The sequence below is a fragment of the Paraburkholderia sp. XV genome (assembly GCF_020177535.1).
In the GTDB taxonomy this organism is placed as follows: Bacteria; Pseudomonadota; Gammaproteobacteria; order Burkholderiales; family Burkholderiaceae; genus Paraburkholderia; species Paraburkholderia caribensis.
In genome coordinates this window covers 1-89,026 of sequence record NZ_JAGUUD010000021.1, presented here as the reverse complement: position 1 = coordinate 89,026, position 89,026 = coordinate 1, and the positions used below count along the sequence as shown (strand labels likewise).

Annotated in this window: 84 protein-coding genes and 2 pseudogenes; 37 read left to right on the top strand and 49 right to left on the bottom strand. The window is 63.8% G+C overall.

Annotated features, from left to right (window positions below):
- The 4 genes and pseudogenes from KFO72_RS13845 to KFO72_RS13830 form a co-directional block, all read right to left on the bottom strand.
- The coding region (locus KFO72_RS13845) for a hypothetical protein (RefSeq protein WP_225032370.1) at positions 1-226 on the bottom strand (226 nt) is incomplete at its 3' end.
- A 57-nt stretch (positions 227-283) separates the two neighbouring features.
- Entirely contained in the window at positions 284-691 is a 408-nt protein-coding gene (locus tag KFO72_RS13840; protein WP_225032369.1) for a VOC family protein, read from the bottom strand.
- A gap of 203 nt (positions 692-894) precedes the next feature.
- Positions 895-1,506: a TetR/AcrR family transcriptional regulator gene (locus KFO72_RS13835; RefSeq protein ID WP_225032368.1), complete on the bottom strand. Its 612-nt coding sequence runs from the start codon at positions 1,504-1,506 to the stop codon at positions 895-897.
- A gap of 51 nt (positions 1,507-1,557) precedes the next feature.
- Positions 1,558-1,812 (bottom strand): annotated as a pseudogene (locus KFO72_RS13830) (hypothetical protein); the annotation flags it as partial.
- A gap of 412 nt (positions 1,813-2,224) precedes the next feature.
- Between KFO72_RS13830 and KFO72_RS13825 the strand changes: the two are divergent.
- Positions 2,225-2,722: an Ohr family peroxiredoxin gene (locus tag KFO72_RS13825; protein ID WP_263627433.1), complete on the top strand. Its 498-nt coding sequence runs from the start codon at positions 2,225-2,227 to the stop codon at positions 2,720-2,722.
- Positions 2,723-2,801: 79 nt separating this feature from the next.
- Here the strand turns inward: KFO72_RS13825 and KFO72_RS13820 are convergent, their stop codons facing one another.
- A complete protein-coding gene (locus KFO72_RS13820) occupies positions 2,802-3,635 on the bottom strand; it encodes a shikimate dehydrogenase family protein (RefSeq protein WP_054932062.1) in 834 nt (277 codons plus the stop codon).
- 53 nt (positions 3,636-3,688) lie between these two features.
- On the bottom strand, positions 3,689-5,071 hold the full coding sequence (locus KFO72_RS13815) for an MFS transporter (RefSeq protein WP_054932061.1): 1,383 nt from the start codon (positions 5,069-5,071) through the stop codon (positions 3,689-3,691).
- 382 nt (positions 5,072-5,453) lie between these two features.
- Here KFO72_RS13815 and KFO72_RS13810 point away from each other — a divergent pair, with 382 nt between their 5' ends.
- Entirely contained in the window at positions 5,454-5,774 is a 321-nt protein-coding gene (locus KFO72_RS13810; RefSeq protein WP_007730846.1) for a pyrimidine/purine nucleoside phosphorylase, read from the top strand.
- Positions 5,775-5,831: 57 nt separating this feature from the next.
- Here the strand turns inward: KFO72_RS13810 and KFO72_RS13805 are convergent, their stop codons facing one another.
- On the bottom strand, positions 5,832-6,794 hold the full coding sequence (locus KFO72_RS13805; protein WP_224099268.1) for a LysR substrate-binding domain-containing protein: 963 nt from the start codon (positions 6,792-6,794) through the stop codon (positions 5,832-5,834).
- 135 nt (positions 6,795-6,929) lie between these two features.
- Here KFO72_RS13805 and KFO72_RS13800 point away from each other — a divergent pair, with 135 nt between their 5' ends.
- The 9 genes from KFO72_RS13800 to KFO72_RS13760 all read left to right on the top strand — a co-directional run bounded on the left by KFO72_RS13800 (position 6,930) and on the right by KFO72_RS13760 (position 15,264).
- Positions 6,930-7,994, top strand: coding sequence for an ABC transporter substrate-binding protein (locus tag KFO72_RS13800; protein WP_107202593.1), 1,065 nt, complete (start codon positions 6,930-6,932; stop codon positions 7,992-7,994).
- A gap of 54 nt (positions 7,995-8,048) precedes the next feature.
- Positions 8,049-9,119 carry an ABC transporter ATP-binding protein gene (locus KFO72_RS13795; protein WP_054932059.1) on the top strand — a complete coding sequence of 357 codons (1,071 nt, stop codon included), beginning with the start codon at positions 8,049-8,051 and terminating at the stop codon, positions 9,117-9,119.
- Positions 9,106-9,978: an ABC transporter permease gene (locus KFO72_RS13790; protein ID WP_225032367.1), complete on the top strand. Its 873-nt coding sequence runs from the start codon at positions 9,106-9,108 to the stop codon at positions 9,976-9,978. The genes KFO72_RS13795 and KFO72_RS13790 overlap by 14 nt, the downstream gene beginning before the upstream one ends.
- A 4-nt stretch (positions 9,979-9,982) precedes the next feature.
- Positions 9,983-10,780 (top strand): ABC transporter permease, encoded by a 798-nt coding sequence (locus KFO72_RS13785; RefSeq protein ID WP_054932057.1) that lies wholly within the window; start codon positions 9,983-9,985, stop codon positions 10,778-10,780.
- Entirely contained in the window at positions 10,777-11,913 is a 1,137-nt protein-coding gene (locus tag KFO72_RS13780) for an NAD(P)/FAD-dependent oxidoreductase (RefSeq protein WP_060607823.1), read from the top strand. The genes KFO72_RS13785 and KFO72_RS13780 overlap by 4 nt, the downstream gene beginning before the upstream one ends.
- A 7-nt stretch (positions 11,914-11,920) precedes the next feature.
- On the top strand, positions 11,921-12,262 hold the full coding sequence (locus KFO72_RS13775; protein ID WP_224099266.1) for a (2Fe-2S)-binding protein: 342 nt from the start codon (positions 11,921-11,923) through the stop codon (positions 12,260-12,262).
- Positions 12,252-13,670: an NAD(P)/FAD-dependent oxidoreductase gene (locus KFO72_RS13770; RefSeq protein WP_224099265.1), complete on the top strand. Its 1,419-nt coding sequence runs from the start codon at positions 12,252-12,254 to the stop codon at positions 13,668-13,670. Before KFO72_RS13775 ends, KFO72_RS13770 begins: the two co-directional genes overlap by 11 nt.
- Before the next feature lie 7 nt (positions 13,671-13,677).
- The gene (locus KFO72_RS13765) at positions 13,678-14,844 is read left to right on the top strand and encodes an NAD(P)/FAD-dependent oxidoreductase (protein WP_225032366.1); all 1,167 of its coding nucleotides are present in this window, start codon (positions 13,678-13,680) and stop codon (positions 14,842-14,844) included.
- A 66-nt stretch (positions 14,845-14,910) separates the two neighbouring features.
- Positions 14,911-15,264: a RidA family protein gene (locus tag KFO72_RS13760; RefSeq protein ID WP_054932053.1), complete on the top strand. Its 354-nt coding sequence runs from the start codon at positions 14,911-14,913 to the stop codon at positions 15,262-15,264.
- Positions 15,265-15,294: 30 nt separating this feature from the next.
- Here the strand turns inward: KFO72_RS13760 and KFO72_RS13755 are convergent, their stop codons facing one another.
- The 3 genes from KFO72_RS13755 to KFO72_RS13745 form a co-directional block, all read right to left on the bottom strand.
- A complete protein-coding gene (locus tag KFO72_RS13755) occupies positions 15,295-16,812 on the bottom strand; it encodes a diguanylate cyclase domain-containing protein (RefSeq protein ID WP_176054084.1) in 1,518 nt (505 codons plus the stop codon).
- Positions 16,813-17,179: 367 nt separating this feature from the next.
- Positions 17,180-17,440 (bottom strand): hypothetical protein, encoded by a 261-nt coding sequence (locus tag KFO72_RS13750; protein WP_225032365.1) that lies wholly within the window; start codon positions 17,438-17,440, stop codon positions 17,180-17,182.
- A gap of 288 nt (positions 17,441-17,728) precedes the next feature.
- Positions 17,729-17,893, bottom strand: coding sequence for an FmdB family zinc ribbon protein (locus tag KFO72_RS13745; RefSeq protein ID WP_007585164.1), 165 nt, complete (start codon positions 17,891-17,893; stop codon positions 17,729-17,731).
- A 282-nt stretch (positions 17,894-18,175) separates the two neighbouring features.
- Here KFO72_RS13745 and KFO72_RS13740 point away from each other — a divergent pair, with 282 nt between their 5' ends.
- Positions 18,176-20,098: an SMP-30/gluconolactonase/LRE family protein gene (locus KFO72_RS13740; RefSeq protein WP_225032364.1), complete on the top strand. Its 1,923-nt coding sequence runs from the start codon at positions 18,176-18,178 to the stop codon at positions 20,096-20,098.
- Positions 20,099-20,142: 44 nt separating this feature from the next.
- On the opposite strand, the gene KFO72_RS13735 is transcribed toward KFO72_RS13740, so the two are convergent.
- The 4 genes from KFO72_RS13735 to KFO72_RS13720 all read right to left on the bottom strand — a co-directional run bounded on the left by KFO72_RS13735 (position 20,143) and on the right by KFO72_RS13720 (position 23,476).
- Positions 20,143-21,291 carry an acyltransferase family protein gene (locus KFO72_RS13735; protein WP_054932049.1) on the bottom strand — a complete coding sequence of 383 codons (1,149 nt, stop codon included), beginning with the start codon at positions 21,289-21,291 and terminating at the stop codon, positions 20,143-20,145.
- A 127-nt stretch (positions 21,292-21,418) separates the two neighbouring features.
- Positions 21,419-22,033 (bottom strand): hypothetical protein, encoded by a 615-nt coding sequence (locus KFO72_RS13730; RefSeq protein ID WP_060607809.1) that lies wholly within the window; start codon positions 22,031-22,033, stop codon positions 21,419-21,421.
- Between the two features lie 54 nt (positions 22,034-22,087).
- On the bottom strand, positions 22,088-22,879 hold the full coding sequence (locus KFO72_RS13725) for a molybdopterin-dependent oxidoreductase (RefSeq protein ID WP_035995074.1): 792 nt from the start codon (positions 22,877-22,879) through the stop codon (positions 22,088-22,090).
- Positions 22,880-22,882: 3 nt separating this feature from the next.
- Entirely contained in the window at positions 22,883-23,476 is a 594-nt protein-coding gene (locus tag KFO72_RS13720) for a cytochrome b/b6 domain-containing protein (protein ID WP_054932046.1), read from the bottom strand.
- 337 nt (positions 23,477-23,813) lie between these two features.
- Between KFO72_RS13720 and KFO72_RS13715 the strand changes: the two genes are divergently transcribed.
- On the top strand, positions 23,814-26,009 hold the full coding sequence (locus KFO72_RS13715; RefSeq protein ID WP_054932045.1) for a TonB-dependent receptor: 2,196 nt from the start codon (positions 23,814-23,816) through the stop codon (positions 26,007-26,009).
- Between the two features lie 22 nt (positions 26,010-26,031).
- On the opposite strand, the gene KFO72_RS13710 is transcribed toward KFO72_RS13715, so the two are convergent.
- Positions 26,032-26,685: a DsbA family oxidoreductase gene (locus tag KFO72_RS13710; protein WP_107202563.1), complete on the bottom strand. Its 654-nt coding sequence runs from the start codon at positions 26,683-26,685 to the stop codon at positions 26,032-26,034.
- 174 nt (positions 26,686-26,859) lie between these two features.
- Here KFO72_RS13710 and fusA point away from each other — a divergent pair.
- A pseudogene (gene fusA / locus KFO72_RS13705) lies at positions 26,860-28,903 on the top strand (elongation factor G).
- A gap of 29 nt (positions 28,904-28,932) precedes the next feature.
- On the opposite strand, the gene KFO72_RS13700 reads toward fusA, so the two are convergent.
- From KFO72_RS13700 to KFO72_RS13675, 6 genes are all read right to left on the bottom strand, one after another.
- Complete coding sequence (locus KFO72_RS13700) at positions 28,933-29,595, bottom strand: DUF2894 domain-containing protein (protein ID WP_225032363.1); 663 nt, start codon at positions 29,593-29,595, stop codon at positions 28,933-28,935.
- Positions 29,588-30,235 carry an OmpA family protein gene (locus tag KFO72_RS13695; RefSeq protein ID WP_060607797.1) on the bottom strand — a complete coding sequence of 216 codons (648 nt, stop codon included), beginning with the start codon at positions 30,233-30,235 and terminating at the stop codon, positions 29,588-29,590. The genes KFO72_RS13700 and KFO72_RS13695 overlap by 8 nt, the downstream gene beginning before the upstream one ends.
- Positions 30,232-32,670, bottom strand: coding sequence for a DUF802 domain-containing protein (locus KFO72_RS13690; RefSeq protein ID WP_225032362.1), 2,439 nt, complete (start codon positions 32,668-32,670; stop codon positions 30,232-30,234). The genes KFO72_RS13695 and KFO72_RS13690 overlap by 4 nt, the downstream gene beginning before the upstream one ends.
- A 10-nt stretch (positions 32,671-32,680) precedes the next feature.
- Complete coding sequence (locus tag KFO72_RS13685) at positions 32,681-33,448, bottom strand: DUF3348 domain-containing protein (RefSeq protein WP_225032361.1); 768 nt, start codon at positions 33,446-33,448, stop codon at positions 32,681-32,683.
- A gap of 204 nt (positions 33,449-33,652) precedes the next feature.
- Positions 33,653-34,669 (bottom strand): alcohol dehydrogenase, encoded by a 1,017-nt coding sequence (locus KFO72_RS13680; RefSeq protein WP_054932037.1) that lies wholly within the window; start codon positions 34,667-34,669, stop codon positions 33,653-33,655.
- A 159-nt stretch (positions 34,670-34,828) separates the two neighbouring features.
- Entirely contained in the window at positions 34,829-35,926 is a 1,098-nt protein-coding gene (locus KFO72_RS13675; RefSeq protein ID WP_054932040.1) for a nucleoside hydrolase, read from the bottom strand.
- Positions 35,927-36,240: 314 nt separating this feature from the next.
- On the opposite strand from KFO72_RS13675, the gene KFO72_RS13670 reads away from it, so the two are divergent.
- Genes KFO72_RS13670 through KFO72_RS13655 form a run of 4 tightly spaced genes read left to right on the top strand, consistent with a single transcriptional unit; the run spans position 36,241 to position 41,262 of the window.
- Positions 36,241-38,661: a penicillin acylase family protein gene (locus KFO72_RS13670; protein WP_412101784.1), complete on the top strand. Its 2,421-nt coding sequence runs from the start codon at positions 36,241-36,243 to the stop codon at positions 38,659-38,661.
- Entirely contained in the window at positions 38,658-39,656 is a 999-nt protein-coding gene (locus tag KFO72_RS13665; RefSeq protein ID WP_060607785.1) for a diacylglycerol/lipid kinase family protein, read from the top strand. The genes KFO72_RS13670 and KFO72_RS13665 overlap by 4 nt, the downstream gene beginning before the upstream one ends.
- Positions 39,653-40,510: a metallophosphoesterase family protein gene (locus KFO72_RS13660; protein ID WP_225032359.1), complete on the top strand. Its 858-nt coding sequence runs from the start codon at positions 39,653-39,655 to the stop codon at positions 40,508-40,510. The genes KFO72_RS13665 and KFO72_RS13660 overlap by 4 nt, the downstream gene beginning before the upstream one ends.
- Positions 40,507-41,262, top strand: a complete 756-nt coding sequence (locus tag KFO72_RS13655; protein ID WP_225032358.1) for a phosphatase PAP2 family protein — start codon at positions 40,507-40,509, stop codon at positions 41,260-41,262. Before KFO72_RS13660 ends, KFO72_RS13655 begins: the two co-directional genes overlap by 4 nt.
- A 27-nt stretch (positions 41,263-41,289) precedes the next feature.
- On the opposite strand, the gene KFO72_RS13650 is transcribed toward KFO72_RS13655, so the two are convergent.
- The 3 genes from KFO72_RS13650 to KFO72_RS13640 all read right to left on the bottom strand — a co-directional run bounded on the left by KFO72_RS13650 (position 41,290) and on the right by KFO72_RS13640 (position 43,370).
- Positions 41,290-42,237, bottom strand: a complete 948-nt coding sequence (locus KFO72_RS13650) for a DMT family transporter (RefSeq protein WP_054932032.1) — start codon at positions 42,235-42,237, stop codon at positions 41,290-41,292.
- Between the two features lie 244 nt (positions 42,238-42,481).
- A complete protein-coding gene (locus KFO72_RS13645) occupies positions 42,482-42,991 on the bottom strand; it encodes a DUF1269 domain-containing protein (RefSeq protein WP_225032357.1) in 510 nt (169 codons plus the stop codon).
- 127 nt (positions 42,992-43,118) lie between these two features.
- Positions 43,119-43,370, bottom strand: coding sequence for a hypothetical protein (locus KFO72_RS13640; protein WP_054932030.1), 252 nt, complete (start codon positions 43,368-43,370; stop codon positions 43,119-43,121).
- Positions 43,371-43,586: 216 nt separating this feature from the next.
- On the opposite strand from KFO72_RS13640, the gene KFO72_RS13635 reads away from it, so the two are divergent.
- From KFO72_RS13635 to KFO72_RS13610, 6 genes are all read left to right on the top strand, one after another.
- A complete protein-coding gene (locus KFO72_RS13635) occupies positions 43,587-44,072 on the top strand; it encodes an adenosine-specific kinase (protein ID WP_035995108.1) in 486 nt (161 codons plus the stop codon).
- Between the two features lie 12 nt (positions 44,073-44,084).
- Complete coding sequence (locus tag KFO72_RS13630) at positions 44,085-45,002, top strand: ATP adenylyltransferase family protein (RefSeq protein WP_225032356.1); 918 nt, start codon at positions 44,085-44,087, stop codon at positions 45,000-45,002.
- Positions 45,003-45,126: 124 nt separating this feature from the next.
- A complete protein-coding gene (locus tag KFO72_RS13625) occupies positions 45,127-45,969 on the top strand; it encodes a MaoC family dehydratase N-terminal domain-containing protein (RefSeq protein ID WP_225032355.1) in 843 nt (280 codons plus the stop codon).
- A 33-nt stretch (positions 45,970-46,002) separates the two neighbouring features.
- Complete coding sequence (locus KFO72_RS13620; RefSeq protein ID WP_225032354.1) at positions 46,003-47,166, top strand: acyl-CoA dehydrogenase family protein; 1,164 nt, start codon at positions 46,003-46,005, stop codon at positions 47,164-47,166.
- 14 nt (positions 47,167-47,180) lie between these two features.
- Positions 47,181-48,359 (top strand): CaiB/BaiF CoA transferase family protein, encoded by a 1,179-nt coding sequence (locus tag KFO72_RS13615; RefSeq protein WP_054932026.1) that lies wholly within the window; start codon positions 47,181-47,183, stop codon positions 48,357-48,359.
- Between the two features lie 103 nt (positions 48,360-48,462).
- A complete protein-coding gene (locus KFO72_RS13610; RefSeq protein ID WP_224099254.1) occupies positions 48,463-49,857 on the top strand; it encodes an MFS transporter in 1,395 nt (464 codons plus the stop codon).
- A gap of 13 nt (positions 49,858-49,870) precedes the next feature.
- Here KFO72_RS13610 and KFO72_RS13605 read toward each other — a convergent pair whose 3' ends face one another.
- The 4 genes from KFO72_RS13605 to KFO72_RS13590 form a co-directional block, all read right to left on the bottom strand.
- Entirely contained in the window at positions 49,871-50,818 is a 948-nt protein-coding gene (locus tag KFO72_RS13605; RefSeq protein WP_225032353.1) for a LysR substrate-binding domain-containing protein, read from the bottom strand.
- A 130-nt stretch (positions 50,819-50,948) separates the two neighbouring features.
- Positions 50,949-51,767, bottom strand: a complete 819-nt coding sequence (locus tag KFO72_RS13600) for an HpcH/HpaI aldolase/citrate lyase family protein (RefSeq protein WP_225032352.1) — start codon at positions 51,765-51,767, stop codon at positions 50,949-50,951.
- Positions 51,768-51,791: 24 nt separating this feature from the next.
- Positions 51,792-52,724 (bottom strand): electron transfer flavoprotein subunit alpha/FixB family protein, encoded by a 933-nt coding sequence (locus tag KFO72_RS13595; RefSeq protein ID WP_225032351.1) that lies wholly within the window; start codon positions 52,722-52,724, stop codon positions 51,792-51,794.
- A gap of 15 nt (positions 52,725-52,739) precedes the next feature.
- Entirely contained in the window at positions 52,740-53,489 is a 750-nt protein-coding gene (locus tag KFO72_RS13590) for an electron transfer flavoprotein subunit beta/FixA family protein (protein WP_225032350.1), read from the bottom strand.
- 273 nt (positions 53,490-53,762) lie between these two features.
- Between KFO72_RS13590 and KFO72_RS13585 the strand changes: the two genes are divergently transcribed.
- Both KFO72_RS13585 and KFO72_RS13580 read left to right on the top strand, forming a co-directional pair.
- Positions 53,763-54,356 (top strand): phospholipid-binding protein MlaC, encoded by a 594-nt coding sequence (locus KFO72_RS13585; protein WP_224099316.1) that lies wholly within the window; start codon positions 53,763-53,765, stop codon positions 54,354-54,356.
- A gap of 498 nt (positions 54,357-54,854) precedes the next feature.
- The gene (locus tag KFO72_RS13580) at positions 54,855-56,033 is read left to right on the top strand and encodes a porin (protein WP_225032349.1); all 1,179 of its coding nucleotides are present in this window, start codon (positions 54,855-54,857) and stop codon (positions 56,031-56,033) included.
- Positions 56,034-56,107: 74 nt separating this feature from the next.
- On the opposite strand, the gene KFO72_RS13575 is transcribed toward KFO72_RS13580, so the two are convergent.
- From KFO72_RS13575 to KFO72_RS13565, 3 genes are read right to left on the bottom strand one after another with little or no spacing between them, the layout of a single operon-like run.
- Positions 56,108-56,887 carry an ATP-binding cassette domain-containing protein gene (locus KFO72_RS13575; RefSeq protein ID WP_225032348.1) on the bottom strand — a complete coding sequence of 260 codons (780 nt, stop codon included), beginning with the start codon at positions 56,885-56,887 and terminating at the stop codon, positions 56,108-56,110.
- Entirely contained in the window at positions 56,887-57,870 is a 984-nt protein-coding gene (locus tag KFO72_RS13570) for an ABC transporter permease (protein ID WP_060610386.1), read from the bottom strand. The genes KFO72_RS13575 and KFO72_RS13570 overlap by 1 nt, the downstream gene beginning before the upstream one ends.
- Before the next feature lie 11 nt (positions 57,871-57,881).
- Complete coding sequence (locus KFO72_RS13565; protein WP_225032371.1) at positions 57,882-58,961, bottom strand: sugar ABC transporter substrate-binding protein; 1,080 nt, start codon at positions 58,959-58,961, stop codon at positions 57,882-57,884.
- Positions 58,962-59,432: 471 nt separating this feature from the next.
- On the opposite strand from KFO72_RS13565, the gene gnd reads away from it, so the two are divergent.
- On the top strand, positions 59,433-60,458 hold the full coding sequence (gene gnd / locus KFO72_RS13560; RefSeq protein WP_062917874.1) for a phosphogluconate dehydrogenase (NAD(+)-dependent, decarboxylating): 1,026 nt from the start codon (positions 59,433-59,435) through the stop codon (positions 60,456-60,458).
- Positions 60,459-60,701: 243 nt separating this feature from the next.
- Positions 60,702-61,013 carry a DUF4148 domain-containing protein gene (locus KFO72_RS13555; RefSeq protein ID WP_054932017.1) on the top strand — a complete coding sequence of 104 codons (312 nt, stop codon included), beginning with the start codon at positions 60,702-60,704 and terminating at the stop codon, positions 61,011-61,013.
- Between the two features lie 76 nt (positions 61,014-61,089).
- On the opposite strand, the gene KFO72_RS13550 is transcribed toward KFO72_RS13555, so the two are convergent.
- From KFO72_RS13550 to KFO72_RS13490, 13 genes are all read right to left on the bottom strand, one after another.
- Positions 61,090-61,944 (bottom strand): M91 family zinc metallopeptidase, encoded by an 855-nt coding sequence (locus KFO72_RS13550; protein WP_225032347.1) that lies wholly within the window; start codon positions 61,942-61,944, stop codon positions 61,090-61,092.
- A 221-nt stretch (positions 61,945-62,165) separates the two neighbouring features.
- Positions 62,166-63,032: an isocitrate lyase/PEP mutase family protein gene (locus KFO72_RS13545; protein WP_062917872.1), complete on the bottom strand. Its 867-nt coding sequence runs from the start codon at positions 63,030-63,032 to the stop codon at positions 62,166-62,168.
- 66 nt (positions 63,033-63,098) lie between these two features.
- Positions 63,099-63,719: a cysteine hydrolase family protein gene (locus KFO72_RS13540; protein WP_082433888.1), complete on the bottom strand. Its 621-nt coding sequence runs from the start codon at positions 63,717-63,719 to the stop codon at positions 63,099-63,101.
- A 9-nt stretch (positions 63,720-63,728) separates the two neighbouring features.
- On the bottom strand, positions 63,729-65,801 hold the full coding sequence (locus KFO72_RS13535) for a hydantoinase/oxoprolinase family protein (protein ID WP_225032346.1): 2,073 nt from the start codon (positions 65,799-65,801) through the stop codon (positions 63,729-63,731).
- A complete protein-coding gene (locus KFO72_RS13530; RefSeq protein ID WP_225032345.1) occupies positions 65,798-67,468 on the bottom strand; it encodes a hydantoinase B/oxoprolinase family protein in 1,671 nt (556 codons plus the stop codon). Before KFO72_RS13530 ends, KFO72_RS13535 begins: the two co-directional genes overlap by 4 nt.
- On the bottom strand, positions 67,462-68,007 hold the full coding sequence (locus KFO72_RS13525) for a 3-isopropylmalate dehydratase (RefSeq protein WP_225032344.1): 546 nt from the start codon (positions 68,005-68,007) through the stop codon (positions 67,462-67,464). Before KFO72_RS13525 ends, KFO72_RS13530 begins: the two co-directional genes overlap by 7 nt.
- Positions 68,004-69,272, bottom strand: a complete 1,269-nt coding sequence (locus tag KFO72_RS13520; RefSeq protein WP_225032343.1) for a 3-isopropylmalate dehydratase large subunit — start codon at positions 69,270-69,272, stop codon at positions 68,004-68,006. Before KFO72_RS13520 ends, KFO72_RS13525 begins: the two co-directional genes overlap by 4 nt.
- 3 nt (positions 69,273-69,275) lie before the next feature.
- The gene (locus tag KFO72_RS13515) at positions 69,276-69,986 is read right to left on the bottom strand and encodes an ABC transporter ATP-binding protein (protein ID WP_060607732.1); all 711 of its coding nucleotides are present in this window, start codon (positions 69,984-69,986) and stop codon (positions 69,276-69,278) included.
- Positions 69,983-70,738 (bottom strand): ABC transporter ATP-binding protein, encoded by a 756-nt coding sequence (locus KFO72_RS13510; protein ID WP_225032342.1) that lies wholly within the window; start codon positions 70,736-70,738, stop codon positions 69,983-69,985. The genes KFO72_RS13515 and KFO72_RS13510 overlap by 4 nt, the downstream gene beginning before the upstream one ends.
- On the bottom strand, positions 70,731-71,729 hold the full coding sequence (locus tag KFO72_RS13505) for a branched-chain amino acid ABC transporter permease (RefSeq protein ID WP_062917867.1): 999 nt from the start codon (positions 71,727-71,729) through the stop codon (positions 70,731-70,733). Before KFO72_RS13505 ends, KFO72_RS13510 begins: the two co-directional genes overlap by 8 nt.
- Before the next feature lie 3 nt (positions 71,730-71,732).
- Positions 71,733-72,605 (bottom strand): branched-chain amino acid ABC transporter permease, encoded by an 873-nt coding sequence (locus KFO72_RS13500; RefSeq protein ID WP_062917866.1) that lies wholly within the window; start codon positions 72,603-72,605, stop codon positions 71,733-71,735.
- Positions 72,606-72,613: 8 nt separating this feature from the next.
- Positions 72,614-73,819, bottom strand: a complete 1,206-nt coding sequence (locus tag KFO72_RS13495; protein ID WP_054932003.1) for an ABC transporter substrate-binding protein — start codon at positions 73,817-73,819, stop codon at positions 72,614-72,616.
- Positions 73,820-73,839: 20 nt separating this feature from the next.
- The gene (locus KFO72_RS13490; protein WP_060607718.1) at positions 73,840-74,646 is read right to left on the bottom strand and encodes a GntR family transcriptional regulator; all 807 of its coding nucleotides are present in this window, start codon (positions 74,644-74,646) and stop codon (positions 73,840-73,842) included.
- Between the two features lie 599 nt (positions 74,647-75,245).
- Between KFO72_RS13490 and KFO72_RS13485 the strand changes: the two genes are divergently transcribed.
- Positions 75,246-76,436, top strand: coding sequence for a porin (locus KFO72_RS13485; RefSeq protein WP_054932001.1), 1,191 nt, complete (start codon positions 75,246-75,248; stop codon positions 76,434-76,436).
- Positions 76,437-76,515: 79 nt separating this feature from the next.
- Here the strand turns inward: KFO72_RS13485 and KFO72_RS13480 are convergent, their stop codons facing one another.
- Positions 76,516-77,148 carry a CGNR zinc finger domain-containing protein gene (locus tag KFO72_RS13480; RefSeq protein WP_225032341.1) on the bottom strand — a complete coding sequence of 211 codons (633 nt, stop codon included), beginning with the start codon at positions 77,146-77,148 and terminating at the stop codon, positions 76,516-76,518.
- 193 nt (positions 77,149-77,341) lie between these two features.
- Between KFO72_RS13480 and KFO72_RS13475 the strand changes: the two genes are divergently transcribed.
- The 3 genes from KFO72_RS13475 to KFO72_RS13465 are packed head-to-tail and all read left to right on the top strand — an operon-like array spanning position 77,342 to position 80,030.
- The gene (locus KFO72_RS13475; protein ID WP_225032340.1) at positions 77,342-78,196 is read left to right on the top strand and encodes an alpha/beta fold hydrolase; all 855 of its coding nucleotides are present in this window, start codon (positions 77,342-77,344) and stop codon (positions 78,194-78,196) included.
- Positions 78,197-78,254: 58 nt separating this feature from the next.
- Positions 78,255-79,226, top strand: coding sequence for a zinc-binding alcohol dehydrogenase family protein (locus tag KFO72_RS13470; RefSeq protein WP_054931998.1), 972 nt, complete (start codon positions 78,255-78,257; stop codon positions 79,224-79,226).
- A gap of 33 nt (positions 79,227-79,259) precedes the next feature.
- Complete coding sequence (locus tag KFO72_RS13465; RefSeq protein ID WP_176054054.1) at positions 79,260-80,030, top strand: SDR family oxidoreductase; 771 nt, start codon at positions 79,260-79,262, stop codon at positions 80,028-80,030.
- 42 nt (positions 80,031-80,072) lie between these two features.
- Here KFO72_RS13465 and KFO72_RS13460 read toward each other — a convergent pair whose 3' ends face one another.
- Positions 80,073-80,840, bottom strand: coding sequence for a DUF2182 domain-containing protein (locus KFO72_RS13460; protein WP_412101783.1), 768 nt, complete (start codon positions 80,838-80,840; stop codon positions 80,073-80,075).
- Positions 80,841-80,893: 53 nt separating this feature from the next.
- Positions 80,894-81,658, bottom strand: a complete 765-nt coding sequence (locus tag KFO72_RS13455) for a DUF899 domain-containing protein (protein WP_060607702.1) — start codon at positions 81,656-81,658, stop codon at positions 80,894-80,896.
- A 123-nt stretch (positions 81,659-81,781) separates the two neighbouring features.
- Between KFO72_RS13455 and KFO72_RS13450 the strand changes: the two genes are divergently transcribed.
- The 3 genes from KFO72_RS13450 (at position 81,782) to KFO72_RS13440 (ending at position 84,143) form a co-directional block, all read left to right on the top strand.
- Entirely contained in the window at positions 81,782-83,002 is a 1,221-nt protein-coding gene (locus KFO72_RS13450) for a helix-turn-helix domain-containing protein (RefSeq protein WP_225032338.1), read from the top strand.
- Positions 83,003-83,040: 38 nt separating this feature from the next.
- A complete protein-coding gene (locus KFO72_RS13445) occupies positions 83,041-83,721 on the top strand; it encodes a DUF5074 domain-containing protein (protein ID WP_054931993.1) in 681 nt (226 codons plus the stop codon).
- 80 nt (positions 83,722-83,801) lie between these two features.
- Entirely contained in the window at positions 83,802-84,143 is a 342-nt protein-coding gene (locus KFO72_RS13440; RefSeq protein WP_062917858.1) for a zinc ribbon domain-containing protein YjdM, read from the top strand.
- Between the two features lie 32 nt (positions 84,144-84,175).
- On the opposite strand, the gene KFO72_RS13435 is transcribed toward KFO72_RS13440, so the two are convergent.
- Positions 84,176-84,817 carry a response regulator gene (locus KFO72_RS13435; RefSeq protein WP_054931991.1) on the bottom strand — a complete coding sequence of 214 codons (642 nt, stop codon included), beginning with the start codon at positions 84,815-84,817 and terminating at the stop codon, positions 84,176-84,178.
- Positions 84,814-86,229: a cache domain-containing protein gene (locus KFO72_RS13430; RefSeq protein WP_062917857.1), complete on the bottom strand. Its 1,416-nt coding sequence runs from the start codon at positions 86,227-86,229 to the stop codon at positions 84,814-84,816. The genes KFO72_RS13435 and KFO72_RS13430 overlap by 4 nt, the downstream gene beginning before the upstream one ends.
- Before the next feature lie 205 nt (positions 86,230-86,434).
- Here KFO72_RS13430 and KFO72_RS13425 point away from each other — a divergent pair, with 205 nt between their 5' ends.
- Both KFO72_RS13425 and KFO72_RS13420 read left to right on the top strand, forming a co-directional pair.
- Positions 86,435-88,513 carry a carbon starvation CstA family protein gene (locus tag KFO72_RS13425; protein WP_060607692.1) on the top strand — a complete coding sequence of 693 codons (2,079 nt, stop codon included), beginning with the start codon at positions 86,435-86,437 and terminating at the stop codon, positions 88,511-88,513.
- Between the two features lie 12 nt (positions 88,514-88,525).
- On the top strand, positions 88,526-88,732 hold the full coding sequence (locus KFO72_RS13420; RefSeq protein WP_054931988.1) for a YbdD/YjiX family protein: 207 nt from the start codon (positions 88,526-88,528) through the stop codon (positions 88,730-88,732).
- Positions 88,733-89,026 lie beyond the last annotated feature (294 nt).

Below are 89,026 nucleotides of genomic sequence, written 5' to 3'. Positions count from 1 at the left end.
GTGTATCAGGTCGTAATTGCCGGATTATAAAATGCTTGGTGCATATCGGAAAAATTAACTTATTGAATTGCCATTTCGATTTAACAATTAGCGCTTCGGCGCAATGGCGGCCACAACGGCTCGTTGCAAGCGACGTCAAAATGGCCTTGTCGAACAGGCGATCCAACAAAGGCGCGAGCGGCGCAGTGGTCGGCGCAGTCAATACAACATCGCCGGTGTCGATCAATTCATTTGGATTCCTGATCACACAGATCGTTCATATCCTGTTGTGATCAGGCTATTCTCAGTTGTCGAATGTGCCGTGATATTCGGGCGCGGCGTCGCGGCGTGTGTTCAATTCGAACATCACACCGCCCGGCGCGCGGCAGAAGAAGCGCGAACCACGGCCATTATTGAAAATGCCGGTTTCGATCTGCACGCCATCCGCCTTGAAACGCTCATACAACGCTTGAACCTCATCGAAACCCGGCAGTTCGAAGCCGACATGAAAGTTCTTCGGCCATGCCGGGACGTCGTCGCTGGCGTGATCGATCACGACGTCATAGCCGGGGCGCTTCAGAATGTACGATTTCTCCCACGTTCCCGCGATCGTAAAGCCCAGGTACTGTTCAAAGAACTTCGCGGTCGCGGCGGTATCGGCGGAAGGGAAGCTCAGATGGTTGAGCTTCATGCTTTGGGTAATGTCGTTCATCGTCGGTCTCTCGTAGATGGCGGTGGCCCTATGCCATGTCCGCCCAAGGACCTCAGAATAAAAGCAGAGGCTCACCTTCAACAACTCGCATTGCGCGCACCCGCCGAGACACGCGAAACCCGCCTGCGCGAAGGCCTTTCAGCCGATAGCCCGCCACGCGCGGCAAGCCGCTTGCTCACATTCGTGCATGTTTCGCCGTGCGTTCACGGCGTGCCCGTCTTCGACAGATAGCCGAATACGGCAGCCCGCACGCGATATTCGAGGTTCTCGATATCGGTCTCTCCGCGTTCGCCAGCCGCATCGACGATGCCCCTCACAATGGCGAACAGGTCGCCCGCCGCGACTTCGGGATGCGCGTGCCGGGGGATCGCGCGTTTGATGACCTCGGTGGCGATCTGTTCGAGTTCCGGCTTGGCCAGTTCATCGCGCAAGGCAGGCCGCCCCTCTGCGATATCGAGTAGCCGCGCAAGACGCGGACGCTGCAATTGCTGGCGCAAGGCGGCGCCGATCAGATGCTCCAGGCCGGCCTTGCCGCTGCGCTTCGTGAGCGCGACGGCGATGTCCTCGTGAAAGCGCGTCGTCTCACGCCGGATCAGCGCGACCGTCAGTGCGTCCTTGCCCGGAAAGTACTGATAGAGCGAGCCGATGCTGACGCCGGCGCGCGCGGCCACCGCATTCGTGTTGAATCCGTCGAAGCCGTCCGCTTCGAGAATCTGCGCGGCGGCCTCGATGATCGATGCGACCGTCTCTTCCGAGCGCGGCTGGCTCGGTGTTTTTCGGGGCCGCAAGCGCTTGTGCGGTGTCCGCTCGTTCATTCCTTGTTTTCCTTGTGGAGTCGCGTGCCCGTCGAAACGGTGCCACGAAACCTATTCTAAAGGCCACGGGATGCTGGAATGCAGATGCCAGCCACGCACCGGGAAACCAGGCAAAGCGGACAGATTCAGCGCCCGGATATGCCCGGCCATGAAAACGACGAACACGCGGATGCGCGCGGGCAGATGCTGTCGGCAGAGGTAGCAGATGTAGTGTCCCCGATCGAGCACCGCGCGCAACACCAGGTCAATGTCGTTGAAAGTCGATCGGGCCGTCGGCAGGAACTTGCGCATATGGCCGTCGACCCTTCAGTCGCGATCGCCATGAACGCGATGATTCCCGCGTAGCTCGTCGAAAAACAGGTGGACAGGACGTCGGCCGGGTTGGGCAAGCCAAACGAAAAGCATGCAGCGATGCATCCGGGTGATCCATCGACCGTTCCCACATTTTGCCGTGTTCGTGGAGAAAATCTGGCTAGCCGCTGGGCGAAAGGAGGCCGGCTTTCGGCGCGGCCGGCTTGTGCGTTTCGACTGAACAAAAAGCGCGCCGCCGATTGACGCGATTGTGGAAACACCGTGCGTCCCTGAACGACGCTACCGCGACATTTTTCCGTCACTTAACATAGGACCGGTTCAGTGTCGCTTCGTCTGAAAGGGAGAAGGCTTTGGGGCAACGGCCATCGATCACATCGAGGTTCGCCGCCTGGCCTGAGAACGAATCATGAAAACGAAACTGGAAGCGCCCCCGCTTTCCCTGCTCGACCGGTATCGTGGCCGGGAATTCGCGGCGCTCTATACGACCTCGGTCACCGTATCCGGCGGCGAGACGGGACATGGCCGCGCGTCCGGCGTGGCGCGCTCGGCCGACGGCAACCTCAATGTGCAGCTGCGCTTGCCTACCGAACTCGGCGGTCCCGGCGATGGCACCAATCCCGAGCAACTGTTCGCCGCGGGCTTTGCGGGCTGCTTTCACGGCGCGCTCAATCTGCTCGGCAAGCGCGCAAAGATGGAACTCAAAGACATCGCCGTCGACGTGCAGGTCGCCTTTGGTCGAGATCCGATGGATGGCGGCTACGCGCTCGTGATCGATGTGAGGGTGCGGATACCGGGCGTCGGCCGGGCGGTGGCGGAAGAACTGGTGCGCAACGCCGAGCGTTTGTGCCCCTATGCGAAGATGGCGAGGCAGGGGACGGTGAACATCGTGGCCGTCCTCGATTGAGCGCGACGGCGGGACGACTCCGCGCTCACGGGCACCCGCCCGGCGAGCCGCGATCCGGACGGGACATCGAAACAGCGACCTAGTAGGCGATGGTCGCCGCGCGGCGCAGCTCGTCGGGCGTCGCAGTCCCGAAGCCGAAGAACTCCAGATAGGCCGGAATCATCTCGAACAGCATGTCGGTGCCGACCTGCACTTCGCAGCCCTTCTCACGCGCGGCGCGCAGGAACGGCGTGTATTCGGACTTCATCACGACTTCGCCGACGAAGCATGTGGGCGAGATGCGCGCGACATCGAAAGGCAGCGGATCGCCCTCATTCATGCCGAGCGGCGTCGCGTTCACCACGACGTCGTAGCCGTCGGGATCTTTCGAGCCGGTGCGCACCGTCAACGCCGGGTAGTGCTCGCGCAACCGCTGCGCCAGCCCTTCGGCGGATTCGTTGCGCGCATCGTACAACGCGAGTTCGGCGACGCCCGCAGCCGCCAGCGACGCTGCGATCGCCGAGCCGACCCCGCCCGAGCCCGAGATCAGCACCCGTGCGCCCTTCAGTTGCCGCCCCTTGCCCAGCACGCCGCGCACGAAGCCGGCGCCGTCGAACTGATCGCCGAGCAGCGTGCCGTCGGGACGCTTGAGCACCGCGTTGCAGGCGCCCGCGATACGCACGGCGGGCGTGACCTCATCGACCAGCCCGACCGTCGTCACCTTGTGGGGCATCGTGATCAACGCCCCGCGCAGATTGGTGAAGCGGAAGATCGACGCGAAGCTCTGCTCGTAATCCTCCGCCTTGACGCCCATCGGTACGACGACGGCGTCGATACCTTTCTGCTCGAACCATGGGTTGTAGATCATCGGCGACTTGAAGCTCTCGGTCGGAAAACCGATGTGCGCGACGAGGGTGGTCTTTCCGGAAATCATGGTCAAAGTGCTCTCTCAGGCGTCAGGTTCTGCTCGGCGGGTGTCAGCGTGCTTCAGTGGGCGAATGACGCAGCCCGCGCGGCGTCGTACTCGGTTTTATCGACGGGATGCGCATCGGGCTTGCCGAGTTCGTCCATATGCACACGGTATGTCTCGCGGGCGCTGAACGCAGCCAGTGCGGCGATGATGGTGACCGCGAACGCGAGGCCGCCGACCGTCAACCAGATATTGCTGGACCCCGGAGGCGCCACAGCCGTGAACAGCGCGGGCAGCATGGCGGTGATCGCGGTGCCGATGTTCTGCGCAATCGCCATCGCCGAGACGCGGGTGGCCGTCGGGAACAGTTCGGGGTAGAAGCTCGGGAACACGGCGTTGTAGCCCTGATAGACCACGCCCCACATCAGGATCGACATCACGAAGGCGAGCGACACGCTGTGGATGCTGATGGCGTAAAGGTACGCGAACGCCAGCAAGCCCGACAGCAGCGAACCGATGATGATGGGCGGGCGGCGGCCGATCTTGTCCGACAGATTGCCGACGTACGGAATCACCAGCACGGCGACGATATTGCCGACGACGGGGATCCACAGGTACATGTCCTTCGCGAAGCCGATGCCGTAGGCCGGCTGCACCGCATACGCCGCGCCGAAGATGGTCGCCACGACGGGAATCACGTTCATCAGCGCCATGCAGATCACGCGCAACATGTTGGGCGTGTTGTACTTGAAGGCATCGACGATCGGCGAGCGGGCACGTGCGGCGCTGCCTTCTTCCTTGAACGCGGGCGTCTCGTCGACCTTGCGGCGAATGACCCAGCCCGCGATGATGACCACGAAGCTCATCAGGAACGGAATGCGCCAGCCCCAGGTATTGAACTGCTCGGCGGGCATGTAGTGCGCAAGCGGCAGGAACACGGCGGCTGCCAGAATCTGCCCGGCCTGCACGCCTTGCAGCGTGAAGCTGGAATAGAAGCCGCGCCGGCCGAACGGCGCGTGCTCCAGAATCATCGAGCTTGCGCCGGAGATTTCACCCGCCACCGCGAAGCCCTGCACCAGACGCAGCAGCACGAGAAACACAGGCGCCAGCACCCCGACCTGATCGTAGGTGGGCAACAGGCCAACGCCGATCGTCGAGAAGCCCATCAGGAACATGCATGCGAGCAGTACTTTCTTGCGGCCGTGCGTATCGCCGAGGTGGCCGAGCACGAAGGCGCCGATTGGCCGCGCCACGTAGCCCACGCCGTACGTCGCCAGCGACGCGACGATAGCGGTCGTCGCATTGCCCTTGGGAAAGAATATCTGCGGAAAGATCAGCGCCGAGGCGGTCGCATAGATAAAGAAATCGTAGTATTCAAGCGCCGATCCGATCCAGCCGCTGGCGGCGGCCTTCTTCGACTGATGCTTACCCTTGGGCTCGTGAGCCGGGACTGCGGTCATGGTTGTCTCCTAGCTTTGTAGGCTGACGACTATCTGAATGTCGACAGGATGGAGCGCAGCGTAGCGCCCCGAGGGCCTATCGCACAAGGGATTATCGCCACTTTTTGTTCGATCATCGCGCACGACTGCGCGATGATCGAACGCTCCGAGGGTTTCTCCGGGTTCTGGCGGCGTGTCGGACGGTGCTTCGGGCAGCCTGCTGCAGTGCGTCGAATGACGGTGCGCGGCCGGCAGGAATCCGGTGTTCACCATGTGGCGGATGAACTGAAGAAAACGCGGCGTCCGAACCCCGCCGCAGCCAGGCTGTATTATGGCGGCCTCGCGCCGCCGCCTTCATGCGGCGCTTCTGCCTTCATTCACAACGACCCAAAGGAACACCGCCATGACGGCCGCAACCCAATTCGATCAGGTTTCCGTTGTCAAACGCGCCAACGTCTACTTCGACGGCAAGTGCGTATCGCACACCGTGCTCTTTGCCGACGGCACCCGCAAGACGCTCGGCGTGATCCTGCCCGGCACGCTCAACTTCGGCACCGACGCACCCGAACTGATGGAAGTGCAGGCGGGCACCTGCCGCATCCGCCTGGAAGGCAGCGACGAGTGGAAAACGTACAGCGCAGGCGAGACGTTCTCGGTGCCCGGCAAGAGCCGCTTCGATATCGACGTGGTCGAAACGCTCGACTACGTTTGCAGCTATCTGTAACGACTCGTGCGTGTTGCCGCGACGACGCACAGGCGCGCGCGGCAACCTCCCCTCGCGTCATGGCTTCGCCCGTTTGGCGTTTTGCTTGCCGGTGCGTTTCGACGGTGAGTCGGGAACGATCCGCGCCAGCTTCTCCATCACTTCCTCATGCTCCGTGCGGAGCACTTCGACGAACGCCGACGCCAGCCGCTCGCGTGGCTGATTCGGCGGGAACAGCAGATACATCGGAAACATCACCGCTGGGGCGAATGGCCGGATGGCGATATCCGGCCCGGCGAAATCCAGCGCCACGCCCGGATGCGCAAGCGTCACGCCCATTCCGCAACGCACCAGCTCACAGCAGATCGCCGTGTATTGCGCCTCGATCGCGAGCTTGCGTTCGACGCCCGCGCGCACGAACACCTCGTCCATCTGCGCGCGCGTGCCGTCGCCGTGGCACAGCGAAATAAACGATTCGCCTTGCAGATCGGCGGGCTTGATGACGGCCTTCGAAGCCAGCCGGTGCGCAGCAGGCATCACGCAAACGGCGGCGACGGTCGACAGCATCTCGACTTCGCAATTCGACGCCTCGCTGATATACACCGCCACGCCCAGATCGCAGAACTGCGATGCCGTCCAGTGATTGACCGTGCCTGAGGTGTTCACGTGCAGCGACACGGTCACGCCCGGATGCAAGTCCTGAAAGCGCTTGATCGCATGCGGCACGAGCGTCAGCCCCGCTGACGGCATCGCCGCGATACGCAGACGTCCGCTGCCCAGGTTGCGAATCTGCGCAGCGGCGTTGGTGAGTCCCTGCAGGCCGACATACGCGCGCTCCACTTCACGAAAGAATGCCGTGCCCTCGCTGGTCGGAATCAGCCGCACGCCGCTGCGCTGAAACAGCAGCAAGCCCGTCTCCCGTTCGAGCTGCGAGATCAGCCGGCTCACGTTCGGCTGCGAGGTGAAGAGCGCCTTCGCTGCCGCCGTCATCGACCCCGCCACCATCACCGCGCGAAACGCCTCGATATGCTTCAGGTTCATCGTCCTCAACCCATATCAACCATGTATGGATAGCTATTTTATTCGTATTGGACGATATGACCATTGCGGACCAGACTGTGATCCATTGACACGCCGCCAGAGCGTCCCTTCCCACATTGAATGGAGATCGTCGTCATGCAAGAAACGCTGCGCCGCCGTTGCCGTCTTACGATCCGTGTTCTCTCCGCCGCCCTCTCTACCGCCTGTCTGAGCGCGCCCTTTCAAGCGCACGCCGAGACGACCTTGTATGTCGCGAACGTCGGCGGCTCCAACGAGCAGCTCTATCGTCAGAAGATCATTCCGCCGTTCGAGAAGGCGCATGACGTGAAGATCGTCTATGTAGCGGGGAATTCGAGCGACACGCTCGCGAAGCTCCAGGCGCAGAAAGGGCATCAGCAGATCAATGTCGCGGTGATGGACGACGGCCCGATGTATCAGGCGATGCAGCTCGGCCTGTGTGCAAAGGTCGACGAGGCGCCCGTGATGAAGGATCTCTATCCGCTCGCCCGGCTCGGCCCCACGGCCGTCGGCGTCGGCATGGTGGCGACGGGCATCGGCTACAACGAACAGGCGTTCAGGAAGCTCGGCCTGCCCGCGCCCGACTCGTGGCAGGTGCTGACCGACAAGCGCCTGAAGGGCAAGCTCGGCGTGCCGCCCATCACCAACACGTATGGCCTGCATACGCTAGTGATGCTGGCACGCCTGAATGGCGGCGGCGAGAAGAACATCGACCCCGGCTTCACCGCGATGACGCAGCAGGTCGCGCCCGACGTGCTGTCGTGGGCGCCGACGCCCGGCGAGATGGACGGTCTGATGCAGGCGGGCGACGTCATCATCGCGCCGTACGGCAGCGGCCGCGCGGTCGCGCTGCAGAACACCGGCTTTCCGCTCAAGTTCGTCTATCCGAAGGAAGGCGGCGTCGCGTTGCAGGTCGCGGCGTGCCCGGTGGCGGAGAACGCGCAGCCCAAGCTTTCGCAGGAGTTCATCCAGTACCTGCTCAGCCCCGAGGTTCAAGCGATGCAGGCGCAAGGCATCGGCCTCGGCCCGGTCAACAAGACCGTCAAGCTGACGCCCGAGGTGGCCGCGCGCGTGCCGTACGGACCGGATCAGGTCAGCAAACTGACCGCGATGGACTGGGCCACGATCAACCAGCACCGCACCGAATGGACGGAGCGCTGGAACCGCTCGGTCGAGCGATAAGCACCGCCGCCGCATCGCAGCCGCAACGCCCGCCTCCGCACAGGACCGCCGCTCATGACCTTCCTCACCCTGCAAGGCCTCTCGAAGCGCTACGGCGACTTCACCGCCGTCGAGCACCTCGATCTGTCCGTCGAACGCGGCGAGTTTCTGTCGCTGCTCGGCCCGTCCGGCTGCGGCAAGACCACCACGCTGCAGATGATCGCCGGCTTCGTCACGCCGAGCGCGGGCCGCATCACACTGGGCGGCCGCGACATCACTCAAGAGCGCCCCGAAAAGCGCGGCATGGGTGTCGTGTTCCAGAGCTACGCGCTGTTTCCGCACATGACGGTGGCGGGCAACGTCGGTTTCGGCCTGGAGATGCGCAACATGAAGCGCGAAGAACGCGCGGTGCGCGTTGCCGAAGCGCTCGATCTCGTGCGCCTGAAAGGACTCGACGCGCGTTATCCGAAGGAACTGTCGGGCGGCCAGCGCCAGCGCGTCGCCATCGCGCGAGCGCTGGCGATGCGTCCCGAACTGCTGTTGCTCGACGAACCGATGTCGAATCTCGACGCCAAGCTGCGCGAGGAAATGCACATCGAACTGCGCGCGATCCAGAAGCGCCTCGGCATCACGACGATCCTCGTCACCCACGATCAGGTCGAAGCAATGACGATGAGCGATCGCATCGCCGTGCTTCACAAAGGGCGCATCGCGCAACTGAGCACGCCGTTCGATGCCTATGAGCGCCCCGCCACGCCGTTCGCGTCGACCTTTCTCGGCCGCACGAATACGCTGCCCGGTGAAGTGCTGGGACGCAATCCGCGCTGCGCGGTCGTCGACGTCGCGGGCACGACGCTGCACGTGCCGCACGAAGGCCGCGAGGTGGAAGGCGCGGTGCACGTGTATATCCGCCCCGAGAAAGTGCGTCTGGCGAATGGCGATGCGCGTATGCATGGACGCATCGCGAACCGCGTGTTCATCGGCAATCAATGGCTGCTCGAAGTCGACACCGAACTCGGCACGCTGCGTGTCGCGCAGCCGAATTACGGCGCGCCGCCGCCCGAGGAAGGCCACGAAGTCGGACTTGCTTTCACCGACGACGATCTGCGCGTGCTGACCCGGGAGAGCGCCCATGGCAACGCTTGACGATTCGCGCGCGGGCGCCGCGCCCTGGCTGCTGTCCGCGCCTGCCCTGCTGCTGTTCGGCGCACTGCTGCTCGTGCCGCTCGTGCTGACGCTGCTGCTGTCGTTCCGCGTCTTCAGCGACGTGGCGGGCGTGCAGACCGCGTACACGCTCAAGAACTACGCCGAGGTGGTGAGCGACCCGTACTACGCGGAAATTTTCCTGCGCACGGCGGGCCTCGCGCTCGCGGTGACGCTGCTGAGCGTGCTGCTCGGGGTGCCCGAAACGATCGTGCTCGCGCGCATGAAGCGGCCGTGGCAGTCGCTGTGCCTGCTGATCGTGCTCGGGCCGCTGCTGATCTCCGTCGTGGTGCGCACGCTCGGCTGGCAGATTCTGCTCGGCAACAACGGGGTGCTGAACAACGCGTTGCAGGCTCTGCACGTCACGTCCGAGCCGATCCGCCTCGTCTTCACGATGACGGGCGTGATCATCGCGCTCACGCATGTGCTGGTGCCGTTCATGGTGATGTCCGTGTGGGCGACGCTGCAAAAGCTCGATCCGCAGGTCGAGTGGGCGGGACTGTCGCTCGGCGGCTCGCCGCTGCGCGTGTTTCGCCGCGTGGTGCTGCCGCAGATCATGCCCGGCGTGCTGTCCGGATCGATCATCGTGTTCGCGCTGTCGGCGTCGGCATTCGCGACGCCTGCGCTGATCGGCGGGCGCCGTCTGAAAGTCGTCGCGACGGCTGCCTACGACGAATTCCTCGGCACGCTGAACTGGCCGCTCGGCGCAAGCATCGCGGTGCTCCTGCTGGTTGCGAACGTCGCGATCGTGATGGGTTGCAGCCGTCTCGCCGAACGCCGTTTCAAGCACGTTTTCGAGTGACACCATGAAACAGAACGGATTCTGGGGCCTGTTGTTCAACGCGTTGTTCCTCTCTTTCATCCTCGCGCCGCTGGTTGTCGTGATGCTGGTCGCGTTCACCGATAAAGGCTTCATTTCGATGCCGTTCGACGGCGCGTCGCTGCGCTGGTTTCGCGCGATTCTGGAAAACGGCGACATCGTGTCGGCGTTCTGGCTGTCCGTGCGGCTCGCGTTTGCGGCAGCGACCATCGGCGTCGCGCTCGCGGTGCCCGCCGCGCTGGCGATTGCGCGCTACCGCTTCACCGGCCGCGCCGCGCTGATGAGTTTCTTCCTCTCGCCGATGATGATTCCCGCCGTCGTGCTCGGCATCGCGTTCCTGCGCTTCCTGTCGCTGCTGCATCTGAGCGGCTCGTTCTGGGCGCTCGTCGCGACGCACGTGATCGTCGTGCTGCCGTATGCGCTGCGGCTCGCGCTGTCTTCCGCCGTCGGCCTCGACCGCGACGCCGAGCGCGCCGCGCTGTCGTGTGGTGCGAGCCGCTTCACCGCGTTTCGCCGCGTCGTGCTGCCGATGATCCGCACGGGTGTCGCGGGCGGCTGGGTGCTGTCGTTCATCCAGAGCTTCGACGAACTGACGATGACCATTTTCGTCGCGACGCCCGGCACCACGACGCTGCCCGTCGCCATGTACAACCAGATCGCGCAGACCATCGATCCCCTCGTCGCGTCGGTCTCGGCGGTGCTGATCGTCGGCACGGTTCTGCTGATGGTGCTGCTCGACCGCATGGTCGGACTGGACCGCATATTGATTGGAGAAGCACGATGACCCGCAACTCATCCGCCCATCCCGACGTGCTCGTGCTGGGCGGCGGGCTGGTCGGTTCCGCCGTCGCCTGGGGCCTTGCGCGCGAAGGCGCGCAAGTCACCGTGCTCGACCAGGACGACGGCGCGTTTCGCGCGTCGCGCGGCAATTTCGGGCTGGTCTGGATTCAGGGCAAGGGCTACGGCCTGTCGCCGTACGCGCGCTGGTCGCGCAGTTCCGCCACGCGCTGGCCCGCGCTCGCCGCCGCGCTGCTAGACGAAACGGGGATCGACGTCGCGCTGCGCCAGCCCGGCGGCTTTCACTTCTGTTTCTCCGACGACGACCTCGCCGACCGCGCCCAGCGGCTCGGCACGCTGCAACGCGAACTCGGCGACTACCCGTATCAGTTGCTCGATGCGCGCGAAGTGCGCGAACGCGTGCCGCAGATCGGCCCCGACGTGATCGGCGCGAGCTATACGCCGATGGACGGGCACGTCAATCCGCTCAAGCTGCTGCGTGCGCTGCACACAGGCATGCAGCGGCGCGGCGTGAAGCTCGTCAACAACGAGGAAGCACTGCGCATCGCGCCCGACAGCGGCGGCTTCGCGGTGCAAGGCAAGCGCGGCACGTATCGCGCGGCGCGCGTGGTGCTCGCGGCGGGCCTGGGCAATCGCGCGCTCGCGCCGCATGTCGGGCTGCATGCGCCCGTTGCGCCGAATCGCGGACAGGTGCTGATCAGCGAGCGCGTCGCGCCGTTCCTGCACTACCCGACGCTCAACGTCCGGCAAACGGACGAAGGCACCGTGCAATTCGGCGATTCGATGGAAGAAGTCGGCCTGAACGATTTCACCACCACGCACGTGCTGTCCGACATCGCGCGGCGCGGCGTGCGCGCCTTTCCGTTGCTGAAGAACGTCCGGCTGGTGCGCACGTGGGCCGCGCTGCGGGTCTACAGTCCGGACGGCTTTCCGATCTACGACCAGTCTGCGTCGCATCCGGGCGCCTTCGTCGTCACCTGCCACAGCGGCGTGACGCTCGCCGCCGCGCATGCGTTGCGCGTTGCGCCGTGGATCGCCGGCGGTGCGATGCCCGACGAGCTGCCCGCGTTTTCGGGCACGCGCTTCACTGAATCCCCTGCTCTCATTCCCGCTCACTGATTCCGACATGACTTCCACACCGCTATTCAAGGCCCTGCCCGGCGCCGATGCGCCCGTCGATATCTGGTTCAACGATCAGCCGTTGCGCGTGCCGGGCGGCCGCTCGGTGGCCGCGGCGCTGCTGGCTTCCGGCATTGCGCGCTTCCGCGCGACGCCCGTGTCCGGCGCGCCGCGCGCGCCGTATTGCATGATGGGCGCGTGCTTCGAGTGTCTGGTCGAGATCGATGGCGTGCCGAGCCGGCAAAGCTGCATGGTGACCGTGCGCGACGGGATGCACATCCGTTCGCAGGAAGGCGCGCGCGATCTGCCGCCCGTCGCTGTTTCGCTGGAGGACGCTCATGGCCGCTGAACACGCAGCAGAGTTCGTATCCGAAGCCGTCGACGTGGTCGTGGTGGGCGCCGGTCCCGCCGGCATGAGCGCGGCAACGCGCGCGGCGCGCGCCGGTCTGTCCGTCGTGCTGCTGGACGAGCAGGATGCCGTCGGCGGACAGATCTATCGCGCGATTGGCCGCGCCGACGCGCGCCGCAAGGAGATTCTCGGCCCGGACTACGCAGCGGGCGCCGCGATTGCCGACGCGTTCGCACGCTCCGGCGCGCGCCATGTCGCGCATGCGTCCGTGTGGCAGGTCACGCGCGAGCGGGCCGTGCATTACCTGAAGGACGGCAAGGTCGGCAGCTTCGACGCACAGCGGGTGATTCTCGCCACGGGCGCGCTCGAGCGGCCGTTTCCGATTCCCGGCTGGACGCTGCCCGGCGTGCTGACGGCGGGCGCCGCGCAGATCCTGCTGAAAAGCGCGGGCGAAGTGCCCGCCGAGCCGCCCGTTCTGGCGGGCTGCGGCCCGCTGCTCTATCTGCTCGGCTGGCAGTACGTGAGAGCGGGTGTGCCGATCCGCGCGCTGGTCGATACCACGCGTCACGAGGACCGCTGGCGCGCGAAGAAGCATCTGCTGTCCGCGTTGCGCGCGTGGCCGTTTCTCGGCAAGGGCCTGCAACTGATCCGCACGCTGCGCGACGCGGGCGTGCCGATCTTCGAGGCCGCCGACGATCTGCGCATCGAATCCAGACGCGACGCCGACGGCGTCGAGCGCGCCGCCGCGCTGAGCTTCACGACCCAGGGCCGCGCGCACAAGGTGGAAGCCAGCGTGATCCTGCTGCATCAGGGCGTCGTGCCGAACACGCAATTCACGCTCTCGCTGCGCGCGCAACACCACTGGGACACGGCTCAGCTGTGCTTCGCGCCGACCACGGATGCATGGGGCGAGCTCGACGTGCCGGGCATCTTTATCGCGGGCGACGGCGGCGGTATCGGCGGCGCGCTGGCTGCCGCCGAACAGGGCGCGTTGAGCGCGCTCCAGGCACTGTGCCAGCTCGGCGCGATCGACGCGGCCACGCGCGACACGGAAGCCGCGCCGCATCGCCGCACGCTGGCGAGCGTGATGCGCATCCGTCCGTTTCTGGACAGCCTGTACCGTCCGCGCGACGCGAACCGCATTCCGCACGACGAGGTGATCATCTGCCGCTGCGAAGAAGTGACGGCGGGCGACGTGCGCGGCTTCGTCGAACTCGGCTGCGTCGGCCCAAACCAGGCGAAATCGTTCGGACGTTGCGGCATGGGTCCGTGCCAGGGGCGCATGTGCGGCCTCACCGTCACCGAGATCATCGCGCACGCGCGCAACGTGCCGCCGGGCGAAGTGGGCTACTACCGCATCCGTCCGCCCATCAAGCCGCTCACGCTCGGAGAACTCGCCGGTGAATGACCCCGCCATGTCCCCTTGCGCCGTCACGCGTGAAGCCGATGTGCTCGTGATCGGCGGCGGCCTGCACGGATCGAGCACCGCGTTTCATCTGGCCGCGCGCGGCGCGACGGTGATCGTGCTCGAAGCCGACTATGTGGCGCGGCATTCGTCGGGTGTGAACGCGGGCGGCGTGCGCACGCTCGGACGGCCTGTGCCGGAAATTCCGCTGGCGCTGATGTCGCGCGAGATCTGGCACGCGTTGCGCGAGACGATCGGCGACGACGGCGGCTTCGTGCCTTCCGGCCAGTTGAAGATCGCCGAGACGGAGGCCGAACTCGACGATTGCCGCGAACGCGTCGCGCTGCTCGAAGCGCATGGCTTCACGCACGAGAAACTGATCGACCGCGCGACGCTGCTCGAACTCGAGCCCGCGCTCGCGCCGCACGTGACGGGCGGCATCTGGGTCGAGCGCGACGGCTACGCGTTGCCGTTCAGGACCACGACCGCCTTCCGGCTCGCGGCGCAGCGACACGGCGCGCAGTTCTTCGAAGGCACGGCTGCGACCCGCATCGAACAGCGCGGCACACGCTGGCTTGCGCACACGCCGCGCGGCGCGTTCAGCGCGGAAAAGCTCGTCATCACAGCGGGCGCATGGGCGGGCCAACTGGCCGCGCAGGTCGGCGAACACGTGCCCGTTCATCCCGAAGGACTGATGCTGATGGTCACGCATCGCGTCGCGCCCTTCTGCCGGGCGACGCTCGGCGCCACGGGCCGCCCGCTGTCGTTCAAGCAGTTCGACAACGGCACGGTGGTGATCGGCGGCAAGCTGATCGGCATCGCCGACCTCGACGGCCGCCACGGCGAGGTCGACTTCGCGCGCCTCGTGCGCAGCGCGAATACCGTCGTCGATCTGTTTCCGCATTTGCGGCATCTCGGCGTCAATCGCGCCTGGGCGGGCGTCGAAGCCTTTACCGACGACTCGCTGCCCGTGATCTCGGCGAGCCGCCGCGCGTCGAATCTCGTTTATTCGTTCGGCTATTGCGGCAGCGGCTTTCAGCTCGGGCCGGGATGCGGGCGGCTCGTTTCGGAGCTGGTGCTCGACGGCAAGGCGTCGTTGCCGCTCGATGCATTCGCGATCGACCGTTTCGCGCGGACCTCCGCCTCCGAACGGGCGGCGAGCGCCGTCGCTCATTGATTCCATTGCATGACGCGCGCCCTGTCCGGTGCGCTTTCGACTCTTCAACCAGGAGCAAACCAGCGTATGTCCGATATCATAAGAATCGAAACGAATCAGCGCATGAGCCGTGTCGTCAAGGCGGCGGGGCTTGTGTTCATCGGCGGCCAGACGTCGAACGATCACGCGCCCGATGTCAAAGTCCAGACGGCCAGTGTGCTGGCGAAGATCGACGGTTTTCTGGAGAAAGCGGGCGTCGACAAAACGCGTCTCGTGTCGGCTCAGGTGTGGCTCGCGAATATCGAGCGCGATTTCGCGGGCATGAACAGCGTCTGGGACGCGTGGGTCGCGCCCGGCTGCGCGCCGACCCGCGCGACGGTCGAAGCGAAGCTGGCCGCGCCGGAACTGCTGGTCGAGATTGCCGTCGTCGCGCTGGCGTAACGGCGGCGCGTCGCAGCGCGCGCCGTCTGCCTAAGCGTTCGCTACGCGATACGTGCCCCGGCCCGCCTGCTTCGCGCTATACAGCGCCTGGTCCGCGCGCCGGATCAAACCGTCGACCGAATCGTCATTCGCCGCCAGCGCAATACCGACGCTGGTGCCGATGCTGACGGCCTCGCCCGTCGACAGATGGTATGGCAGCGCGATGTCGCGAATCACGCGCTGAGCCAGCGCGACAACGGAAGGTAGCGTGGTGTGGTCGGCGATGATCGCGAATTCGTCGCCGCCCAGCCGCGCGACCAGTTCACCGGGACGCAGCACGCGCGATAGCCGCGAGGCGACCGTCTCGAGCACCTCGTCGCCCGCGCAATGGCCGAGCCGGTCGTTGACCTGCTTGAAGCCGTCGAGGTCCAGATACATCATCGCGATCGCCCCGCCCTTCATCCGTGCGCGGTCCAGCAGGATCTGCTCCAGCCGGTCGCGCAACTCGCGGCGGTTCGGCAGGCCCGTGAGCGCATCGTGCCGCGCGAGGTGCAGGATCTTCGCCTCCGTCTGCCGCCGCTCGGTCACGTCCTCGATGATGATGACGGCGCTGCCGTCCGGCACCGGGTTGCGGGTCAATTCCAGCTGACGGCCGTCCTCCAGTTCGAGGCCCATCGGGCTGCGCTCGTCGCCGAGCCACGCGCTGAACCGTTCGACGAGCCGCTTGCGCAGCGTCCCGCCGAACTGCGCGATGCCGACGTGGCCGATGAACTCCGGCAGCGGCACGTTGAGCTTGAGCATCTCGACGGTCGCGCCGAACAGTTCCGCCGTCCGGCGGTTGGCGATCACGACCTTGCCCGCGCCGTCGACGGTGCACAGCCCGTGCGGCATGTACGCCAACGCGGCGTCGAAGCGCGCGGCCAGTTCGGCGTGGCGCTGTTCGGCCGTCATCAGCGCGACGAGGCCGTTGTAATGGCGTCGCACCACCGAGACCATTGCCGCGTTGTACGCAACGAGCGGCGGCACCAGAATCCATGCGCCGCTTTGCGGCGCGATCAGCGCGCCAATGCCGATGGGTACCGTGCCGAGAAAAATCTGCGCGATCGCGAGCCGCGGCAGCGCCGCGTTGCGCGACGCGATGCCGCCAAGGATGCCTGCCGCGACCATGATCGCGAGCGTGGCCAGTTCCTTGTCCGGCGACAGAAAGCACGCGGCCGTGCCGAGGCCGAGCAGCAGGCAGGCAATCAGGCTGACGGGCGCGTAGCGGGCGGCCCACGGGCCCGGATGCACCTCGCCGACGCGGCTGCGTGTCACGTAGAGGCGCACGATCCCGAGGCGGGCGGCCAGCACGGCGATATCGGCGATCAGCCAGAGCGCCGTCCATGTCTGATGCAGCCGGAAACACGCGACCGCGGCCACGAAGATGCTGGAGATGCCGGACAGAAACAACGGCCATGCGTTGTCGAACAGCGCGGACAGCAGCGCTGCCCGCACCGACGGGCTGACAACGGCCTTCTCTGGCGTGGGCGTCGCCAGTAGCGAATCGAACATGGAAGTCTTCTCGGACATGGCTCGACCGTGGTCAGGACGCTGTGTTCCGGCCCATCGCGGGGCAAGCTTTGCTCGCTGACTTAACGGCCTGAAAACACGCGGCTTGAGTGAGGTAAACGCTACGCAAGCGCCAGGTGACGCATGATGCCGTAATTTTGGCCGCTCGTGCTGATTGCGTGTATATATTACTCACGCAAAATTCCGTGGAGCGCGCATCCGTGATGCAGTCGTGGGGACGGGTATTCGACGATGCAGACCTGATCGAGCCGGCCGGCACGAAAAAGCGTGAGCGGCAATTCGCAGCCGGTCACGCCTGAAGGAGGGTTAAAACGATTGCCGACCTCGAGCCAGGTCGATGATATTCGCGACGTTGCCGCGTGCGCAGTCAACGATGTGCTTGCCCGTCACGGACAGGCAAGGCAAAACCTTTTGCCTGCTCGCGATCCTGCAGGTTCACGGCGGCAATCACCGTATTGCGCGGAATCAGGATTTTCACGCCATCCACTTCCGCTTCGCACATGCCTTCGCTTGCGTCGAAGGTGTCGCACGCCAGCTGGCTCCAGTCGTCCTCTCTCGGATGTTCGCTGAATACGTCGTGCGAAACGTTGCGCCAATAAGCGCCGTGCAGAATGACAAGCCATGCCATCACGACCTCGATCGAAAATTTCCGCTAGCGAGCGCCGCGCGTTCACGCGGTGGATGCGCCCGACGGATTGCGCAGCAACCAGACGCCAGGCGTGTTCCTCAGCATCCAGTTACCACAGACGGTACAACGGTATTCGTCACAGCGTTCGACGTAAGACCCCGGCGACACTTTGACGTCCGCACCCATCGCGCTCAAATCGCCATGCGGCGGCGCTGACGACGGCTTTCCTGCCAACGCCTTGCATGCGTCGCACGGTTTCATCTGCGTGCCTCTAACAATGCCACGCGCTCAACTCTTGCGCGACGTCTTCGCGACGAACGGTGTCGGCGCGTGCTGCACCTTGTCGCTTCCGCATTTAGGACATTTCAGCTGCGCCGTTGCATGTTCTGCGACGTGCTCCGCGTGCTCGAACTTTTCCCCACAACTCTCGCAACGATACTGATAGGTCGGCATGCTCATTCTCCGATGCGGAAGAATTGGATGCGGATGCAAAACCGCATCGCCGCGAAAACGCATACGGCAGTAACCCATTCTAGTGCGGCATGCATCGATTGAAGGGTTTTTCGTATTGCCGGATGCGTGCTGGCCATGCGCGCAGCATCGAACATTATTTTTTCTGCACCCACGTTCGGATATCGATACCCGTTCGAATAAATGGGCACTTAAAATTTCGTGCATGGCCCATGCACGATTTCATTCAATTATCCGATCGATCGACGCCAGAGAACCTATCGCATGCACAACAAACGAATACGGCTGCACACCCTGTTCTTCGGCGCATTCATCGCGATGAGCGCCTGCGTCTCCCATGCGCAATACACGACCGACTGGCTCGCGAATACCTATGGCACGCTCGCGGCGCACGTCGGCAATGCCGCGCGTTCGATGTGGGTTGCGCCCGAAGGTATCGTCTATACGGCGTCGATGTGGGACGAGAACGAAGGCGGCGTCGCGCTTTATCAGAACGGACAAAGCATCGGATCGATGGGTATCCATAGCGAGTTCCAGGGCGGCGCCATTACCGGCAATGCGACGTCGATTTTCGCGGCGATGCAGGCGGGCACGCAATACGGCAGCGGCGGCGTCGGCCGCTACAACCGCGCGACAGGCACACGCGATCTCGTCATTAACGTCAGCACATGGAACGCGGTGACCCGCGCCGATGCGATCACAGGACTCGCAACGGCGGGCTCGTTGCTCTATGCGAGCGATTTCTTCGGCAATCGCGTGCGCGTCTTCACGACGGATGGCGCATGGCAGCAGGACTTCAGCGTCGCGGGGCCCGGGGCGCTCGCGCTGGATAGCGCGGGCAATCTCTGGGTGGCGCGCAAGAGCGCGGGCGTCGTCGTCGAATACGGTCCCACGGGCGCCTTGCTCAACACGATCCAGATGCCCGCGACCTCGCGCCCTTCCGCGTTGTACTTCGATGCATCGACGGGTCTGCTGATGGTCGGCGACGAAGGCCCCGATATGAACATCAAGCTCTACAGCACGACCGGCGCGCCGCAACTGGCCGGCACCTTCGGCGTCCAGGGCGGCTATCTCGACACCACGACGGGCGTCAAAGGCCAGGTCGGCGACAAGCGCTTTACGCGTATCGAAGGCATCGGCAAGGACTCGGCCGGCAATCTGTACGTGCTCAACAATCCGTGGGGCGGCGGCTGGGATCTCGGCCGCAATGGCGGCACGGATATTCACGCGTATAACAGCGCAGGCAGCCTGCTATGGAAGCTGCAGTCACTCAACTTCGAAGCCGTCGCAGCGCCGGACCCCATGACGGATGGCGCATTGTTCTATAGCGGCACGAACATCTATTCGGGCACGGCGGGCGGCACCTTCGTCGCGAATACCGTCGATCCCTTCTCGTATCCCAACGACCCGCGCCTCAACGTCAACGACACGCAGCGCGACGAGCACTTCGGCCAGCTCGTCAGCGTCGGCGGCAATCGGATTCTCGTCGCGTCAGGGCAGAACCCGGCCATCTTCTACTTTTTCCATTTCGAACCGTCGAAGGGTTATATCGCCGTGCCGGACGCTTCGTTGCCGGGTGCCGCGTTCAATACGACGCGCGCCGTGACGGGCGGCTTCAGCATCGACAGCCGGGGCGATGTGTGGGCCGGGCTCGATCGGACGAATCATATCTATCACTATCCGCTGACGGGCTTCGATGGATACGGCAAGCCGGCCTGGGGACCCGGCATCGCATTGCCGATTCCCGCGAGCATCCGCCCGTTGACGCGCATCATCTATCTCGCCGAGAGCGACACGATGATTCTTGCGCAAGGCATCGCGGGGAGCTGGGACTGGACCGCGATGAATACGCGGATCGAGGTGTATCACGGCTGGAGCGCGGGCAACATGACGCGGCCCGACCCGGTGATCAATCTCCCCAGCGCCAATGCGAAGTCGATGACGGCGGCGGGCAACTATCTGTTCGTCGGATATGTGCACACCGTGCCGAACATCGACGCCTTCAATCTCACCACGGGCCGCCTCGACACCACGCTGACCAATTCGAACCCGGGCAACGTGGACGTCGGCAACGATGTCGACTCGATGTACGGCCTCAGGGCTTACCTCAGATCGACGGGCGAATACGTGGTCACGAAAGACAACTACAACGGATCGAGCATCATTGTTTATCGCTGGATGCCGTAACGTCGCGGCGCAACGTCTTTGCGCAGGGGCGGCGCCGCTGCGGCTCAGGCCGCGGGCGCGCCCGGCACGTCCGGCGTGTACTTTCGCAGCCGCTGCGAAATGAGGTGCGAAGGCTTTTCGACGATCCGGTAGAACGCATAGCTGATCGCAAAGGCCAACGCCACTTCGACGAACCATGCATAGCGCGAGGTTTCGTCGAATGCCGTCATTTCGAGTAGCGCCAGTGCGGTCTTATGGCAAAGATAAAGGCTGTACGACCACGCGCCGCAGGCAGCCAACACTATCCACACACGCGATCTGGACGGCGTCGCGGTTTCCGTTGCGATCCAGATTGCCGCGAGGACCTGAAATACCGGCAGCGTGATATCCGGTGTGATCAAGGGTAGCGCGGCCGGTTTGAGACTCGACTCCGACAGCAGAATCATCACGGCGGCGCCTGCCGCAACGACCACCATTCTCAGCACGACGAGATGGTTGGCAAGCAGCCGCGCGCTCGCATCCAGGCCGCGCCGCATCGCCATTGTCAGTGGCGAATACGCGCCACGAATCTGAAACTGTGCGGCGTTGCGCTGCGTCTCCGCGATCAGGCAGCCTGAAATCCAGCCGGCTGCGTACAGCAAGGCCGTGCCCGGAACGCGATAGGTTTCATACACGCAACCATGACAGACGGGATGCCCGAACAGCCGCACACACGCAACCATCGCAGCCGCCATCAACGCACAGCCGGCGATCATTTCGCCGATATAGTGAAAGCGCGGCCGCAACAGTGGATAGACCGCGTAATACACCATCTCGCAGTAAAGCGACCACAACACCGACTCCAGATAATTCTGTCCCGTCGGCAATGGCTGAACGACGCATAGCAGCACCACGAGCGGCAATCCGATACGGATGAACCGCGACGCGTAATAGTTGACTGGCTTGAGCGCGACGTCCTTGTGATATGCCGCGTGAATGCAATAGCCGGAGATCACGAAGAACACGATGACAGCGGCAGGCCCGGCGAATAATGCCGTCGATCCGGACCACAGCGCGCCGCCCAGAAACGATAGCCGATGCGGCAAGAGTTCGCGAAAAAGGGGTGGCTTGAAGTGGTACATCAGTACCCAGAACGCCGCGAGGAAACGAATGGCGTCGATTTTTAAGGACTTTCCGGAATTGGCCGACGCCGGCAGGTTCAAGGTAATCGCCATTTTTTTCGCCCCTTTTATTACGGCTGCGTCGATCTTATCGTCGCAGCCAATAACAAAAATGGAAAATAATTGGCGAAATTATTTAGCGCCGTTTGAGCCTGACATGCTCAAACGGCTCTTGCAGCAATTACATCGGCGGCGCGACGCCATCCTTCTCGACCACGACGCGTTGTGCGACGTAGCTGCCCTGCGAAGCCGGCGTCGCGACCACGAACACCTTCTTGCCCGGCGTCAGATCGCCGTGCGTGGCAGGCGTGAACGTCACGACGGGCACGTTGGGCGGCACGGTCACGACGTTGCTGCCGCCCTTGTACGACAGCTTCAGGTCACGCCCGCTCGTGCTTTGAACCACGGTGTCGACGTTGGCGTTGGTCATCGAACTGTTCGGTCCGAGGTCCCAGTCGTAATGCCCTTCGCCGGTGCCGCGCGCGGACTCGGGGAATACCACGACTTCCGTTGCCGTCAGCTTGCCGTCGGTGCCCGTGGTCGCTGCCGTGCCGATGAAGGTGCCCGGCTTGATATCGGACAGTTGAATTGCCTTGACGGCAGAAACGTTCAAGGCCGGCTTCACTTCGATCGACACCGTGTCGCCGCTGCGGCGATGGACCTTGAGCGTGTCGCCGTCGAGCGACACGATTTCGCCGCGGATGCGCGCGGGCTTGGTGGCGGGCGCCTGCGCGAACGCAGCCGTCGCAAGCGTGGCTGTCAGAACTGTGGCGCCGAGTTTGATGCGGAAAGACATGAAAACTCCCAACGGTTTGGTTTAAGTGTAACGAGAGAGAACAAGGTCAATGCGTCACGAACCGCCGAACCAGTTGTAGCCCTGGTTCTCCCAGTAGCCGCCCGGATACTGGTTCGTGATTTCGATGGCGACGATATGCTTCGGATTCTTGTAGCCGAGTTTGGTGGGCATGCGCAGCTTCATCGGAAAGCCGTACTTGGGCGGCAGCACGTCGCCGTCGTAAGTGAGCGTGAGCAGCGTCTGCGCGTGCAACGCGGTCGGCATGTCGATGCTGGTCCAATAGTTGTCCGCGCAACGTAGCGACACATACTTCGCGCTCGTATCCGCGCCCGCGCGACGCAGGAAATCGGAAAAGCGCACGCCGCCCCAATGCCCGATCGCGCTCCATCCTTCGATACAGATATGCCGCGTGATCTGGCTTTCCTGCGGCAGCGCGCGCAGTTCGTCGAGGGTCCACACGCGCTTGCCATGCGCGAGTCCGCTGATCTGCAAGCGATAACTCGCGGCGTCGACTTCGGGCACTTCGTCGATGTCGTAGAACGCGTTGAACGGAAACGGCCGCGTGATCATCGACTCAGGATAGGTCGGCGCGAGTGTGTTCGGGTCGAACAGCAACGCCTGCACGTCGTCGTTGAAAAACGAAATGCGGCGCAGCGCCGTGTTCACTGCCTTGTCGTTCGTCAGGTCGCATCCTGACAACAGCGCGATGCCGCCCAGCGTCAGCAGCCGCTGCCCGAACAGTCGTCGCGCAGGTGATTTGAGTTCGCGCTGCGCATCGCGGATGATCGACTCGCCGTGCGTAGCGAGAAAAGAGCCCGGCTGCGGAGTGCGTTTTCGGATCGTCATGATTCAGCGCCCCCGGATCATCAGCAGCAGCGAGCGCGGCACGAGCGCGACCATCACGACATGCACGACGAAGAATGCGACCAGCACGCTCATACAGACAAAGTGCACGATGCGTGCATTGTCATAACCGCCCAGCAGCGTGCGCAGCAGCGGAAACTGCACGGATTTCCACACCGCGAGTCCCGACAGCACGATCAGCACGATGTCGGCGATTACCACGAGATAGGCGAGCTTTTGTATCGCGTTGTATTGCGCGAGGTCGTCGTGCTTCAGACGTCCGCGCAAGACCGCGATCAGATCGGCGGCGAGTTGTTTTGGCTTGAGCGGCAACAGCTTGCGTCGAAAGCGACCCGACGCAAGATTCGCCGCCAGATACACGATGAAGTTTGCGACCAGCAGCCACATCACCGCGAAGTGCCATTGCAGCGCGCCGCCAAGCCAGCCGCCTAGCGTGATCGAAGGAGAAAACTGGATGACGGGAAAGATCGGCGACGCATCGTAAATCTGCCAGCCGCTCATGACCATCAGCACGACGGCCAAAGCATTGATCCAGTGCGTAATCCGCACCCACCCCGGTTGAACCGTGTTGTGACTCAAGACCACTCCAGGTTTGATGTTGTTGTTTCGCGCGCCCTGCGATCCACAACGGGCAATGCGCACACGCGCGCGGCAGGCACCGCGACATATGGGCTAACGCAGTCGATCGATGCTTATTCCGTCGCGTCGTCAGATTTTTTTCTTGCGATTGGCTTGCAATGGCACCGCGGACGGCATGTCTGCTGGACGGTACACGGTGCTTGCATCGCTTTAATGTTATGTTATAACATCGCCGACATTGCCTTTCGTCACGACGAGAGGACGGAGAGTCACAACAAGATCATCGCGTAAGCGATTCGAAAACAAGCCTGCCACATAGTCCATTCATAGGATTCCTATGGATCGGATGCGCTCGCGCCGTGAAAACGAATCGAACAAGATTTCAACGACAGTCAATCAAAACAAAATGCGCAAACACACTCACGTGATGGCCGCCACGCTGCTTCTGTTCAGTGCCGCTTCGCGGGCATCGGCGGCGACGGACCCTTCCGCGTCAGCAGGGAATATCGCCGATCCAACCGAGATGACCGACGTGAAGGTAAGCGCCAAACGTCTCGATGACGTTCGCAACGGCTTGTTGCCCGAAACGGGCAGCAGCGTCTATCGTTTCACACAGGACGACATCGACGCCCTGCCCGCCGGCCAGAATACGCCGCTCAATCAGGTGCTTTTGCAGGCACCCGGCGTCGCTGCGGATTCATACGGCCAGTTGCATGTACGCGGCGATCACGCGAACCTGCAATACCGGATCAACGGCATCATCATTCCGGAGCCGATCAGCGGATTCGGTCAATCGCTCGACACGCGCATCATCGATCAGGTCAATCTGCTGACGGGCGCACTGCCCGCGCAATACGGCTACCGGACAGCGGGCATCGTCGATATCCGCACCAAAACAGGCGACACGGGCAACGGCGGCTCGATCGACGTGTTCGGCGGCAGCCATCAGACCATCAAGACCAGCGCCGACGTCTATGGCAGCAAGGGCCCGTTCAGCTACTATCTGAGCGGCTCGCTGGGCATGAACAATCTGGGCATCGAAAACCCGACCGCGAGCGCCAACGCCATTCACGATCACACGCGGCAAGGCGACGCGTTTGGTTATCTGTCGTACATCATCAATCCGCTGACGCGCGTGAGTCTGCTGTTCGGCACGACCAGCAACCAGTTCGAAATTCCGAATACGCCCGGCCTGCCGACCAGCTTCACGCTCAACGGCAACAACACGTTCGATTCATCGCAACTGAACGAAACCCAATCCGAGCTGAACAACTTCGCAGCCATCGCGTTGCAAGGCACGAATGGCGGCGCATTCGATTATCAGGTCGCGTTTTTCACGCGCTACACGCGCACGCAGTTCAACCCTGACCCCGTCGGCGATCTGCTGTTCAACGGCGTCGCGGCGCAAGACTTTCACAGCAACTCTGCCAATGGCGCGCAAGTCGATACCACCTGGCGTCTGAACGACAAACACACGGTGCGCGCGGGCCTGTTCTTCCAGCAGGAGCACGCGGTATTCAACAACAGCGTGAACGTCTTCGCCGTCGATGAAAACGGTAACCAGCTCTCGGATCAACCGTTCAACATTCAGGACAACAGCAGCAAAACGGGCTACCTGTACAGCTTGTACGCACAAGACGAATGGAAGGTCACCGACCGCCTCACAGTGAACTACGGTCTGCGCTACGACCGGATGGACGAGTACACGAGCGCGAGTCAGTTGAGCCCGCGCATCGGCGCGGTCTACACGCTCACGCCGACGACGACCGTGCACGCCGGCTACGCGCGCTATTTCACGCCGCCCGCATTCGAGCTGGTCTCCGGCTCGACGATCTCGAAGTTCAACGGCACGACGAACCAGAGTCCGTCCAGCCAGAACGATCCCGTGCAGCCCGAACGCAGCCATTACTTCGATATCGGCGTGACGCAAAAGCTTGGTTCAGCGCTGACGCTCGGCCTCGATGCGTACTACAAGAAGTCGACCAATCTGCTCGACGAAGGACAATTCGGCTCGGCCCTGATCTTCACGCCGTTCAACTATCAATACGGAAAAACATACGGCGTCGAATTCACGGCGAACTTCAGGCGCGACAACGTCTCCGCTTATCTGAACCTGGCGTATAGCCGGGCGCAGGGCAAGCAGATCAGTTCGGCGCAGTTCAACTTCGATCCCGACGAACTGGCCTTCATCAACAGCCATTGGGTGTTTCTCGATCACGATCAGCGCGTGACGGCTTCGTTCGGCGGGACCTACGATCTCGGCAGAACCACCTTCACGTTCGACGGGCTGGTCGGCAGCGGACTGCGCAGCGGCTTTGCCAATACGGACCGTCTGCCCGTCTATGCTCAGGTCAACCTCGGGGTGATCCAGCATTTCAACCAGCCGCTGATCGGCAAGTTCGACGCGCGTCTGGTCGTCGTCAACGCCTTCAACCGCGTCTACGAACTGCGCGACGGCTCGGGCATCGGGGTCGGCGCACCGCAGTACGCGCCGCATTTCGCGGTGTATGCGGGCGCGACGAAATACTTCTGATACTTCAGGCGGGAGAAAGCGCTTAAGCGCCCGCTTCCTCTTCGGCAAGAATCTGCTGGATGACCTGCTCGAACGCTTCGACGGGTTGTCCGCCCGTCACCAGATACTTCTGGTTGAACACGATCGACGGCACGGACTGAATGCCCATGGCCTGAAACTGCTGCTCTTCGGCGCGCACTTCGTCGGCATAGTCGTTGCCGTTCAGCACGTCGCGTGCTTTCGCCGCATCGAGGCCGACAGATTGCGCGGCCTCGACCAGCACATCGCGATTACTCGGGTCCTTGCCGTCGCCGTGATACGCCTGCAACAGCGCGCGCTTCAACGGCAACTGCTTGCCTTCGATACCTGCCCAATACAGCAGCCGGTGGGCGTCGAACGTGTTGTACACATAGTTGCGCGCGCCGAACGCAAAGCCGACGCTCGCGCCGCGCTCGCGGATCATTGCCTGCGTCTCTTCGATCTGCGCCGGCGTGCGGCCATATTTCTTGCCGAGATAATCGACGATCGCCTCGCCTTCCGGCCCCATCTGCGGATTCAGTTCGAACGGATGCATGACGATCTCGGCATCCACCGCTTCGCCGAGACGCGACAGCGCAAGCTGGAGCGACGAAAGCCCGATCGCACACCACGGGCAGGCGATATCGGAGACAAAATCGATTCTGAGTTGTTGCGTCATGTGTTGCGGACCCAATGAATGTTGTGTGGATCGGACCACCTTATCAGAAACAGGCGCGGCCGTTTTCTACTGCGCCGCAACATACCCGAATTCGCGAATTCGCGCGTGTCTTCTGGCAGGCGGCGTCATTTTCACCAATAATGGCCCAATAACTGTCGCAGAATGAGGACGGCCATGGATTACCCACCCGAAGCCATCCGTACCATCGCGCTGGTCGGCCACGCCGGTTGCGGCAAGACCTCGTTGATCGAGGCGCTGCTGAAGGAAGGCGGCGCGATCCACGCGGCAGGCAGCGTCGACCGGGGCTCGACGGTCTGCGACTTCGATCCGCTGGAGCGCAAATACCACCACTCGCTTTCTTCCGCGATCGCCCACCTGCATTACCAGAACACCCGCATCTACCTCGCCGACACGCCCGGCTACCCCGACTTCTCCGGCCTTTCCATCAGTGCGCTGCCCGCCGTCGAAACCGTCGCGATCGTGATCAACGCGCGCACCGGCATCGAAATGACCACGCGCCGCATGATGGCGTGGGCCGAGGCGCGCAAGCTGTGCCGGATCATCGTGGTGAACGGCATCGACGGCGAAAAGGTCGATCTGCCCGGCCTGCTCCAGGAGATCCAGGAGACGTTCGGCAAGGACTGTCTGCCCATCAACCTGCCCGCGCAAGGCGCGACGGCCGTCGTCGACTGCTTCTTCAATCCGTCCGGCGAATCCGATCTGCTGACGGTGGAATCCGCGCATAACGCGCTCGTCGATCAGGTGATCGAACTCGACGCGAAGCTGATGGAGCTGTATCTCGAACAGGGCGAAGCAGTCCAGCCGGAACAACTGCACGAACCATTCGAGCGTGCATTGCGCGAAGGGCATCTGGTGCCCGTGTGCTTCACGTCGTCGGCGACGGGCGCGGGCATCCGCGAACTGCTCGACGTGTTCGTGAAGCTGTTGCCCAATCCGCTCGAAGGCAATCCGCCCCTCTTCTATCGCGATGTCGACGGACGGCGCGAGACAGTGCAGGCCGAGCCCGATCCCAGCAAACATGTGCTCGCGCATGTGTTCAAGATCGTGATCGACCCGTATATCGGCAAGATGGCCGTGTTCCGCATCCACCAGGGCACGGTGCGGCGCGACAGCCAGCTCTATATAGGGGACGCGCGCCAGCCCTTTCGCGTCGCGCATCTGATGCTGTTGCAGGGCAAGGATCACGAGGAGATCGCGCAGGCGGGACCGGGCGATATCTGCGCGACAGCGAAAATCGACGAAATTTCGTTCGACGCCGTGCTGCACGACGCCCCCGAAGACGGCAACATCCACCTCGCGCCGCTCGCGTTCCCCACGCCGATCTACGGCCTCGCCATCGAGCCGGAGCGGCGCGGCAACGAGCAGCGGCTGTGGGAGATCCTGCAAAAGCTCGCGGCGGAAGACCCTTGCCTGAAGATCGAACATCCCGTCGGCACCAACGAGACCGTCGTGCGCGGACTGGGCGAACTGCATCTGCGGCACATGCTGGAGCGGCTCGCCGATCAATACAAGCTCGGCGTCATCACGCGGCCGCCGAAGATCGCGTACCGCGAGACGATTGGCGGCAAGGCCGAAGGGCATCATCGGCACAAGAAGCAGACGGGCGGCGCAGGCCAGTTCGGTGAAGTGATGCTGCGCGTCGAGCCGTTGCCGCGCGGCGCGGGCTACGAATTCGTCGATGCCGTGAAAGGCGGCGCGATTCCGGGCCAGTTCATGCCCGCCGTCGAAAAAGGCATCTTGCAGGTGATCGAGAACGGCCCGCTTGCGGGCTTTCCGATGCAGGACGTACGGATCACCGTGTTCGACGGCAAGAGCCACCCTGTCGATTCAAAGGAAGTCGCGTTCGTCGGCAGGCCGCAAGGCGTTCATCGACGCCGTGCTCAAGGCGCAGCCGATCCTGCTCGAGCCGATCGTGAACATCGAGGTGATGACGCCCGAGACGACGATGGGCGACATCATCGGCGATCTGTCGTCGCGTCGCGCGCAGGTTCAGGGCACGCGCAATCTGGCGGGCCGGGCCGTGGTCGTGGCGGGGAAAGTGCCGCTATCGGAACTGGCCGACTATCAATCGCGCCTGAATGCGATTGCGGGCGGGCATGGCAATTACAGCATCGAATTGAGCCATTACGACCCTGTTCCGCCGAACCAGCAGGACAAGCTCGCATCGCAATACAAGAAGCAATCCGATACGGCCTGAGACGCCCGTGCGGCGCCCCGGCACAGTGGCTAGCGCGACTTGCCGCGCGCGCCCTTCTTCGCGCTCGCGGGGCGCGGCGCATCCTTGACGGGCAACGCGCCGCCCGTCATCTGCTCCATCCACGACAACGCATCCACGTAGGCCAGAAACTGCTGCAGATACCCCGGCGACAACTCGCGCATCAGCGACAGCGACCGATGCACGAGGCTGCTCGAATTGAGCGGCCCGGCATTGCCCGGCACCTGTTCAAGCGACACGCGCACCTGTTTCTCGGCGCTGACCCTGGACCAGGTTTCTCGGAAGTAATCGAGCGCCTTCAATTCGGAGCGGACGGCGGCGTTGAGCGCGACGCGCTCGTCGCCCGCCTGCGGGTGGCTCGCGATGTAGTCGGCCAGTTCCCCGAGCGGTCCACGCGCGGGCCTGCACGGCACAGCGGCGCGCTCGGGCGCCTGTGCCGCCGGCGCCCGGCCCGCGAGATCGGCGGCATAGGCTTCGAGCAAGGCCGACAGACGCGCGTCGAGCATTCGGCGCGCTTCGCCTTCGTGAGCGGCTGCCCGCCGCGCGAGCGCCGCGATGAAATGAAAACGCAGCGGATCGAGCCGGTCGCCGCCCTGCTCGCGCCAGGCGTCGAGCGTCGTCTGCGCGTCGCTGCCGCGTGCGGTTTCTTCCCCGGCTGCGTGGTCGTTACTCACGGTTCCCGCCGCCCGACGACGCGGGCCTCGGCACCGCCGCAATTTCCACGCGACGGTTCTTCGCCCGCCCTTCACTATCGGCGTTCGAGCTGACCGGCTGCTCCGAGCCAAACGCCGCCGCGAACACCGACGACGCAGGCACGCCCGCATCGATGAACGACCGCGTCACCGTCAGCGCACGCTGCGCCGACAGTTCCCAGTTGTCCGCGAAACGCCGGTTGCCGGAGCGCACTTGCTGATCGTCGGCAAAGCCGCTGACCATCAGGATTTCGTCGTGCGAGCGCAGATACGCGGACAACGGCCCGGCCAGGCTCTTCAGCAGATCGCGCCCCTGCGGCTGCAACTGGTCGGAGTTCAACGCGAACAGCACGTTGCCGCTGATACCGATGCGCCCGTTGACCAGCGTCACGCGCCCGGCCGCGAGCGGCCCGGCGAGCGCCTGCTCCAGCGTCTTGCGGCGCTGCGCTTCCATCTGCCGCTGCTTGACGGCGTCGTCGAGCCGCGCGGACAGTTCCAGCTGCACGCCGATCACGCCGACCAGGATCAGCACGAACGCGCCCAGCAATACCGACATCAGATCGCTGAACGCGGCCCAGATGGGCGTCGTTGGCTCGACGCCGCCGTCGATATCGTCGTTCATGCCGCGTCGGCTCCAGCCGATGCGCGCTGACCCGCCAGCTGTTGCAGGTCTTCGACGATCTGCTTCTGCGACAGCATGCTCAGGTCGATCACTTCCCGCGCCTGCGCGACGTAGTACGCAAGCTGCTCGTCGCTACGCAGCAGCGACTTGTCGAGCGCCGCCTCGATCCGTTGCAGATGCGCCATCAGCTTGTCGTTCGATTCGCCGAACAGCCGCACGCCCATGCCGAATGCTTCGCCGAGGCTCGCCACTTCGACGGCGCTGCCCGCCACCTGCGCGGCGACGTCGCCGAGCTTGCGGGTCTCCGTTTCGACCTTGTCGTTGAACTGCATGCCGACGCGCTCCAGCAGTCCCGCCGACGTCGCGACGAGCGCATCGACGGCCGTGCGCTGTTCGGTCGATGCGTGGTTCACGGCGTCGAGCAGCGTTTCGAGCGTGGCGAGCAGACGGCTGCGCTCTTCGAGCATCGCCGTGTCGCGGACCATGCTGTCGGAGAGCTTCTGCCGCAGTTCGGCGACGACTTCCGCCGCCGCGCGCGGCGCTTCCGACGCGGCCTCGACGAGCCGCGAGATTTCCGCAATCGTGCCGCTCGCGTGAGCTTGCGTCTGCGCCGAGATGTCGCGCGCGGTTTGCGCGAGCGTGTCGCAGATTGCCTGCTGGCGGCTCGCGGTGCGCTCGCCCGTTTCGTCCCACTTCTGGCTCAATGTGGACGCAACCGTTTCGAGCGATGCGCTCCACGCGTCCAGACGCTGCTGGTCGCGCGACGCCAGTTCGGCCTGCAAACCGGCATGCGACTCATCGACCGCGCGCAACAGCGCTGCCGAATGTTGCTCGAAGGCAGATGCCGCCGTGGTGAGCGCTTCGCGGTTGTGCTCCGCGAGCTTTTCGCCGATGCGCTCCTGTTCGGTGAGTGCTTGCGTCCAGGCTTGGGAAACCTGTCCCGCCGCGGCATCGAGGCGCGTCGATACGCCGTCGAGCAGAACGGTCGAGCGCTGCTCGACAGTCTGCGTGAAGCCTTCCAGCGACGTGCGCAGATCCTTGGCCAGCGACTCGCTCGCGCTCCGGTGTTCTTCGAGCGCTTCGTTCCAGAGTTTCGCCACGTTCGCCGTGGTCGACTCGAAGCCGTTCGAGAGGCCGTCCAGTTGACGCTGCACCGCCTGCTCGACGGTTTCGCGCAGCGACGCCATTTCGAGCGCGTGAGCGGCCATCGTGGCTTGCATCGCCGGCTGCAATGCCGCGCCCGCCGCGCGCGCGCTTTCCGCCGCGCTCGACAGCTGGCCCGCCGTCGCGTCGAGGCGTGCGGAGACGCCGTCGAGCAGTGCCGTCGAGCGTTGCTCGAAAGTCTGGCTGAAGCCTTCCAGCGACACGCGCAAATCCTGTGCGAGCGACTCGCTGGCGCTCCGGTGTCCCGCGAGCGCTTCGTTCCATAGCTTCGCAACGTTCGCGGTGGACGCGTCGAAACCCGTCGTCAGGCCGTCCAGTTGCCGCTGCACAGCGTGCTCGACAGTCTCGCGCAGCGACGCCATCTCGCGCGCCTGACCGGCCATCGTAGCTTCCATCGCCGGCTGCAATGCCGCGCCCGCCGCGCGCGCGCTTTCCGCCGCGCTGTCCTTCAGCGACTGCGCAACCGTCGACACCAGCCGCGCGTACGCCGCTTCCGTGCGTCCATGAAAGGCGTGCTGGTTCGAGATCAGCCGCTCGTTCAGCGCGAGGCTCTGCTGCTCGATGGCCGACATCATCGCCTGAAGGCGGTCGACCAGCACGGGCATCGTGTCCGCCTGGCGCTGCAGCAGCCTGAAGGTCTCGTCGCGCTTCTGGCTCTGCGAGAAGGCGCGCAACGTGGTCGCGATCTTCGTGTCGAGCAGCTGCGCGGCGTGGGCGCGCTCGCGGCGGCACAACGCCGACAGCAAGCCGAGCATCGCCGAGGTCGCCACGCCCGCAATCGAGGTGCCGAACGCAAAGCCCAGGCCCTTCACGGGCGCGGCCAGCGACGCGCGGATCGCCTGCAGATCCGTCGCGCTGTCGAGCGCGGCGCCCGTGCCCCGCAGCGTCGTCACCATGCCGAGCAGCGTGCCCAGCATGCCGAGCAGCACCAGCAGCCCGACCAGGTACGGCGTGAGCGCCGGACCCGGCAACGCGACGCGCTCGCCTTCGATGCGCAGGCGCACCGGATTGCGCAAACCGGGATGCAGCTGTTCGAGCCAGCCCCCGAGCCGGGACGGCGCTTCGGACAGTTCCGCGAGCGCGCGCGTGAGCGTCGCGGTGGCCTCCTGATACCGCTGCAGTTCCAGCGCGCCTGCCACATAGCAGCCAGCGACCAGCAGCGTGACGGCGAGCGCCAGCGGATTCGACACAATGTAGCCCGCGCCGACCCAACCGGCCACCACCAGACCTACGAGAAAAACAACGACAAAATCAATGCGATATCTGGACATCTTGTCCCAGTTAGCTGATGCGAAGGGCAGCCAGCAGCCCTTCGACCGGTTGAAAACGAATGTCGAGTTCGGCAAGCAACACGCTCTGCATGTCCTTGCGGAACACGTCGAGCCACGCGCCGGGCCGGGGTGCGGCTTGCGTCCCCGCCTCAGTGGGCAGCGTGGCCTCAGCGTCGTGCTCAGCCTCTGCAGCCTGACGCAGGCGCTCGAAATGACCGCTGAGCAGACCCGGCACCGCGCCGAACAGGCTGCGCTCGCGCGCGCCGAGCGAGCGCTCCATGATCGCGTCGACCACCGCGAGCCGCGTCATCTCGGACGTCTGGGCCGCCACCATATTGCGCAGCCGCCCGCGCAGACTGCCGATGCGGGTTTCCATCGCCTGCTGCAACGCCAGGTAGCACTGCCGAAAGTCCGCGTAATTGGCTTCCGCTTCGGGCGGCTGCGCGTTGTGCGCGTTGTGCGCGTTCTGCGGGTGCGCGCTGCCGCGCCGCCGGCGCGGTGCGAGCACGCTGTCTCCGGCAATCGCGTCCGCCAGCGACGCGCGCACGCGCGCGCACTCGTGCTCCATGCTGCCCGCGCCCCGCGCGCCGGACGCGACGGCGGGCGGCGCGCTGTTGAGCGCGGTCGAAAGCGCAATCGCGTCCGTCCAGCCGAGCCATTGGCTCAACTGGTCCGACAGTGACTGGCTGGAGGCGGAAACGTCGGCGGCAGTCAGGCGTGCGAGCAGACGGACGAGCGTCGGACCGCTGACCGCCGTGCGCTGAAGGGCTTGAACCATACCACCAGAAATCTCGAAAAGGCAGCATTTTACGCGCTGCCGGAGCGGAGATCGCCAGACGGGATGTCGACGGCGTGCCGCCGGCATGCCGCACCCGCCGCAAACCCCGGCCAACATTGGCAGACACGGATTCACCACCGCCGTCGCGCGCTCGCGACGGCGGCGTTGCAGCGCGGATGGCCACGCCCTCGTCTCGCGAAACGGCTAGTTCATCGTCAGCACGACACGAAAGCGCGCGGCGCCGCTCATCATGCGGTCATACGCTTCGGCGGCGCGTTCGATCGGATAGGTTTCGATCATCGGCTTGACGTCGGCGAGCGCGCTGAACGCGAGCGTGTCCTCGGAATCGGCCGACGAACCGGACGGCCAGCCCTGCACCGCATTGCGCCCCATGATGAACTGCACGGGCGGCACTTCGATCGGCTTGTCCGCGACGCCGAGGATGATCAGCTTGCCGTTCAGCGCGAGGCCGCCGAGCGTGGCCGTCATCGCGTCGGCGCTGGTCACCGTCGCCAGAATGACCGACGCGCCGCCCAGCGCCTTGAGCGCATCGGCGGGATTCTGCGCGCGGCTGTCGATGTAGTGATGCGCGCCGAGTTGCTTCGCGAGCGGCGCCTTGTCCTCGCCGCGCGCGATCGCGACCGTGTTGAAGCCCATGCGCCGCGCGAACTGCACGCCGAGGTGCCCCAGCCCGCCAATGCCGAGAATCGCGACCACCTCGCCCGCGCGCGCGCCGCTGTTGCGCAGCGCGTTGAACGTGGTGATGCCCGCGCAAAGCAGCGGCGCGGCGTCGACGTCGTTGAGTTCTTCGGGCATGCGCGCCAGCGCCTCGACAGGCACGACTAGATAATCGGCATAGCCGCCGTCGTAGCTGATACCCGGCACCTGTCCCTTTTCGCACACGACGAAATAGCCGCGCCGGCAATTCGCGCAGTGGCCGCAATGTCCGCCGTGCCAGCCCACGCCCACGCGCTCACCCGCTTTCCATCCTTCGACGCCCGCGCCCAGCGTATCGATCACGCCCGCGACTTCGTGCCCCGGCACGCGCGGATACTGCAGGCCCGGCCACTGGCCTTCCTTGGTCAGCGAATCGCTGTGGCAGATGCCGCACGCCTGCACCTTGATCAACACCTGGCCCGCGCCGGGCGCCGGCACGTCGCGCTCCACGAGTTCCAGCGCGCCGCCCGGCCCGCTCACCTGTACCGCTCTCATCTTTCGCATCGAATTTGCTCCAGTCGAAGAACAGTCATGCCAGCGCGGCCTCCGACGCTTTCGCATCGCATCGCATCGCATCGCAACCGGCTGGTCCGACATGGATACTAGGTGCTCAATGGAGCGGGCGCAATTGAAGGGACGCGTGCGGACGCTCACACGCGACGCCTACGGCAATTTCACAGGCACTGGCCGCGTGAGCAGATCGACATAGAAATCGAAAAAGCGTGCGTTATCGAAACGCTTGATGATCGTCATTTTCTGCAGCCCTGCCGGCGGCGAGCTTGCGTACCCCGTCGCCTTGCCGTCGTTCGCGCCGAAGCTCGTGTCGACGTCGACCCAGCGCTCTTCTGTCTGCGTGGCGAAGCTCGGGTCCATCAGCCACGCGATCGTGAGCGTGTCCCAGATGTCGGTCGTGTAGTTCGGATTGGTTTCGAAACCGTTCTTGCCGTCGAAACCATAGCCGTTCAACTGCTTGAACAACTGCGTGATGATGGTCTGTCTGTTCGGATCGTGCGCGACGCGGTCATAGATGGTCTTGTCCATCTTCACGGTGTCGGTCACGTCGAGGGGAACCACGGTCTGCCTGATCGGCAAACGCAGCACTTCGCGTGCCGCTTCGGGATCGAACCACCAGTTGAATTCGGCTGTCGCCGTGGTGTTGCCCGGCACGTCGATTGCGCCGCCCATGTAGACGATCTGCTTGATGAGCGGCACGATCTCGGGATGCTGTCTGGTCGCGAGCGCGATGTTCGTCAGCGGACCGATCGCGAGTATCGTCACCTGGTGCGGGTTCGCCTTCACGCTATCGACGATGAAATCCACCGCGCTCCTGCTCTGCACTTGCGTATGCGTCGCGAAGCCGTCAGGCGGCGCGACGAGTTGAGCATCGGACGTCGGCTCCGGCGTGCTCCATGCGCCCAGATAGCCGTCACCGCTGGGAAATTGCGCGAGTTCCTGCTGAATCTCCGCATACGGATGCGCCAGCGCGTAATTCGCGCCCGCATACACGCCAATGCGGTCTCCAACACCGAGCCGCTCCATCGACTTCAACGCGTCGGCGACACCTTGCCTGAGCCACTGGTTGCCCGACACGACTGTGATGCCGAGCACCTCGATCTTGCCTTGCGCCTGCAATTGCGCGGCCATCACGCCAAGCTGGCCGTCGTCGCTCAGCGTGTTGTAGTCGCTGTCGACGATCACCTTCGGCGCATCACGCGCGACGCCATTTCCGCCGCAGCCCGCCAGCATGACCGCACATGACATCGTGACGAAAAGTCGCTTCAACGGCGTCTCCTTGTTGTAGTTCGCGTTCGTGCGGCGCGATCGGGACCGCGTCGGCAGAAGGCTCATCATAGTGGCAAAGCCGGCGCGAGCAAACCCGCGTTCACGCCAAAACCCGCTCGTGACGTGCGTTTCGCGCCGATGCTCATGCGTGTTGCATGCACACGCGGAAGGTTGCGCCCGCAAGCACCACGAGACACGTGACGTTCTGCTCAACGAACGGCAGATCGTCGGGTAGAGTCAACATCTCGACGGAGACATCGGGGCATTGCGATGCAACCATAAGGAGGAAACAAGTGCAGGCAAGACACACTCTCGCGGTCATATTTGCATGCGCGGCGCTCGGCGCGCTGTCCGTTCAACCGGCGCGCGCGGATGGCGCACCCGACGAAACCATCACAGTGGAAGGCCTGTCGCGTCCAACCGACATCCTCATCGACAAATGGGGCGTGCCGCACATCTTTGCGCAGAACGAGCACGACGCGTTCTTCGTGCAGGGCTTCAATGCCGCGCGCGACCGGATGTTCCAGATCGACTTGTGGCGGCGTCGCGGTCTCGGCGAACTCGCCGAAATGTTCGGCCCTGCCTACGTCGAACAGGACAAGGCGACGCGGCTCTTTCTGTATCGCGGCGACATGTCGGTGGAATGGCAACGCTACGGGCCGGACGCGAAACCCGTCGCGACGCGTTTCGCAGCGGGCGTGAATGCGTATATCGACTGGCTCGCCGCGCATCCGGACCGTTTGCCGTATGAGTTTCGCCAGGTCGGCTACTGGCCCGCGAAGTGGTCCGCCGACGACGTGGTGCGCATCCGCAGTCACGGTCTCACGCGTAATCTGACGAGCGAAGTGGCGCGCGCGAAGGTCGCGTGCAAGAGCACACTCGAAGCGGATTCGATCCGCTTCGGCTTGCAACCCCAGTGGCAACCGCACATGCCCGAAGGACTCGATCCCTGCCTGCCCGACGATGTCCTCAAGGTCTTCAATCTCGCCACGCAAAACGTGCACGTGACGCGCGATTCGTTGAAGAGCGCCGACGCGTCGACAACCGTAATCGCCGCCGCCGAGAATCCCGAAGAAGTCACGGAGGGCAGCAACAACTGGGTGATCTCGCCGGACAAATCGGCAACGGGCCGCGCCATCATGGCCAACGATCCGCATCGCGCGTATGCGGCGCCGAGCCTGCGCTACATCCAGCAGATCAGCGCGCCGACGCTCGACCTGATCGGCGGCGGCGAGCCGTCGGCACCGGGGGTTTCGATCGGACACAACGGCGCGATCGCGTTCGGCCTCACGATCTTCAACATCGATCAGGAGGACCTGTACGTCTATGAAGTGAATCCCGCGAATCCGCGCGAATACCGCTACAAGGGACGCTGGGAGCCGATGCGCATCGTGCGCGAACAGATCACGGTGCGCGGCAGCGCGCCCGTCACGGCTGAGCTCGCGTTCACGCGGCATGGTCCCGTGATCTACACGGAACAAGCGAAGCATCGCGCGTTTGCCGTGCGCACCGCGTGGCTCGCGCCGGGCATGTCGCCTTACTTCGATTCCGTGCGCTACATGCGCGCGAAGAACTACGCGCAGTTCAAGAACGACCTGTCGACATGGGGCGCGCCGACCGTCAATCAGGTCTATGCTGACACGCACGGCGATATCGGCTGGGTGCCGAGCGGTCTTGCGCCGAAGCGTCCGAACTGGGACGGCCTGCTGCCCGTGCCGGGCGACGGGCGCTATGAATGGGCCGGCTTCTGGCCGCGCGACGCGATGCCTTCCGTGTTCAATCCGAAGCAGGGCTACTTCACCACGTCGAACGAAATGAATCTGCCCGACGGTTACCCCTATGCAGAGCGCAAGCTCGGCTTCGAATGGACCAACGGCTCGCGCCATCAACGCATCGACGAAGTGCTGAAGGCGTCGCCGAAAGTATCGATCGAAGATAGCGAGCGCCTGCAGAACGACGACGTGTCGATTCCCGCGCGGCGGCTCGTCGCCCTGCTCGCGCCGCTGTCGTCCGACGACGCCGACACGCGTGCCGCGCTCGCGCTGCTCAAGGGCTGGGACGCACAGATGGGCGCGAATTCAGCGCAGGCGGCGCTGGAAGAAGTCTGGCTGTCGCGGCATCTTGGCCGCGCGTTCAAGGATGCCGTGTTGCCGAAGGCCGCCGCCGATGCATTCAGCGCGCCCGACACGGCTGTGATGCTCGATTCGCTCGAACATCCCGACACCCGCTTCGGCGACGACGCGCAAGGCAGGCGCGACGCCGTCCTGCTGACGAGCCTGAGCGACGCGTATCGCGAGATGGTCCGCCTGCAAGGCGCGGATGCGAGCGCGTGGCAATGGGGCAAGCTGCAGACCAACCTCAACGCACACCCGTTCGCCGATCTCGTCGACGCCGACATGCGCGCGAAGCTCAACGTCGGACCGACGGGCAAAGGCGGCAGCGCCTACACGCCCAACCAGTCGACGTATCGGGCCAGCGACTTCCGCGAGACCAACGGCCCGTCGTTCCGCGTGATCGTCGATGTCGGCAACTGGGACAACTCGCGCGCCGTGAATCTGCCCGGCGAATCGGGCGATCCCGACAGCCCGCACTATCGCGACCTCGCGCAGATGTGGCTGAACGGCGAGTATTTCCCGCTGCTCTACACGCGCGCCGCCGTCGAGCAGGCGACGCAAACGCGCATTCATCTCGTGCCCGGCGCATCGACGCGATGACCTCCGCCGCCCGTCCCTCCACCATCCCTGCACACGGCGAAGCCCGGCAGATGGACGCGCGCGCGCCGTTCGTGATCGTGATGAACGCAGGTTCGGGCCGCAAGCAGGGCGAGACCACGGCCACGTTGATCGCGAACGCATTCGGCAAGGCGAACCGCGAGTACGAACTGATGCTGGTCCATGATCCGTCGCAACTCGGCGCGACGGCGCAACGCGCAGTCGAGCTTGCGCGGGCACGCGGCGGCGCGGTGGTCGGCGCGGGCGGCGATGGCACGCTGTGCGCCGTCGCGCAGGCGGTGATCGGCAGCGGCTGCGCGTTCGGCGTGCTGCCGTGCGGCACCTTCAACTATTTCAGCCGCGACCACGGCATTCCCGCCGATCCCGCGCAAGCCGTCGATCTGCTGCTGACGGCGCGCGCGCATCCCGTGCAGGTCGGCTACGTCAACGACCGCATGTTCCTCGTCAACGCGAGCCTCGGGCTGTATCCGAAGATGCTCGAGCACCGCGAAATCTACAAGCGGCAATTCGGGCGTAGCCGGCTGGTCGCGCTGTGGTCGGCCGTCACGATGCTGTTGCGGCGGCATCGGCATCTGCGTCTGCATGTCGATCACGAAGGCACGATGCGGGAGATTCGCACCTCGACGCTGTTCGTCGCCAACAACCGGCTTCAGCTCGAACAGGTCGGCGCGGCGGAAGCGCCGTTGCTGGCGCAAGGCTTGCTGGTTGCATTGGCGCCGCGCGCGACCGGCCGGATTGCGCAGATCGTGCTGTCGCTGCGCGGCGCACTGAGCCGCATGAGCGACGCGGACAACGTGATCGCCTTCGCGTTTCGCCGCTTCACCGTGACGCGTCCGTCGAAGCGGCGCAGGCGTGTCAAAATCGCAATGGATGGCGAGGTCACGCATATGCAGATGCCGCTCGAATTCCGTGTCGGCGACACGCCCCTTTATCTGCTGAAACCCGAGGCCGATGTCGCCGCCCGGAACCGCTCATGACGCTGTTGCTCCAGATCTCCGATCCGCATTTCGGCACTGAACGGCCCGGCGTCGTCGAAGCCTTGCTGCAACTCGCCGCACGCGAGCAGCCCGAGCTGGTCGTGCTGTCCGGCGATATCACGCAGCGCGCGCGGCGCAGCCAGTTCACCGCGGCGCGGGCGTTCATCGACCGGCTCGGCGCAATACCCGCGCTGGTGATTCCCGGCAATCACGACATTCCCCTCTTCAACCTGTTTGCGCGCGTGCTGCATCCGTATGCGAACCATCGGCGCGTGTTTGGCGCCGATCTCGAACCCGTGTTCGAGTCGCGCGAACTGCTGGTGATCGGGCTGAACACGACCCGTCGCGCGCGGCACACGGATGGCGAGGTGTCCGCGGAACAGATCGAACGCGCCGCGCGGCGGCTCGAACGCGCGACGCCGTTGCAGCTGCGCGTGGTGGTCACGCATCATCCCGTGGCGTCCGTCGCGGCGGAAGACACGCGCAACCTGCTGCACGGCCGCGAACCCGCCATCCAGCGATGGGCGCAGGCGGGTGTCGATCTGATCGTCGGCGGACATATCCATTTGCCTTACGTGCTGCCGCTCGCGGGCCGCATGGACATCGCGCGGCCCGTGTGGGCCGTGCAGGCGGGCACGGCTGTATCGACGCGCATTCGCGGGCAGATGTCGAATTCGGTCAATCTGATTCGCTACGACGCGGGCGATCCGAATGGACGCAAGGCCGTCGTGGCCCGCTATGACTACGACGAGAACGGCAATGCATTCGTGCCCGTGCTGGAGCATGAACTGGATCTCGCCGGCCCGGATGAAGTGCTGTCGCCCGTTCCCGTGCGCGCGGCGGGAACGCCATGATCGAGCTTGCGGGCTTCGCGGGCCGGCATGCGCTCGAACTGATGGCGGCGACGTTGCTGGTCGCGGCGTGCATCGCGTATGGCGCGGTTCAGGCGGGCCGTGCGCGCATGCTGACATTCGATGCCGCGATACGCGTGGGCGTGGTTGTCATCGTCATTGCGGCCGCGTGCTTCGCGGCCCTCACGCATGCGCTGTTGACCGATCCGGCCTTGACCCGCTTCGACCTCGCGTTCGCGCTCGATCTCGGCGCTACCGTGCCACGCGAAGTCAAACATGTCTTCGCTGTCGCGACACATCTTGGCGACCCCGAGGTGCTGGCCGTCTGCTGCGCGGCGGGTGTCATTGCGCTGCTGTCGACGCGCCACATTCTGCTCGCCTGCATGCTCGCCGCGGCTTCGGGCGGCAACGGCCTGTTGAACATGACGCTGAAGCACTTGATCCGGCGCGCGCGCCCCGAATACGACACCGCGTTCGCGTCCATGCATAGCTGGAGTTTCCCGAGCGGCCACACCTCCGGCTCGCTCGCGACCTACGGCGCGATCGCGTATGTGCTCGTGCGGACGCTGCCCGTGCGCTGGCGGCTGCCCGTGGTGCTCGGCGCGGTAGCGGTTGTCGGGATGATTGCGTGGAGCCGGTTGATCATCGGCGTGCATTTCGCCAGCGATGTGCTGGCGGGCGCGATGTCGTCGACAGCATGGCTCACCGCATGCGTGCTCGTGGCGGAGTGGCTACGGCGACGCGCTGTCGGCTGAGACGGAAGGCGGCACGGCGTTTCACCTTCACGCCGAACCGATTTTTCGGTCGCGCCGCTGCCGGGCGAACACGAACTTCAGCCATTCGCGTCCATTGACGACCAGCATGCCGACCAGCACGAGCGCCGAGCCCACGAGAAAAGTCGGATCGAGCCGCTCGTGCAGCAGCAGCGCACCGAGCGCGACGCCGAACATCGGCGCCATGAACGACAGCACGCCGAGCCGCGACGCGAGATAGATTCTCAGCAGATAGAACCACGCAACATAACTGAAGAAGCAAACGACGAAGGCCTGAAACCCGAGGCTCGCCCACGCTAGCGCGGTGCCATGAAACGTGGACTGGCCGGACAGCACGGCGAACGGCAGCAACACGACGAAGGCCCACACCAGTTGATAGAACAGCGTCTGCGTGGCGGGCGCTTCGCTCAGGCGCGACGCGCGCACGGCCACGGTAGTCAAACCCCACACGGCGCCCGCGCAGATGCCCAGCAGGTCGCCCAGCATCCAGTTCGGCGCCGACGGCCCTGCTCCCCCTCCCGCGCCCGGCCCGACAAAGGTCACCACGATCCCGACGAAGGCGATCGCGATGCCTGTCCATTGGATGCGCGTCAGGCGTTCGGAGGGCAGCACGATCTGCAAGCCGACTGCCGCGAACATAGGTGCGGTGTAGAGGAACACGGCCATGTGGGACGCCGTGGTCAGGCGCAGGCCTTCCGCGACGAACAGAAACTCGGCGGCAAACAGCACGCCGACCAGCGAGCCCGGCCCGAGCGCAACGCCCTTGAGCCACGTGTCGCGCACGATCAGCCGGCCGAACACCCAGACCAGCACGGCGGCAACCCCGGAGCGCAGCGATACCTGAAGCATGGGTGCGACGTCGGCCGCGATTGATTTCATGGCCGCCTGTTGGAGTCCCCATATCAGGCACAGCATCACCATGCTTGAAACGGCGAGGCCGTCCAGAGTCTTTCTCATTGGATAGTTGTCAGCAGATCTTGCGCGACAGCGCTCTTGTGGCGTCGCATAGCGTGGTTCGCGTGAATCGGGACAGCGCGGCGGGTCCGGCCAATAATGCCGCGTGTCAGGCGGCAGCACGCCTTCACGATGAATGTGTGAAGCCGGTTACCCGATCATTCCCCGCGCGCAAGGCACACGATTGTCAACCATTTGGACTGCGTTGTCGAATCGCCGCCGGCGCGCGGGAACGCGTCAAAGGGCACTACGGAAAGATCGGCGAGGCGGGTTCCGCGCCTTCGAGATCGGCGCGCGGCACATGCTGCGCGATCAATTGCTCGATTTCATGTTCGCGCGATCCGGGCACGTCCGCCATGATCAACAACTGGCCGTCGCGTATCGCATTGCGAAAACGTTCGAGCTGCGTATTCGGCTCGTTGACGCCGATCATCGTTGCCGTCCAGGCACCGAAACCGGCGCCCGCCACGGTCAGCATGACGACGGCGCCGCCCGCGATGGCCAGCTCCGCAGGCGGATAGACAAGCGCCACGAGGCCGAGCAGCGCGCCCGTCACGCCGCCAAGCGCCACGCCGCGCTCCAGCGAGTGCACGACGTCGCTGCTTTGCAGCAAGGAGGCTTGTGGCAATTCTTCGAGGGTGACGCTGTGATTGGCGAGCACGTGGATGTGCCGCCATGTGATTCGCGCGCGCAGCAGGTCGTCGACGATCGCTTTCGCTGTGAGCGTATCCGGGGCAATGAAATAAAGGCGTCTCATATCGGCTCTCCGTCAAATGGCGGCATCCGGCAACGGATGCAACGGGGCGATGCCTCTAATCGTACGCCTGAATGGGCCTTTCAGCGGGACGCAATCACATGTCGTTCAGCATGCTGCAATGCGGGACCTAGCCATGTCCCGTCACGAACTTCTTCGTGGCGTGATAGCCGTGCTTCGTCGCGTCGGCCACCGCATGACCTGCCGCTTTCGCGCCGTGTCCGACGGCATGCACGCCGTCGCGAACGGCGTGCCCGGTCTCCCGGCCAGCCGTCTTCGCGTCGGTCTTGAACTGATGAGCGCCGCTCGCGAGGCTCGCATGCGCCAGCGGGCTGACCACGGCGAGCATGGCCACGATGATTGAAATTCTGGGCGTTTTCATGTCCCCGATTCTCCCACATTGACGGGCGCGCACCCGAGCCAGCCCGGTAAGCATCGTGTCGATTTTGTATCGCGATGTTTCCGCGGCCGTTCCCGATCAATCAGACGATCGTCTTGCAACGCGCCGGCTTTCCCTTGCGCGAGCTTGCGTCTAGGCTAGAACAAGCTCGACGCGCATCTATCACCAGCGTTCTGCCGCAACGGAGCGAGGTCCGCCATGCAATTGTCCGCCGTCACCGTCGTCAAGCCCGAAACGACCAACTTCATTCTCGGGCAATCCCATTTCATCAAGACCGTCGAGGATATCCACGAGACGCTCGCGGGCGCCGTGCCCGGCATCCAGTTCGGCCTCGCATTCTGCGAAGCGTCCGGCAAGCGGCTGGTGCGGCGCTCGGGCACCGACGATGCGCTCGTCGAGATGGCCAGCCAGAACGCGCTGAACGTCGCGGCGGGCCACAGCTTCTTCGTGTTTCTCGGCGACGGCTTTTTCCCCGTCAACGTGCTGAATGCGCTGAAGGCCGTGCCCGAGGTGTGCCGCATCTTTTGCGCAACGGCGAACCCCGTTGAGGTGCTGGTGGCGCAAACCGATCAGGGCCGGGGCATCGTCGGCGTGATAGACGGGTTTTCGCCGCTCGGTGTCGAAGGCGCGGAAGACGTGCAGTGGCGCAAGGATCTGTTGCGCACGATCGGCTATAAACTTTGACCCGCAACCCGAATGGCACATCGACGTCTTGCGCCCGGCACGCTGTGGCCCGCGATCGAGCGGCAGACGGAACACGCGCTGCGCTGCGGCGCGCTGAAACCTGTCGATACCATCCAGACCGTGATCGAAAGCGGCGTTGTCCGCTTCGTCGTGCGACAGGTGTCGAGCCTCGCGCGCAAGCAGCAGCAGCGCCGCCAGGCGCGCGAACGGCAAACGCAGAAAGGTCCTGCCCCGAACCCGTTTCTTCCGTATGAGCCCGACCTGTTCGTCGCCGATATCACCGACACGCATCTGGCCTTGCTCAACAAGTTCAACGTCATCGATCATCATCTGCTGATCGTCACGCGCGATTTTCAGCGGCAGGAAGCGCTGCTCGATCTCGCGGACTTCGATGCGCTGATGGCCTGCATGGCGGAATTCGACGGCATCGGTTTTTACAATGGCGGCCCCGAGGCGGGCGCCAGTCAGCCGCACAAGCATCTGCAGATCGTGCCGCTGCCGCTCGGCGATGCCGCGCCGTCCGTGCCTGTCGCGCCGCTGCTCGCCGAAGCCGTCGCCGATGGGCCAGCGATGCGCGTACCGTGCCTGCCGTTTCGTCATGCATTCGCGCGCATGGCGTCGAATGCCCCGGAGCCCGCCGATACCGCCAGGACGGCGCTTGCCTGCTACCACACGTTGCTCGAGGCAGCGGGTATCGGCGCGATCGAGGTCAATGGCGCGCGATGTCAATCGTCGCCGTACAACCTGCTCGTCACGCGCGAGTGGATGCTGCTCGTTCCGAGATCGGCGGAACATGTCGAGGGCGTGTCGGTGAACGCGTTGGGGTTCGCCGGATCGTTGTTCGTGCGCGACGCGGCGCACCGGGCGTCGATCGAGCGGCTCGGCCCGATGACCGTGCTGCAACGCGCCGGCCAGCCCTGGCCGCAATAGGATCGCCTTATGACTGGCACATGAAACTGGTATTTCCGCCGTTTTCGGGCTTCGCCTAATCTCTGCATACCGGGAACGAACCCGAGAACGAACGCGCTGGCAAATGCCGGCCACGGAGACAGGCATGACCGCGCAGTCCACTGCATCCGCTACCCAAACCGTAATCGCCGCCGATATCGTCGTGCCTACCTCGGCCGTCGCGCTGGGCGCCACCCTCGACTACGACGCGCCGCTCCTTCCCGGCGACGCCCTTGCGCTTCTCTGGCACTGGATCTTCTTCCGCCCGACCGTCGCGCAGGCGCAGATCGGCGAAGACGGTCATCCGCGCAAAGGCGGCTTTCTTCCCGACCTCGGCTTGCCGCGCCGCATGTGGGCGGGCGGCCGCCTGCGCTTTCACGCGCCCGTGACGGTCGGCAGCGCGATCACGCGCGAATCGTCGATCCTGAACGTCAGCGAGAAGCAAGGCCGCACGGGCAAGCTCGGCTTCGTCACCGTGAAGCACCGCATTTATTGCGAGGGCACCCTTGCAATCGACGAAGAACAGGACATCGTGTACCGCGAACCGGCCGCGCCTGGCGCGCCCGCTCCCGCGCCAACCGCCGCGCCGGATTCCGCGCGATGGCACCGGCAGATCGTCCCCGATGAAGTGCTGATGTTCCGCTACTCGGCACTGACCTTCAACGGCCATCGCATCCATTACGACAAGCCCTACGCGACGCAGGTGGAAGGCTATCCGAATCTCGTCGTGCATGGACCGCTGATCGCCACGCTGCTGATGGATCTGCTGCGCAGGCATTGCCCTGACGGCAAGGTACTCGAATTCTCTTACAAGGCGATGCGTCCAAGCTTCATGGGCAACGCCCTTCATCTGTGCGGCCAGCCGTCGGCGGACGGCAAGGCGGTCGAACTCTGGTCGAAGGACCACGAAGGCTGGCTGACCATGACGGCGCGCGCGACGCTCGCCTGAATCTACAAATCCGCAACCGCATACGCACAGACCATGAACCACACCGTCACCGATCCGTTTCACGATATCCGCGAAGCCGTTCGCGACCTCTGCCAGCAATTCCCCGCCGAGTACTTTCGCAAGGTCGATGAAGAACGCGGCTATCCCGAAGCCTTCGTCGACGCGCTGACCCAAGCGGGCTGGCTCGCCGCGCTGATCCCGCAAGAATATGGCGGCTCGGGCCTGGGGCTGACGGAAGCGTCCGTCATCATGGAAGAGATCAACCGCTCGGGCGGCAACTCGGGCGCGTGTCACGGGCAGATGTACAACATGGGCACGCTGCTGCGCCACGGCTCGGCGGAACAGAAACGGCTGTATCTGCCGAAGATCGCGAGTGGCGAACTGCGCTTGCAGTCGATGGGCGTCACCGAGCCGACCACGGGCACCGACACGACGAAGATCAAGACCACGGCCGTGCGCAAGGGCGACCGTTATGTCGTCAACGGGCAAAAGGTGTGGATTTCGCGCGTCCAGCACTCCGACCTGATGATCCTGCTCGCCCGCACCACGCCGCTTGCCGACGTGACGAAGAAAAGCGCAGGGATGTCGATTTTCATCGTCGATCTGCGCGAAGCGATCGGTCACGGCATGACGGTTCGTCCGATTCCGAACATGGTGAATCACGAGACCAATGAACTGTTCTTCGACAACCTGGAAATTCCCGCTGAGAACCTGATCGGCGAAGAAGGCATGGGCTTCAGGTACATCCTCGATGGACTGAACGCCGAGCGCACGCTGATCGCGGCCGAATGCATCGGCGACGGCTACTGGTTCATCGACAAAGTCTCGCAGTACGTGAAGGACCGCGTCGTGTTCGGCCGCCCGATCGGCCAGAACCAGGGCGTGCAGTTTCCGATCGCGCGCGCGTACATCAACGTCGAAGCGGCGAACCTGATGCGTTTCGAGGCCGCGCGCCGCTTCGACGCGCACGAGCCATGCGGCGCGCAGGCCAACATGGCGAAGCTGCTCGCCGCCGACGCGTCATGGGAAGCCGCCAACGCCTGCCTGCAATTTCACGGCGGCTTCGGCTTCGCGGCCGAATACGATGTGGAGCGCAAGTTCCGCGAGACACGTCTCTATCAGGTCGCACCCATCTCGACGAACCTGATCCTCTCGTACGTCGCCGAGCACATCCTCGGTCTGCCGCGTTCCTTCTGAGAGCGAGCCCGATCATGCGTCCGCTCCAAGGCATCAAGGTCGTCACGTTCGAACATGCGATCGCCGCGCCCTTCTGCACCCGTCAGCTCGCCGATCTCGGCGCGCGCGTCATCAAGATCGAGCGCCCCGGCACGGGCGACTTCGCGCGCGGCTACGACGAGCGCGTGTCGGGCCTCGCATCGCATTTCGTGTGGACCAACCGCTCGAAAGAAAGCATCACGCTCGATGTCAAGCAGCCGCAGGCACTCGACATCGTGCACCAGCTGCTCGCCGATGCCGACGTGTTCGTGCAGAACCTCGCGCCCGGCGCGACGCAGCGCCTCGGCTTCGACTACGCGACGCTGAGCGTGAAGTATCCGAAGCTGATTGTCTGCGATATCTCCGGCTATGGACTGGACGGTCCCTTCCGCGACAAGAAAGCCTACGACCTGCTGATCCAGAGCGAGTCAGGCTTTCTGAGCATCACAGGTGCGGAGGGCGAGCCTGCGAAAGCGGGTTGCTCGATCGCGGACATCGCGGCGGGCATGTATGGCTACACCAACATCCTTGCCGCGCTGCTGGAACGCGCGCAGACGGGACGCGGCAAGCATATCGACGTGTCGATGCTCGAAAGCATGGTCGAGTGGATGAGCTATCCGCTCTACTACTCGATCGACGGACAGACGCCGCCGCGTCAGGCTGGCGCGTCTCACGCGACCATTTTCCCGTATGGTCCGTTCGTCGCCGGCGACGGCAAGACGGTGATGCTTGGCCTGCAAAACGAGCGCGAATGGAAGAACTTCTGCGAGACCGTGATCGCGCGTCCCGAACTGCTCACGGACGAGCGCTTCGCGTCGAACAGCGGCCGCGCGCAGCATCGCGAGGAACTCACGCGCGTGATCGTCGACGCGTTTTCCGCGTGGACAGCGGCGCAGGTGATCGAACGTCTGGAGCAGGCCAGCATCGCGAACGCGCGGATGAACGACATGCACGATGTCTGGCATCACGAACAGTTGCAGGCCCGGCAACGCTGGACGCATGTACAGACGGCTGCGGGCGAGATACCCGCGCTCTATCCGCCCGGCATGGCCGCCGCAGACGCGCCGCGCATGGACGCCGTTCCCGCGCTCGGCGCGCATACGGACGCGATCTTGCGTGAACTGGGCTTCAGCGCAGCGGAGGTGGACGCGCTGCGCGCATCCCATGCCGTGTAGCCGTTCGGCAACCGCACAATCCGGGCAATCATTTCAAAACAATCGCACCCCGCCTTGGCCTCGTGCTGTCTTCAGCGAGCCAATCCAATCAGGAGACACCATCATGTCCGTCAACGCCGCCGGTCGGCTCGACCGTCTGCCCATTTGCAGTTTTCACTGGAAGATACTTGGCCTGATCGCCGGTGGCGCGTTTCTCGACGCGTTCGACATCTATCTCGCCAACGGCTCGGTCGCAGCCATGGTGAAGGAAGGCTTCACCGATCTCCAGCATGGCGCGATGTTCGTCTCGGCGACCTTCGTCGGCATGATGATCGGCGCGTATGCGGCGGGCCATATCGGCGACCGGCTCGGACGACGTTACTCGTATCAGCTCAATCTCGGCATCTTCGGGCTGGCTTCGATTGCCGCGTGCTTCGCGCCGAACATCGAATGGCTGATCGTGCTGCGCTTCATCATGGGCGTGGGGCTCGGCGCCGAACTGGTGGTCGCGGCGGGCACGCTCGCCGAATTCGTGCCGCCCGCGACGCGCGGCAAGTGGGTCTCGCTGCTCGCCATCATCATCAACAGCGGGCTGTTCGCGGCGCTCGCGGCGGGCTACTGGATCATTCCGAACCTCGGCTGGCGCTATATGTTTGCGATTGCGGGCATCGGCGCGCTGGTCGTGTGGTTCCTGCGGCACCGGATGCCCGAATCGCCGCGCTGGCTCGAATCGACGGGCCGGATCGACGAAGCGGAAGCGACGCTCGCCGCCATCGAGCGTGAAGTGGAAGCGCGCGTCGGCACCTTGCCGCCCGTGCAACGCGTGGTCAACCTGAACGTCGGCGCCGTGCCGCTGCGCGCACTGTTCGCGCCGGGCATGCGCGGGCGTACCTGCGTCGCGGCGCTCACGGCGATTGCCGTCAACATCGGGCTGTATGGTTTCATCGCGTGGCTGCCGACCTTCTTCGTCAGCGAGGGCCTGTCGATCGTCAAGTCGCTCGGCTTCGTGATGCTGATGTCGATCGGCTCTCCCGTCGGCGGCCTGGTCGGCTATCTGATCGCCGACCGGATCGGCCGCGCGAAAGGCATCGTGCTCGCCGCGCTGCTCAGCATCCTGTTGGGGTGGATCTACGTGACGTTGCGCGAGCCCGCGCAGATCATCGTCGTCGGTTTCTGTCTCGTCACGACGATCTATACGATCACGACGCTCGGGCTGTTCGGCTACATTCCTGAACTGTTTCCGACGGAAGTCCGCCTGCGCGGCACGGGCGTCGCGGGCACATGCGGACGTGCCGCGTCGATCGCCACGCCGTATCTGGCGCTGCTGCTGTATCAGCGGGTCGGGGTGGGGGGCGTGATTGCGATGGTGAGCGTGATCTTTGCCGTGCTGTGCGTCGCGATCTGTATCCTTCGCGTCGAGACGAGCCGGCACGCGCTCGAAGATGTCGCGCCGGGAACCAGCGACGCCACGTCTGCTGCCGGCCACCGCGACGGCGCGCACGCGGCGGAACACGCCTGAGCGCCCGTCGAAATCAGCCGGGCGTGGCTTGCTTGCGCAGCGTCACGCCCTGCCATGTTTCGCATTCGACCTGCTCCGCAATCAACCCGATGAGCGTTCGCCGCACGGCCACCGTTGCCGAATGCATGGGCACGCCGTTTGGCCAGCAGATGCTGGCTGGACGGCGAATCACGGGATCGACGATCTTGCGCATCTTCGGCATGCGGGTTCGATCGAGTTGCGCGAGCGCCGACGACGGCAGAATCGTGCACGCCCGGCCCGAATGGGCGATCAGCAACATGGACGGCAACGAATCGATATCGGCGATGATGTTCAGCTCGACCTTCTCGCTCGAAAAGGTCCGCTCGATCAGAAGCCGCAAGCCATTCGACACACCAGGCGCAACCAGCTTGACGCCCGCGAGCCTCGCGAGCGGACAGGTGGTCGAACGCGGCGAGACCGCGCCGCCTGGTTCGCCGAGCAGATAGAGCGTCTCGTCGAGCACGGGCAGCGCGGAAATGCCGGGCGTATCGGACTCGCGAAACAGGATGGCGAGGTCCAGCCTGCCGTTCGCGAGCAGCTCGTTCAGATAGCCGCTCATGCTCTCGAAGAACTGCAGACGGATGCCTGGATAGCGGTCCTGAATCCGCTCGAAGAGCGGCACGGCGAGCACCGATGCCATGGTCGTCGGCAGGCCGACGGCAACCGTGCCCGACTCGCTGCCCGCGCCTTTCGTCACTTCCTGCTTGAGCTGTTCCATCTGCCGCAGCACGAGCCGCGCATGACGATAAAGCGCATCGCCTTCGGCCGTCGGCGTGACGCCATGATTGCTGCGCAACAGCAGCGGCACGCCGAGTTCTTCTTCGAGACGCGCCATCTGCTGACTTAGCGAAGGCTGCGCGACAAAGAGCTTTTCCGCTGCTTTGCCAAGGCTGCCGTAATCGACGATGCTGACAAAGTAGCGAAGCTGGCGAACGTCCATGAGCGGCTGGAGAGGTGAGCAGTTGTGCGATGCGCGCCGTCCGGTTTGTCGCTACATGCCGGGGCGCTCGGAGCGGGAGCCCATTCTATACCGCTGCTTGCCCGATGGACGCGGGATGCGCGCCGATGCTTCAGGCGCGGCTTGCGTCGAGAATGCCTTGCGCGCGAAGCATGACGGGCCGGTCCACCATCTTCCCGTCCACTGCCACAGCCGCGCCGTTCGCACGCTCGAACGCGTCGAGTACTTTCTTCGCCCACGCTATGTCCGCCGCGCCCGGCGCGAAGCAATCGTTGACCGTCGAAACCTGTTTGGGATGAATGCACAGCTTGCCCGCAAATCCCCAGCGCTTTGCTCTCGTCGTTTCGGCTTCGAGCGTTCGGGCATCGTCGATGGCGGGCGTCACGCCGTCGATGGGCGGCCGGATCTCCGCGACGCGCGACACCATTGCGAGCCTGGCGCGAAACGTATCCAGTTCCGCGCCGTCGGATGCCATGCCCAGGTCGGCGCAAAAGTCGAGCGTGCCGAACATCAGTTGATGAACGAACGGCGCCTTCGCGACTTCGAGCACGTTCCACATGCCCTTCGCGCTTTCGATCAACGGAAAGACGGGCATCGTGCTTCGGGTGCGTGAAACGAGCGTGGCGATATCGGCTGCGCGCTCGGCTTTGGGCAAGACGATGCCCGCGACGCCGCGCAATCTTCCCAGCGCGGCGTCCTGCTCGAACCAGGGCGTGCCGACCGCGTTCACGCGGATCAGCACGGGGCGCTCCCACGAGAGCCACCCGGCGACGGCCTGTCTGGCGCGGTCCTTGTCGCCGGGTGCGACGGCGTCTTCGAGATCGACGATGACAGCGTCCGCGCCGCTGCCCAAGGCCTTCTCGAAGCGTTCCGGACGCGTGCCCGGCACGAACAGAAACGAGCGACGGTGGCGATCAACAGGCTGCAACATCTCGACTCCCGGCAAACTGGTTCATCACAGTGCGACCGTCAGTTCGGGCACGGCGCTGAACAGATCGCCGACCAGACCATAATCCGTCACGCTGAAAATCGGCGCTTCTTCGTCCTTGTTGATCGCGACGATCACCTTCGAGTCCTTCATGCCCGCCAGATGCTGGATCGCGCCGGAGATGCCGACCGCGATGTACAACTGCGGCGCGACGATCTTGCCCGTCTGGCCGACCTGATAGTCGTTGGGCACGTAGCCAGCGTCGACGGCGGCGCGCGATGCGCCCAACGCGGCCTGTAGTCTGTCTGCCAACGGCTCCAGCACTTGCGTGTAGTTCTCCGCGCTGCCCAGACCCCGCCCGCCAGAAACAATGATGTTCGCCGACGTCAGTTCCGGACGGGAGAGCTTCGTGACTTCGCGGCTCACGAACTGCGAGATGCCCGCGTCAGCCGCTGCGTCGATCTTCCCGATGGATGCGCTGCCGCCTTCCGGTGCAACGGGATCGAAGCCCGTTGCACGCACTGTGATGACCTTGATCGGGTCTTGAGACTGGATCGTGGCGATCGCGTTGCCGGCGTAGATCGGACGCTCGAATGTATCGGCGCCGACCACAGCCGTGATCTCGCTGATCTGCGCCACGTCGAGCTTTGCCGCGATGCGCGGCGCGATGTTCTTGCCGTAGGCGGTGGCGGGCGCGAGGATGTGCGAGTAATTCTTCGCGATGTTCAGCACCGTCCCTTCGATATTTTCCGCGAGGCCTTCGGCCAGTTGCGGCGCATCGGCAAGCAACACCTTCGATACGCCTGCCACTTTCGCGGCCGCATCGGCTGCGCCCTGCGCATTGTGCCCTGCCACCAGCAGATGAATGTCGCCGCCAATCTTCTGCGCGGCAGCAACCGTGTTCAGCGTCGCTGCCTTCAGCGCCGCGTTGTCGTGTTCGGCAATTACCAGAATCGTCATGTTCTTTCCTGTGCTTCAGAAAACTTTGGCTTCCGTCTTGAGCTTCTCGACCAGCGCGGACACGTCGGCCACCTTCACGCCCGCCGGGCGCTTCGGCGGCTCGCTGACTTTCAGTGTCTTCAGACGCGGCGTGACATCGACGCCCAGGTCTTCGGGCGTTACGGTTTCGAGCGGCTTTTTCTTTGCCTTCATGATGTTCGGCAGCGTCACATAACGCGGCTCATTGAGGCGCAGATCGGTCGTGATCACAGCTGGAAGCGTGAGCGACAGCGTTTGCGCGCCGCCATCGACTTCACGCGATACGGTCGCCTTCCCGTCCGCCACGACAACTTTCGATGCAAACGTCGCTTGCGGCAAGCCCGCCAGTGCAGCGAGCATTTGCCCCGTCTGATTGGCGTCGTCGTCGATTGCCTGCTTGCCGAGAATCATGAGCGAAGGTTGTTCCTTGTCGGCCAGTGCCTTCAAAAGCTTCGCCACCGCCAGCGGTTGCAGTTCTTCATTCGACTCGACCAGCACCGCGCGATCCGCGCCGATCGCCAGCGCCGTGCGCAGCGTTTCCTGACTTTGCGCAACGCCACACGAAACGGCAACCACCTCGCTGACAACCCCCGCTTCCTTCAACCGCACCGCCTCTTCGACGGCGATTTCGTCGAACGGATTCATCGACATCTTCACGTTCGCCACGTCGACACCCGTGTTGTCCGACTTCACGCGGACCTTCACGTTGTAGTCGACCACGCGTTTGACAGGGATCAGCACTTTCATGGTCGTCTCCACTTTGATAGAAGGATCACGAGCCCGAGCCTCGTTTGCAGCCTCTATTTGAAAGCCTGCCCTGCACCGGCGCAAATATCAGATTGCTCTGCCCGTCATAGGTTTCGGCGATGGCAGGCACCCTCGCTGCCGATTTTTTGCCACGCCCCTACAATAGATGTCGCCGCGGCGAAGCCCTCCGCCAGTGTTGTTAGACAACGCATTGACATCATGAATATTGCCCACATCCGATCGCGATTTTTTGTTGCCGTCCTGTTCCTCACGATGCTTGCCTTCGGCAATACCGTATCCGCGCAAACCGTCGACAGCTCCGATCCGCAGATTCTGATCAAGTCAGTCACGCAGCAGGTGCTCGACGAAGTCCACAAGCAGGCGATCGACCCATCGGATATCCCGCGCATCATGGACATCGTGAACCGGGACATCCTGCCTTACATCGACTTCGAACATACGACGCAGCTTGCGCTCGCCCGCTACTGGCGCACGGCCACGCCCGCGCAACAGCAACAGCTCACGCAACAGTTCAAGATGTTGCTGATCCATCTGTATTCGGGCGCGCTCGCGCAGCTCAAGCCGGATCAGAAGATCGACTATCCGCCCATGCGCGTCGCGCCGACGGACTCGGATGCCGTCGTGCGCACGATTGCCTCCACCAACGCGCAGCCCGTCGAGATCGACTACCGTCTGCGCAAGACGCCGCAAGGCTGGCGCGTGTACGACCTCAACGTGATGGGGGCGTGGCTCGTGCAGACGTACCGGCAGCAGTTCGGCGAGACGATCCAGCAAAGCGGTATCGACGGGCTGCTGCGCTTTCTGACGGACCGCAACCAGCAACTCGCGTCGGGCAAGCCGCAGTAAGCGGCGTCATTCGCATCGGCCGCGCGCGGCGGCCGTGAGCCCGAAAGCGCATCTTCAGGCGTGAGCGCGCGGCCCGCGCGCCACCTTGCATTGCGTGCCGCCCAAGCGCTTGCGCAGGTAGCCCACGGCGACTCCTGCGAGGCAGCTGGCGCAAACGCGGCCCACTCCGATGATCAATCGCCATCAGGAATGGCTCGATGGACGCGTCGCGGCGGTGCGACGCGCGCGTGACTGAAGCGCGCCGGTTGCGCGCACCCGGCCGGGGGGCATGTCGAGCATGTCCCGGCGAGGCGGTCTCCCCCTGTTGACTAGCATCGATGCGCGAGCCGCCTGGACCTTCTGTACCTCAGATCAATTGACTGCGGCGCGGTCGTCATCATGTCATCTGGTGCTTCTTATCGCGATCGCATACAGTGAGTGAAGAACGCCTGCAAATATCGACGTCTGTGTCAAAGCGATTCGAAACGCTCTTTCTCTCGGTCTGGCGGGAGTAGACAAATGAACAGGTTGCTTATAACTGGCGCGGCGGCTGTTGCCACACTGTCCGGGGCCGCGCAGGCGCAAAGCAGTATTACGCTTTACGGGCTGATCGATGCCGGTCTGACTTACACCAACAACCAGATCAGCGGCACGGGAGGCGGACATAGCAACTGGCAAATGACGAGCGGTGCCGTTCAGTACAGCCGCTGGGGGCTTCGCGGGTCCGAGGATCTGGGCGCGGGATTGAAGGCTGTCTTCACGCTGGAAAGCGGCTTCAACCTGAACAATGGCCAGTATTCGTCGAGCAACAGGATCTTCAATCGGCAGGCGTATGTCGGGTTGACGAGTCGCAGCTATGGCTCGCTGACGCTTGGGCGCCAAACCGACGGCATGGTCGATTTCGTCGCGCCGCTTTCATTGACGGGCACGGAGTTCGGCGGTACGCATTTCGCGCATCCGTTGGACAACGACAACCTGAACGATTCGTTTCAGATCAATAATTCCGTGAAGTACCTGAGTCCGGATATGGGTGGACTCAAGGTCGGTGCACTGTATGGCTTCTCCAACGAGGCAGGTGCATTCACGAACAATCGCGCCTATAGCTTCGGCATTTCCTACATATGGGGCGCGCTGAATTTCGGCGCTGGCTACCTTCAACTCAACAGCTCGGCGCGCACGCCGGCAGGGTTGAACACGAACGGCGCAGTCACCGATACCACCGGCTCGTCCCTGCAAGGCGCGCAGTCGCCAACCAGCGTGCCTTTGGGCGTACTAGCCAGTAGCCAGAAGACCTTTGGCGCCGGCGTCAACTACACCTTCGGCCCAGCCGTGGCAGGCTTCGTCTACTCGCACAGCAAGCTCGCCCAGTTTTTCCAGTCCGGGCTGAGCGGCACGTTTCAGAACTTCGAGAGCAATTTTCGCTATGCGCTGAGCCCCACGATCGAACTCGCGGGCGCTTATACCTATACACGCGCCGGCGGCAATGGCGGTGGTGGCGTCCCGCACTGGAATCAGCTGAGCGCCATGGCCGATTACCGCTTCTCGCGACGCACCGACGCCTATGTTCAAGGGGTATGGCAACGCGTCAGCCCAAGCGGCACTTCGCCGTTGGGCGTGGCATGGATCAATGGCATAAGCGCCCCCTCCGCGACGACTAATCAGATTCAGGCGACGGTTGGCCTGAAACACCGCTTCTGACCCACCGACGGCGTGCCACGAGCGCAAATCCAATCGATTCCCACGCACGCCGTTCAGCGCCGGCGCCATGCCATTCAGCTTGACGATGTCTGCCCGCGCATCGTTCGATATTCGCGACGAACGATATCCATCAACTCGGCGACGGACGTGCTGGCCGTCTCTCGCTGATACGTCACACGGCCTCGTTGCATCAGCATGACGCGATCGGCAATGTCGAGCGTCTGCGCGTAGTTGTGCATGATCATGATGATCGACAGACCGCCCTTTCCCTTCAGGCGCAGAATCAGATCGATGATCAGCCCGGCCTCGCGGGCGCCCATTGCCGCGAGCGGTTCGTCGAGCAACAGAATCCGTGCATTCGAATTGACCGCGCGCGCCACCGCGATGGCCTGCCTTTGGCCACCGGAAAGCTGCTCGACAGGCAAATCGACGGATGGAACATGCACGCCGATCTCTTCGAGACATTCCGCGGCCCGCTGGCGCATCGCCCGATGATTCAGCAGGCGGAACGGACCGGGGCGAATGATCTCCCGGTTCAGGAACATGTTGTGATAAATGCTCAGCGAATTCGCGAGCGCCAGATCCTGATACACGCACTCGATACCTAACGCGCGCGCGTGATCGACGGAACGCAGCAGGGTCTCTTCGCCGCCAAGAAACAGCTTGCCGCTCGTCTGCTGATGAAAGCCAGTGAGAATCTTGATCAGGGTCGACTTGCCCGCGCCGTTGTCGCCCAGGATGCCGAGAATCTCGCCTTGCCTGAGCGTCAGCGACACGCCGTCGAGCGCGGTCACGGCACCGAATCGCTTGACTATATCTTCCCCGCGCAATGCCTCTTGCGGCAACGAGGACATCACAACTCTCCTTTGCGCGCCAGACGGACGACGTGGATGTTGAAGATCATCGCAGCGAGAATCGCCGCACCAAGAATCATGTTGAAGGTAAACGCATTGATGCCGATCAGCGTGAAGCCATCATTCAGAATGCCGAGCACGGCTGCGCCGATCAGACCGCCGATGATCGTGCCCGATCCTCCCGCGAGTGGCGTGCCGCCAATCACCGCCGCGGCCACCGCGAGGAACATGATCTGATTGCCACCCGCTTGCGGATCGATGGACGAAATACGGAAGCCCTCCAGGATGCCCGTCAAACCGGCGAGCACCGAAGCGAGTATGAAATTGCGGAGCTTCAGACGCCTGACATGGATACCCGCCTCGCTCGCGCCCAGCGGATTGGCGCCCGATGCGATCGTGTGCAAACCCCAGCGCGTGTGACGCAACAGCACGTGCATGAGCGCGGCGAGGGCGATTGTCCAGATGATTTCGCTGTAGCCCCACGCACCGACGAACTCGGCGAAAACGCCCTCCTCGGGTGGCGAAGCGGGCGTGCCGCGTGAAATGGTCAGCGTGAATCCGTTCACGAAAAACAGCGTGCCCAACGTGGTGACGAACGAAGGAATCCGCAGATAGACCGATACCGCGCCGTTGAACAGCCCAACCAGCCCCGCCGCGACGACACCCGCCAGCATGGCCAGCCAGGCGGGCGCGCCTGCCTCGTGAGCAAAATGCATGACGAAAGGCGCGAATGCGAAGACCATGCCGGCGGAAAGATCGATCTCTCCGCCGATCATCAACATGATTTCACCGAACGCAATGATCGCGACGGGCGCGATGAACTGCGACAGGTTCTGGAGGCTCGCGTGCGTCAGCAGAAAATCATGGTTCGCCGTCTCGAAGTAAGCACACAGAATGATCGCCACCGCGAGGATGCGGATTTCGCTCGAGCGCACGAACGCCCGCGGCCAGCGCCGCGGGCGTTGTGCTTTCTTGATGTCCACCACAGGCGAGCTCACCCCTTGATCGCCCCCGAGCGCGGCACGATTTCAGGCTTCGTGCTCTTGCCTTCGTAACGGGTGGAGGTGCTCAGGTAAGGATCGACCGAGCCCTTGGTCACGAATTTCAGGCCGGTGTTGACATTGGCCGGCCCGACGAGCCCGCCCGACGCCAGGAACACGAACGCCTGGACTACCGTATAGAAACCTTGCACGTAGGGTTGCTGGTCGATCGTGAAATCGAGGAAGCCGTCGTGAATCAGCTGGACCGTGCGCGGCAGCAGGTCGAACCCGCCGCCATGCACGCCCTTGGCGGGCAGATTGGACTCTTTCATCACCTCGGCGACGCCCTGAGTGCTGCCCGCGTCGACAGCAAACATGCCTTTGAGATCCTGGTGGCCGAGATAAAACGACTTGATCTTCGAGAGTTCTTCGTTGACGGTCGCGCCAGTGGCAATGGTTTGCACGTCGATTTTCTTGCCCGACTTCTTGATGGCAGCGGCGGCGCCGTCCAGCCGGGGCTGAATGTTGAGCTGCCCCGGCGTGGCGATAAACAGCGCAACCAGGCCGCTATCGATGAGACTGGCGATGCGCTCGCCCATCTGATATCCGGACAGATACAGATCCTGGCCGATGTAACTCAAGCGTGGATTCGCGGAACCCTGTGGCGCATCGGCGTTGTACGCGAACACGGGGATACCCGCGTCGAGCGCGGCCTGGATAGGTTTGTCGAAAGCCTTTGGATCGACGATGGGCACGGCGATCGCGTCGGCCTTGCCGGCAATGGCCGCATTCACGGCATTGACCATTTCGGCGATGTCGGCATTGGCCGAGCCCGTCCACTGGTAGTCCATGCCGAGCAAAGCCGTGGAGTCCTGAATGCCGTATTGCGTCGGAACAAAAAAAGGATTGGTGGTCACATGGTTGACGAAGACGATCTTCCAGCGCTTGTGGGCGGGGAATGGCCCCGCCTCTGCGGCCTGGGCGGGTGTGATCGCTCCGCCAAGCATTGCCATTGCCGCACTCAGCGCGGCACCTTGCAGCATGCCGCGACGCATGCTCTGAACTTCGCCTTTGGGGCTCCGCTTGCCGGTCATGTCATCCTCCAGACTTTGAGTTTTTGGATAACTTGCTGTGCATGACGGCGCAGGCGAGTGATGCCCCGGCCGGGCCGCACCACACTTCACGACCCCGTGTGCATGCGTGTGCGCCTGACGACCCTGCCAAAAATCCTATATCACGTACTTTTTCTGACTAATCAACGTATACCCTTAACTATAGTCGGACTATTTGGATCAGTTCGAGGCGAATCGCGTGGATACCGCCTCGATCCAGCCGCCAGCTGCCCGAACGCTTCCAGCGTGCAGCGCTTATCGGTGCCATACGCCGACCGCGTGACGACCACGTTGCGCTTCACGGCGAGGCGCGTGCGAAGGGGAACTTTTCCCGCTATCGCGCGCTCTCGTAGAAGCACACGTCGCGGCACACCCGCCGACGGACACGGTGCGGCTCATGCAAAAGGGCTGCGCGTGTGACATCTCGCTCAACACACATTTTGGGAGCGGCACATGCAACTCGGAATGATTGGACTCGGGCGCATGGGCGCCGACATGGTGCGGCGGCTTTCCCAGGGCGGTCAGCGGTGCGTCGTGTTCGACGTCCAGCCCGCTGCGGTGCAACGGCTCCAGCAGGAAGGTATCGACGGCGCGTCGACGCTCGAAGATCTCGTCGCCAGGCTGCAAAAGCCGCGCGCCGTGTGGCTCATGGTGCCTGCCGCCGTGGTCGATTCGACGCTCGACAAACTGGTGCCGCTGCTGGAGCCCGGCGATATCGTGATCGACGGCGGCAACTCGCACTATCACGACGACATTCGCCGCGGCAACGAACTCGCCGGGAAACAATTACATTACGTCGATGTCGGCACGAGCGGCGGCGTGGCGGGGCGCGAACGCGGCTATTGCCTGATGATCGGCGGCGAGACGGATATCGTGAAGCACCTCGAACCCGTCTTCGCCGCGCTCGCGCCGGGCGTCGCGGCCGCACCGCGCACAGCGGATCGGCAACAGGACGGCAGCACGGCAGAGCGCGGTTTCCTGCATTGCGGGCCGCAAGGTGCCGGCCACTTCGTCAAGATGGTCCACAACGGTATCGAGTACGGGATGATGGCCGCGTATGCGGAAGGATTGAACATCCTGCGGCACGCGAATGCAGGCAAGCAATCGCGCGAAATCGATGCGGAAACCTCGCCGTTGCGCGACCCGCAGTTCTATCAATACGACCTCAATCTGGGCGATATCGCCGAACTGTGGAGACGCGGGAGCGTCATCAGTTCGTGGCTGCTCGACCTGATCGCAGGCACGCTGTCGCGCGACGGCGAATTGAAGGACTACGCGGGGCGGGTATCGGATTCGGGCGAGGGCCGATGGACTATCGATGCCGCGATCGACGAAGGCGTGCCTGTGCCCGTGCTGAGCGCCGCGCTTTTCGCACGCTTCAGCTCGCGCGGCGAAGCGGACTTCGCGAATCGCGTGCTGTCCGCCATGCGCAAGGACTTCGGCGGTCATGCGGAAAAGCCGGGCTCTGCGACCGCTTAAGGGAAGGCCGTCAAGTCGCACCACGACGCAGACGGGCCACTCGTCGCGTGTCGACTTCGAATGACCGATGGGCGCATTTTTCCTGTCTAAAGTGCGATGGTCATTCGAACGCGCTGGCGCACAACGCGCTTGTGCAGTGCGCCACTTCTGGTGACGGGAGTCAGGCAAAATAGACGCGGAAGTCACGCGCGACCGGCGGCATCGCACACTTGCGTTGCGCCCATGGACGCATGGAGACGCGCTATGGAAAACCTCCCGAGAAACCGCTCGACGCTTGCTGCGTTGGTGCTCCTCCTGGCTGGATGCGCCACTGCCGGCGCGCCGCAAAGCGGGCCACATCTGAGCCCAACGGAGTGCCGCGACCTTGCCGCGATCAGAAGCAACGCACCTCCGACGAGGGAGCAACAACAAAGCGAGCTCTCGGCCCTGAGGAAAGCGGGCTACAACCCGTCACCCTGGAACGACGACCCCAAGTTCCCAGAGAATCTGCACGCCGCGCAGCGCCTGGTCGACCAGTGGTTCAAAACGGAATGTCAGCAGTCTCAACCCGGGTGAAGCCCTCACGCCGCTACGCACTTACTTCGTTGCTTTCCTGACCCGGCGCATGACGTCGGGTTCGCCGCCGTAGTCGCTATTCATCCAGTCCGGAATACGCTTGCCGCGGTGGCAAGCCGTGCTCCTGGCGAATCGTGTTTTCAGTCAACGGATAGGCAGCGCTATCGGCATATTTTCCTAAACCCACCACTTTATTTTCGTCTTCGATTTTTGGATCTGCAGGGTGCGACGTCTTTGCCTCGGCAATCTCGCCCGGTCCTTGCGCGCCCATACCGGCCGTCGAACTGGAGGGTTTCGAAATCAGACTGGATTCGCCTTTCAGATTGTTGTGCGCGTGGATCATTTCATGGGCGAGCCCGATGAACGGTGGCCGCTTGCCATCCGGCGTAACGGTTTGCTGCGGGTTCCATTTGACGGACGACACAGTGCCTTCACCCGGTGTCGAAGCTTTTTGATCGCTGGCCGATCTGGTGACGTTCCCGTCCGCATAAGTCCGCGGCCGCCCGAACAACGTTTGCCGCTTCTCCGAGGCCTGGGGCATGATTGCGACCTTGTAGCCGAACTTGTCGTTACTCTGGTGGTCCCCGATCTCTTGCAGCAACTGCTTGCCCGCCGGTTGGCTCGCGATCTCATCCAGCGCTGCATGAACCTGCCCGGTAAACGCCTTTGAATCGCCGGGCCGCGTTTTGATCACCACGCCGTTCCATTTTGTTTGTGTCGTTACCATGTCGCCCGTCGGCGGGACAATGGGACGGCTGGTCTTCTCCTTCACCGTCTTCGAAAACGACGACAACGCGCTCAATCTGGCGCCGGGCAGCCTGGCTTTGGCCGGGCTGGCCGGATTGGCTGCCGGTTTGGCAGTCGACGTGGACGGCGCCGATACCGGGTGATCGCTCGACGTACTCCCGGTTCGGCGAATTTGACTGGGCATCGCAACGCTCCTGTATGCGGCCAACATGGCTACGTGGGTCACCTGACGCTTGTGTGACAGTGGTGAGCCAAGTATGCGCAACAAGGTGGCGCGCGGCGGCGAGCATGCGAAGTGATACACGTCCACCCGCAACGATGCTTGACGGAATCATTCAGGACGCTTTCCGTGGCCCTGACCTCCGTTGAGCCGTCTCGATCGTCACGAACAGCCGATCAGCGCCTTTAGCCGTACAGCTTCGATTCCGTCATCAACGCCGGCGTCCCTATCACGTCGTTAATGCCGTCGAAATCGAGCATGCGGTCTTGCCAGGGGTAAGTCGTTCCGTTCTCGCGCAGACTGGCGTAGTAGCCCTGCAACGTATGCGCGACCGCGCGCGCCGTGCCTCCGGGAAATATAACGATGCGGAATCCCAGTTGCGTCAGCGCCTGCACGCTGTGCACGGGCGTCTTGCCTCCCTCGACCATGTTCGCGAGCAAGGGAACCCGTCCTGCGAAGCGATCGCAGGCCGCTTTCATCTGTTCAACCGAGCGCAGCGCCTCGATGAACAGCGCATCGGCGCCCGCTTCCAGATATCGCTCGGCGCGATCGAGCGCCGCATCCAGTCCCTCGACGGCCACGGCATCGGTGCGCGCCAGGATCATCGTGTCGCGGTTCGATCTCGCATCGACAGCCGCGCGCAACTTGCCGCACATCTCGGCGGCCGGGATCAGCGATTTTCCATCCAGATGTCCGCAGCGTTTCGGGAAGGTCTGATCTTCCAGCTGGATCATGGCCGCGCCAGCGCGCTCGAAACCACGCACCGTACGCTTGACGTTCAGGGCGTTGCCGAAGCCTGTATCGGCATCGACGATCACTGGAACATCGACACGCTCGGTAATCCGCGCAAGCGTATCTTCGACTTCTGACGACGTCGTCAGTCCCACATCCGAGCGGCCCAGCCGCGTGTAGGCAATCGATGCGCCGGAAAGATACAGCGCCTTGAAGCCGGCCTGTTCGGCGATCAACGCCGTCAATGCGTCGAAGACGCCAGGTGCAAGCACCGAGCCTTGCTGAAGGAGGGTCGTAAGTCTGTTTGCTTTCGTCGCCATTGTCTCTATACCTGTTTTCGGACGGGTAACGCCGCCACCATGTCGGCCAGCCCGCCTCTGTTCTGCTTACGCGCCAAGGCGGCCCTGGAAAGCCTCGCACGTGGTCACCTCGCCGACCGTGCACAGATCGGCAAGCGCGGCATCGTGCGCTGCCTGCGTCGATGCCGCGCAACCGTCGCCTAAAACGAGCACGCGATAGTCCCGCATATGCGCGTCGCGCGCGGTGCTGGCCACGCCGCCGTTGGTAACGATGCCGCAGATCGCCACGGCCTCGATGCCCGCGCGACGCAACACCCAGTCAAGCTGCGTGTTGAAGAAGGCGGAGTACGCGACTTTCCACACCGACACATCGACGAGATCGTCGAGTGCGGCAACCGTCGCGTGACCGTGTGACCCAGCAACAAAGTCGCCTCGACGCAGAAACGGGCGCAAATTCCGCAGATGCGGCGAGATCATCGGCTCGCCTTGGGCGTCGGGCCATAACGTGAACTGGCTTGCCGCGACGAATCCACCGCGCTGCTTGAGCGCGCGCGCCACAGGCGCCACGCGCTGCGGCAAGGCGCGCGCCGCGTCCGACGCCGCGCCGCCGCGATGATAAGCGCCGCCGTCGCTCACAAAGTCGTTCTGCAGATCGACGATGACGAGCGCGGTCTGCCGTGGATCGAGTTGCGTGCTGGATGTCATCATGCGTATCTCTCAGGTCGTGCGGCGCGTGATCAGCAGATTGCCCAGTGGATCGACTCGACCGCTGAAACCGGGTTCGAGCCAGATCGTCGTATCGGCCTGTTCGAGGATCGCGGGCCCCTCCACCGTTGCACCCACTGGCAAGTCGAGGCGTGCATAACGCACGGCGTCCCACCACTGGCCGTCATGAAACACCGCTTGCGTGCCAGGCGATGCGGGCATCGCCGTGGCCTTCGGCGCGAGCACGGCCAGATCGAACTTCGGGCGCACACCGATGCGCGCATAGCGCAGGTTCATGATGCGCACGGGGATGCCGTCGAGCGCACGGCCGAACGCCGTGCGATACGCCGCTTCGAAAGCGGCGCCGATGGTCGCGCGATCGAGCGCATTGCGCTGCACTTCGACACGCACCGTATGACTCTGGCCGACGTACAGCATGTCCAGTTCGACGTTTTCACGCACCGCTTCGAAAGCGACGCCCGCCGAATCGAGCCGCTGCTGGCACGTGTCCGCCATGCCCGAGACGCGGGCACGCAAATCGTCGACGTCGAGTTCGGCCAGCCCCCGGTTCAACGTCTGCACGGCGTCGTGGCGCATATCGGCAATCACGCAGCCGATCGCCGACGTCACGCCCGGAAAACGCGGCACGATGCCCGTCGTGGTGCCGACCTCGCGCATCATCGCGCACACATGCAGCGCGCCGCCGCCGCCGAACGGCATGTAGGCGAACTCGCGCGGATCATGGCCCCGCTCGATCGACACCAGCCGGATCGCGCCAGCCATCTTTGCGTTCGCCACAGTGAGGATCGCTTCGGCTGCCGCATACGCATCGAGTCCAAGCGGCGCGCCGACGTGCATCTCGATCGCCTCGCGCGACTTGCCGACCTCCATGCGCGACAGAAGCCCGCCGCCCAGCGGACGATCGGCGGCGATCCGGCCAAGCAGCACGTTGGCATCGGTGACGGTCGGGCGCATATTGCCGCGTCCGTAGCACGCAGGACCCGGCACGCTGCCAGCCGACTCGGGGCCGACCTGCAGCAGGCCGCCCGCATCGACCGATGCGATGGACCCGCCCCCCGCGCCGATCGTTTCGATCTGGATCATCGGCGCGCGCACCACCATGCCGAAATCGATCGAGGTCTGCGCGGACAACGACGCTTCGCCGCGCGCAACCAGCGAAACATCGAACGATGTACCGCCCATATCGCCCGTCACCAGATTCGGAAAGCCTGCCGCCCGCCCGATCGCGGCGCAGGCGATCACACCCGCAGCCGGGCCAGACAACGCGGTGCGCACGGGCACGTCGCACGCGGTCTGGCGTGACATGATCCCGCCATTGCTCTGCACCACCAGCAGTTCGCCGCCAAACCCGTGCGCTTTCAGATCGCTCTCGAGACGCGTCAGATAGCTGCCCACGACGGGCTGCAACGACGCGTTCAGCGTGGCCGTCGAACATCGTTCGAACTCGCGGATCTCGGGCAACACTTCCGTCGCCGCCGTCACGTTCGCGTTGGGCCAGATCGCGCGCACCGCCGCCACGGCATGCGCTTCATTGATGGAATTGGCGTAGGCGTTGACGAAGAACACGCACACGGCCTCGCAGCCGCGTTCGAGCAGCGCACGCGCGGCGGCCTCGACCTGAGCGATGTCCACGGGCGTGTGCAGCGTGCCGTCGGCGAGCACGCGCTCGCTCACTTCGAGTCGCAGATCGCGTGGCACGACCGGTTCGAACGTGCCGCGCAAGCCCCAGGTGCGCGGCCTGTCGCGGCGACGCATCTCGAGCACGTCGCGAAAGCCTTCCGTCGTGATGATGCCGGTGCGGGCCACCTTCCGTTCGAGCAGCGCATTGGTGCCGACCGTGGTGCCATGCACGACGGTCGCAATCGCACGTGCTCCGCCCTGCCCCTCGGCTTCTCCGCCAATGCGTTCGATGCCGTTCATGAATCCGCGCGCTTCTTCGCCGCGTGTCGACGGCACCTTGACCACCCGCGCGGTGCCCGCGGCTTCGTCGAGGACGAACAGGTCGGTGAACGTGCCACCCACGTCGACGCCGACGACGAGAGAACCGTGTGCCGCATCCTTCATGCTTCTTGCTCCTTCAGTCCCACCGTGACATAACCCATCGCGCGATCGTGTTCGCGCGCCGCATCCGATCGTTCCGACGGCGCGCCATAGCCGCCCCCGCCGGGCGTTTCCAGCCGCACGCGCTCACCTCGCTTCAGGCGGATGCCGAGCATCTTCGACGCCATCGGCGGCGTGCGCCATTCGCCATCATGCTGATAGCGGAACACGTTGCGCACCGACGCCGCGCCGCCCGCGATGCCTTGCGGCGCGGAGCGTCCGCGCTCGCCGAAAATGAACGCTTCCGCTTCCTCTTCGAGCAACTCGATTTCATAGATCGCGCCCAGCCCGCCGCGAAAGGTGCCGTCGCCGCCCGAATCGGGACGTAACGCCCATTGCGTGAAGCGCACCGGATACGCGGCCTCCAGAATTTCCAGCGGCGGGATCGTCGCGGTCGAAATAGGCGCATTGCCGTGGCTCAGGCCATCGCCTTGCGAATGTCCGCCGTGGCCGCCGCCGAAAAAACTGAACATCACCCAGCGCTGACCTTTGCGTGCGCCGCCGCTGCGATGACCCGCTATCGACAGCGCGTTGATCGTGCCGTACGCCTGCGCCATTGCGAGTTCCGGCGCGGCCTGGGCCATCGCGCAGAAAATCACGTCGATCATGCGCAGGATCGTTTCCGTATAGCCGCTGACCGGGCGCGGCCGGTCAGCCGAAATCACGAGCCCATCCGGCAATACGAACGACACGGCGTCGAGCACGCCCGCATTCGCGGGCACATCCGGGAACAGATGCTTCAGCGCGACATAGCAGGCGGCGATCGCCGTGGCGCGCGAGATGTTCACCGGTCCCGCACAAGCCGGCGATGTGCCGGTGAAATCGAGTGTCAGCGTGTCGCCGGCTACACGCATGCACAAGGCGATCTTCAGCGGTTCGTCGCGCACGCCGTCGTTATCCAGCATGTCTTCGAACCTGTAGTCGCCATCGGGCAGCGCCGCCACGTGCGAGCGCATCAGCCTGACTGCCCGTTCGCGCAACAGGGCGAGCGATTCGAGCACGACGTCGTCGCCGTAGTCGCCGAGCAGATCGTTCAGGCGGCGCGCGCCGAGTTCGAGCGCGGCGAGCTGGCCGTTCAGATCGCCCCACAGGCTATCGGGCAAGCGCGTGTTCGCTTTCAGAATGGCGAGCACGTCGCCGTCGAGTTCGCCGCGCCGCACGATCCGCACAGGCGGAATTTGCACGGCTTCCTGCCAGCACTCCGTGGCGGCCGGGTTGTAATTGCCCGGCACCGCACCGCCGACGTCGTGCCAGTGAGCCGCCGACGCAAGGAAGCAGAACAGCTTGCCGTCGCGAAACACGGGACGCACCAGCTTGAAGTCGTTCGCGTGCGTGCCGCCTTCGTACGGATCGTTGAAGAGCCACACATCGCCGTCGATCATGCCGCCCCGCTCGCCTGCCACGCGGATGGCCGCCTTCACCGCGAACGCCATCGCGCCGACGAACACCGGCAGGCCCGACTTGCCTTGCACCAGGGTCGCGCCGGAAACGGCGTCGTAAATCCCGTGGCAGGCGTCATGGGCTTCCGCGATGATCGGATTGAAAGCGCTGCGGTACAGGGTTGCGTCCATTTCGTCGGCGATCTGTTCCAGCCGGCCCTTGAGGACCGCCAGCGTGACCGGGTCTAGCATGAGGTGACTCCGTTGGGTGTGGGGTAACGCTGCTTGAGCAGGTTGAGCAGGCCGCCTGCGTCGACCATGTCGAGCAGAAATGCAGGGACGGGATCGCACGGCAATTCGCGGCCGTTGGCCAGCAGGATGCCGCCGCCGTGCGGGTCGATTGTGATACGCTCGCCCTCTTCGATCGTTTCCGCATCGGCGCACGTCAGCAGCAACAGGCCGACGTTGAAGGCGTTGCGAAAGTACAGGCCATTGAACGCGGGTGCGATCACGGCCCGCACGCCCAGCCGTACCAGCGCAGCGGCCGCCTGTTCGCGCGATGAGCCGATGCCGAAGTTCGGTCCTGCCACGAGCACATCGCCCTTCTGCACGCCTGCTGCAAAATCGGGGCGCTCGTTTTGCAAGCAATGGCGGGCGATTTCGTCGATGCCGAATTTCATGTATGCGCCGGGTGCGAGCGAATCGGTGTTGATATCCGCACCGACCCGCCATACGCGATGCATATCGGGAGCCCGCCCGGTTTCGGCGGACGCCGTGAAGCAAACGGTCATGCGAGCACCTCGCGAGGATCGGTAATGCGTCCGCGCAACGCAGACGCCGCGACCGTATAGGGCGAGCCCAGATAGACCTGCGCCGTCTCGGCGCCCATCCGGCCTTTGAAGTTGCGCGCGGTGCTCGACACCACCGTGCTGCCTTCGGGAATCGAGCCACCGTACCCGGCACACGCGCCGCATGTCGTCGCGAGCACTTGCGCGCCAGCGGATTTCAGCACATCCATCACGCCTTCGCTTGCCGCTTGCGACTGATCGCGGATACTGGCCGGTGCCACGACAAGTTGCACGCCGTCTGCCACCCGGCGCCCGCGCAATATGTCCGCCGCCGCGCGCAAATCTTCGAGTTTCGCGCCGGTGCACGCGCCGATATAGGCAACCTGCACAGCGACATCGCCGAACGCACGAACATCGCGCGTATTCGCCGGGCTGTGCGGTGCGGCTACTTGCGGCGCGAGTTGCGCGGCGTCGAAGTCGTGCGTTTCGACGCGGGCTTGCGGATCGCTTTGCCAGCGGGCGATATCGATTTCATCTTGCACACCCGCGGCGCGAAGATAGTCGACGGTGATTGCGTCCGGCGCGATCAGGCCGACCTGCGACCCCAGTTCAGCGCTCATGTTCGACAGCGTCATGCGTTCCTGCATCGACAGTGCGCTGATGGCTTCACCGCAGAATTCGACGGCCTGATAGCGGCCGCCGTTCATGCCGAAGCGGCCGATCATATGCAGCATCATGTCTTTCGCCGTCACGCCATGCGAAAGCCGATGACGCCAGTGCATCTGCAAGGTCTCCGGCACCTTGACCCAGATCTGCCCGGATACCGCGACGCCAAGCATCTCCGTGCTGCCGATGCCGAACATGTACGCGCCGAACGCGCCGCCCGTGGGCGAATGCGAGTCGCCGCCCACGCAGAACATGCCCGGTCGCAGGTGCCCATGTTCCGGCACGACCACATGGCAGATACCGACGCTGTCGTAGACGTTCGGCAACTGCTGCGCGCTTGCCCATTGACGCGCGATGCGTACGATCCGGCGCGATTCGTCGTCGGCCTCCGGCACGTAGTGGTCGATCACCAGCACCACCTTCGATTTATCCCACAACGATGCGCCGAGCTGTTCGAGCATCGGCTGCAACCGGCGCGGACCGCTCGAGTCGTGGAACATCGCAAGATCGACGTTACAGGTGACGATTTCCCCGACCTCCACTTCGGACCGCCCGCAGGCCGCCGCAATCAGTTTTTGCGCAAGGGTTTGTGCTGCTGCCATCGACTACATCCCCAAATAGGCGCGACGCAAGTCGTCGCTGGCCATCAACTCCGCGCACGTGCCGGAGTACCGGATCAACCCGTTTTCGAGCACATAGCCACGCTGTCCCGTCTCGAGCGACTGGCCGACGTTCTGTTCGACCAGCAGGATCGCGAGTCCCTCGTTCTGCAGGCGTGCAATCAGTGCGAACATTTCTTCCACCATCAACGGCGACAGACCCAGCGACGGCTCGTCAAGAATCAGCAAACGAGGCTCGGCCATCAAACCCCGGGCGATTGCAAGCATCTGCTGCTCGCCGCCCGACATCGTGCCCGCCGCCTGATCGATCCGTTCGCCAAGACGCGGGAAGATCTCCAGCATCCGCGCGAGGTTGTGGCTGCGACTCGGCTTGCCGCGCGCAAATGCACCCAGCTCGAGGTTTTCGCGCACACTCAGGTTCGGGAAAATCCGCCGGCCTTCCGGCACCTGGATCAGGCCCGCTTCGACCACGGCGCGGTAGTGCCGCCCGGTCAGGTCGTGCCCGTCGAACCGTACGACGCCCTCCCACGCAGCATTGATGCCGCACACCGTGTTGTTCAGCGTGGTCTTGCCGACACCGTTACTGCCGAGCAGCACGACAATCTCGCCTTCGTCGACACGCATATCCACGCCGCGCAGCACTTCGGTGCGTCCATAGCCTGTGCGAAGCCCGCTCACTTCGAGCAATGCGCTCACCGACGTTCTCCTTCACGCGCCAGCCGTTGGGCCGTGCCGTGACCGAGATACGCTTCGATCACGGACGGGTCCGATGTCACTTCACGCGGCGTGCCGCCCGCGATCAACCGACCTTGCGCCAGCACCCAGACGTGTTCGGCGAGGCTCATCACCGCGCGCATCACGTGCTCGATCATCAGCACCGTCACGCCGCTGTCGACCAGGCCGCGAATCACGGGAATCATCTCGTCGATCTCGCTTGGATTCAGTCCGGCGAGCACCTCGTCGAGCAACAGCAGGCGAGGCTTCGTCGCGAGCGCGCGCGCCAGTTCGAGGCGCTTGCGGCCGCTCACGGTCAGATCGGCTGCTGGCTTATCGAGGTTGTCGTGCAGATTCACCCGTTCCGCGACCGCCTCCGCAGCCGCCAGCGCAGCCCGCCGCCCAGCTTGATGCAGGTGTGCGCCGACCGCGATGTTCTCGCGTACCGTCTGTGCACCGAATGGCTGCACGATCTGGAACGTGCGCGTCAAGCCGAGCCTTGCCGACCGATGCGGCGCCATCCCCGTAATGTCCCGCCCCAGATACTGGACGCGCCCGGCACCCGGCCGAAGGAACCCCGACAGCAACGCGAACAGCGTCGTCTTGCCCGCACCGTTCGGACCGACGAGCGCCGTCAGCGTGTTGGGCATGACATCGAGACTGACGTCCTGCACCGCCTTCAGGCCGCCGAACGTGATGGACAGGCCACGGGCCTGCAAGAGCGCTTCAGACATGGGCTTGCTCCTTGCGCTCGCTGGCGCGACCCTGCTTCACCGGCCGCCCCATCAGGCGCCGCACCGACATGCCCGCACCCGTCAGACCGCGCGGCAAGAACATGACGATCACGACCAGCACCACGCCGTAGATCACCATGCTGATACCCGGCAATTCGCCGAACAGGTTGCGGGTCGATTCACCGAGGACATAAAGGAGCGCCGCGCCCAGTACCGGTCCCCACAACGTGCCGACTCCGCCGACTATCACGCCCACCAGCGCTTCGATCGATATCGCAGGGCCGAACGCGATACCGGCATCGATGTACTGGAACATCTGCACATAGCACGCGCCCGCCGCCGCCATAAACGCAGCCGACAACGCGATCGCGCCCAGCTTCACGCGCACGGGATCGACGCCGATCGCCCGCGCGGCGCTTTCGTTGTCGCGCACCGCCTGCAGGTACGCGCCGAAACGCGAATGACGCAACCATGCGGTGACCAGCAGCGCAGCAATCACGAACGACAGCAGCAAATACACATAGCCGCGCCTGGACCCGAATTGCAGGTTCGCCGCGCTTGCGTGCAGCGGCACCATCAAACCGACACCGCCGCCCGTGAACGGCACCGACACGGCGAGGATGCGCGCGACTTCGGCAAAAGCCAGCGTCACCAGCGCAAAGTAGGAACCCTTCAATCCGCCGCGAAACGCCAGCGCACCCACCACCAGTCCGGCAAATGCGCCGAAGGCGATGGCGACGGGCAACGCAAGCCACGGATTCCAGCCCCAGCTCAATTGCGCAATGGCCTGCGTGTAGGCGCCCACGCCGAAGAACAATGCATGTCCAAACGACAATTGCCCGCCATAGCCGCCGAGAATGTTCCATGACTGCGACAACAACACCGCGTATAGCGACATCATCAGAAACGTGAGCAGCACGCCAGATTGCAACACGCTGGCGACCACGGCCAACAGCACACCGAAGATCAGGATGGAACGAATGTCGCGCATCGGTCAGGCCCTCGCGCCGAAAAGCCCTTGGGGGCGAACAAGCAGCACAACGATGAAGATCGCAAAGATGCCCATCTGGCCGAGCGTATCGCCAAACCACAACCCTCCTAGCGATTCAACCACGCCAATGAGCAAGCCGCCGACCAATGCGCCCGCAAAGCTGCCCATGCCACCCAGCACGACGATCGTGAACGCGATCAGCACGAAGCCGCTCCCGACCTGAGGATTGACGTAATACGTCGGCAACAGGAAACAGGCCGCCGCGCCGACACACGCCATGCCGATGCCGAAGGACAGCGCGTAGACCTTGTCGACGTCGATACCCATCAGCTTCGCGCCGTGCTTTTCGCGAGAAACAGCGCGTATCGCGCGGCCCAGGTCGGTCATGCGAATGATCAGGAACAACACCGCCGCGACAACCAGTGCCCCGAAAAAGGCGATGACCTTGGGTAACGCGATCATGGCCGGTCCGATCTCGATCGTCGAAAGCGTATAGGCCGTTTCGATGTTGCGCGTATCGGAATGGAACCAGACGAGTGCGAGGTTTTCAAGCACGATGGACAAGCCGAGCGTAACCAGCAGAATGTTTTCATCCTTGCCGTGGCTCGCGCGGTTGATCACGAAACGCTGCAGCAGGTAGCCAAACGCGAACATGCCGAGCGTCACGATGGGCAACGCCATGTACGGGTCGATGCCCAGTCGCTCCTTCAGCAGGAAGACCGCATACAGTGCAATCATCAACGCCGCGCCGTGCGCGAAGTTGATGATGTGCAGCACGCCGTAAATCAAGGTCAGGCCGAGCGCGATGAGCGCATACACCGCACCCGTCGTCAGTCCGTTCAGCAGCGCCGACAAAAGGATGACTGGATCGAACATGCGCTGCCTCAGCTCTTCAGCGGAAATTGCGGTGCGACCTCGCGGTAGGCGGGCGGCAACACGACCTTGATATCGCCGCCGAGCACCTGTGTCAGCAGCGGCTGCGCGCCGGTGTTCTGACCGTTGACGAAATGCGTCGGCCCGTACGGCATCATGTGATCTTTAAACGTGCTCGATGCAAGCGCCGCATTGATTGCCGCGCGATCGGCCGATTTGGCGCGCTCGAGCGCATCGGCAAGCAGCATCGTCGCCGTGTACGTCATGAACACTTCGTACGAGAAAAATGCGCCCTTTGCCTCGACCCGTTTGCGCAATGGCCCGACTCGCTCATCCTTGGGATTGAACCAGTGATTGCAGTCGATGATCCCGTCGGCAATATCGGGAAACTCCTTCAGAAACTTGTAGCTCGACGCCGCGCCGCCAAGTACCGAATAGATTGCTTTCGGGCGCACCTTCTGCTGTTTCATCGCTCGCAGCAGCAGCGCGTACTCGTTGTAATAGTTTGCCGGGATCACGATATCCGGATTGACCGCGCGCATGCGCAACACGATATTGTTGAAGTCGCGGGTCGGATTCGGATGCTTGATGACTTCCTTGATCTCGAAGCCGTACTTCGGAAGTTCGCTGCTGAGCAGCGCGGCGGTGCCCGCCCCGAATAGCGACTCTTCGTGCACGATCATGACCGTTTTGGCCGGCTTGCCGGCTCCCGTATTCAGTGCGTCGAGGTTCTCCACCGCGCGTGCGCTGCACATCCGATAGCCCGGGCCAAAGCGAAACGTGTTGGTCAAGCCGCGTTCCACGATCTGATCCGCCACGCCCACGTCCACGACATGCGGCAAGCCGTATTTCGCAGCGGTTTGCGTGGTCGCGAGACAGATTGCCGATGCGTATGCGCCGACAATCGCCGAGACACCTGCCTCGTTCATCTTCTCCACTTCGGCCGCACCGGCTTCTGGACGCGACTGCGCATCGCCCAGCACCGGCTCGATCAACGCACCGCCCTGCGACCTGATTCCGCCAGCGTTGTTGATGTCTTCAATAGCCAGCAGTGCGCCGAGACGACATTGCTGCCCCGAATAAGCCAACGCTCCCGTGACAGGATGCAGCACGCCGACCTTGATGCTCTTGCCGCTGGCCGCGCGAGCGACCCAGGGTGCGGCAACCAGTGCTGCTGCGGCGGTGGACTGGCGCAGAAATGTGCGACGCGAACTCATGCGATCTCCGTTGGATAGCGTTAGTTGAATGTGGCAGACAGTTCTTCGCTGACCCAGACCTTTGCATCGATGTCGCCGATTCGCGAGAGCTGTAGCTGATATTGATAACGATCGGGCCTGTAAAGGCCTTGCAACAGTTGTACGGGTCGCTCGTCGGTGTCGCGCACCAGACGGGTGACCGCGAGCAGTGCCGAGCCGACAGCGATGTCCAGATGGCGCGCCACCACAGCGTCGGCCAGGCGCGCGGAAATAGTTTGTGTCGCGCCGCCAAGTTGCACGCCCGCTTCCTCGAGCAGCATCAGCAAGGGCTTGCGCTTGAGGTCGCGGCTTTTGATTTCCGCCACGGCTTTCGGCACGTGCGTGGTGATGAACGAGACAGGCCCCGCCGACGTGCTGCGCACCCGCACGCTCTTATAGACGGCGTCGCCCACCGCCAGGTGCAGCGCCTCGGCGATCGCCTCCGAGGCGAGCACCACTGTGCTGTCGAGCACTTCGACCGTGGTCCGAAGGCCCATATTCACGATGTTCTCAAGCAGGCCGGTCAGATGCGCTTTCTGGCGCGAAACCGGTGCGCCTTTCGAATCGCCCTGCTTCTTTCCTGCGGCAGCGCGCAGCGGCCATGTGCCGACGCCCGGTCGCCGCGTGACCAGCCCGTCCGCGACGAGCATCTCCATTGCCTTGCGTATCGTGATGCGTGCGACTGAGAACTGTTCGGCGAGAAGATGTTCGCCGGGCATGCCTTCGTCGTCGAAGCGGCCCTCCTGAAGTTGCTCGCGCAACACCAGATAGATTTGGTGATATTTCGGCAGTGGCAGCGTCGTTTCCATGGAGGTCAACTCTAGAAGTGTCGTAATGTCCGGTCAATAGAACAAACTGGAAAATAAACATTGTTCTACATCGTAAGCGCCGATGAGGCGCAAGCCGTCAGTAAGTGGTTCGCAAGATTGGCTTCCGTCGTCAACTCTGCGCTGTGACGGATCGAAAACATGCACGCAACCGGTCGCATAACGGGCACGGCATGACCCATGGAACAAGCACCCTGTGAGCTTGTTCCATCGGGAAAACACCGAAAAGTCCGTGCATCGCAGACGATTCAACATTCTGCGCAGCAATAGGACATTCTGCGCATCAAATGTTCCATTGACAAGACAAAATAGGCTGCTTAATTTTCGTCGCAAATGAGAGCCGCGGCGGTTCCGATCGCTACTCGTCGACTGTGAAGAGCGCCAGCACTGCGGTTGGAATGCGTATGCACGCGCTACTTTCAGCCATCGACAGTCGAGCGATCACACCGGTAATTCATCGATTCCATTTGCTTAGGATGCCTTCTTTGCAGTTAGCCTCGCGGCCGGCGAATCATGACCGTGAAACATGCTCTTGGTTTCGCACTAAGGGACCCACGTCAACGAACAATTCTGGAAACAGGATGAAAAAATCAATTTGTATCGCCGGAGTCATCGGAGCACTTGGAGCATATTGCGCAGCCGCCCAGGCGCAGAGCAGTGTCACCCTTTACGGTATCGTCGATGAAGGCCTGACGTTCAATAACAACTCGCGTGGTGCACACCAGTACAGCCTCGTGAGTGGTGAAATTCAGGCAAGCCGGTGGGGTTTGAAAGGCGTCGAAGATCTTGGCAGCGGCATGAAAGCGCTATTCGTCCTCGAAAGCGGCATGGATCTCAGCAGCGGGAAGCTCGGCCAGGGTGGGCTGCTGTTCGGGCGCCAGCTGTACGTCGGCCTGGGCACACGGTATGGCACGGTGACACTTGGACGTCAGTACGATTCCGTGGTCGACTATGTCGGTCTGTTCGAAGTCGGCGATCAATGGGGCGGCTTCTATACCGCGCATCCGGGCGACCTCGACAACATCAACAACTCGAACCGCGTCAACAACGCGATCAAGTACACGAGCAACAACTATGGCGGCTTCACATTCGGCGGCGTGTATAGCCTCGGCGGTGTAGCAGGAAATGTCACCCAGAACCAGATCTGGTCGCTTGGCGGCTCGTACTACAACGGGCCGCTCGGACTCGGCGTCGGCTACCTGAACATCCGCAATCCGAATACCTCGTTCTACGGCACCAGCGCACTCGCGAATACAACGGGCTCCGCGCCGCTCGCGTCACTGAACAACATCGCGTCGCCAGTGTTTTCCGGCTTTGCCAATGCGCGCACCCAGGAGGTATATGCCGCGGGCGCCGCGTACACCTATGGCGCCGCTACGTTTGGCGGTACCTATTCGAATACGCGCTTCGACGATCTGAACGGCGGCGGATCGGGTCCGAATCCATTCGGCAATCGCGGCACCGCGATGTTCAACAACGTCGAAGCCAACTTCAAGTATCAGATAACGCCAGCCTTCCTGGTCGGCGTGGCCTATGACTACACGAAAGGCAGTTCGGTAAGCGGCAGGGACGGTGCGACCTATCATCAGGCACAAGCAGGCGCGGACTACTTTCTCTCGAAACGCACGGATGTGTACTTCGTCGGGATCTATCAGAAAGCGTCCGGTACGGATTCGACGGGCAGCAGCGCGGTTGCTGCAATCAATGGCGTCACGCCGTCGAACGACAACCATCAGCTCGTGCTGCGGGTGGGGATGCGTCACAAGTTCTGATGTGAAGCGGCGACGTATGTCGCCGCACTGAGGAACGCCAGCCGATCGTAATTTGTGATTCCGTCCGGCAGACGGCGCCCTACTCCCGATTCTTCTCCTTGAGCCGCGCCCGATGCGCGGCCACTTTCGCCCGATTCCCGCACACAGCCATGCTGCACCACCTGCGCGCATGGCCTCGCGTGTGATCGGCGAACAGCAGCGTGCATGCAGGGCCCTCGCATGCTTTCACCTGCGTGAAGTCCTCTTCGCAAACGAGTTTCGCCAGCGCCTCGGCGATCGGCATCAGCAAAGACTCCGGCGACTCCCAGCGCCGCACCGTGCGAAACGAAAACGCGGCGGGCGCGTCCGCGCCATTTGCGACGATCTCGCCATGCTGTTCGTCGCGCGCGAGTAACGCGTTCAATGGTTCGAGTTCGCGCAAATCGCTCGTTGCGAGCGGATGCCCCTTCCTCTTTTTCACATAGCCGCGAAACCACTCGCGCAGTTCACGCGCCTTAGCCGCGATCGCGTCGAGCTCGGCGGGTGCCGTGCGTGCGCGGATTGCCGCGAGCGCGTCGGGCGGCGCCATGCCGGCCTGGTCGAGCCAGCGGAGTAGACCTTCGCCGTCGCTGATCCAGTCGACGGGCACGTCGACGGGCGTGGCAATCGAATTCAGGAAATCGAGCCCCGGCGCGTCGGCCAAAAACATGGCCGGTATCTGACGGTAGTCCATCGCTATGACGAATGTAAGGTGACGATAACTCTATCGTAACCACTAAAAAAGCACTTGACAAGTTACATCGCCAATTTGTAACCTATAAAACATCGATTGAACGGTTACGCGGAAAGCGCGATCCTGAAGCAAGACTCGACCACAGGCCGCGCTGACAAGATCGAGCGAAATGTATCTTTACGGAGAGAACGCCATGTCCACGATTGCCCATCGCCACGCCGACGTTGACGGTTTCAACGTGTTCTATCGGGAAGCGGGCCGCGCCGGCGCGCCCAAGCTGCTACTGCTGCACGGCTTTCCCAGTTCCAGCCATATGTTCCGGGACCTGATTCCGCTGCTCGCCGAGCGGTTTCATATCGTCGCGCCGGATTTGCCGGGCTTCGGCCAGTCGGACATGCCGGACCGGGACCAATTCGCGTACACGTTCGACAATCTCGCCAACGTGATCGACCGGTTCACGGAAGTGATCGGCTTCGACCGCTACGCCGTCTATGTTTTCGATTACGGTGCGCCGACGGGTTTCCGGCTCGCGCTGAAGCACCCGGAGCGCATCACGGGGATCATTTCGCAGAATGGCAATGCGTATGTGGAAGGACTGAGCGACGGCTGGAATCCGATTCAGGCCTACTGGAAGGACCCGAGTCAGGCGAACCGCGACGCGCTGCGCGCGCTGCTGACCCGCGACACGACCGTCTGGCAATACACGCACGGCGTAAGCGACACGACGCAGGTTTCGCCCGACGGTTATTCGCTCGACGACTACTACATGAACCGTCCCGGCGCGCACGAGATCCAGCTCGATCTGTTCGGCGATTATCAAAGCAACGTTGCGCTGTACCCGGCGTTCCAGCAGTACTTCCGCACCCATCAGCCGCCGTTCCTCGCGGTGTGGGGCAAGCACGATCCGTTCTTCCTGCCGCCCGGCGCCGAAGCGTTCAAGCGCGATTTGCCGAACGCGGACGTACGTTTCTTCGACACAGGCCACTTCGCGCTCGAAACGCACGCAGCCGACATCGCCGCCGCCATTACCGGCTTCCTCACTCGCTGAAACCGATGGGCGAACGGCTGGTTCGCCCGCTTGCCGCCATCCCCTTTGGAGAACCCTCATGCGTGCAATCGTGCTCGAAAAGTTCGGTGGTATCGACAGCCTCGTATATACGGAGCTGCCGGAGCCCGAACCGCTGGAAGGTCACGTCGTCATCGAAATCAAGGCGTTCGGCATCAACCACGCCGAAATGCATATGCGGCGCGGCGAATGGGCCGAAGCGGCGAAGGTGAGCGGAATCGAATGCGTGGGCATCGTGAAGTCGTGTCCGGGCGGCGAGTTTCCCGTCGGCGCAAAAGTCGCGGCGCTGATGGGCGGCCTCGGCCGCACGATCGACGGCAGCTATGCGGAGTACACGCGCGCACCCGTTTCGAATGTTGCGCTGATCGAATCGGATCTGCCGTGGGCTGAGCTTGCGGCGATTCCCGAAACCTATGCGACGGCGTGGACATGCCTGTTCCGCAACCTCGAAGTGACCGCGGGGCAAACGGTGGTGATTCGCGGCGCGACCTCTTCGTTCGGACAGGCGGCCGTGAATCTCGCTGTGAATGCGGGCGCGAAGGTGATCGCGACGACGCGCAGTCCGGCCCGCTTCGACATGCTCAAAGCACTCGGCGCCGAACGCGTCGAACTGGAAGGCCCCGATCTGTCGAAGCGTATCGCTGAGGCGAAGCAGATCGACGCCGTGCTGGACCTGGTCGGCAACAGCGTGATTCTCGATTCGCTCGCGATGCTGCGCCGTGGCGGTCGCGCGTGTCTCGCCGGGTGGCTCGGCGGTCTTGCGCCGATCGCGGATTTCAATCCGCTGCTGCAAATGTCGAGCGGCGTGTACCTGACGTTCTTCGGCAGCTTCGTGTTCGGCACGCCGGGCTTTCCATTGTCCGATGTGCCGCTGCAGACCATCGCGGCCGATGTCGCTGCCGGGCGCCTCAAGGCGAAGCCCTCGCGCGTGTTCCCGTTCGATCAGATTCACGAAGCGCACCGTGTCATGGAAGCGAATGAAGCGGGCGGCAAGATGGTCGTCGTCCACTAAAAGCTGTTGCGCTATCCAACGAGGAGAAGAGACATGTCAAGCAAAGTAGCGATTGTCACGGGCGCGAGCCAGGGCATCGGCCGATCGACGGCAATCCGGTTGGCGAAGGACTTCGGCGCGCTCGTGCTGGTCGCGCGCAACCGCGAGAACCTGGACGAAACGGCGCAGGCCGTGACCGATGCGGGCGCGAAGGCGCTCGCTATCGACATCGACCTGTCGCTGCCGAATGCCGCGCAGGAAGTCGTCGATAAGGCGCTGGCGTCGTTCGGCCGGATCGACGCGTTGCTCAACATTGCAGGCGCGGTGCCGCAAATCGACGTGTTCGACATGACCGACGAACAGTGGGAACATGGCCTTGCATTGAAGCTGCACGGCGCGCGGCGTCTGACGATTGCCGCGTGGCCCGCATTGAAGGCGGCGTCGGGGTCGGTCGTGCTGATGTCGGGGAATTCCGCGCTTTTTCCGAAGGCGCCATATGCGGCCGTCGGCACGATCAACGCGGCCATCGTCGCGTTGGCGAAGGCTTTCTCGGATCGCGGCATCGAAGACGGCGTGCAGGTCAACAGCGTGTTGCCCGGCCCGGTGATGACGGGGCGTCGCCAGTCGTATCTGGAGCACTGGGCGCCGCTGCACAACATGAGCGTCGAAGAAGCGACGGCGAAGTTCCCGAAGGAAGCGGGCATTGCGCGGTACGGCGAGCCCGAGGAAATCGCCGGGTTGATGGCGTTCATCGTGTCGCCCGGCGCGCGCTGGATGACGGGTTCGTCGCTGCGCATGGACGGCGGCGAAGTGAAATCGATCTGATGCGGCGGCGGGCACGCGGTGGGTTCGCGTGCGTGCCTTTGGTCAAGATGCCTGCAAGAGCATCCATAAGCCCCTAACCACGACGATAGCGCCTGTCGCTCGGGCAATGCGATCGGGAAACGGCGCGAGACGTTCGGCTGTGATCGCCAGCGTCACGCATGCCATCGCGCGCAGATCCATCGTGCCGTTGACGAGCAGCACCGCCGTCAGTCCGGCGCAGCACAAGATGCAATGCACGCCGAGACGCATGCCGCCCGTCCACGCTTTGCTTGCGCTGTGCGTCGCGGTCAGCATGCGGCCGCGCGCCAGATAACGCGACTTCCATCTGCTGAACTGCACGATGCCCGCTAGCAGCACGACGCAGGCCGCCGCGATGGGAACCGCGCGCGCCATCGACGGCACGCGCAACGCGAGCGACATCAGCGCGACGCCCAGCACGAACACGATCACGCCGAGAACAGCCCACACGGAAAAATAGCTCACGCCCGCCAGCGCAGTCATCCTGCCCGCGCGCATCGAGCCCGCTTCGCCCATGGCTTCGTGATAGCGCCACAACTCCGGCGCGAGCGACGGCAGCATCATCGCGACCATCATCACCATCCACATGCCGACGAACGTCGCCGCGACGCGGGGCCATTTCTGTCCGCACATCGGCGCCCATGTCATCGACAGCGACCAGCCGCCCGGCATCGGCAGTTCACTCATCGTCTGCATCGACACGCATCCGGCGACCGTCAGCGCCGCCGAAGCCACGAAGACGAGCGCCGCAACGCCGAAGAAGGCGCGCCGCGACACTCGCGGATTTGCCACGGCCTTCAAGGTGCCCATTCGCACGAAAACGCCCGCGAAGTCCACGCCGCACCTCAACGCCGTTCGTACTCGTCGTGGCGCCGCCACCAGATGCCCTTCTCGTTGCGCCCTTTCGGCGCGCGGTCCAGCCACTGGTACATGCCCCACAATCCGTCCACACCGCGCGCATAGGACGAATACGCGTGATACACCACGCCGTCCTCGCGCACGAAGGTACTGATGCCCGGCCGGTCGCGCGAATACGTGGGCACGTCGGTGCCGCAACTGGCCGCGAACCGCACGACGGGTTCCGGCGCGGGCGTCATATCCATTGCATGGCCCGCCCGTTCGAAGTTGTACTCGATGTCGCCCTCGCGCTGCTGCGCTTCCGTAAACGACACGCTGAAATCGAAGTTGAAATCGCTGCCGTCCGTGGAGGCCCACGGAAACTTCCATCCCATCCGCTGCTTGTACGACTGCAACTTCGCGAGCGGCGCGCGCGACACGGCCATCAGCGTCACATCGTGATTCGCGAGATGCACGGCGACGCCGTCGAAGCCATCCGCAATCGCCGAGCAAGACGGGCAACCTGCCGTGTAATCAGGGCCGAACATGAAGTGATAGACGATCAGTTGCGAGCGTCCTCTGAAGAGTTCCGGCAACGTCGCGCTGCCTTCTTCCGTTTCGAAACGGTACGGCTTGTCGATCTTCACCCACGGCAGCGCCTCACGCTGCCGCGCAAGTTCGTCGCTGCGCCGCGTCAACGCCTTCTCCGCTTCCAGCAATTCGAGGCGTGCTTTCAGCCATGCGTCGCGTGTGGCGACCGTATGCTTGCTCATCTTTCGTCCCTCCGTTGGGTGTCCGCTGCGTGATGCCGATGAAACTGATGTGGATGAAACGTGTCGTGCTAGATTAGTGCGGGACATCCAATGGACGGGAGTGACAAGTGTGGCGTGATTCAGATGGACGCAACCCTCGCAGCCGCCGCGCGCTCGCTCGCCGCGGGTAATCCCCTCGGTGCGCTGAACCGCGTCGCGTTGCGCGACGACGCGCCCGCCCTCGCGCTGCGCGGCATCGCGATGGCGCAGCTGGGCGACCTCGTGCGTGCGAAGTCGCTGATTCGCAGCGCGGCGCGCGCCTTCGGTCCGAGGGACGCGGTTGCCCGCGCGCGATGCATCGTTGCCGAAGCGGAGATTGCGCTCGCGTCCCGCGATCTCGGCTGGCCCGCGAAATCACTCGAAGCCGCCCGCCAGACGCTCGAAGCGCATGACGACACGCTCAACGCCGCGCACGCGCGCAATCTTCAGGTCCGCCGCCTGCTGCTGGTCGGACATCTCGACGAGGCCGAGCGGCTGCTCGACGGTCTCGATTCCGCGCCGTTTCCGCCTGCATCGAGCGCCGCGCACGAGCTGATCGTCGCGGGCATCGCGATGCGCCGTCTGCGCACGAAGACCGCGCGCGCGGCGCTGGCGAGAGCGGAACGTGCCGCGCGCCATGCCGGCATTCCCGGTCTCGCCGCGGAAGTGGAAAGTGCCGCGCGTCTGCTCGATACGCCCGCAGCGCGTCTGATCGCAAGCGGCGACGAGCGGCTTTTGCTGCTCGAAGAAGTCGAAGCGCTAATGGCGTCGAAAGCGCTCGTCATCGACGCCTGCCGTTATGCCGTGCGCGACGCGGACCACGCCGTGCCGCTGGCCACGCGCCCCGTGCTGTTCACGCTTGCGCGAACGCTGGCCGAAGCCTGGCCCGGCGACGTGCCGCGCGACACGTTGATCGAACGCGCATTCCGCATGAAGCATGCGGACGAATCGCATCGCGCGCGCCTGCGTGTCGAGATCGGACGGCTGCGCACGATGCTCGGCGCGCTCGCCGATATCGATGCAACGAAGCGCGGCTTTGCGCTCACGCCGCGCCGCGCGTCCGAAGTCGTCGTGCTGGCGCGGCCCGTCGAAGAGGAACACGCGTCGTTGCTGGCCTTGCTGGCGGACGGCGAATCCTGGTCCAGTTCCGCGCTCGCGCTCGCACTCGGCGCGAGTCAGCGAACCGTGCAGCGCGCGCTCGATACGCTCGCGTCGACGGGCAAGGTGCAGTCGTTCGGTCAGGGTCGCGCGCGCCGCTGGACCATGCCGCCCATGCCGGGTTTCGCGACAGCCTTGTTACTCCCCGCCGCGCTGCCGATCGATTAGCATCTAAGGCTCGACACTTCACCGACGAGGACGCAAGCATGAAACGCTCACCTGCTGAAATCGTGCGTGAATATGGACCTTTTCCGGGCATCGACAACGTGCATGGCGTCACCTATGACGGCCAGCATGTGTGGTTCGCATCGGGCGAAGCGGTCAACGCGCTGGACCCATCGAGCGGGAAAACGGTGCGTTCGATCGGGGTTCCCGCGACAGCAGGCACGGCGTTCGACGGACAGCACCTGTACCAGATTGCCGGCGACCAGATCCGCAAGGTGGACCCGCAGACGGGCGCCGTGCTCGCGACGCTTCCGGCACCCGCCGGCAGCAACTCAGGGCTTGCGTGGGCGGAAGGCGCGTTGTGGGTCGGGCAGTATCAGGAGCGCAAGATCCATCAGCTCGATCCAGCAACGGGCGCGATACTTCGCACCATCGAATCGAACCGTTTCGTGACGGGCGTGACGTGGGTGGACGGCGAACTGTGGCACGGCACGTGGGAAGGCGATCAGAGCGATTTGCGGCACGTCGATCCGCGCACGGGTGAAGTGCTGGAGATGCTCGATATGCCGGAAGGGGTCCGGGTGTCGGGCGTCGAATCGGATGGAGCCGAGCAGTTCTTTTGCGGCGGCGGCAACAGCGGAACATTGCGTGCCGTGCGCAGGCCGAAGCGGAATACGAAGAGCACGGATGCACAAGCGCCCGTTGACGCGATCAGCGACTGACACAGATTCCAGGAAAGCCCATCGTCGACAGCGCTATACTTGCGCGCTTTTACAGCCGACGCTGGCATCAAGGAATACTCATGAGCACGCTACCCGCTTGTCCGCAATGCAATTCCGGATTCACGTACGAAGACGGGGGCGTGTACATCTGCCCGGAATGTGCGCATGAATGGTCGACGCAGTCGGCCATGCCGCACGAAACAGCCGCAAAGGTCTATCGCGATTCAGCCGGAAACGTCTTGCAGGACGGCGATACCGTGACTGTCATCAAGGACCTGAAGCTGAAAGGCTCGGCAGGCGTGATCAAGATGGGCACCAAGGTGAAAAACATCCGGCTGGTGGACAGCGACCACGATATCGATTGCAAGATCGATGGCTTCGGCGCCATGAGTCTGAAATCGGAATTCGTCAGGAAGGTGTGAGCGGCAAACTGCCGCACAGCCTTCGGCACGGCTCACTCCGTGCGCCGATGCTCCACCGCGAACTTGATCAATTCGGCCTGCCCTTCTATCTCGAGCTTGCGCTTGAGATTCAGCCGATGCGTTTCGACGGTACGCACCGATAGACCATTGCGTTGCGCGATCTGCTTGCTCGACAAGCCTTCGGCGAGTTGGTCGAGAATATCGCGCTCGCGCGGCGTCAAACGTTCGATCGGATCGCGCATCGCCGACGCGTGAATCAGCCGCGCGCTGAGCCCTTCGCTGAAATAGGTCTTGCCGTCGAGCACGGCGCCGATCGCGCGGATGATCTCCGCGCCCGGCGAATCCTTCAGCACGTAGCCGCTCGCGCCCGCGCGCACTGCCTGGGTCACGTATTCGACGTTGTCGTGCATCGACAGCATCAGCACGCGGATGCCCGGATAGCGCTCATGAAACAGCGCGGCGAGCGCAATGCCGTTCATCCCTCGCATGCCCACGTCCATCAACACGAGGTCTGGCTCGTGCGCGGCCGCGAGCGCCAGCGCTTCGTCGGCGTTACCCGCTTCGCCGACCACGGCGAAACCCGGCACGGTATCGAGCCGGGCGCGCAAGCCGTCGCGCACGAGGGGATGATCGTCGACGAGGATGAGGCGCGCCGCGCCCGCTGGACTGTTCATGAAGGGTCTGCCTGCATTTCGATGTGAAGCGCTTGCTGCGCGAACAGCGGCGCAGTCGCCGTGACGAGGGTATGGCCCGGCCGCGACACCAGCTGCAATTCGCCGTTCAGCGCCTCCAGCCGCTCGCGCATGTTGCGCAAGCCGACGCCCGCGCTCGGGTCGGCCTGCACCCGTTCGACGTCGAAGCCACGTCCATCGTCGCTGATCGACAGCGTGACGCGGCGCGCGCTGACTTCCAGCGCGACGGCGGCCTGCGTCGCCTGCGCGTGCCGGAAGATGTTCGTCAGCGCTTCCTGCGCGATGCGGAACAGCGCCGTCTTCACCGTGTCGGGTAGTTGCGCGGCGTGATCGTGCACGATCTGCGTAAAGCCGATCGACAGATGGCTTTGCGTGCTCAGTTCGCGCGTCAGTTGTTCGAGCGCTGCCGCCAGCCCGAGATCGTCGAGCATCGAGGGACGCAGTGCATGCGAGATGCGGCGCACTTCGCGCAGCGCGTCGCCGAGCCGCCCGATGCCTGTGGACAGCGCGGCTTCCGCCGGCTGCACGCGCGGCTCGGTCAGCTCGAAACGCGCGAGGGCAGACTCCAGCAGCAGCTTGACGGAAACGAGCATCTGGCTGATGCCGTCATGCAGTTCGCGCGACAGCCGCGCCCGTTCGTTTTCCTGCGATTCGACCACCTGCTGCGCGAGCCGCTTGAGCTTCGCGTCGGCGCTGCGGTATTCGCTGACGTTCAGCACCAGCGCGCACACGGCGATCACGCACAGCCCCGCCAGCGCGATCGCGCCGATCCATAGCATGGTGTGCTCGATGTCCGACGACGCGCGCTGGTCGATGCGCGCAAGCGTGGTATCGACGTCGTCGAGATAGATGCCCGTGCCGAGCATCCAGCCCCAGCGCGGCAGCGGCACGACATAGCCGAGCTTCGGCGCGAGCTTGCCGGTGGACGGGCGATGCCACACATAGCGCACATAGCCGCCGCCCTCGGCGGCCGCCGCGATGAGTTGCTGGATGGTCAGCGAGCCGGCGGGATCGCGCAAGGTCCACAGATCGCGTCCGACGAGATCCGGCTCGCGCGGATGCATCAGCGAGCGGCCGTGCATGTCGTAGACGAAGAAGTAGCCGTCCTGGCCGAAGTCCATTTTTTCGAGCATCGCGAGCGCACGGTGGCGCAGGATCGCGTCGTCGCGGGCGTTGACGCCCGCTTCGTCGTAGAGCGGCCTGATCGCGCTGGTGGCGAGATCGACGTAATGACGAAGCTCGATTTCCTTGCTCGCCATGTACGCCGATTGCGTCGTATCGTGCTGCGCGCTCGCAAGCGCGGTGGCCTGATGGCGCACCCCGAGCGCAATGCCCGCGATCGCGGCCAGAAACGGCACGAGGGCGAGCAGAAAGATCTTTGCCTTGAGTTTCATCTGCGGAAAGCCAGTCGGACTGCCTACGTAATTCTACGTAGCGCGCTTACGTAGTTGTGCGCTTGTGGCGCACACGACGAAGACGAATACTACACGCCCAAGAGCATGGCACATCTTCGACCATGCGCGGCGCGACCTCGACGCGCTGCATTGGGCCTCGCCGGCGAGCGCTGACGGGCATGCAAACAAAATTATGGAGACTCCCATGAATCGGGCATCCAGTATTCTGATCTGGACAGCGGTTGCGCTTCTCGGCGCCTTCGCGTTCGGCACCATCGCGCTTGCGCACGGCGAGAAGATCAGCGCCCTCTGGGTCGTGATCGCCGCCGTCTGCGTCTATCTGATCGCTTATCGCTTCTACAGCCGCTTCATTGCGAATCATGTGCTGCAACTCGACGGCCAGCGCATGACGCCTGCCGTGCGGCACAACGACGGTCTCGACTACGTGCCGACCAACAAGTACGTGCTGTTCGGCCATCACTTCGCGGCGATCGCGGGCGCAGGTCCGTTGGTCGGCCCGGTGCTCGCCGCGCAGATGGGCTACGTGCCCGGCATGCTGTGGATTCTCGCGGGCGTCGTGTTCGCGGGCGCCGTGCAGGACTTCATCGTGCTGTTCATCTCGACGCGGCGCGACGGGCGTTCGCTCGGCGATCTCGTGAAGATGGAGCTGGGCACCGTGCCCGGCGTGATCGCGCTGTTCGGCGCGTTCCTCATCATGGTGATCATCCTTGCCGTGCTCGCTCTGATCGTCGTGAAGGCGCTGACCAATTCGCCGTGGGGCACGTTCACCGTCGCCGCGACGATCCCCATTGCGCTGTTCATGGGCGTCTACACGCGCTTCATCCGGCCCGGCCGCATTGGCGAAGTGTCGGTGATCGGCTTCGTGCTGCTGATGGCATCGATCGTGTTCGGTCAGAGCGTGCACGACAATCCCGCGCTCGCCGCGTGGTTCACGTTCAGCGGCACGCAGCTCACGTGGATTCTGATCGGCTACGGTTTTGTCGCATCGGTGTTGCCGGTGTGGCTGCTGCTTGCGCCGCGCGACTATCTGTCGACGTTCCTGAAGATCGGCACGATTCTCGGCCTCGCGATCGGCATTCTCGTTGTCGCGCCGGAACTCAAGATGCCCGCGCTGACGAAGTTCGTCGACGGCACGGGCCCGGTGTGGTCGGGCAATCTGTTCCCGTTCCTGTTCATCACGATTGCTTGCGGCGCGGTGTCGGGCTTCCACGCGCTGATCTCGTCGGGCACGACGCCGAAGCTGCTCGACAATGAGAAGAACGCGCGCTTCATCGGTTATGGCGCGATGCTGATGGAATCGTTCGTTGCCGTGATGGCGCTGGTGGCGGCTGCCGTGATCGAGCCGGGCATCTACTTCGCGATGAACGCGCCCGCTGCCGTGCTCGGCACGACACCCGACGCGGTTGCGCAGACGGTATCGCAATGGGGCTTCATGCTGACGCCGGAGATGCTGACGCAAACTGCGCAGGCCGTCGGTGAAACGACGATCGTCGCGCGTGCGGGCGGCGCACCGACGCTTGCTGTGGGGATGGCGCAGATTCTCCATCAGGTGATTGGCGGCCAGGCGATGATGGCGTTCTGGTATCACTTCGCGATTCTTTTCGAAGCGCTCTTCATCCTGACGGCTGTCGATGCCGGTACGCGTGCGGGGCGCTTCATGCTGCAGGATCTGCTGGGCACGTTCCACCCTGCTCTCAAGCGTACGGAATCGCTGCCGGCGAATCTGATCGCGACGGCGCTGTGTGTTGCCGCTTGGGGATACTTCCTGTATCAGGGCGTGGTCGATCCGCTTGGCGGCATCAATACGCTGTGGCCGCTGTTCGGCATTTCGAACCAGATGCTGGCGGGGATTGCGCTGGTGCTCGGCACGGTGGTGCTGTTCAAGATGAAGCGCGAGCGTTTTGCGTGGGTAACGCTCGTGCCGACCGTCTGGTTGCTGGTCTGTACGATGACGGCTGGCTGGCAGAAGATTTTCGACGCGAATCCGAAGGTTGGATTTCTTGCGCACGCGGCGAAGCTTGGTGCATCTGCCGATGCGGGCAAGATCGTGGCGCCCGCCAAGTCGATCGAGCAGATGCATCGGATCATGTTCAATGATTATGTCGATGCTGCGCTGGCGGGGTTGTTTATTTTCGTGGTCGTGAGTGTGGTGTTTTATGGCGTGCTGGCGGTGGTTCGTGCGCGACGCGCGGATCGGCCTACGGTGCGGGAGACGCCGTTCGAGATTCTGCCCTCCGGGCAGCGTGCAAGCGGTACGCAGTAAACGGAGCGCGTTATGTTCTCTGGACTTCGGGATGATGTGCTTAACGCCGGGCGATATCTGGGGCAGGCCATGAGGTTGATGGTCGGGATGCCGGATTATGCGACTTACGTCGCGCATATGGGTGCTGCGCATCCTGATCGCCCGGTTATGTCGTATGAGGAGTTTTTTCGCGAGCGGCAGGCGGCGAGGTATGCTGGGGGCGCTGGGAAGTGTTGTTGAGGTGGTTGGCGTTTTTTTTGTCTGCGACGCTGGGGGGTGGGCTTGGGTTTTGCGCTGGCATCCGCGTTTCGTTAGCGTGCTTTTGGCGTCGCCGTTTGGTGTTGCCGGCCTTTTCGCTGGCATCCGCGTTACGGTAGCGCGCTTCATGCCTCTTCGTTCGGTGTGCTCGGCCTTTGCGCTGGCATCCGCGTTACGTTAGCGCGCTTCACGCCTCTTCGTTCGGTGTGCTCGGCCTTTGCGCTGGCATCCGCGTTACGTTAGCGCGCTTCACGCGTCGCCCCTGTGCGGGGCGGC

What these genes read in the sequence shown, in the direction of transcription:
- KFO72_RS13835 (WP_225032368.1), bottom strand. Translation starts at nt 1,506, where the DNA reads ATGAACGAGCGGACACCGCACAAGCGCTTGCGGCCCCGAAAAACACCG.
- KFO72_RS13465 (WP_176054054.1), top strand. Translation starts at nt 79,260, where the DNA reads ATGTCAAGCAAAGTAGCGATTGTCACGGGCGCGAGCCAGGGCATCGGC.
- KFO72_RS13445 (WP_054931993.1), top strand. Translation starts at nt 83,041, where the DNA reads ATGAAACGCTCACCTGCTGAAATCGTGCGTGAATATGGACCTTTTCCG.
- KFO72_RS13535 (WP_225032346.1), bottom strand. Translation starts at nt 65,801, where the DNA reads ATGAAGGATGCGGCACACGGTTCTCTCGTCGTCGGCGTCGACGTGGGT.
- KFO72_RS13840 (WP_225032369.1), bottom strand. Translation starts at nt 691, where the DNA reads ATGAACGACATTACCCAAAGCATGAAGCTCAACCATCTGAGCTTCCCT.
- KFO72_RS13520 (WP_225032343.1), bottom strand. Translation starts at nt 69,272, where the DNA reads ATGGCAGCAGCACAAACCCTTGCGCAAAAACTGATTGCGGCGGCCTGC.
- KFO72_RS13695 (WP_060607797.1), bottom strand. Translation starts at nt 30,235, where the DNA reads ATGAACGACGATATCGACGGCGGCGTCGAGCCAACGACGCCCATCTGG.
- KFO72_RS13500 (WP_062917866.1), bottom strand. Translation starts at nt 72,605, where the DNA reads ATGTTCGATCCAGTCATCCTTTTGTCGGCGCTGCTGAACGGACTGACG.
- KFO72_RS13635 (WP_035995108.1), top strand. Translation starts at nt 43,587, where the DNA reads ATGCAATTGTCCGCCGTCACCGTCGTCAAGCCCGAAACGACCAACTTC.
- KFO72_RS13550 (WP_225032347.1), bottom strand. Translation starts at nt 61,944, where the DNA reads ATGCCCAGTCAAATTCGCCGAACCGGGAGTACGTCGAGCGATCACCCG.
- KFO72_RS13785 (WP_054932057.1), top strand. Translation starts at nt 9,983, where the DNA reads ATGAAACAGAACGGATTCTGGGGCCTGTTGTTCAACGCGTTGTTCCTC.
- KFO72_RS13815 (WP_054932061.1), bottom strand. Translation starts at nt 5,071, where the DNA reads ATGACCGCAGTCCCGGCTCACGAGCCCAAGGGTAAGCATCAGTCGAAG.
- KFO72_RS13780 (WP_060607823.1), top strand. Translation starts at nt 10,777, where the DNA reads ATGACCCGCAACTCATCCGCCCATCCCGACGTGCTCGTGCTGGGCGGC.
- KFO72_RS13805 (WP_224099268.1), bottom strand. Translation starts at nt 6,794, where the DNA reads ATGAACCTGAAGCATATCGAGGCGTTTCGCGCGGTGATGGTGGCGGGG.
- KFO72_RS13725 (WP_035995074.1), bottom strand. Translation starts at nt 22,879, where the DNA reads ATGACGATCCGAAAACGCACTCCGCAGCCGGGCTCTTTTCTCGCTACG.
- KFO72_RS13615 (WP_054932026.1), top strand. Translation starts at nt 47,181, where the DNA reads ATGCGTCCGCTCCAAGGCATCAAGGTCGTCACGTTCGAACATGCGATC.
- KFO72_RS13715 (WP_054932045.1), top strand. Translation starts at nt 23,814, where the DNA reads ATGGATCGGATGCGCTCGCGCCGTGAAAACGAATCGAACAAGATTTCA.
- KFO72_RS13755 (WP_176054084.1), bottom strand. Translation starts at nt 16,812, where the DNA reads ATGTCCGAGAAGACTTCCATGTTCGATTCGCTACTGGCGACGCCCACG.
- KFO72_RS13630 (WP_225032356.1), top strand. Translation starts at nt 44,085, where the DNA reads ATGGCACATCGACGTCTTGCGCCCGGCACGCTGTGGCCCGCGATCGAG.
- KFO72_RS13435 (WP_054931991.1), bottom strand. Translation starts at nt 84,817, where the DNA reads ATGAACAGTCCAGCGGGCGCGGCGCGCCTCATCCTCGTCGACGATCAT.
- gnd (WP_062917874.1), top strand. Translation starts at nt 59,433, where the DNA reads ATGCAACTCGGAATGATTGGACTCGGGCGCATGGGCGCCGACATGGTG.
- KFO72_RS13660 (WP_225032359.1), top strand. Translation starts at nt 39,653, where the DNA reads ATGACGCTGTTGCTCCAGATCTCCGATCCGCATTTCGGCACTGAACGG.
- KFO72_RS13600 (WP_225032352.1), bottom strand. Translation starts at nt 51,767, where the DNA reads ATGTTGCAGCCTGTTGATCGCCACCGTCGCTCGTTTCTGTTCGTGCCG.
- KFO72_RS13505 (WP_062917867.1), bottom strand. Translation starts at nt 71,729, where the DNA reads ATGCGCGACATTCGTTCCATCCTGATCTTCGGTGTGCTGTTGGCCGTG.
- KFO72_RS13545 (WP_062917872.1), bottom strand. Translation starts at nt 63,032, where the DNA reads ATGGCGACGAAAGCAAACAGACTTACGACCCTCCTTCAGCAAGGCTCG.
- KFO72_RS13710 (WP_107202563.1), bottom strand. Translation starts at nt 26,685, where the DNA reads ATGACGCAACAACTCAGAATCGATTTTGTCTCCGATATCGCCTGCCCG.
- KFO72_RS13595 (WP_225032351.1), bottom strand. Translation starts at nt 52,724, where the DNA reads ATGACGATTCTGGTAATTGCCGAACACGACAACGCGGCGCTGAAGGCA.
- KFO72_RS13425 (WP_060607692.1), top strand. Translation starts at nt 86,435, where the DNA reads ATGAATCGGGCATCCAGTATTCTGATCTGGACAGCGGTTGCGCTTCTC.
- KFO72_RS13765 (WP_225032366.1), top strand. Translation starts at nt 13,678, where the DNA reads ATGTCCCCTTGCGCCGTCACGCGTGAAGCCGATGTGCTCGTGATCGGC.
- KFO72_RS13665 (WP_060607785.1), top strand. Translation starts at nt 38,658, where the DNA reads ATGACCTCCGCCGCCCGTCCCTCCACCATCCCTGCACACGGCGAAGCC.
- KFO72_RS13530 (WP_225032345.1), bottom strand. Translation starts at nt 67,468, where the DNA reads ATGCTAGACCCGGTCACGCTGGCGGTCCTCAAGGGCCGGCTGGAACAG.
- KFO72_RS13740 (WP_225032364.1), top strand. Translation starts at nt 18,176, where the DNA reads ATGCACAACAAACGAATACGGCTGCACACCCTGTTCTTCGGCGCATTC.
- KFO72_RS13450 (WP_225032338.1), top strand. Translation starts at nt 81,782, where the DNA reads ATGGACGCAACCCTCGCAGCCGCCGCGCGCTCGCTCGCCGCGGGTAAT.
- KFO72_RS13680 (WP_054932037.1), bottom strand. Translation starts at nt 34,669, where the DNA reads ATGCGAAAGATGAGAGCGGTACAGGTGAGCGGGCCGGGCGGCGCGCTG.
- KFO72_RS13655 (WP_225032358.1), top strand. Translation starts at nt 40,507, where the DNA reads ATGATCGAGCTTGCGGGCTTCGCGGGCCGGCATGCGCTCGAACTGATG.
- KFO72_RS13625 (WP_225032355.1), top strand. Translation starts at nt 45,127, where the DNA reads ATGACCGCGCAGTCCACTGCATCCGCTACCCAAACCGTAATCGCCGCC.
- KFO72_RS13620 (WP_225032354.1), top strand. Translation starts at nt 46,003, where the DNA reads ATGAACCACACCGTCACCGATCCGTTTCACGATATCCGCGAAGCCGTT.
- KFO72_RS13795 (WP_054932059.1), top strand. Translation starts at nt 8,049, where the DNA reads ATGACCTTCCTCACCCTGCAAGGCCTCTCGAAGCGCTACGGCGACTTC.
- KFO72_RS13480 (WP_225032341.1), bottom strand. Translation starts at nt 77,148, where the DNA reads ATGGACTACCGTCAGATACCGGCCATGTTTTTGGCCGACGCGCCGGGG.
- KFO72_RS13525 (WP_225032344.1), bottom strand. Translation starts at nt 68,007, where the DNA reads ATGACCGTTTGCTTCACGGCGTCCGCCGAAACCGGGCGGGCTCCCGAT.
- KFO72_RS13800 (WP_107202593.1), top strand. Translation starts at nt 6,930, where the DNA reads ATGCAAGAAACGCTGCGCCGCCGTTGCCGTCTTACGATCCGTGTTCTC.
- KFO72_RS13420 (WP_054931988.1), top strand. Translation starts at nt 88,526, where the DNA reads ATGTTCTCTGGACTTCGGGATGATGTGCTTAACGCCGGGCGATATCTG.
- KFO72_RS13605 (WP_225032353.1), bottom strand. Translation starts at nt 50,818, where the DNA reads ATGGACGTTCGCCAGCTTCGCTACTTTGTCAGCATCGTCGATTACGGC.
- KFO72_RS13690 (WP_225032362.1), bottom strand. Translation starts at nt 32,670, where the DNA reads ATGTCCAGATATCGCATTGATTTTGTCGTTGTTTTTCTCGTAGGTCTG.
- KFO72_RS13730 (WP_060607809.1), bottom strand. Translation starts at nt 22,033, where the DNA reads ATGTCTTTCCGCATCAAACTCGGCGCCACAGTTCTGACAGCCACGCTT.
- KFO72_RS13585 (WP_224099316.1), top strand. Translation starts at nt 53,763, where the DNA reads ATGCTTGCCTTCGGCAATACCGTATCCGCGCAAACCGTCGACAGCTCC.
- KFO72_RS13645 (WP_225032357.1), bottom strand. Translation starts at nt 42,991, where the DNA reads ATGAGACGCCTTTATTTCATTGCCCCGGATACGCTCACAGCGAAAGCG.
- KFO72_RS13825 (WP_263627433.1), top strand. Translation starts at nt 2,225, where the DNA reads ATGAAAACGAAACTGGAAGCGCCCCCGCTTTCCCTGCTCGACCGGTAT.
- KFO72_RS13475 (WP_225032340.1), top strand. Translation starts at nt 77,342, where the DNA reads ATGTCCACGATTGCCCATCGCCACGCCGACGTTGACGGTTTCAACGTG.
- KFO72_RS13745 (WP_007585164.1), bottom strand. Translation starts at nt 17,893, where the DNA reads ATGCCGACCTATCAGTATCGTTGCGAGAGTTGTGGGGAAAAGTTCGAG.
- KFO72_RS13685 (WP_225032361.1), bottom strand. Translation starts at nt 33,448, where the DNA reads ATGGTTCAAGCCCTTCAGCGCACGGCGGTCAGCGGTCCGACGCTCGTC.
- KFO72_RS13760 (WP_054932053.1), top strand. Translation starts at nt 14,911, where the DNA reads ATGTCCGATATCATAAGAATCGAAACGAATCAGCGCATGAGCCGTGTC.
- KFO72_RS13750 (WP_225032365.1), bottom strand. Translation starts at nt 17,440, where the DNA reads ATGGCATGGCTTGTCATTCTGCACGGCGCTTATTGGCGCAACGTTTCG.
- KFO72_RS13790 (WP_225032367.1), top strand. Translation starts at nt 9,106, where the DNA reads ATGGCAACGCTTGACGATTCGCGCGCGGGCGCCGCGCCCTGGCTGCTG.
- KFO72_RS13470 (WP_054931998.1), top strand. Translation starts at nt 78,255, where the DNA reads ATGCGTGCAATCGTGCTCGAAAAGTTCGGTGGTATCGACAGCCTCGTA.
- KFO72_RS13485 (WP_054932001.1), top strand. Translation starts at nt 75,246, where the DNA reads ATGAAAAAATCAATTTGTATCGCCGGAGTCATCGGAGCACTTGGAGCA.
- KFO72_RS13495 (WP_054932003.1), bottom strand. Translation starts at nt 73,819, where the DNA reads ATGAGTTCGCGTCGCACATTTCTGCGCCAGTCCACCGCCGCAGCAGCA.
- KFO72_RS13575 (WP_225032348.1), bottom strand. Translation starts at nt 56,887, where the DNA reads ATGTCCTCGTTGCCGCAAGAGGCATTGCGCGGGGAAGATATAGTCAAG.
- KFO72_RS13770 (WP_224099265.1), top strand. Translation starts at nt 12,252, where the DNA reads ATGGCCGCTGAACACGCAGCAGAGTTCGTATCCGAAGCCGTCGACGTG.
- KFO72_RS13820 (WP_054932062.1), bottom strand. Translation starts at nt 3,635, where the DNA reads ATGATTTCCGGAAAGACCACCCTCGTCGCGCACATCGGTTTTCCGACC.
- KFO72_RS13455 (WP_060607702.1), bottom strand. Translation starts at nt 81,658, where the DNA reads ATGAGCAAGCATACGGTCGCCACACGCGACGCATGGCTGAAAGCACGC.
- KFO72_RS13775 (WP_224099266.1), top strand. Translation starts at nt 11,921, where the DNA reads ATGACTTCCACACCGCTATTCAAGGCCCTGCCCGGCGCCGATGCGCCC.
- KFO72_RS13430 (WP_062917857.1), bottom strand. Translation starts at nt 86,229, where the DNA reads ATGAAACTCAAGGCAAAGATCTTTCTGCTCGCCCTCGTGCCGTTTCTG.
- KFO72_RS13490 (WP_060607718.1), bottom strand. Translation starts at nt 74,646, where the DNA reads ATGGAAACGACGCTGCCACTGCCGAAATATCACCAAATCTATCTGGTG.
- KFO72_RS13510 (WP_225032342.1), bottom strand. Translation starts at nt 70,738, where the DNA reads ATGTCTGAAGCGCTCTTGCAGGCCCGTGGCCTGTCCATCACGTTCGGC.
- KFO72_RS13675 (WP_054932040.1), bottom strand. Translation starts at nt 35,926, where the DNA reads ATGTCATGTGCGGTCATGCTGGCGGGCTGCGGCGGAAATGGCGTCGCG.
- KFO72_RS13810 (WP_007730846.1), top strand. Translation starts at nt 5,454, where the DNA reads ATGACGGCCGCAACCCAATTCGATCAGGTTTCCGTTGTCAAACGCGCC.
- KFO72_RS13610 (WP_224099254.1), top strand. Translation starts at nt 48,463, where the DNA reads ATGTCCGTCAACGCCGCCGGTCGGCTCGACCGTCTGCCCATTTGCAGT.
- KFO72_RS13555 (WP_054932017.1), top strand. Translation starts at nt 60,702, where the DNA reads ATGGAAAACCTCCCGAGAAACCGCTCGACGCTTGCTGCGTTGGTGCTC.
- KFO72_RS13590 (WP_225032350.1), bottom strand. Translation starts at nt 53,489, where the DNA reads ATGAAAGTGCTGATCCCTGTCAAACGCGTGGTCGACTACAACGTGAAG.
- KFO72_RS13640 (WP_054932030.1), bottom strand. Translation starts at nt 43,370, where the DNA reads ATGAAAACGCCCAGAATTTCAATCATCGTGGCCATGCTCGCCGTGGTC.
- KFO72_RS13580 (WP_225032349.1), top strand. Translation starts at nt 54,855, where the DNA reads ATGAACAGGTTGCTTATAACTGGCGCGGCGGCTGTTGCCACACTGTCC.
- KFO72_RS13650 (WP_054932032.1), bottom strand. Translation starts at nt 42,237, where the DNA reads ATGAGAAAGACTCTGGACGGCCTCGCCGTTTCAAGCATGGTGATGCTG.
- KFO72_RS13540 (WP_082433888.1), bottom strand. Translation starts at nt 63,719, where the DNA reads ATGATGACATCCAGCACGCAACTCGATCCACGGCAGACCGCGCTCGTC.
- KFO72_RS13735 (WP_054932049.1), bottom strand. Translation starts at nt 21,291, where the DNA reads ATGGCGATTACCTTGAACCTGCCGGCGTCGGCCAATTCCGGAAAGTCC.
- KFO72_RS13440 (WP_062917858.1), top strand. Translation starts at nt 83,802, where the DNA reads ATGAGCACGCTACCCGCTTGTCCGCAATGCAATTCCGGATTCACGTAC.
- KFO72_RS13565 (WP_225032371.1), bottom strand. Translation starts at nt 58,961, where the DNA reads ATGACCGGCAAGCGGAGCCCCAAAGGCGAAGTTCAGAGCATGCGTCGC.